99 protein-coding genes and 3 tRNA genes (2 of these 102 cut by a window edge) are annotated in these 115,343 nt (G+C 40.8%); 51 read left to right on the top strand and 51 right to left on the bottom strand.

What is annotated here, in order from left to right; translation table 11 throughout:
• The 6 genes from DWX23_RS08480 to DWX23_RS08455 form a co-directional block, all read right to left on the bottom strand.
• A protein-coding gene (locus DWX23_RS08480; RefSeq protein ID WP_122353081.1) for an ABC transporter permease crosses the window boundary here: on the bottom strand, positions 1–31 show its start. The gene continues 1,154 nt to the left of window position 1, outside the view; only the first 31 of its 1,185 coding nucleotides appear in the window; the start codon lies at positions 29–31; the stop codon falls past the left edge of the window.
• 13 nt (positions 32–44) lie between these two features.
• Positions 45–1,037, bottom strand: coding sequence for an HlyD family secretion protein (locus tag DWX23_RS08475; protein ID WP_122374147.1), 993 nt, complete (start codon positions 1,035–1,037; stop codon positions 45–47).
• A 225-nt stretch (positions 1,038–1,262) separates the two neighbouring features.
• On the bottom strand, positions 1,263–2,696 hold the full coding sequence (locus DWX23_RS08470) for a TolC family protein (protein ID WP_122374146.1): 1,434 nt from the start codon (positions 2,694–2,696) through the stop codon (positions 1,263–1,265).
• A gap of 72 nt (positions 2,697–2,768) precedes the next feature.
• The gene (locus DWX23_RS08465) at positions 2,769–3,986 is read right to left on the bottom strand and encodes an MFS transporter (protein ID WP_122353078.1); all 1,218 of its coding nucleotides are present in this window, start codon (positions 3,984–3,986) and stop codon (positions 2,769–2,771) included.
• A 469-nt stretch (positions 3,987–4,455) separates the two neighbouring features.
• Entirely contained in the window at positions 4,456–4,998 is a 543-nt protein-coding gene (locus DWX23_RS08460) for an FHA domain-containing protein (protein WP_122353077.1), read from the bottom strand.
• Between the two features lie 105 nt (positions 4,999–5,103).
• Positions 5,104–5,964, bottom strand: a complete 861-nt coding sequence (locus DWX23_RS08455) for an AraC family transcriptional regulator (protein ID WP_122374145.1) — start codon at positions 5,962–5,964, stop codon at positions 5,104–5,106.
• Between the two features lie 151 nt (positions 5,965–6,115).
• On the opposite strand from DWX23_RS08455, the gene DWX23_RS08450 reads away from it, so the two are divergent.
• From DWX23_RS08450 to DWX23_RS08440, 3 genes are all read left to right on the top strand, one after another.
• Positions 6,116–6,808, top strand: coding sequence for a porin family protein (locus tag DWX23_RS08450; RefSeq protein ID WP_122374144.1), 693 nt, complete (start codon positions 6,116–6,118; stop codon positions 6,806–6,808).
• Positions 6,809–6,837: 29 nt separating this feature from the next.
• Positions 6,838–7,986 carry a BamA/TamA family outer membrane protein gene (locus tag DWX23_RS08445; protein ID WP_233587545.1) on the top strand — a complete coding sequence of 383 codons (1,149 nt, stop codon included), beginning with the start codon at positions 6,838–6,840 and terminating at the stop codon, positions 7,984–7,986.
• 261 nt (positions 7,987–8,247) lie between these two features.
• A complete protein-coding gene (locus DWX23_RS08440) occupies positions 8,248–11,376 on the top strand; it encodes an ATP-binding protein (protein ID WP_233587544.1) in 3,129 nt (1,042 codons plus the stop codon).
• 440 nt (positions 11,377–11,816) lie between these two features.
• Here the strand turns inward: DWX23_RS08440 and DWX23_RS08435 are convergent, their stop codons facing one another.
• Together DWX23_RS08435 and DWX23_RS08430 are read right to left on the bottom strand one after the other, a co-directional pair.
• Positions 11,817–12,692, bottom strand: a complete 876-nt coding sequence (locus DWX23_RS08435; RefSeq protein ID WP_122353073.1) for an NAD kinase — start codon at positions 12,690–12,692, stop codon at positions 11,817–11,819.
• A gap of 92 nt (positions 12,693–12,784) precedes the next feature.
• Positions 12,785–13,444 carry a CBS domain-containing protein gene (locus DWX23_RS08430; protein ID WP_122353072.1) on the bottom strand — a complete coding sequence of 220 codons (660 nt, stop codon included), beginning with the start codon at positions 13,442–13,444 and terminating at the stop codon, positions 12,785–12,787.
• 85 nt (positions 13,445–13,529) lie between these two features.
• On the opposite strand from DWX23_RS08430, the gene DWX23_RS08425 reads away from it, so the two are divergent.
• The 8 genes from DWX23_RS08425 (at position 13,530) to DWX23_RS08390 (ending at position 19,329) form a co-directional block, all read left to right on the top strand.
• On the top strand, positions 13,530–14,246 hold the full coding sequence (locus tag DWX23_RS08425; RefSeq protein WP_122374142.1) for a pyridoxine 5'-phosphate synthase: 717 nt from the start codon (positions 13,530–13,532) through the stop codon (positions 14,244–14,246).
• Between the two features lie 36 nt (positions 14,247–14,282).
• On the top strand, positions 14,283–14,993 hold the full coding sequence (locus DWX23_RS08420) for a MotA/TolQ/ExbB proton channel family protein (RefSeq protein ID WP_122374141.1): 711 nt from the start codon (positions 14,283–14,285) through the stop codon (positions 14,991–14,993).
• A gap of 8 nt (positions 14,994–15,001) precedes the next feature.
• Positions 15,002–15,412, top strand: coding sequence for a biopolymer transporter ExbD (locus tag DWX23_RS08415; protein ID WP_007658774.1), 411 nt, complete (start codon positions 15,002–15,004; stop codon positions 15,410–15,412).
• A gap of 5 nt (positions 15,413–15,417) precedes the next feature.
• Entirely contained in the window at positions 15,418–16,254 is an 837-nt protein-coding gene (locus tag DWX23_RS08410) for an energy transducer TonB (protein WP_122353069.1), read from the top strand.
• A 94-nt stretch (positions 16,255–16,348) separates the two neighbouring features.
• Entirely contained in the window at positions 16,349–16,906 is a 558-nt protein-coding gene (locus tag DWX23_RS08405) for a hypothetical protein (protein ID WP_122374140.1), read from the top strand.
• Positions 16,907–16,917: 11 nt separating this feature from the next.
• Positions 16,918–17,769, top strand: a complete 852-nt coding sequence (locus DWX23_RS25130) for an energy transducer TonB (RefSeq protein WP_233587543.1) — start codon at positions 16,918–16,920, stop codon at positions 17,767–17,769.
• A 10-nt stretch (positions 17,770–17,779) separates the two neighbouring features.
• Positions 17,780–18,325 carry a DJ-1 family glyoxalase III gene (locus DWX23_RS08395; protein WP_122374179.1) on the top strand — a complete coding sequence of 182 codons (546 nt, stop codon included), beginning with the start codon at positions 17,780–17,782 and terminating at the stop codon, positions 18,323–18,325.
• A gap of 92 nt (positions 18,326–18,417) precedes the next feature.
• Positions 18,418–19,329, top strand: coding sequence for a DMT family transporter (locus DWX23_RS08390; RefSeq protein ID WP_199673243.1), 912 nt, complete (start codon positions 18,418–18,420; stop codon positions 19,327–19,329).
• An 88-nt stretch (positions 19,330–19,417) separates the two neighbouring features.
• On the opposite strand, the gene DWX23_RS08385 is transcribed toward DWX23_RS08390, so the two are convergent.
• The 3 genes from DWX23_RS08385 to DWX23_RS08375 all read right to left on the bottom strand — a co-directional run bounded on the left by DWX23_RS08385 (position 19,418) and on the right by DWX23_RS08375 (position 22,852).
• Positions 19,418–21,067 (bottom strand): Gfo/Idh/MocA family protein, encoded by a 1,650-nt coding sequence (locus DWX23_RS08385; protein WP_122353066.1) that lies wholly within the window; start codon positions 21,065–21,067, stop codon positions 19,418–19,420.
• 4 nt (positions 21,068–21,071) lie between these two features.
• Positions 21,072–21,578, bottom strand: coding sequence for a DoxX family membrane protein (locus DWX23_RS08380; protein WP_122374138.1), 507 nt, complete (start codon positions 21,576–21,578; stop codon positions 21,072–21,074).
• 74 nt (positions 21,579–21,652) lie between these two features.
• Complete coding sequence (locus DWX23_RS08375) at positions 21,653–22,852, bottom strand: SAM-dependent methyltransferase (protein ID WP_122374137.1); 1,200 nt, start codon at positions 22,850–22,852, stop codon at positions 21,653–21,655.
• Positions 22,853–23,148: 296 nt separating this feature from the next.
• On the opposite strand from DWX23_RS08375, the gene trpB reads away from it, so the two are divergent.
• The 7 genes from trpB to trpA all read left to right on the top strand — a co-directional run bounded on the left by trpB (position 23,149) and on the right by trpA (position 29,683).
• Positions 23,149–24,336 carry a tryptophan synthase subunit beta gene (gene trpB / locus DWX23_RS08365; protein WP_122353063.1) on the top strand — a complete coding sequence of 396 codons (1,188 nt, stop codon included), beginning with the start codon at positions 23,149–23,151 and terminating at the stop codon, positions 24,334–24,336.
• A gap of 3 nt (positions 24,337–24,339) precedes the next feature.
• Positions 24,340–25,746 (top strand): anthranilate synthase component I family protein, encoded by a 1,407-nt coding sequence (locus DWX23_RS08360; RefSeq protein ID WP_122353062.1) that lies wholly within the window; start codon positions 24,340–24,342, stop codon positions 25,744–25,746.
• Between the two features lie 14 nt (positions 25,747–25,760).
• Positions 25,761–26,339 carry an aminodeoxychorismate/anthranilate synthase component II gene (locus DWX23_RS08355; protein WP_122374136.1) on the top strand — a complete coding sequence of 193 codons (579 nt, stop codon included), beginning with the start codon at positions 25,761–25,763 and terminating at the stop codon, positions 26,337–26,339.
• A 91-nt stretch (positions 26,340–26,430) separates the two neighbouring features.
• On the top strand, positions 26,431–27,426 hold the full coding sequence (gene trpD / locus DWX23_RS08350; protein WP_122353060.1) for an anthranilate phosphoribosyltransferase: 996 nt from the start codon (positions 26,431–26,433) through the stop codon (positions 27,424–27,426).
• Positions 27,427–27,428: 2 nt separating this feature from the next.
• On the top strand, positions 27,429–28,241 hold the full coding sequence (gene trpC, locus DWX23_RS08345) for an indole-3-glycerol phosphate synthase TrpC (RefSeq protein ID WP_122374135.1): 813 nt from the start codon (positions 27,429–27,431) through the stop codon (positions 28,239–28,241).
• Positions 28,235–28,894, top strand: coding sequence for a phosphoribosylanthranilate isomerase (locus tag DWX23_RS08340; protein ID WP_122374134.1), 660 nt, complete (start codon positions 28,235–28,237; stop codon positions 28,892–28,894). The genes trpC and DWX23_RS08340 overlap by 7 nt, the downstream gene beginning before the upstream one ends.
• Positions 28,895–28,909: 15 nt before the next feature.
• Complete coding sequence (gene trpA, locus DWX23_RS08335) at positions 28,910–29,683, top strand: tryptophan synthase subunit alpha (RefSeq protein WP_122374133.1); 774 nt, start codon at positions 28,910–28,912, stop codon at positions 29,681–29,683.
• Between the two features lie 466 nt (positions 29,684–30,149).
• Here trpA and DWX23_RS08325 read toward each other — a convergent pair whose 3' ends face one another.
• From DWX23_RS08325 to DWX23_RS08315, 3 genes are all read right to left on the bottom strand, one after another.
• The gene (locus DWX23_RS08325) at positions 30,150–31,484 is read right to left on the bottom strand and encodes a DUF4886 domain-containing protein (protein WP_122374132.1); all 1,335 of its coding nucleotides are present in this window, start codon (positions 31,482–31,484) and stop codon (positions 30,150–30,152) included.
• Positions 31,485–31,847: 363 nt separating this feature from the next.
• Positions 31,848–31,934, bottom strand: a tRNA-Ser gene (locus DWX23_RS08320).
• Between the two features lie 233 nt (positions 31,935–32,167).
• Positions 32,168–32,719: an NADH peroxidase gene (locus tag DWX23_RS08315; protein ID WP_007652517.1), complete on the bottom strand. Its 552-nt coding sequence runs from the start codon at positions 32,717–32,719 to the stop codon at positions 32,168–32,170.
• A gap of 187 nt (positions 32,720–32,906) precedes the next feature.
• Here DWX23_RS08315 and DWX23_RS08310 point away from each other — a divergent pair, with 187 nt between their 5' ends.
• The gene (locus tag DWX23_RS08310) at positions 32,907–33,965 is read left to right on the top strand and encodes a class I fructose-bisphosphate aldolase (RefSeq protein WP_122353054.1); all 1,059 of its coding nucleotides are present in this window, start codon (positions 32,907–32,909) and stop codon (positions 33,963–33,965) included.
• A 102-nt stretch (positions 33,966–34,067) separates the two neighbouring features.
• A complete protein-coding gene (locus tag DWX23_RS08305; RefSeq protein WP_122363463.1) occupies positions 34,068–35,009 on the top strand; it encodes a DMT family transporter in 942 nt (313 codons plus the stop codon).
• 16 nt (positions 35,010–35,025) lie between these two features.
• On the opposite strand, the gene DWX23_RS08300 is transcribed toward DWX23_RS08305, so the two are convergent.
• From DWX23_RS08300 to DWX23_RS08280, 5 genes are all read right to left on the bottom strand, one after another.
• Positions 35,026–36,564 carry a family 43 glycosylhydrolase gene (locus tag DWX23_RS08300; protein ID WP_122374131.1) on the bottom strand — a complete coding sequence of 513 codons (1,539 nt, stop codon included), beginning with the start codon at positions 36,562–36,564 and terminating at the stop codon, positions 35,026–35,028.
• 118 nt (positions 36,565–36,682) lie between these two features.
• Positions 36,683–37,357 carry an RluA family pseudouridine synthase gene (locus tag DWX23_RS08295; RefSeq protein WP_122353045.1) on the bottom strand — a complete coding sequence of 225 codons (675 nt, stop codon included), beginning with the start codon at positions 37,355–37,357 and terminating at the stop codon, positions 36,683–36,685.
• A 1-nt stretch (position 37,358) separates the two neighbouring features.
• Positions 37,359–38,105, bottom strand: coding sequence for a 3-oxoacyl-[acyl-carrier-protein] reductase (gene fabG / locus DWX23_RS08290; RefSeq protein WP_122353044.1), 747 nt, complete (start codon positions 38,103–38,105; stop codon positions 37,359–37,361).
• A gap of 22 nt (positions 38,106–38,127) precedes the next feature.
• The gene (locus DWX23_RS08285; RefSeq protein WP_122353043.1) at positions 38,128–39,072 is read right to left on the bottom strand and encodes a 3-oxoacyl-ACP synthase III family protein; all 945 of its coding nucleotides are present in this window, start codon (positions 39,070–39,072) and stop codon (positions 38,128–38,130) included.
• Between the two features lie 7 nt (positions 39,073–39,079).
• The gene (locus DWX23_RS08280) at positions 39,080–39,667 is read right to left on the bottom strand and encodes a TetR/AcrR family transcriptional regulator (protein WP_305036997.1); all 588 of its coding nucleotides are present in this window, start codon (positions 39,665–39,667) and stop codon (positions 39,080–39,082) included.
• A gap of 157 nt (positions 39,668–39,824) precedes the next feature.
• Between DWX23_RS08280 and DWX23_RS08275 the strand changes: the two genes are divergently transcribed.
• The 4 genes from DWX23_RS08275 to DWX23_RS08260 all read left to right on the top strand — a co-directional run bounded on the left by DWX23_RS08275 (position 39,825) and on the right by DWX23_RS08260 (position 41,552).
• Positions 39,825–39,896 (top strand) — tRNA-Met (locus tag DWX23_RS08275).
• 163 nt (positions 39,897–40,059) lie between these two features.
• Entirely contained in the window at positions 40,060–40,977 is a 918-nt protein-coding gene (locus DWX23_RS08270; protein WP_122374130.1) for a DnaJ C-terminal domain-containing protein, read from the top strand.
• Positions 40,978–40,989: 12 nt separating this feature from the next.
• On the top strand, positions 40,990–41,304 hold the full coding sequence (locus DWX23_RS08265) for a chaperone modulator CbpM (protein WP_122374129.1): 315 nt from the start codon (positions 40,990–40,992) through the stop codon (positions 41,302–41,304).
• Between the two features lie 176 nt (positions 41,305–41,480).
• A tRNA-Met gene (locus DWX23_RS08260) sits at positions 41,481–41,552 on the top strand.
• Between the two features lie 115 nt (positions 41,553–41,667).
• Here DWX23_RS08260 and DWX23_RS08255 read toward each other — a convergent pair.
• The 10 genes from DWX23_RS08255 to DWX23_RS08215 form a co-directional block, all read right to left on the bottom strand.
• Positions 41,668–42,546 carry a hypothetical protein gene (locus DWX23_RS08255; RefSeq protein WP_122374128.1) on the bottom strand — a complete coding sequence of 293 codons (879 nt, stop codon included), beginning with the start codon at positions 42,544–42,546 and terminating at the stop codon, positions 41,668–41,670.
• A gap of 264 nt (positions 42,547–42,810) precedes the next feature.
• On the bottom strand, positions 42,811–43,926 hold the full coding sequence (locus DWX23_RS08250) for a GNVR domain-containing protein (RefSeq protein WP_122374127.1): 1,116 nt from the start codon (positions 43,924–43,926) through the stop codon (positions 42,811–42,813).
• A 42-nt stretch (positions 43,927–43,968) separates the two neighbouring features.
• Positions 43,969–46,365: an SLBB domain-containing protein gene (locus DWX23_RS08245; RefSeq protein WP_122374126.1), complete on the bottom strand. Its 2,397-nt coding sequence runs from the start codon at positions 46,363–46,365 to the stop codon at positions 43,969–43,971.
• A 307-nt stretch (positions 46,366–46,672) separates the two neighbouring features.
• Positions 46,673–47,062: a lipocalin-like domain-containing protein gene (locus tag DWX23_RS08240; protein WP_122353036.1), complete on the bottom strand. Its 390-nt coding sequence runs from the start codon at positions 47,060–47,062 to the stop codon at positions 46,673–46,675.
• Positions 47,050–48,513, bottom strand: a complete 1,464-nt coding sequence (locus DWX23_RS08235) for a capsule assembly Wzi family protein (RefSeq protein WP_122374125.1) — start codon at positions 48,511–48,513, stop codon at positions 47,050–47,052. The genes DWX23_RS08240 and DWX23_RS08235 overlap by 13 nt, the downstream gene beginning before the upstream one ends.
• Positions 48,514–48,541: 28 nt before the next feature.
• Complete coding sequence (locus DWX23_RS25125) at positions 48,542–48,997, bottom strand: hypothetical protein (RefSeq protein WP_233587542.1); 456 nt, start codon at positions 48,995–48,997, stop codon at positions 48,542–48,544.
• An 8-nt stretch (positions 48,998–49,005) separates the two neighbouring features.
• Positions 49,006–50,010 (bottom strand): CHC2 zinc finger domain-containing protein, encoded by a 1,005-nt coding sequence (locus DWX23_RS08230; protein WP_233587541.1) that lies wholly within the window; start codon positions 50,008–50,010, stop codon positions 49,006–49,008.
• Positions 50,010–51,356, bottom strand: coding sequence for a DnaB-like helicase C-terminal domain-containing protein (locus DWX23_RS08225; protein ID WP_122374124.1), 1,347 nt, complete (start codon positions 51,354–51,356; stop codon positions 50,010–50,012). The genes DWX23_RS08230 and DWX23_RS08225 overlap by 1 nt, the downstream gene beginning before the upstream one ends.
• Positions 51,337–51,900, bottom strand: coding sequence for a hypothetical protein (locus DWX23_RS25120; RefSeq protein WP_233587539.1), 564 nt, complete (start codon positions 51,898–51,900; stop codon positions 51,337–51,339). The genes DWX23_RS08225 and DWX23_RS25120 overlap by 20 nt, the downstream gene beginning before the upstream one ends.
• Before the next feature lie 255 nt (positions 51,901–52,155).
• Positions 52,156–52,377: a DUF4248 domain-containing protein gene (locus DWX23_RS08215; protein ID WP_122353032.1), complete on the bottom strand. Its 222-nt coding sequence runs from the start codon at positions 52,375–52,377 to the stop codon at positions 52,156–52,158.
• A 244-nt stretch (positions 52,378–52,621) separates the two neighbouring features.
• On the opposite strand from DWX23_RS08215, the gene DWX23_RS08210 reads away from it, so the two are divergent.
• The 3 genes from DWX23_RS08210 to DWX23_RS08200 are packed head-to-tail and all read left to right on the top strand — an operon-like array spanning position 52,622 to position 53,876.
• Entirely contained in the window at positions 52,622–53,071 is a 450-nt protein-coding gene (locus DWX23_RS08210; protein WP_122353031.1) for an HU family DNA-binding protein, read from the top strand.
• A 13-nt stretch (positions 53,072–53,084) separates the two neighbouring features.
• On the top strand, positions 53,085–53,540 hold the full coding sequence (locus DWX23_RS08205; protein ID WP_122374123.1) for a glucosaminidase domain-containing protein: 456 nt from the start codon (positions 53,085–53,087) through the stop codon (positions 53,538–53,540).
• A gap of 33 nt (positions 53,541–53,573) precedes the next feature.
• Complete coding sequence (locus tag DWX23_RS08200; RefSeq protein WP_122374122.1) at positions 53,574–53,876, top strand: hypothetical protein; 303 nt, start codon at positions 53,574–53,576, stop codon at positions 53,874–53,876.
• Positions 53,877–53,948: 72 nt separating this feature from the next.
• Here the strand turns inward: DWX23_RS08200 and DWX23_RS08195 are convergent, their stop codons facing one another.
• The 19 genes from DWX23_RS08195 to DWX23_RS08105 form a co-directional block, all read right to left on the bottom strand.
• Positions 53,949–55,085, bottom strand: a complete 1,137-nt coding sequence (locus DWX23_RS08195; RefSeq protein ID WP_122374121.1) for a DegT/DnrJ/EryC1/StrS aminotransferase family protein — start codon at positions 55,083–55,085, stop codon at positions 53,949–53,951.
• Positions 55,086–55,222: 137 nt separating this feature from the next.
• Positions 55,223–56,167 (bottom strand): aldo/keto reductase, encoded by a 945-nt coding sequence (locus DWX23_RS08190; RefSeq protein WP_122374120.1) that lies wholly within the window; start codon positions 56,165–56,167, stop codon positions 55,223–55,225.
• Positions 56,168–56,187: 20 nt separating this feature from the next.
• Positions 56,188–57,249 carry a sugar-transfer associated ATP-grasp domain-containing protein gene (locus DWX23_RS08185; protein ID WP_122374119.1) on the bottom strand — a complete coding sequence of 354 codons (1,062 nt, stop codon included), beginning with the start codon at positions 57,247–57,249 and terminating at the stop codon, positions 56,188–56,190.
• A 1-nt stretch (position 57,250) separates the two neighbouring features.
• Complete coding sequence (locus tag DWX23_RS08180) at positions 57,251–58,504, bottom strand: NAD/NADP-dependent octopine/nopaline dehydrogenase family protein (protein ID WP_122374118.1); 1,254 nt, start codon at positions 58,502–58,504, stop codon at positions 57,251–57,253.
• A complete protein-coding gene (locus tag DWX23_RS08175; RefSeq protein WP_147382526.1) occupies positions 58,501–60,327 on the bottom strand; it encodes a cobalamin B12-binding domain-containing protein in 1,827 nt (608 codons plus the stop codon). The genes DWX23_RS08180 and DWX23_RS08175 overlap by 4 nt, the downstream gene beginning before the upstream one ends.
• A 5-nt stretch (positions 60,328–60,332) precedes the next feature.
• On the bottom strand, positions 60,333–61,559 hold the full coding sequence (locus DWX23_RS08170) for an acetyl-CoA carboxylase biotin carboxylase subunit family protein (protein ID WP_122374116.1): 1,227 nt from the start codon (positions 61,557–61,559) through the stop codon (positions 60,333–60,335).
• A gap of 12 nt (positions 61,560–61,571) precedes the next feature.
• Positions 61,572–62,168, bottom strand: coding sequence for a sugar transferase (locus tag DWX23_RS08165; protein ID WP_122374115.1), 597 nt, complete (start codon positions 62,166–62,168; stop codon positions 61,572–61,574).
• Between the two features lie 38 nt (positions 62,169–62,206).
• Positions 62,207–63,262: a hypothetical protein gene (locus DWX23_RS08160; protein ID WP_122374114.1), complete on the bottom strand. Its 1,056-nt coding sequence runs from the start codon at positions 63,260–63,262 to the stop codon at positions 62,207–62,209.
• 12 nt (positions 63,263–63,274) lie between these two features.
• A complete protein-coding gene (locus tag DWX23_RS08155) occupies positions 63,275–64,132 on the bottom strand; it encodes an SDR family oxidoreductase (RefSeq protein WP_122374113.1) in 858 nt (285 codons plus the stop codon).
• A complete protein-coding gene (locus tag DWX23_RS08150) occupies positions 64,129–65,151 on the bottom strand; it encodes a polysaccharide biosynthesis protein (protein ID WP_122374112.1) in 1,023 nt (340 codons plus the stop codon). Before DWX23_RS08150 ends, DWX23_RS08155 begins: the two co-directional genes overlap by 4 nt.
• A gap of 21 nt (positions 65,152–65,172) precedes the next feature.
• The gene (locus DWX23_RS08145; RefSeq protein WP_122374111.1) at positions 65,173–65,895 is read right to left on the bottom strand and encodes a glycosyltransferase; all 723 of its coding nucleotides are present in this window, start codon (positions 65,893–65,895) and stop codon (positions 65,173–65,175) included.
• Positions 65,896–65,909: 14 nt separating this feature from the next.
• Positions 65,910–67,070, bottom strand: coding sequence for a hypothetical protein (locus tag DWX23_RS08140; RefSeq protein WP_122374110.1), 1,161 nt, complete (start codon positions 67,068–67,070; stop codon positions 65,910–65,912).
• Between the two features lie 33 nt (positions 67,071–67,103).
• The gene (locus DWX23_RS08135; protein ID WP_158607061.1) at positions 67,104–67,934 is read right to left on the bottom strand and encodes a DUF4422 domain-containing protein; all 831 of its coding nucleotides are present in this window, start codon (positions 67,932–67,934) and stop codon (positions 67,104–67,106) included.
• 3 nt (positions 67,935–67,937) lie between these two features.
• Positions 67,938–69,032, bottom strand: a complete 1,095-nt coding sequence (gene glf / locus DWX23_RS08130) for a UDP-galactopyranose mutase (RefSeq protein WP_122374108.1) — start codon at positions 69,030–69,032, stop codon at positions 67,938–67,940.
• Positions 69,032–69,949, bottom strand: a complete 918-nt coding sequence (locus DWX23_RS08125; RefSeq protein ID WP_122374107.1) for a glycosyltransferase family 8 protein — start codon at positions 69,947–69,949, stop codon at positions 69,032–69,034. Before DWX23_RS08125 ends, glf (DWX23_RS08130) begins: the two co-directional genes overlap by 1 nt.
• The gene (locus DWX23_RS08120) at positions 69,946–71,379 is read right to left on the bottom strand and encodes a lipopolysaccharide biosynthesis protein (RefSeq protein WP_122374106.1); all 1,434 of its coding nucleotides are present in this window, start codon (positions 71,377–71,379) and stop codon (positions 69,946–69,948) included. Before DWX23_RS08120 ends, DWX23_RS08125 begins: the two co-directional genes overlap by 4 nt.
• 69 nt (positions 71,380–71,448) lie before the next feature.
• Entirely contained in the window at positions 71,449–72,393 is a 945-nt protein-coding gene (locus DWX23_RS08115) for a UDP-glucuronic acid decarboxylase family protein (protein ID WP_122374105.1), read from the bottom strand.
• Entirely contained in the window at positions 72,390–73,706 is a 1,317-nt protein-coding gene (locus DWX23_RS08110) for a UDP-glucose/GDP-mannose dehydrogenase family protein (RefSeq protein WP_122374104.1), read from the bottom strand. Before DWX23_RS08110 ends, DWX23_RS08115 begins: the two co-directional genes overlap by 4 nt.
• Positions 73,707–73,715: 9 nt before the next feature.
• Positions 73,716–75,656, bottom strand: a complete 1,941-nt coding sequence (locus tag DWX23_RS08105; protein ID WP_122374103.1) for a nucleoside-diphosphate sugar epimerase/dehydratase — start codon at positions 75,654–75,656, stop codon at positions 73,716–73,718.
• Positions 75,657–76,585: 929 nt separating this feature from the next.
• On the opposite strand from DWX23_RS08105, the gene DWX23_RS08100 reads away from it, so the two are divergent.
• Genes DWX23_RS08100 through DWX23_RS08080 form a run of 5 tightly spaced genes read left to right on the top strand, consistent with a single transcriptional unit; the run spans position 76,586 to position 82,510 of the window.
• Positions 76,586–77,725, top strand: a complete 1,140-nt coding sequence (locus DWX23_RS08100) for an MraY family glycosyltransferase (protein WP_122374102.1) — start codon at positions 76,586–76,588, stop codon at positions 77,723–77,725.
• Between the two features lie 3 nt (positions 77,726–77,728).
• Positions 77,729–78,934 carry a UDP-N-acetyl-D-mannosamine dehydrogenase gene (gene wecC, locus DWX23_RS08095; RefSeq protein WP_122374101.1) on the top strand — a complete coding sequence of 402 codons (1,206 nt, stop codon included), beginning with the start codon at positions 77,729–77,731 and terminating at the stop codon, positions 78,932–78,934.
• Complete coding sequence (locus DWX23_RS08090) at positions 78,934–80,400, top strand: flippase (protein WP_122374100.1); 1,467 nt, start codon at positions 78,934–78,936, stop codon at positions 80,398–80,400. The genes wecC and DWX23_RS08090 overlap by 1 nt, the downstream gene beginning before the upstream one ends.
• Positions 80,393–81,487, top strand: a complete 1,095-nt coding sequence (glf, locus tag DWX23_RS08085) for a UDP-galactopyranose mutase (RefSeq protein ID WP_122374099.1) — start codon at positions 80,393–80,395, stop codon at positions 81,485–81,487. Before DWX23_RS08090 ends, glf (DWX23_RS08085) begins: the two co-directional genes overlap by 8 nt.
• A 3-nt stretch (positions 81,488–81,490) precedes the next feature.
• Positions 81,491–82,510, top strand: a complete 1,020-nt coding sequence (locus DWX23_RS08080; RefSeq protein ID WP_122374098.1) for a hypothetical protein — start codon at positions 81,491–81,493, stop codon at positions 82,508–82,510.
• Between the two features lie 63 nt (positions 82,511–82,573).
• Here the strand turns inward: DWX23_RS08080 and DWX23_RS25260 are convergent, their stop codons facing one another.
• Positions 82,574–82,705: a hypothetical protein gene (locus DWX23_RS25260; RefSeq protein ID WP_255419755.1), complete on the bottom strand. Its 132-nt coding sequence runs from the start codon at positions 82,703–82,705 to the stop codon at positions 82,574–82,576.
• On the opposite strand from DWX23_RS25260, the gene DWX23_RS25295 reads away from it, so the two are divergent.
• The 8 genes from DWX23_RS25295 to DWX23_RS08040 are packed head-to-tail and all read left to right on the top strand — an operon-like array spanning position 82,692 to position 93,164.
• Positions 82,692–83,741: a DUF6337 family protein gene (locus tag DWX23_RS25295; RefSeq protein ID WP_370450075.1), complete on the top strand. Its 1,050-nt coding sequence runs from the start codon at positions 82,692–82,694 to the stop codon at positions 83,739–83,741. The genes DWX23_RS25260 and DWX23_RS25295 overlap by 14 nt on opposite strands.
• Complete coding sequence (locus DWX23_RS08070; RefSeq protein ID WP_122374096.1) at positions 83,734–84,690, top strand: DUF6625 family protein; 957 nt, start codon at positions 83,734–83,736, stop codon at positions 84,688–84,690. Before DWX23_RS25295 ends, DWX23_RS08070 begins: the two co-directional genes overlap by 8 nt.
• 10 nt (positions 84,691–84,700) lie before the next feature.
• A complete protein-coding gene (locus tag DWX23_RS08065; protein ID WP_122374095.1) occupies positions 84,701–85,723 on the top strand; it encodes a glycosyltransferase in 1,023 nt (340 codons plus the stop codon).
• A 13-nt stretch (positions 85,724–85,736) separates the two neighbouring features.
• Positions 85,737–87,320 carry an alginate lyase family protein gene (locus DWX23_RS08060; protein WP_122374094.1) on the top strand — a complete coding sequence of 528 codons (1,584 nt, stop codon included), beginning with the start codon at positions 85,737–85,739 and terminating at the stop codon, positions 87,318–87,320.
• Positions 87,321–87,338: 18 nt separating this feature from the next.
• A complete protein-coding gene (locus DWX23_RS08055) occupies positions 87,339–88,550 on the top strand; it encodes a glycosyltransferase family 4 protein (RefSeq protein WP_122374093.1) in 1,212 nt (403 codons plus the stop codon).
• Positions 88,547–89,707, top strand: a complete 1,161-nt coding sequence (gene wecB, locus DWX23_RS08050) for a non-hydrolyzing UDP-N-acetylglucosamine 2-epimerase (protein ID WP_122374092.1) — start codon at positions 88,547–88,549, stop codon at positions 89,705–89,707. Before DWX23_RS08055 ends, wecB begins: the two co-directional genes overlap by 4 nt.
• Entirely contained in the window at positions 89,704–92,085 is a 2,382-nt protein-coding gene (locus DWX23_RS08045; protein WP_122374091.1) for an SLBB domain-containing protein, read from the top strand. Before wecB ends, DWX23_RS08045 begins: the two co-directional genes overlap by 4 nt.
• Positions 92,086–92,090: 5 nt before the next feature.
• Complete coding sequence (locus DWX23_RS08040; protein WP_122374090.1) at positions 92,091–93,164, top strand: Wzz/FepE/Etk N-terminal domain-containing protein; 1,074 nt, start codon at positions 92,091–92,093, stop codon at positions 93,162–93,164.
• Positions 93,165–93,184: 20 nt separating this feature from the next.
• On the opposite strand, the gene DWX23_RS08035 is transcribed toward DWX23_RS08040, so the two are convergent.
• Positions 93,185–96,022 (bottom strand): bifunctional fucokinase/fucose-1-phosphate guanylyltransferase, encoded by a 2,838-nt coding sequence (locus tag DWX23_RS08035; RefSeq protein ID WP_199673241.1) that lies wholly within the window; start codon positions 96,020–96,022, stop codon positions 93,185–93,187.
• 279 nt (positions 96,023–96,301) lie between these two features.
• On the opposite strand from DWX23_RS08035, the gene DWX23_RS08030 reads away from it, so the two are divergent.
• The 5 genes from DWX23_RS08030 to DWX23_RS08000 all read left to right on the top strand — a co-directional run bounded on the left by DWX23_RS08030 (position 96,302) and on the right by DWX23_RS08000 (position 100,440).
• Positions 96,302–96,904: a master DNA invertase Mpi family serine-type recombinase gene (locus DWX23_RS08030; RefSeq protein WP_122353001.1), complete on the top strand. Its 603-nt coding sequence runs from the start codon at positions 96,302–96,304 to the stop codon at positions 96,902–96,904.
• Between the two features lie 618 nt (positions 96,905–97,522).
• Positions 97,523–97,984, top strand: coding sequence for a nucleoside-diphosphate kinase (gene ndk, locus DWX23_RS08015; RefSeq protein WP_122374088.1), 462 nt, complete (start codon positions 97,523–97,525; stop codon positions 97,982–97,984).
• Between the two features lie 282 nt (positions 97,985–98,266).
• Positions 98,267–98,776 carry a DUF4494 domain-containing protein gene (locus tag DWX23_RS08010; protein ID WP_122374177.1) on the top strand — a complete coding sequence of 170 codons (510 nt, stop codon included), beginning with the start codon at positions 98,267–98,269 and terminating at the stop codon, positions 98,774–98,776.
• Positions 98,773–99,441 (top strand): YggS family pyridoxal phosphate-dependent enzyme, encoded by a 669-nt coding sequence (locus DWX23_RS08005; protein ID WP_122374087.1) that lies wholly within the window; start codon positions 98,773–98,775, stop codon positions 99,439–99,441. Before DWX23_RS08010 ends, DWX23_RS08005 begins: the two co-directional genes overlap by 4 nt.
• Positions 99,442–99,462: 21 nt before the next feature.
• Entirely contained in the window at positions 99,463–100,440 is a 978-nt protein-coding gene (locus DWX23_RS08000; protein WP_122352996.1) for a dihydroorotate dehydrogenase-like protein, read from the top strand.
• Positions 100,441–100,499: 59 nt separating this feature from the next.
• Here DWX23_RS08000 and DWX23_RS07995 read toward each other — a convergent pair whose 3' ends face one another.
• Positions 100,500–100,826 (bottom strand): cupin domain-containing protein, encoded by a 327-nt coding sequence (locus tag DWX23_RS07995; RefSeq protein ID WP_122374176.1) that lies wholly within the window; start codon positions 100,824–100,826, stop codon positions 100,500–100,502.
• 171 nt (positions 100,827–100,997) lie between these two features.
• Here DWX23_RS07995 and DWX23_RS07990 point away from each other — a divergent pair, with 171 nt between their 5' ends.
• The 6 genes from DWX23_RS07990 to DWX23_RS07965 form a co-directional block, all read left to right on the top strand.
• Positions 100,998–101,363 (top strand): MarR family winged helix-turn-helix transcriptional regulator, encoded by a 366-nt coding sequence (locus DWX23_RS07990; RefSeq protein ID WP_122352995.1) that lies wholly within the window; start codon positions 100,998–101,000, stop codon positions 101,361–101,363.
• 65 nt (positions 101,364–101,428) lie between these two features.
• Entirely contained in the window at positions 101,429–103,885 is a 2,457-nt protein-coding gene (locus tag DWX23_RS07985) for a CoA-disulfide reductase (protein WP_122374086.1), read from the top strand.
• A 182-nt stretch (positions 103,886–104,067) separates the two neighbouring features.
• Positions 104,068–108,105: a hybrid sensor histidine kinase/response regulator transcription factor gene (locus tag DWX23_RS07980; RefSeq protein ID WP_122374085.1), complete on the top strand. Its 4,038-nt coding sequence runs from the start codon at positions 104,068–104,070 to the stop codon at positions 108,103–108,105.
• A gap of 466 nt (positions 108,106–108,571) precedes the next feature.
• Positions 108,572–112,003 (top strand): TonB-dependent receptor, encoded by a 3,432-nt coding sequence (locus DWX23_RS07975; RefSeq protein ID WP_199673239.1) that lies wholly within the window; start codon positions 108,572–108,574, stop codon positions 112,001–112,003.
• 24 nt (positions 112,004–112,027) lie between these two features.
• Positions 112,028–114,076 carry a RagB/SusD family nutrient uptake outer membrane protein gene (locus DWX23_RS07970; protein ID WP_122374084.1) on the top strand — a complete coding sequence of 683 codons (2,049 nt, stop codon included), beginning with the start codon at positions 112,028–112,030 and terminating at the stop codon, positions 114,074–114,076.
• 428 nt (positions 114,077–114,504) lie between these two features.
• Positions 114,505–115,343 carry the start of an SUMF1/EgtB/PvdO family nonheme iron enzyme gene (locus tag DWX23_RS07965; RefSeq protein ID WP_122374083.1) on the top strand. The gene runs 2,494 nt beyond the window's last position, so 839 of the gene's 3,333 nt are visible here — the first part of the coding sequence; it begins with the start codon at positions 114,505–114,507; its stop codon lies off the right edge, out of view.

The following is a 115,343-nucleotide window of genomic DNA, read 5'->3' as shown; positions in this document are numbered from 1 at the left end:
AAAAAGGACTATGTTGTTTATTGGTACTCATAGACTATCCTCTATTACTGTTCTCCTAAATTAACCAGCACCGACATGCCCGGACGTAATCCGTCGACCGGTTTTACCGGGAGGGCATGGATCTCGAACGTTCTCAAATCGTAGCTACCTGTCTGTTTGGTCGATTTCCAGGTAGCGAAACTACCCAGCGGACTAACGTAATTGATCTTGAATTCGATATCATTCGTGGCAATCGCCGGAACATCGGCACGGAAAGTTCCACCCATCTTAAATAAGGGTAAGCGGTCTTCGCGAACATTCAATACGACATGCACATCATCCATTACCACCAGGTTCATGATCGGCATACCTGCACCGACCAGTTCACCGCGTTTCGGGAAAATAGTCGATATCTGTCCGGATTCGGGAGCAACCAGACGGGCATCCTGCAAAAGGGCCTCCACCTCGTTGACGGTTCCCTGGGCGGCAGTTACCAATGAACGGGCACTTTCCTTATCCTGTATCTGTGCCCCGTCGAGAGCCATCTGGTATTGACTGTGGCAGGCACGTTCGTTTGCTACAGCAGCGTTGTAAAGAGCCTCTACTTCATCTTTTCGCTGTGAAGTGACTACACTGTCCTTATAAAGGGCCTGGATACGGTCGTAGGTTGTTTTAGCCAGTTGCAGGTCTGATTTTGCTTTGTTCCAAAGCTGTTCGACGGTGGCGATGATTTGTTTACGCGTACCGTCGTCAATCTTCTGGTGCTGGTATTTGGCAATATCTTCGAGGGCATTCACCTGCTGGTATTTAGCCTGCGCTTCGGGACTGTTGATAACTACGAGTGTGTCACCCGCTTTCACGTTTTGCCCTTCTTTCACAAGGAAAGTATCTATTCTACCGGGCAACTTACCGGAGATGCGTATTTCGGTAGCTTCAATCTGTCCCTGGAGGACAACCGGTTTCTTTTTCAGCAACAGCATCCCGACGGCAGATAGGATTATTACGGCGATCAGTACCACTATAAAAGAGATCGTCAGATATTTCTTAGTCTTGTCCATAATTATTTATTTGTGTTTATTGTTAATTCAGAATTTATCAGTTTCAAATCCATATAACCTATGTATCCGCAATTATCAAAATGACACTACCCTACCGGATAAATCAGATTAATATACCGGGTAAATGAAAATATCCCCGCGAGTAATATTTTTTAACAAATCAAAAAGATAGATAAAGGCTGGTTTTAAAAGCAAAATGAAATTGCGAACAGAATCCGGTTTAGACTATATTATCTCCGTTGTTCCTTCCTGGCGATATTGCTGGAACGATTCCGGTATACCGCAGATCGACAGCAGGTTGATCAATGCCACATCATACTGGTAATAGGCCAGCAGGAAAGCTGTCTTTACTTTTGAGAGCATGACTTCGGCATCGACTACTTCCGTAGAAGTAGCCATCCCCTCCTGAAAGGATTTCTGACGGATACGAACCAGCTCCTCACTCATTTCCAATGTCGTATTCAGCGCCTTTACATTATCGAGGGCATTCTGTAACTGGGTATAATATTTATCGACACCGACTTTCAACTCGGTAACGGCTTTATCCTTTCCGATCGCCAATGTCTGACTGGTCAGCCGTGCCTGCCGGATTTTCTTCTCCCGGTTCAAACCGTCGAAGATATTCCAGGTAAAACCGACCCCGATCATCGTACGGGGCATAAGATATTTATCCACACCATTCGAATAAAGTGTCTGTTTGCCGAACAAGGCAATGGTAGGCAAGTATCCGGTACGTCCGATCTTCAATTCGTTACCGGCAATATTCTCCTGTAGCTTCAACTGGTTGACCAGATAATTATTGACCGGAACCAATTCTTTGAAATAATCGGCCGAAGGAATATTTTCATTGATAAAAAGAGCGGTAGTCGTACTGATCTCGCTATCGGCATCGACATCTATCAGACTTTTCAATGCCTGTTGCGCCACCTCCAGGTCTTTGCGTGCCGATTCGAGTTCGCGTTTGGCCTCATCCATGCTCACCTGGGCAAAAAGACGTTCCGCCCGGTTAATCATCCCGTTCTGTTCCAGTTTAAGAGCCTGGTCATAATGGGTTTTCAGCGAATTATAAGTAGCTTCTCTCACCGTCACGACCCGCTGGCCAAGACGCAGGCCGAAATAACATTCGATCAATTTCGATTGCTGGTCGGCGTTGACTTGCTCACGGTTTACTTCGGCGATACCGACCATCGTTTTCCCGATCTTATTGGCGAAAATACGTTTCCCTCCGGTGAAGACAGGCCAGGTCACACTGGCATCGATAGAAGTAATATTCTGTGAAATAAGCGGGAGTGTTAGCGTATTCTGGCCGATTTTATCCAGGATAGAAGAAATAAACTGATCGTCGGGTAAAATGGAATGAACAAAATCCTTGGCAGGATCGGTAAACTGGTCCAGCGGTTGACGGACCTCGACCGGGTTCGACATGTGAACAAAGGCACCAGCTGCACCCACCGACGGATACCAGAACGAGTTGAGTTTCTGATGTTCATTCTTTGCCAGTTCCACCTCCTTCCCTGCCATCCGGATACTCCGGTTTCCTTTCTGAAGCAGCTCCATCGACTGCTCCAGGCTCAGGTCGACCTTCGTTGTCTGAGCAGATGCTATGGCAGGAAAAAGGAATAGCAAGCCAATACTGAAATGCGTTAAGTTATTAATCATAAATACGTTTAAATTTAGTTTGAGCGAAATTTATGATTAATAACAACCCCTTCTCCGGGATTGTTCAGCGGGCTAACTTCCTTTTTGGGTCGCTTTCTTTAAGTCCGGTAAGAACCAGGTGACCAGTCCGATCAGCGGCATATAGGCACAGACATTATAGACAGTCTCAATACCGTAATGATCCGCCAGATTCCCCAGCACAGCCGAAGCGATCCCCGCCACCCCAAAAGCAAAACCGAAGAATAAGCCGGAAATAAGTCCCAGTTTATAAGGCAACAACTCCTGCGCATACACAAGAATAGCCGGAAATGCAGAGGATAATGTCAGACCGACACAAAAACTCAATACAGCTGTCAGATATAAACTATCCACATGCGGCATTATCAGTGAAAAAGGTGCCGCACCCAGGATAGATGCCCAAATAACATATTTACGTCCCACCTTGTCACCTATCGGACCGCCCATCAATGTGCCGAGAGCAGTCGCGATCAGGAATACAAATAAGAACAACTGCGAAGATTGCACGCTCACCCCGAACTTCTCTATCAGGTAGAAAGTGTAGTAACTGTTGAGGCTCGCCATATAAATGTATTTGGAAAAGATCAGGATCAGCAGGATAGAGATGGAAAAAACAGTTTTCCCCAGCGACAAAGGCATTTCTACATGACGTTGGGATGTTCCTATGTCTTCCCGCTTAAACCGCTGAAGCAACCCTTTGTACCAACGCCCCACATAGGTCATGATAAGAATCGCGATAAAAGCCAGGATAGAAAAAAAAGCAATATGGCTTCGCCCGTAAGGAGCCACCAGGATAGCTACGAGCAACGGTCCTAATGATCCTCCCAGATTTCCCCCCACCTGGAATAAAGATTGCGCCAGTCCCCTTTTCCCTCCGGATGCCAACGAAGTCAACCGCGAAGCCTCCGGATGGAATATCGACGAACCGACACCAATCAAAGCCACAGAACATAAAACCCAGGATAAAGAATTTGCAAATGCCAGGCTAAGCAAACCGATCAGCGTAAAACTCATCCCGATAGGTAACGACCACGGAGACGGATGTTTGTCGAAATATAATCCGGTAAGCGGTTGAAACACGGATGCCGCCGATTGATAGACCAGCGTAATCAATCCGATCTGCGCAAATGTCAACGCTAAATCATCCTTAAATAGTGGATAAACGGCTGTGATAACAGACTGCAACGAATCATTTATACAATGTGAAATGCTTAATGCCACCAATATCCGGAAAGTAATACCACTAACCGGCTCTACTCTATTTTGTCCCATTTGTTAACCTTATTGCCTATTGGACCGCAAAATTACATATAAAAACAACGGATTACTAACATCGCCACTTTTTTATTTACAGATGAATTTACCGGGAAATACTGTATTTCTTTGTTTTTTCGAGTTGTAAAAAACTATCAATTAACATTTACATTTGTTTCTAAAAATTTCCTGCACGCCTTATTTCTCATAATCAGACTTTCAGTTTAGCCACTTTTTAACAAAACTTTTCTTTCAGTTCTTTTTGATTCTTTACGTAAATTGCCGTGAGCCAAATAGCCTTATAGTTGTTTTATCGTTGAACAACTAAATAAAAAACATGAATAATGAGATTTAAACTTTAGAACTGCGCCGGAGATGAAAGGTAATCTTGTATCCATCTCTCCCGAAACCTACGCCAATTCCCCCTATCTCCCTTATCGCCCTGATGTAAGAGATCATTCACTCCGGAGCAGTTTCTAAGTTTAATTTAAAAATCCTCCTCTTCTTCCCCTTCCGGAACATGAAGTATAAAAGTAGTCGCACCGATCGTCACAATAGCTCCCTCACCGATACGTACCTGTTCTTTTTTTCCTAAAAGCACACTGCGCAGGAAGGTGCCGGTCATACTTTGGTTATCACGCAGGGTATAAACCAATTTCCCCTGCTTATCCTCCTTTACATTAATAATACAATGTTTACGTCCCACACTCGGATCGCTCGTAATGATAGGAACATCCACACCTTCCGTATCCTTATTCCTCCGTCCTATCATATTATCGCCCATCACAAGCGGCAGTTCCTGCTTAAAACCGAACGTATTCTCGATCACGGTAATATGGCCGCAGGAGAAATCGGGTTCCTTCACCTCTTTTTCCTGGCCTGATTCCGTACGGACGGTCTTGCGTCCCAGCTTTATCTTAAATTGCGACCCGCATTGCGGACACACAAAAGCCAGTATCTTTCCATCCGGATATTTGGTTTCATCGAACGACAACTGATTATCACATTTGGGGCAGAATATTCTTTTCATATCTTTATTTGAAGCATTTACGTTTAACAGGGGTACAAAGATAAGTTTTTTTCTACGGATATAAAGACCGATCCGCCTATAAATATAAAAACGATCCGAAGCTATTTACCGATCCCTATATGTTTTGGGAGATACTCCCGAAATCCTTTTAAAGAACTTTCCAAAAAACGATTGGGAAGGAAAGTTCAACTCGTCGCTGATTTGTTGTATAGTCATATTGGTAGATTTCAATAAAGCCTTCGCTTCCAGCACGACATACTCATCGATCCAGTCTGCTGCCGACTTTCCACTATAATTTTTGATTACCTGAGAAAGATATTTAGAACTCAGCTGTAACTTGTCTGCATAAAAATCTATACGTCTTTCTTTTTTATGGAATAACTGTACCTGCTTCAAGAAGTCTCTCACCAGCATTTCACTTTTTGTTATCTTTTCTATCTCCGATGATTTATGGAAATAATATCCCAGACCATAAAAGAATGCAATTGTGAGATGCTTCACAATTTCCATACGGTTAGGATTATCTTTCACACGAATCACCCGTTGAATCATGGTACAATAAGTTTGTATAGCCTCTAACTGACCGGGGCCTAATGAAATAACCGGATTATTACGAACCGAAAGAAAAGTGGAAAAACGATCCGGCAAATGCAGACTATCGTTAAACTGCTCCGACATAAGAACGAATACAGCTTCAAAATCAGATGTATTGGATTCATATTCCAATATTTGCCCCGGTAAAGTGATAGAAATAGCAGGTGCTTTCACACAATAAGGCATCAAGTCTATCCTTCCCCTTATTTCTCCTTTCAGACAAATACAACAAATTGTCTTATTTGCTTTGAAAGGATGGTTGAGCGGATTTATCAACGTATTCTTATACATATAAAAATCGTCATTTATAAAATCAGCCTGTTCTATTTCTCCAGGCTTAGCATGCCAATCCAAAGAGGTCACATTTCCCATATCCGTAAATTAGAACAACAAAGATAAATATTTCAACTGCATAAATTCATAAATCGGCATTTTCGTCCAACTTTCAATCTAAAAGACCTTTTGCCATCCTATCCCCCGCTCTACTTTTGCACAAGTTTAAAAACGAATAAATAAAACAAAAATGAGAAGACAGAAAATGTTAATGCTCGCGTTACTCCTGGCCGGAATAAACATGATATCCGGCAGTGCGCAAACTACGAACAATCAAAAGCCTGAAGAGGGAACACAAGAAGGCAAACAGAATAAAAAGATCGAAATATCCGGCGGAGTCCTGGTAGAAAGCAACTATTCCAGCTTCGTCCATTCCGGAATAGGGGGTGGAAAAAGCGTAATGAAGCCGGGCGTAACGACAGGAGGATTTCTGAATCTGGGAATTTCCAAACATTTCTCAATCCAACCGGAACTTTTACTCCACTACAAAGAATCTGAATTCGGCCGTAACAACCAAAACGGCATTTATCGCTATTGGGGAATGGAAATTCCTATTTATGCGATGTATCACACTAAATTAAAGAATGGGCACCGCATCCACATCGGGATTGGCCCTTATACGGAGTTCGGCCTCGACGCTTCATTGAAAAGAGAAGGGGAAAAAATCGACCTCTACGAAAAAAATACAGAAAGCGGAACACCTGTCATGCGGGATTCAAACTCAGGCTTCGGTATTATAAACAGTTACGAGTTTCCTTTCGGACTTCTGATAAATGTAAGTTACAAGATAAGCATATCCAATCTGCTGGATGCGAATGAAAGTTCTGCGGCATTGCACCCACAAACATTTAGCCTGGGCTTCGCCTACTGTTTCCGGAAATAAAAGTAAACCAACATCCAAACACACAAAAGATGAAACTTAAGTTTTTATTTCTTTTTATTTTCTCCGCTTCTATGGCCATGCCTCTTTATTCACAACAAGATAGTATCTATATAGAGAAAAAGGACGGCGCTTTGAAAAAATACTGGAATAGCTTTATACATGGTAATGTAGACCGCACTTTTGAAAGAAAAATAGATATGAGTTATGCCGTAGCTCCTTCCTATACCCGCGAAGGCAGCTTTGGAGTCGGAGGAATGGCTACCGGATTATATCGTCTGGACCGTAAGGATTCGATCATGCAGCCTTCCGACATTACCCTGACAGGCAATATTTCTATAAACGGCTTCTATACACTTACAGCGACAGGCAACAACCATTTCAAAGGAAACAGGTCGCGCTTATCCTATAGCCTTGAATTTGCCCGTAAAACGCTTAACTTCTGGGGAGTTTCTTATGAAGGATGTGCCATGAATCCTTTATCCGAATATACCCGGCAACAGATAAGATGGGAATCCGATTATGTTTATAAACTAAGTAAACAATTCTATATCGGAGCCGCCTTCAATCTCAATTATGCAGATTTATCCGATATAAAAGACATCTCTTACCTGGAAGGGCAAAAGCAGAGTTATTTTTTCACAGGTCTGGGTATTTCACTTCAGTATGATACCCGCGATTTTATACTAAATCCGAAAAGGGGCGTTTATATCATGTTCAAAGAAGTGATATATCCTGAGTTCTTAGGCAGTTTCAATAAAACACTGTTCAGTACCAACTTTATATTCGATATCTATCAGAAAGTATGGTCCGGAGGTATAATAGCCGGAGATATTTACGGACAATTCAATAAAAAGAACACACCCTGGCCTTTACGGGAAGAACTAGGTAGCGGCGGTTTCCGTATGCGTGGTTATTACGGGGGACGTTACATCGATTGTAATCAGCTGACTGCCCAAGTGGAATTACGCCAACACATATTCAATCGCCTGGGTTGTGTGGCGTGGATTGGAACCGGCAGCGTATTTCCTGAACTGAAAAAATTCAACTGTAAGAATATCTTACCCAACTACGGGTTGGGATTACGAATCGAATTTAAACATAATGTAAATGCCCGTATAGATTACGGTTTTGGGAAAGATACAGGAGGATTTGTATTCAACTTTGCAGAAGCTTTTTAAGAGTTTTATAAACTTAAAAAAGTCACCACAAATCACAAACACTCAAAAAGTAAGAGCCAAGCATGCATCTGTGCTTGGCTTATTCTCTATTGTCATACACCAAAGCGGCAATTAACAAAATTAGAAAACATTTATTAACCAAACCAACACGCAAACATCATTTTTAAGACCAAAGAAGCAATAAAAATCAAAAGGAATAACTCAGATCAAAAAAAAGATTATATTTGCCCAGTTTTTTTTAAAATTTCATATTGTATTGTTATGAAATCTAATATGCGCCTCAACACGATTTTAGCAATTTTTGCAGGCTTACAGCTTGCCTGCGCTATAAATTTAGTCGCCAAAAATTCAGATTCCAATAAAGATTATTTATTGGTTCTGAACAGTTACACATCCGATGCTACCTGGAGTAATGCACTCATTACCCCTATACAACAGGAATTGGTAGCAGGTTCAAATCTTGATTTTTATGTCGAGAATATGAACATGTTAATGATCGATGATTCTACTAAACTGAATAAATTTAAAGAATCTTTTTTCCCCAGATACACACATGCGCCCAAAGCCATTTTACTGCTGGGAAACAGTTCGTTCATAATGTGTGACGATTGCAAAAAACATTGGGGCGATGATATCCCTCTGGTTCTGTGTGCTGAATTGCCTTATTTAAGCCCAATCGAAAACTACATAAAAAAACGTCCGGTAGAAATCACCATGCAAGTACCATTGGAACAATTAACGGAAAGTTACAACCTTACAATGCTGGAAACCAAAAACTACTTGCCTGAAAATGTAGACCTGATGCAAAAAATAATCCCCGGTATGAAAACATTGACTTTTATCGGAGACGGACGTTATATCAATCAGCAACTAGATCACGATCTGCGTCTTTTATTAAAAAAATCATATCCGGATTTAAAGTACGAGTTCCTCTCTGCTGCACAAATGACGACAGATTCTTTGCTACATAAGCTTAACTCTGCTGATATAAACACTACAGGAGTCCTCTTTTCTTCCTGGTTCACCCGCCAAACCTTTGCCGGAGGAGACCTGTTAATGGCAAATACATTTCAGGTAATCTCCAATACGACCATTCCGATCTTTGCATTAGGAGACGCAATCATGCCCAACAGCAGGATGATCGGCGGCTATTTTTATCAGCAACAAACATTCAACAAGCAGTTAAAAGCGACATTGAATGCTGTCCTATCCGGCAAAGCACCCAGAGACATACCTTTTTATATCCCCGACGGAGAACCTATATTTGATTATCCGGCACTTTTGCAAAAAGAAGTGAATACATATTTGTGTCCTGCCGGTTCTATTTTTCTGAACCTTCCAAAAACAGCACTGGAAAAGTACAAGTATCACCTGGCAGCCCTCGGTATCTTATTTATTATATTGATATTGTATACACTATATCAGTTCAGCCGCATAAAATCCCTTAAAGCGTTGAAGACTGCCCAGCAAAAAGAGATTGAAGCCAATGCGGAATTAAGCAATCTTTTTGAGAATATGCCGGTACTTTATTGTAAAGTACGCTTGATACGTAATCAGGCAGGAGAAGTGGTTGACGCCATCATTCATAAAGTGAACAACCGATATCTGAATGCAATGCACCAGGGCAAAGATATTATCGGTCAAAAGATGAGCAATCTCCCCGACGATGAGTTGACAATGTTTATACGTTATTTTCAACTCATGGAGACAGAGAAAAAAACAATCAGTTTCACTTACTATCTCAAGCAATCTTCCACCTATTTCAACATAATACTAACTTTCTCTATCCAGTCTGACTACGTGGATATTTTTGGTGTCGATTGCACCGACCTTCATCACACGCAAGTGAAACTGGATTCAATCAACCATAAACTTGCAATGGCACTCGACATTGCAAATATCGTTCCCTGGAAATGGGACCTGCGTGAACATACGATCCTGTGTGACGTAAATCGCCAGGTTGAACTCGCGATTACAGATAATGAACAGAGTGAAAAGCTGTTGTCTGTTCCCGAGTCGCAATACTTCGCAAAGATATATAAAGAAGACCGCCAGCGGGTACAACATTCCTACAATGACCTGATAGAAGGTAAATGCACAAAGGTAAAAGAAGAGTATCGTGTAGTCAGCCACACAGATCGGGGCATTCAAGTGGATTGGGTCGAGGCTCAGGCTGCAGTAGACAGCCGCGATGAAAATGGACTCCCTATTACATTGGTCGGATCGTCCCTGGTAATTACCCAACGTAAAAAAATGGAGAACAGTCTGCTCGATGCGAAAAACAAAGCCGAAGAATCAAACAGATTGAAATCTGCCTTCTTAGCCAATATGAGCCACGAAATCCGTACGCCGTTAAACGCGATCGTAGGTTTCTCCACATTACTCCCTTCGGTCAAAGAACCTTCCGAACAAGAAGAATATATCAACATTATCGAGAACAATAATACACTGCTGCTACAACTTATCGGAGATATACTTGACCTATCAAAGATAGAGGCAGGTACTATGGAGTTCAATTATACAGAATTCGAACTGAACCAGTTAATGCAGGATTTAGAGAACAGTTTAAGATTAAAACTCCATAACGACAAAGTACACCTGGTTTTTGAACCCGGAAATCCTCAATGTTGTATCCATGGAGAAAAAAACAGAATTTCCCAGTTAGTGATTAATATGGTAAACAATGCAATCAAGTTTACAAAAGAGGGATATATCCGCTTTGGCTATGAGATCAGAGATAAAAGGCTGTATTTCTTTATCAAAGATACTGGAATAGGAATTCCTGCAGAAAAAAAGAATGATATCTTCGAACGATTTGTTAAATTAAACAGTTTCGTTCAGGGAACAGGACTGGGATTATCTATTTGCCGGATGCTCGTAGAAAATATGAACGGACAGATAGGTGTTGAAAGTGAGGAAGGTAAAGGTTCCATCTTCTGGTTCACATTACCTTATGAACCAGTCAAGCAAACAATAAAGATTGAAGAAAAACAAAAACAGGTCAAATCCAAAACAAAACATCTTACAATCCTTATAGCAGAGGATAATGACAGTAACTACAAATTATTCCAGACTATACTCAAAGATGACTATTACCTCATACACGCATGGAATGGAAAAGAAGCAGTAGATATGTTTAAAAACGAATCTCCTGATATCGTACTGATGGATTTGAACATGCCTGTCATGAATGGATACGATGCCACTTTAGAAATACGAAAAATAGATCCTCTTGCCCCGATAATCGCTATTACGGCCTTTGCCTATGCATCGGATGAACAGAGAGTCATGACAAACGGATTTGATGGCTATATGGCTAAACCTGTACAAGCGAATAAATTAAAGGAACAGCTATCCGATATCATACAATCGAGAATGATCCTGCTGTAATCGGCCTGTCAGACCGGTATGTATAAAACGCAAAAAAGGCTATCCATCACGGACAGCCAATCTTCATTGTTAACCTTAAATCTAATACCATGAAAAACACAGTGCAAATATAGAGGTTTTATGTTATGCAGCATAATGTTTTGCTTGTTTTTCTCATCTATTTAATACAGTTTAACAAAAACCTGCTGCAAAACATATTTTATAAGCATAAAGCATGAGCATAAGACAAGGAACCCTATAAACGTAAAAAAGGCTATCCATCACGGACAGCCAATCTTCATTGTTAACCTTAAATCTAATACCATGAAAAACACGATGCAAATATAGAGGTTTTATGTTATGCAGCATAATGTTTCACTTGGAAATCTCATTTATTTAACCACGTTTAACAAATACATGCTATAAAACATCTTTTTAGAGCAGTTTTACGCCCTATATCCCTATTTCATTCGTGCATCGGCTCCCCACATCAGCTTCTCGCGAAGTGTCTGATAGAAGGTATGATTATATCTTTTTATCACTTTCGTGGTATAATCGGCTTTCGTTATCGTCAACTGAATGCCTGCCGGAAAGATTTCCGAACGGCCGTCCAGGGAGATCAGAAAAGATTTGTTCCGGCTTTCCACCCCGAGCGTGATCGTATAATTATCCGGAATGATCAGCGGGCGCACATTCAGGGAATGAGGCGCGACCGGACTCAATACCAGATTCTTGCTCTGAGGAATGATGATCGGGCCGTTCACACTCATGGAATATGCCGTCGAGCCAGTTGGCGTTGCGATCAGCAGACCGTCGGCCTGATAAGAAGCCAGGTATTCATCATTCAGAGAAGTATGGATCGTGATCATCGAAGAGGTATCGCGCTTTAAGATCGCAATCTCATTCAGGGCATAATTATAACCGCGAAACACCCGCCCTTCCGTATGAAGCCGCAACAAGGTGCGCTCTTCTATCTTATAATAGTTCTTGAACAATTCGTCCAGTGTATCCTCGATGTCATTTCCTCCCACATCGGCAAGAAACCCCAACCGCCCGGTATTAATTCCCAGGATAGGGATATCCTGACGGTTCACACGGGCAGCCGTTCGCAGGAACGTACCGTCGCCACCTACACTTAGGGCAACATCGAGATCAAAATGATCGTCCGTCAGCAATCCCGCAACGGGAGGTTCATAATTCAGACCATCAGCCAGAAAATTATAAAAACGGACATCCACATAGATCTCCGCCTCCTGCGATATCAACTTTTCAAACAGTCGTTTTATCTGGCTTTGTTTCTCAACCTGATACTCGCTGCCAAAAATACCTACCTTCATAAAACAGTCTTTTAAGTTGACAGTTGACAGTTGACAGTTGACAGTTTTATATTGTTCTTCTAATAAACTGTCAACTGTCAACTGTCAACTGATTAAATGTTCATATAATGTAGCAACTCGTTCATCCGCTGTTGCAACAGATCATCCACCATCCCTTTTTCCATGAAATAATACAGGACGGTATAATTGAAACGCTCGAAACTACGGATCACCGGCGAAGCATCCTCCAGGTCGATCTTAATAATAAGATGCAACCTTCCGGTATCTTTATCCGTGTACGAAAGCAGATTCAATACATGTGCATTGTTCGATTCGACTAAACGGGCAATATCCGTCAGCGAATAATCCTGCGGCATCACCTCGAGGACAAACACACTGCCTGAAGTCTCGGCATTACACAATTCCGAAAGAATATCGATCAGTTTCTCTCTCGTAATCGCTCCTCGATATTCACCTTCCGGACTGACCACCGGTAACAAGCTCAACTGATAGCGGGCGATCAGTGCAAGCGCCTCATGGATATGTGTATTCTCCATCACACTGGGAGCAAACAGAACCGGCTCGCCAATCGTTGCCGCAAGATCAGGCATAGCCATCAGATCCTTTTCCGAGATCAGGCAACGGTATATCCCTTCGCTCAACAAAGGCAGATGTTTTAACTTAAAATCATCCATCAATGCTAATGCGTATTCCCCTGTGTCAAAACTTTTTAACACGGGAAGTTCCTTCGTTATGAAATCTTTCACCAACATTATTCTGTTAATTCCCTTAATTCTGCTAAATTTGCCGATACTTTTGTGCAAATGTAATGAAAGAAAAAAGATATAACGATATACGATGACAAATTTAAGTGTAAACATTAACAAGGTTGCAACCATCCGTAACGCACGCGGAGGTAACATGCCTGACATTTTAAAAGTAGCTCAGGATTGCGAAAATTTCGGTGCACAAGGAATTACGGTCCATCCACGTCCGGACGAACGACATATCAAATACAGTGACGTGTACGCGTTGAAACCTCTTATCAGGACAGAATTTAACATTGAAGGGTATCCCTGTAACAATTTTATAGACCTGGTATTAAAGGTGAAGCCGACACAGGTTACACTGGTTCCGGATGCACCCGATGCCGTCACCTCCAATGCCGGCTGGGATGTAAAGGCAAACTTCGACCTGCTGAGTGAACTGGTCGATACCTTCACCGCACAGGGAATCCGCACCTCTATCTTCGTAGGAACCGACCTGGCCAACATCGAACTGGCGGCAAAAACAGGCACCGACCGCATCGAGCTGTATACAGAGCCTTATGCAACCAATTACCCGGTGAACAAGGAAGAAGCCGTCGCGCCTTTCGTTGCTGCCGCACAACTAGCAAAGAATCTGGGAATGGGAGTCAATGCAGGCCATGACCTGAGCCTGGAAAACCTGGCCTGGTTCAGTCAGAACATACCCTGGCTGGAAGAAGTATCCATCGGCCATGCCCTGATCTGCGATGCGTTGTATCACGGATTACAGGAAACCATTTCATTATACAAAGCATGCTTGCAACAATAATAACGAACTAATATTAACGAATAAGTATACAAATCTATGAGCATTTTACTTTCCCTACAAGCAGTAGGGGCACAGACAGCAGAGCAGATGCCGGATCTGACGGCAGTAACAGTCCCCACTGAAGCAGAGATCAATGTAATAGACCTTGCGTTCAAAGGAGGGTGGATCATGATTGTACTATTGCTGTTATCCTTAATGGCAAGTTACATCTTTATCCAGCGTTTATTAGTTATCCGCCGTGCGGGTAAAGAAGATCAGAATTTCATGAACCGTATCAAAGACTATATCCACGAAGGGAAAGTCGATTCGGCACTGAATCTGTGCCGCAGCACCAATACCCCTTCTGCCCGTATGATCGAAAAGGGTATCACCCGCCTGGGCCGCCCGATGAACGATGTACTCGTTGCTATCGAAAACGTGGGTAACCTGGAAATTGCGAAACTCGAAAAAGGCTTCCCGCTGATCGCTACGACAGCTGCCGGAGCTCCTATGTTGGGTTTCCTCGGAACGGTAACCGGTATGGTACGCGCCTTCTTCGATATGGCGAATGCCGGAACGAACGTAGACGTTTCCTTACTGTCAGGAGGTATTTATGAAGCACTTGTAACAACCGTCGGTGGTCTGGTAGTCGGTATCATCACCCTGTTCGCTTACAACTACCTGGTTTCTCAGGTCGACAACGTGGTGAACAAGATGGAAGCCCGCACCATGGAATTTATGGATTTATTGAACGAACCGGCTAATTAACAAAGCGAATGGCACTAAAACGAAGAACAAAAGTAAACGAAGCCTTCAGCATGGCATCCATGACCGACGTCATATTCCTGCTGTTGATCTTCTTTATGGTCACCTCTACGGTAGTCATTCCGAATGCCATCAAGGTAACATTGCCGCAGGCGAAGAAGCAGACGGCAGCCAAACCGCTCACGCGGGTTACCATCGATGCCAACCTGAATTACTACGTAGCATTCGGTAACCAACGGGAAACGCAGGTCACGTTCGACGAGATCACCCCGTTCCTGCAAGACAGTTACGCAAAAGAGCCCGAAATGTTCGTCGCCCTTTATGCAGACGAGACAGTTCCTTATAAAGAAATCGTAAAGATCCTGAACATAGCGAACGAAAATAAATTCAAGATGGTGCTTGCCACCCGTGCGCAGAAATAACAGATATGAAATTCAACAAAGATGACATATACAGTATAACCGGTTCGGTCGCATTCCACCTAGCGATCTTCCTGATCCTGTTGTTCACGGTACTACGTACGGAAATTCCGGAAGAAGACGGGGGTGTCCTTGTCAACTTCGGGAATGTAAACTCCGCCGCCGGTACCTTCGAACCTAAATACACCGGACAGGAACTGCCCCAGGAGACGACCACTCCTCCACCTCCACCCACTCCGCCGGTAGAAACACCGAAAGAGGAAGTGATCACGCAGGACATCGAAGAAAGTGTTGCCATAGCAGACGCTAAGAAGAAAGAAGAGCAACGCAAGAAAGAAGAAGAGCGTAAACGGAAAGAGGAAGAGGATCGCCGCAAACGGGAAGAGGCCGAAAAAAAACGCCTGGAAGAAGAACGTCGCAAGAAAGAGCAGGCCATCAGCAACCGTGTAGCCGGAGCATTCGGCATCGGCGGCGCTGAAGGGAACAGCCAGGGCGATGCAGAAAGCGGTGCAGGCAACCAGGGAAGTCCGTTCGGCAACTCCGACCACGGAGCTAACGAAGGCGTAGGAGGTTACGGTTCATTCAACCTGAACGGTCGTTCTATCGGAGCCGGAGGCTTGCCCCGCCCCGCTTACACGATCCAGGAAGAAGGAAAGATCGTGATCAACATTACGGTAGACCCGAAAGGGAATGTGATATTTGCAGAAATAGGAAGAGGTACCAACATCGACAACGCTTCCATGCGTAAGAGTGCCCTGGATGCCGCCAAACGTGCGAAGTTCAACAGCATCAGCGGAGCGAACAACCAGAGCGGTACGATCACCTACGTATACAAATTGAAATAGTTTTACTAACAAATATATAGAGGATGTGCGATAACTGGAAATCAGATATCAGCACTTCCTTTATTTTTTATTAAACACTTAAATTTATACAGTTATGATAACGCAATTATTAAAAATACCACCAGCATTGTCCGAAGAGACCGTCAAGTGTAAATTCACTCAATTAGCTGATTTATTATTCAATGAGTATGAAATAATAAAAGGAGAAAAAACATATGACTTCCTTGAAATAGAATTTTATTTTTATAGTAATAACCATCCAGATATCACGACATACAAAAGAAATATGCAAGCAGGCAGATGGCACACACATTTAAGTGGTATAGATATTTCTTTTGAGAGCAATACAGAATATTTTGGAGGCATTCTAATTAGAAGCATTATAGATAATAACAGAAAAGTCATCAATGGGCCTTTATGTACTCTATTTGAACTTTTTGATAATATTGATATAAAAGGAAGTAACGAAAACATTCCTCAACTCCAAAAAAAAGATAATCATAATAACATTCAAATCGAAACTACAACTCGTTTCAATATAAACTCAGGGAAATATAAAGACTGGGAATATCGTTTTTACAATGCATCCCAAGACATCAAATGGAAATCAAGCTATTCAGCAAACCCAACACATAGCAAACACCCTCAATAAAAGAAAATACAATGTATTACAATTATTTCATAACAACTATTATTATATTAAGCTTCTGTTCATTTTCCTCATCAGTAAAATCAGAACATATTGAAGAAAAGTATATATTGATTGAGGGAAAATCGGCTTATGACTCATTTAACTTTAAAGGAAAATCAACAGTTATCATAGGCTCTTTAGGAATGGAGTTTGTAACTAGTTATGTAAAAGATGAAGAATATCTCCGAATAGAATCAGAACCTAGTAATCTTTTGCTTAAAGTACAATCAAAAGATACAATCATAGGTGAAGGATTCGCTTCCGGCATTTATATTAAAGAATATTTATGGAAACAAGATCAAGCCTTAAGACAAAAGACACACCAATCCGAACCTATTGAAACTAAACAAACAGCTGCACTTTCTATCAAAAATAAAAAAAGGGAAGAAGAACATTGCAAGAAAGAGCCGGTCATTAATAATCGTATTGCCGGAGCATTTGGTATCGGCGGTACTGAAAGTAATAGCCAAGAAAATATAGACCACGTTACAGGTAACCAAGGAAGTCCGTTCGGTAACTCCGACCACGAAACCAATGAAAACGTAGGTGGTTACGGTTCATTAAACTTGAACGGTCGTTCTATCGGAGCCGGAGGCTTACCCCGCCCCGCTTACACGATCCTGAAAGAGGGTAAGATTATAATCAACATAACTGTAGATCCAAAAGGAAATGTTATATTTGCAGAAATAGGAAGAGGTACCAACATCGACAACGCTTCCATGCGTAAGAGTGCCCTGGATGCCGCCAAACGTGCTAAGTTCAACAGCATCAGCGGAGCAAACAACCAGAGCGGTACAATCACCTATGTATATAAACTTAAATAAAGGAAGTAATATGAAGAAAGCAATTGTATTTTTAGCCAACGGCTTCGAAGAAATGGAAGCCCTGGGCACAGTCGATATCCTGCGTCGCGGAGGTATCGAAGTAACAACTGTTTCCATCACTGACAATCCTGTTGTAACAGGGGCACACAATGTTCCGGTTACTGCCGATACGACGCTGGGAAAAGCAGACCTTGCCGGAGCCGATGCGCTTGTACTGCCCGGTGGCATGCCCGGGGCATCCAACCTGAACGACTCGGAACCGGTAAAAGAAGCCTTATTGCAGCAATACCGTGAAGGCCGCACCATAGCCGCCATCTGTGCAGCTCCGATGGTACTGGGCGGACTGGGCCTGTTGAAAGGCCGTAACGCTACCTGCTATCCCGGATTCGAACCGAAGCTGATCGGCGCCAATGCGACCGGCGAGATCGTGGAAGTTTCCGACAACGTCATCACCGGCAAAGGTCCGGGACTGGTCATGGATTTTGCCCTGGCTATCATTACAGCCCTCAAAGGAGAAGCCGTAGCTGAAGAGGTTGCCGCAGGACTATTGATTTAATCATCTGAAATAATATTTAAGAGCCGTGATATTTCTATACATATCACGGCTTTTTTTGTATGTTTGCAGCCGTTTTAGCAAAAGGTAAAAAGATGAACAATAATTTGAAAGGATTCGCATACGGCATTGCCACTTCGGCTACATTCGGTTTGATACCATTATTTACTCTGCCGCTTATGGCGAAAGGGATGCAGTTCGATTCGATCCTGTTCTATCGTTTTCTTTTTGCGTCGATAGCTCTTATCGGTATCATGGCAGTGAAAAAAGAATCCATGCGCATCGATAAAAGAGATATTCCCGTACTGATCCTGCTCGGCTTCTTTTACACAGCATCCGCCATGTTCCTTTTCTGGGGATATAATTTCATGTCGGCAGGGATAGCCACTACATTACATTTCACCTATCCGATATTCGTCACCCTTGTCATGCTGGTATTTTTCCGCGAAAAGACATCGTGGGTCACGCTGCTGGCGATCTGCCTGGCAATCTGCGGAGTCGCACGCCTGTCTATCAACGAGGGGGAAATGAAGCTGAGCGCATTGGGGGTCTTTATCGTACTGCTGTCGGCTGTCGGTTACGCCCTCTATATCACTACGGTCAATAAATCGAGAGTACACAATATGACAGGGAGGAAACTGACGTTCTATGTATTCATTGTCAGCACCCTCCTGTTTGCCGTTAAAGCAAGTACCAACGAAGGTATCCAGCCCATCCCCGACGCCGTGTCGGTAGTCAACCTGATATTGCTGGCCGTTGTCCCGACCGTCATCTCCAATATCACACTCGTACTCGCCGTCCATAATATCGGCGGGACACTCACAGCCGTACTGGGGGCAATGGAGCCTGTCACCGCCGTTTTCGTCGGCGTGCTGGTGTTCGGCGAACCGTTCACATTCAATCTGGCTACCGGTATTCTGCTTATTATCATTGCCGTAACGATGATCATCCTCTCCAAAACAATACAAAAAACCTTGCGTAGTTTACGCAGGACACTGATCCGTTAAAGATAACTTCCGGTCGTCTATAAAAAAATAAAAAGGGCAGTGTCATATAAAAGACGCTGCCCTTTTTATTTTATCTGTTTTTATCAGATTACCCTTTCACGATCTCTTCTTTTTCCTTGTCCCAATACATCGTACGTCCTTCCAGATAAGCATGTGTACCCATGTGGGCGGTCATGGCTTCCTGGAATGCAGCATCGATGTTACAGCTGGGTTGTTTTCCCTGGCGGATACATTCCAGCCATTCGCGGATATGGAGGTGAGTCGTGTCGTAACGCTTACCGCTTACATATGTATAAAGCAGACCGCGTTGAGCGAAGTACAACTCCGTAGGCGACGTAATGGCATCCACCGAATTTTGTCCCGGTATATAGGTATAGAACGGTTCGTTCGGTTTGATGATCCCCTTGTCGATCTTGTCTTTATAAATCTCGGAAGCAGGATCGGCTTTCAAAGTGATCGTATTGGACAATTCCATCTGGGCATCGTGTCCCATGATCACTTTTCCACGCGGACGGTTGCTTGCCAACGTGGCACTATACAACATCGTCATATCGCGGTCAGGAAATTCAAAGGTGGTCTGCAATACATCCGGCACGGTACGTCCGTCCTTGAAGAAATAGACACCACCGGAAGAGGTAGCCGAATGAGGGATACCTACACCGAATATCTGGTTGATCGCATCATATTCGTGTGTCAGCAAGTCACCGCTCAGTCCCGTACTGTAATCCCACCAGCAACGCCAGCGGAAGAAACGTTCCAGGCTGAACTTGTCGCGGGGATCAGGACCGATATACCGCTGCAGGTTGTTCGATGTCATATAGTCGGTATATTCCTTGATACGTTCTTCCGGTCCCTCGAACTGTTTCCAGTCGATCGTATCGGGAGAAGCACCTTCTATCAGCGGATAGACCCAGGCTCCGTTCGGATCGTTACGGTTGGTACAAACCTCGATCAACGAAACTTTACCGATCAGCCCCTTGTCGATGATCTCCTTGGCACGGATATAACTGTCGGTCTGTCGTCCCTGATGGCCTAACTGGAACACGATACCGGTCTCCTTCACCACCTGACGAACCGCATACGTTTCGGGAACCGTCCATGAAAGCGGTTTCTCTACATAGACATGCTTACCGGCTTTGGCTGCTTCCATCGCCATCGTACTGTGCCAATGGTCGGGAGTAGCAATGATCACGGCATCGATATCGTCTGCCGCCAACAATTCTTTATAGGTTCTGTAACGTGTCGGACGTTTACCGAACTTGCCGTTCGAACCTTCCCTGTGAATATTAGAAGCCGTCAGTGCAGCCGCTTCGCCATACACATCGAAAATATCGCATACGCCGGTCACTTCGATATTCAGGTCGTCCTGTTCCAGGAACTGCTCGTAACGTTTATCTTTACTATCATTTTTAGCCCCTTCGATCAATCCGTCGATCCAGGAAGGTTCGGCAAAACCTGCCGCACGCATCAACTGTTTACCGCGGATACCGAAACCGATCATCCCGATACGTATCTTTTTCCCATCCGGCTGGGCGGGAATCATACGATGTTCCTGATCGAAACGGAAAGCGCTACCCAGGCTCTTCGCTTCCTTATCGTGTTTCTGTTTCCTGTAGACGCCATAACCCAACGCCCCCAGCACAGGGATGGTTGCCAATGTTTTCAGGGCATTACGACGGCCTTCCGATTCAGGCCCTTTATTATCTTTCGGAGTATTGTTATTGTTCTCTGTTGCCATGATATTACATTAATTTGAGTTTAGACAATAAGGGGATCGCCTTTTTCAGGTAACGGTCCAGCCCGATAATATGAGAGGTGGGGAAAGCCAACAATACCGCCAGCGCAGCCATCTCGACCAGATTCTTGTCTATCCACAGATATGAACCTTCAAACGGCATCATATATTGTGCACCGATAAAAGAAGGGTGGGAAAGGTAATAAAACGCAAGCAATATCATTGCTCCGATAGAAGAGAGTTTGCTGAAAGCACCTGTTATCAGTCCGAGACCGATTAACAGCAGCGCCCATTCGTTCAGCACATTAACCATGTTCATCATAGCCGGATCACTAGCCAATCCAGCAAAAAAGTCAGACATAAAACCTTTGGAATCCAGGAGGTAAGGAAGCGATGTCCATTTAGGATTCAGGATCTTCACCAGTCCTTCGTAGGCAAAATGCCAGCCAATGAATAATCGCAGGACAACCATCGCGGTCAGCTGCGCAGAAGTGTAAGAATCTTTCTGTATCATTTCATGTATTTGATTTAACCTCGCAAATATAGGGATAAAATCCGGAGATAAAAGAAATGAAAAGATTTATGATACTACAACTTGCTACATTTAACCAAAATTTTGCTGCTATCGGCTAGTGTCGTAGCAAAAAGATACACATTTCCCCCATCCGTTATCTTTGTTCGTTTGCGTAATTCTTCGACGGACAACGGAAAATTGCGGACAGTCATATTCGCCTGAGGGATGTCTTTGGATAAACTTTTACATAGTTTTCCGGAAAAAGGATAGACCTCCTCGACAACGAAACATCTGCCGGGAAAGTCTTCGACCACGGTATCCGAGGTGTAGAGATGGCTGCTTACATGCAGTTTCGCCAATCCAAAACGGACAGCCACACTCTTAAAAGCTCCGGCTTTCAGTAAAGAAGCATTGGGTTCGTAAAAGAAACGACCGATCCGATCCGCCAACTGTAAAATCTCGGAACGTTCATCCTGTAATGTAAAAGCAAAAGCCTCCTCCCTCCCACTGCTATCATAATTAATACAATGGATAACCGGTGACATGACAGCAGTTACGCGTTCAGCAACACGTTCCATAACAAATAAAAGTTCCTTACATTCATTCTTTACGGACAGGACATGTACCTCTGTCGTCCCAGGCAGCAATTCGAGGGTTTGCCGAATATCGGCCATGGGGGATAACTTCGCTATTACTTTGGGAGCATGCCGGAAGAGTTCGGGTAAAAGTGCCGGTAAATCCGGTTCGCAATCCTGCAAGGCATAAACACGCTTATTGCCTTCACCGCGACGGGCCGGATCGATATAAAAGGCATCGACCCGGGGTAAACGGGAAGCCAATTCCGAACTGTCGCCTTCCACAACAGTGATATTATCAACCCCAAGGGCGGAAAAATTATTGCGCGCCGCATCACAGTAGGCGGGGAAACGTTCTATATAGGTGATCTGGCGGGCTTTTCGGGAGAAATAATAACTGTCGATTCCCAAACCGCCGGTCAGATCGCATAAGGTATCGCTTTCAGCAACCAGCCGTTGTTTATACAAAGCCGTCTGCTCGGACGAACATTGTTCGGCGGATATCTTCGAAGGAAACAACAAGGCATCGTTGGCATACCATGAAGGTAACTTCTCCCTGATCTGGCGACGGGCAGCAATCTGGTCTGCCGCAAAAGGAACATCGATCGAGGGATAGCGGGAAGCACTCAACAAGAGACGAGTCAGATCATCCCCTGCATGCTCTTTTACAAATTTCCGGAACTCTTCAGTCTGTTTCATTCCGCAAAGATAAGAAGAATTACCGTATGTAGATTTTTTCAAAAAAAAGTAGCGAATCATTTGCAGTTTGTCAGAGAATATCTATATTTGCTGCCGTAATAACAAAAAAGCAATGAGAACATTTATAGTAAATACATTTTGGTGGTGGCGCTCTTTACTCCTCAAACGGTCGTAAGGAACGCAGTCCTGTGTATATACTAAATCAAGATATCATAGAAAGGTCTGTCGCACTTGCGACAGGCCTTTTTTCTTTTAAAGCATTTTACGGAATACAATTAAAACAACATAGCAAAAAGATGAAAACGTATCAAGTTGACAAAAACGGTTATTATGGAGAGTTCGGCGGAGCGTATATCCCCGAGATACTTCACCAGTGTGTCGAAAAGTTACAGAACACATATCTGGAAGTACTGGAAAGTGAGAGTTTCAAACAGGAGTTCAATCTGTTACTCCGCGATTATGTAGGCCGCCCCTCTCCCCTTTACCTGGCCAAACGGTTAAGCGAAAAGTACGGCTGCAAGATCTATCTGAAACGGGAAGACCTGAATCATACGGGTGCCCATAAGATCAATAACACGATCGGGCAGATCTTGCTGGCACGCCGCATGGGTAAAACACGTATCATCGCAGAAACAGGCGCCGGACAGCATGGAGTAGCAACTGCTACCGTTTGCGCCCTGATGAACATGGAGTGTATTGTCTATATGGGTAAAACGGACGTGGAACGCCAGCATGCCAATGTACAGAAGATGGAGATGCTCGGTGCAACGGTCGTTCCGGTCACTTCCGGCAACATGACCCTGAAAGACGCGACGAACGAAGCGATCCGCGACTGGTGTTGTCATCCTTCCGATACGTATTATATCATCGGGTCTACTGTAGGCCCTCATCCTTATCCCGATATGGTTGCACGCCTGCAATCCGTTATCAGCGAAGAGATAAAAAAACAATTACAGGAAAAAGAAGGACGGGATCATCCGGATTATCTGATCGCTTGTGTAGGGGGAGGCAGTAATGCTGCCGGGACCATTTACCATTTTGTCGATGACGAACGAGTGAAGCTCGTGCTGGCGGAAGCCGGAGGAAAAGGGATTTGTTCGGGTCAAAGTGCCGCTACTATCCAACTGGGAAAGAAAGGGATTATCCACGGGGCACGGACCCTGGTGATGCAAAACGAAGACGGGCAGATAGAAGAACCTTATTCGATCTCCGCCGGACTGGATTATCCGGGCATCGGTCCGATCCATGCGAATCTTTCCGTTACTCACCGGGCTTCTATCCTGGCTGTCGACGACGATGAAGCATTGGAAGCGGCTTTCGAGCTGACACGGCTGGAAGGAATCATTCCTGCATTGGAAAGTGCGCATGCGCTGGGAGCACTCAGTAAGGTGAACTTCAAACCGGAAGACGTAGTGGTATTGACCGTTTCCGGACGTGGAGATAAAGATATGGATACGTATATTGAATACAAAAACAGAAAGTAACCGATGAAAAATTATCATTTCAAAACTATAAGCAAGCAGGTATTAGGCGACCTGCATACTCCCGTAAGTATTTATCTGAAAGTACGGGATATCTACCCGGAGTCGGCATTACTGGAAAGTTCCGACTTTCATGGAAATGAGAACAGCCTTTCTTTCATTGCTCTCTGTCCGCTAGCCAGTATCGGTATCAACAACGGAGAGAGTACAGCGGTTTTCCCCGACGGAAGCCGGGAGGTCACCCCTCTTACAGAAAATTACAATGTGGCAGATGCGATGAATGCCTTCCTTAGCCGTTACAGCATTGAAGGGGCGGATAAAAAAGTTTGCGGATTATTCGGTTACACGGCATTCGACGCAGTCCGTTACTTTGAAAATATCCCGGTGATGGAAGCTCACCACGAAGAGAACGATGCTCCCGATATGCTATACATTTTATATAAATACATCCTTGTATTCAACCATTTCAAAAACGAACTGACACTGGTCGAACTGCTGCAGGAAAACGAACAAAGCAACCTGCAGGAAATAGAGACACTGATCGAAAACCGTAACTATGCCTCCTATAACTTCCAGACTTCCGGACCGGAGACGTCTCCCATCACCGACGAAGAATACAGAGCATCGGTTCGCGAAGGGATCAAACATTGTCTGCGCGGCGATGTCTTCCAGATCGTACTCAGCCGTCGTTTCGAACAACCGTTCAAAGGGGATGATTTTAAAGTATATCGTGCATTGAGAAGTATCAACCCTTCGCCTTACCTGTTCTATTTCGACTTCGGCGGCTTCCGTATCTTCGGTTCCTCTCCTGAAACGCATTGCAAAGTGACGGACAGTCATGCCAGTATCGACCCGATCGCCGGAACAGCTTTCCGTACCGGAAATGTAGCCCTGGATAAACAGCGTACCGAAGCACTGCTTGCAGACCCGAAAGAGAATGCCGAACATGTGATGCTGGTAGACCTCGCCCGCAACGACCTGAGCCGTAATGCTCACAACGTACAGGTCGATTTCTATAAAGAAGTACAATACTACAGCCATGTGATCCATTTAGTTTCCCGTGTCAGCGGTGAAATAAACATCGACAGCAATCCGGTGAAAACATATATCGACACCTTTCCGGCAGGAACCCTCAGCGGTGCCCCGAAAGTGCGTGCCATGCAACTGATCACGGATATCGAGAAACACAACCGGGGAGCCTACGGCGGTTGTATCGGATTTATCGGCCTGAACGGCGATCTCAATCAGGCGATCACCATCCGTACATTCGTAAGCCGCGGCAACGTATTATATTACCAAGCAGGTGCCGGTATCGTAGCCAAAAGCAACGACGAACGGGAATTGCAGGAAGTGAACAACAAGCTGGGCGCTTTGAAAAAGGCAATCGACCTGGCAGAAAAACTGAAGAATTGAAAACAAACAACATTATGAGCAAGATATTATTATTCGATAATTACGATTCCTTCACTTATAATTTATTACACATTCTGAAGGAACTAGGTGCAGATGTTGAAGTACACCGCAATGATAAAATATCACTGGAAGAAGTGGACCGTTTCGACAAGATACTCCTTTCACCCGGTCCCGGCATTCCCGAAGAGGCAGGTATCCTGCTTCCTCTGATCCGCAGATATGCCCCGACAAAAAGCATCCTGGGTGTTTGCTTGGGTGAACAAGCCATCGGCGAAGCTTTCGGAGCAACCCTGATCAATCTGACAGACGTACACCACGGTGTTTGTTCCGATATAAAAGTAATAGCTAAAGAACCGCTGTTCGCCGGACTGGAACCCGGATTTCGTGCCGGACGTTATCACTCCTGGGTCGTATCACGCGAGAATTTTCCTGATTGCCTGGAAATAACAGCCGAGGATATGGAAGAGAAACAGATCATGGCTTTACGCCACCGTACTTACGACGTAAGGGGTATTCAGTTCCATCCGGAATCCGTACTGACTCCCAAAGGAAAAACTATCATAGAAAATTGGTTGAACACAGTTTCACTATGAAGAAACACTTGTTTCTACAGTATGAAACAGTTGTTTCATTAAGGTGAAACAAACAACACCTCTAGAGATAATTTATAAAAGAAGAAGAGTTATGAAAGATATATTATACAGATTATTCGAACATCAGTATCTGGGACGGGATGAAGCACGGCAGATACTTCAAAATATGGCGGCCGGACAATATAACGATTCACAGATTGCCAGCCTGATCACCGTCTATCTGATGCGTAACATCGCCGTAGAGGAATTGAGCGGATTCCGCGAAGCACTGCTCGAAATGCGGGTTCCGGTCGATCTGTCGGATTACAAGCCTATCGACATTGTCGGGACAGGCGGCGACGGTAAAAACACGTTCAATATAAGTACAGCCTCCTGCTTTGTTGTTGCGGGAGCGGGTTACAATGTGGTAAAACATGGTAACTACGGAGCAACTTCCGTCAGTGGGGCAAGTAACGTCATGGAGCAACATGGCGTGAAGTTCACGAACGATATCGACAAACTGCGTCAGAGCATGGACGCCTGCCATATCGCTTATCTGCATGCTCCGCTGTTCAACCCGGCATTAAAGGCTGTAGCTCCGGTACGTAAAAGTCTGGGAGTACGTAGTTTCTTCAATATGCTCGGCCCGCTGGTAAATCCGGTAATGCCTGCTTATCAGCTGCTAGGTGTATATAACCTGCCATTACTCCGCCTGTACAGCTATACTTATCAGGAAAGCGGAACACGCTTTGCAGTCGTTCACAGCCTGGACGGGTTCGATGAAATATCGCTGACGACAGAGTTTAAGGTTGCTATGCCGGAGAAAGAAAAGCTTTATACACCGGAAATGCTGGGCTTCACCCGTTGTACGGAAGCGGACCTCGACGGAGGCCAGACTGTCGAAGATGCCGCCCGCATTTTCGATAGTGTAATGCACAACACGGCAACCCCGGCACAAAAGAATTGCGTAATCGCTAATTCCGCTTTTGCCATCCAGGTAATCTGCCCTGAAAAGAAGATAGAAACCTGTATCGACGAAGCCCGCGAATCGTTGGAAAGCGGTAAGGCTCTAGCAACATTAAAGAAGTTTATTTCATTAAACAATTAACTATGAAAGATATATTACAAGACATCATAGCCAACAAACGCATTGAAGTAGACCGCCAGAAACAAGCCGTCCGTCTTCAAACTCTGCTGGCATTGGGCGGTGAGCGTCTGGAACGTACCACTTACTCGATGCGTGCGTCACTGGCGGCTTCCTCATCCGGTATCATCGCCGAGTTCAAACGCAAAAGTCCGTCAAAGGGTTGGTTACATCCTGATGCAGCCGTTGCAGAGGTAATCCCTGCCTATAAGGAAGCCGGGGCATCGGCCTGTTCTATCCTCACCGACCCGCAGTTCTTCGGCGGTTCGCTGGGTGACCTGTGCGCGGCACGTAAACTGGTCGATATCCCACTGTTGCGGAAAGATTTTATCATCGATGAATACCAGCTTTATCAAGCCCGCGTCATGGGGGCCGATGCCGTTCTGCTGATCGCCGCCTGCCTCACACCGGACCAATGTCTGGAGCTGGCAGAACTGGCACACACACTGCAACTGGAGACCCTACTGGAAATCCACAGCGAAGCAGAGTTGGATTATCTGAATCCGCATATCGACATGCTGGGGGTGAACAACCGCAACCTCGGAACCTTCCACACGGATGTAGCGAACTCTTTCCGCCTGGCAGAGAAAATACAGGAGATAGTCAAAGAAAAGGACCTTGCTCCTCTTCTGGTCTCAGAAAGTGGTATTTCATCTACAGAGACAGTCTCTCAATTACGTGAAGCCGGTTTCCGAGGCTTCCTGATCGGCGAAACATTTATGAAAACCGAGCAACCGGGCGAAACCCTGGCTGCCTTTATCGGAGGTCTGCCATGCTGATCAAAGTCTGTGGCATGAGGGATCCGGAAAATATCCGGCAGGTGGCAATGACAGGGATCGATTGGATGGGATTCATCTTTTACGCTCGCTCCGCTCGCTCAATTGACAGTAGACAGTGGACAGTGGACAGTTTAAAGAAAACTGACAGCCCCTCCAACTGTCAACTGTCAACTGTCATCTGTCAACTTAAAAGAGTCGGTGTCTTCGTCAATGCGACTCCCGAATACATGATGGAAACAGCCAATCTGTATAAACTCGACTATTTACAGTTGCATGGTAATGAATCACCTGACACATGTTACGCACTGCAAAAGCGGGGTTATGCAATCATCAAAGCATTCTCTATCGCTTCGGCCGACGACCTGACTTGCACGACCGAATATGAAGAACGTACCGACTATTTCTTGTTCGACACCAAATGCAACAGTTATGGTGGTTCCGGTAAACAATTCGACTGGTCGGTACTAGCTTCTTACAAAGGAAACACACCGTTCCTGCTCAGCGGTGGTATCGCCCCTGACAGTGTAGATGCCGTCAGGAATTTCCGGCATCCCCAACTGGCAGGCATCGACCTGAACAGTGGGTTTGAGACCGAACCGGGCATGAAGGATGCAGAAAAGATAAAAACGTTTATAGATAAGATAAAGAAATAATAAAAAGATAAGGATATGAATCGTATTACAAACTTATTCGAAACAAAAAAGAACGGCATCCTGTCCGTTTATTTTACAGCCGGTTATCCGCAGTTGAACGATACGGTAACCATTCTGAAAGAGTTGGAAGCAAAAGGCATTAATATGGTTGAAGTGGGTATCCCCTTCTCCGACCCGATGGCTGATGGTCCTGTGATCCAGGAAGCTGCAACCCAGGCTTTGCGCAACGGCATGTCACTCCACCGCCTGTTCGACCAGTTGAAGGATATACGGAAAGAAGTTCAAATGCCGCTGGTATTGATGGGATACCTCAATCCTATTATGCAATTCGGCTTCGAGGCGTTCTGTAAGAAGTGTGTGGAAGTTGGTATAGACGGTGTGATCATCCCCGACCTCCCATTCGCCGATTATATGTCCGACTACAAAGAAACAGCCGATCGCTACGACCTGAAACTGATCATGCTGATCACTCCGGAAACTTCCGAAGACCGTATCCGCCTGATCGACGAACATACTTCCGGCTTTATTTATATGGTATCGAGTGCCGCCACTACCGGAGCACAACAGAGTTTCGACGATCAGAAGCAAGCATACTTCCGCCGTATCAACGCAATGAACCTGCAGAATCCCCGTTTAGTTGGTTTCGGCATCTCCAACAAAGCAACTTTCGATGCAGCATCCTCCAACTCTTCCGGTGCCATCATCGGCAGTAAGTTTATTCAATTGCTGAAAAGTGAAAAGACTATTCCCGACGCGGTAGATAAATTGTTGGAAGCATTAAAAAAATAAATGTCTGCTGAAGGATATATCTCTTACAGAAAGCCGATGGGTATCCATTGATAAAGTATCCCCATCGGCTTTTGCTTGCAAAAACATTATCAAGGTTACACGAATTTTCCGGTCAATCTTCTACTGATCAGAATCCACTCCTACCATCTGACCAAAGCCAATAAACAGGTTCATTTATCAGAACAAAACTTCATCGTATTTTCCTCTTAACTGAATACGCTTTTCGCAGTGCTCATCGAGCCATGCCTGAGCTTCTTCTGCCAGTTGATAGGGCATTATCAATATAAACCTGCGGTATCACCAGTAAGAATAAACTTATCACCGACAGCGAAATTGATGTCTCCAGGAACTTTCAATGCATTTTCCAGTTCGTTTACCTTTAGCTTAAATTGCTTCAGTTCATTATTCCAACTGCCTTAAACACTGTGTAAGTTCACCTCTACAGCGATTTGAATGATATTCAACTTTACTCTGTTACATGAAAAGGCATATTGCAAGCATCTACAGCAGCTTGTTGACAGATTCTAAAATTATTTTCAGTAACAGAAATACTTCCAAGTAGTCTCAAAAATGGAGTATCAAAAATCTGAATATCGTAAACGGGAGCTATTAATGCCTGAAAGAATGTACAGGAGGCAGTATATATTCCTACTCCTTGATCCAGATGGCGAAAATCACGGGTAATATCTAACGGGGGATTATCAAGAGGAGTATTCCTTAAATTCTGAATCGCGGTACCAATCGGTACTACAATATCTATATCGGATTGACCCATCATTATTTTAGTCGCATTGATGATATCGTAGTACATCTTCATTTGATTATATCCATACTTGCCAAAAATTTCCTCTGTACATCCGGTTCCATATGCCCAAGACATTTGCCAAACAAAAACCGGCGTAGAGTTTTTACATTCTTTTTTTGCTATATCAATCAAATTGGAAAGATAAGGTTGATACGTTTGAAATCTTCCAGCCTCATTAGATACTTGTTGAAAGGTTATGATATCCCAATCTGCATACTGTAAAGCTTGTTTCAATGTGGATTTTTCCGATATTGTTTTCCATTTCAAATGATCATCAGTTATCTGATAGTATCCTTCGGAAGAATTATTCATGTAGTTATTATAATATTGTTTCAGATATCCACCACCAATGAGTAGGCGTCCAATACAAATATTATTTATACCTGCCGATTGAATGATATTAGGTAATATATTTGTTGCATCCTCCGTAAAGCTATTTCCTATACATAATATTTTTAAAGATTTAGGATGTACCGGGAGTGGTTGCTTATCATGGTTAGTCAGATTACCATTTTTCTGATTAACAAATCTAAGCAATGTTTTATCGGTAAAATAAAAATAAAAGAAATTGGGTGACTGTACTATATTTTTAATTGCAGGAGCATCCGGAGCATCCAGCGGCATATTTACCGCTATGTTTGTCCTCCCCTCATTTATTATCCAATTTCCTTTAGTGTCTACATCTATAGACCGTAATTCTGCATTTGTATTGCTCGCCTTTATATTTGTATTTTTTCCATTTATACACCAATAGCTCTTTTCTATCTTTGTATAAAAGAGACCCTTACTTAATACAAAATCAACCTCACTATTATCACTGAATACTATTTTATAGGAACCAGACATTTCTTTAATATCCCGTATGGATAATCCTTTTTGTAAAGCTTGCAGTAGATATTCCGGTGTAATTTTTAAAATTTCATCATTACTATCATCTTTTTTTGAACATGATACGTTCAAAATGAAAAATAGGATAAACAAAATATAAACTTTCATGCTTGTGTGTTTTAGAATACAAATATATAATACTAATTGATTTTCTAAGATTTCTCAACAAAGTAAATAGTTTAAACAATCAATGATTTAACAAAACCACCTAAATAAATTGCTATTTATTAAAAAATAAATCACCGAGCAGTTAAACTATACCCATTGAGTTGCTTAAAGGGAGATTCTCCATCAGATTGTGTAAATAGAAAACTATGTGATTCTTCGAGAGCACTGAAAAGGTCTCTTCATTTAGCGTATCCTTCTACTGATATGCTAAAATTTCATTTTGTATGCTTCACGGAGTCTTTAAAAGTGTTTTCATTGGATACTGTACGCCCAAGCGTCTTTTTTCTCAGACTAATTTAAGAGCGGAAAGCGAGGGATTCGAACCCCCGGTACAGTTACCCGTACACCGCATTTCGAGTGCGGCCCATTCGACCACTCTGGCAGCTTTCCCGGTCGTTTGCGTGACAAATGTATGAAAAATTTCATACCGTTATCCTCCGGAAGCTCTTTTTTTCAATAAGAATACTACTGTGCAGACCGGTGCGACACTATAGTACTATGAATACTAGCCTTATAGTGTCAATGGGTATAGCACTACTGCACTAAAAAAACAGATACCATAATGCAAAAAGGGAGTAGCCTCCCGGTACTCCCCTCCTATCGTGTTAACGAATTATACGTTATTATTTGAAATAACGATTATATAAACCTTCGAAGCCTTTACCATGGCGAGCTTCGTCCTTACACATTTCATGTACAGTATCGTGGATAGCATCCAGGTTCTGCTGCTTAGCTAACGTTGCGATACGTTTTTTGTCTTCGCATGCACCAGCTTCAGCTTCCATACGTTTTTTCAGGTTCGTTTTTGTATCCCAAACAACGTCACCCAGCAATTCTGCAAACTTAGCTGCATGTTCTGCTTCTTCCCATGCGTAACGCTTGAATGCTTCTGCTACTTCCGGATAACCTTCACGATCAGCCTGACGACTCATAGCCAGATACATACCAACCTCAGTACATTCACCCATAAAGTGAGCGTTCAGCCCTTCAAGGATAACAGGGTCAACACCTTTAGCTACGCCTAATACATGTTCGTCAACAAACTGCAAAGCACCTGTTGTTTCTACCAGTTCTTTGAACTTGCTTTTCGGTTGTTTACATTGCGGACAGAATTCAGGAGCTTCATCACCTTCATGAACATAACCACATACTGTGCAGATCCATTTCTTTTTCATCTTTGTAAAATTTTATTGGTTGTAAAACTATTAGTATATATAATCATTGTTATTTGCTGCGACAAAATTAACCAAACAAATCTAAAAGGCAAATGATCGCCAATAGATATATTCTATCTGTTAATTGATAAAAACTATGGAACTTATTTCAAACGGGAAGTGTTAGATTATAAAACTTACATATATTATGGATACATCAAAGATTAAAAGCCTGTTAGGCGACAAAGCGGAGTATTTACTTGGTCATACCTGCAAAACGATTGACAAATCGCTGATACATATTCCATCTCCTTCAACAGTGGATGATATCTGGATCAATACCGACAGAAATATTCAGACATTAAATAATTTACAGAGGATGCTGGGAAGCGGACGCTTGGCCAATACCGGCTATTTGTCCATTCTTCCGGTAGATCAGGATATAGAACATACGGCAGGTGCTTCATTTGCCCCCAACCCCATCTACTTCGACCCGGAAAATATCGTGAAGCTGGCTATCGAAGGTGGCTGCAATGCAGTAGCTTCCACATTCGGAAACTTAGGAGTAGTGGCACGTAAATATGCACACAAAATCCCGTTCCTCGTAAAACTAAATCATAACGAATTGCTTACTTATCCGAACAGTTACAATCAGGTAATGTTCGGCACGGTCAAAGAGGCTTGGAATATGGGTGCCGCCGCCGTTGGTGCTACGATCTATTTCGGTTCTGCCGAAAGCCGTGACCAATTGGTTGAAATAGCAGATGCATTCGAATATGCCCATGAGTTGGGTATGGCAACTGTCCTCTGGTGCTATTTAAGAAACAATGATTTCAAGAAAGAGGGTGTCGATTATCATGCGGCTGCCGACCTTACCGGACAGGCAAACCATCTGGGCGTTACCATCAAAGCCGATATCGTAAAACAGAAACTGCCGACAAACAACGGAGGTTTTACTGCCATCAACTTCGGCAAAGTGGATAAAAAGATGTACACCGAACTGGCAACCGAACATCCGATCGACCTTTGCCGCTACCAGGTTGCAAACGGTTATATGGGACGTGTCGGACTGATCAACTCCGGCGGCGAATCACACGGAGCTTCCGACCTGAAGGATGCCGTTACTACAGCCGTCATCAATAAACGGGCCGGCGGTATGGGCCTGATCAGCGGACGTAAAGCATTCCAACGCTCCATGAAGGATGGCGTCGAACTGCTACACACCATTCAGGACGTATATCTGGACCCGGAAATTACAATCGCATAAGTAATAACGATTAAATAGAACACCCGGAAAACTCACCATTGATTATGGAATGTTTTTCGGGTGTTTTTTTATTACCTTTGCCCATGTTTTAATGAAGGCAAAATGAAATCAGCAGCTTATAAAGGACACCTGGCCATGCTGGGAGCCAATATTTTGTGGGGATTGATGTCACCGGTATCAAAAGCCGTATTATCTGCAGGTCCTATCAGTGCATTATCGCTTACTACCTTTCGCATGGTAGGGGCGGCAATCGTATTCTGGCTCGCTTCCCTCTTTACGAAAAAGGAACATGTCAATCATCAGGATCTGATGAAGCTATTCTTTGCAGCGCTACTGGGGATCGTACTGAATCAGGGGTCATTCATCTTCGGAGTCTCCCTGACTTCACCGATCAATGCCTCTATCGTCACGACCACAACACCCATCATCACAATGATCATTGCAGCCTTCTACCTGAAAGAACCTGTGACAGGGAAAAAGGTTATCGGTATATTTATAGGAGCTGCCGGAGCGTTATTGCTTATCCTAAGCAGCCAGGGCACCGGTACCGGCGGAGGGAAAAGCAGTAATATATGGGGAGACCTGCTCTGCCTGCTCGCACAGTTCAGTTTCTCATTCTACTTCGTGCTATTCAAAGGATTGATCGGCAAATATTCTCCGATCACATTGATGAAATGGATGTTCACATATGCAACTATCTGTACGATACCGTTCTCCTACAACCACATTGCAGGCATCGACTTCCTACATCTTCCTACTGAATTATATATGGGTATCGCCTATGTCGTACTGGGAGGAACATTCCTGCCCTACTTATTTATCCCTATCGGACAAAACCTGTTGCGCCCGACAGTAGCCTGCATGTATAACTATGTACAACCGATCGTGGCATCCCTGATAGCCGTACTTTGGGGAATGGATACGTTCGGGGTAATGAAAGGTATCGCCGTTGCTCTGGTATTTTCCGGCGTATATATCGTGACACAGAGCAAATCGAGAGCACAACTGGAAGGTTATCAGGCCGCACAGGGCAAGCCTGAATAACCATACCTTATTTAATTTATTCGTTCAGCAACCGGCAATAACTATAAATTGCCGGTTTATTTATATCTCCCTGCTGATATAATCCCGGACGGGAAATACGGTCCCAACGGACAAGAGACCTTACAGCCTCCGGCGAAAGCGAGTACTCCAATTCTTTCCATTTCCTGCCGTCTTCACTATAGGAGAACGAACAATGAACACCCTCCTTCACACTCATCCGGAGATACAAAGAAGAGGCAGGTTGTTTCATATCCGCCAAAACCATCTCCTTTCCGTCATTCACCGCTTTCAACTTCAGACGGTCCGCTTCACAGCCAAGTGTAAGCATGTTCTTGTCATCTCCATACATAACAACCCCTTTCCAACTCTCATTCCGGTTTACAACAGCCGTCTCCAACGTATAATCGGCTGTCACCGGACGAAGACAAAGTGCATTCCCCGTACCTACACCCTGTTTAGGAGAACCGCTCAGTAACAAATTTCCCGCTTTCAGTTCCGTTTTCACATCTGCATACGGATAATTCCAACTCCATTCGGGACGAAGAGCGGTCGCAGTAAAATCATCGGCAAAATCAAAAGCCGGTTTTTGTACACAATCGGTAAACGGCATCGGTTGTACCATGCTGGCATATTCACCCGTAACAAAGTAAGGCCAGTTGTCGCCCCCCATCCTCATTTCCTGCAGATGCGGCTGACGTCCCTGATAAAAATTATTCCCATTGCTGTATGCATGGCAAAGATAAAACATACGCCCGTCAGGAGTTGTCGTCAGCGTACCATGTCCGATAGACAGGATATCTTTTCCTCCATGCAGAATAGGATTACCTTCATACTTCTCATACGGGCCAGCCAACTTTTTGGAACGGGCCACCGCTACCGCATAATCACTATCCGGACCGCAACATCCGTTCACGGAATATATAATGTAATAATACCCGTTCATTTTAAACCAGTGCTGTCCTTCCATACCCCGTCTTTCGTCATCCCGGAGCAAACAGAAAGGTTCCCCATCCAAACGCAGACCGTCGTCGGTCAGTTTACAGGCGAGCAACTCGATCGGACGCTGGTCCAGCCCGTATGCCTTCCAGCTGATATAAAGCTGCCCGTTATCTTCCAGGATAAAAGCGTCGATCGCTTCCTTTCCGAACTCGACAACCGGACCGTAATCCTTGAACTCTCCCGTCGGAGAATCGGCTACAGCCACCCCGATACACGATATATTATCAGACTCTTTACGGGCTGTATAATAAACATACACTTTCCCTTTGTGGTAATACCACTCCGGAGCCCAGAAAGAAGATTTGGTCCAGTCCGGCTTCCGGTCGAATACATGTCCCTCCGGTTTCCAGTTGACCAGATCGGAAGAAGAGAATACCGGATAATAAGGAGCCCATTCCGAGGAAGTTCCGGTTGCATAATAAGTCTCCCCGATCCGCATGACGGATGGGTCTGCCAGATCTCCGTGAATAACAGGGTTGGAAAAATAAGTCTGCTGCTGTGCCAGCCCGAAAGTAGCGGATGCCGAGCACAATAGTATTGTCAATAGCTTTTTCATGGTCTATTCATTAATTAATAACACATAACGGAAAACAAAGATAAAAAAAGAAGCCGTATTCAAATGAGTAAATTCATATTGAATACGGCTTTTTTTTATTTTATCTCTTTTTATTCCGTTATAACCCCTCAGATATACTTTTCCATAAATTATCGTCAGGCACGGGAGCTATGATCTGTATGTTTTGTTTGGATACCGGATGGATAAATTCGGCACTACGGGAATGCAAGCTGATACCACCGTCTTTATTCGAACGGTCCGCCCCATATTTAAGATCCCCTTTGATCGGACATCCCATTTTAGCCAGCTGGCAACGTATCTGGTGATGGCGTCCTGTTTTCAGGTCTATCTCCAGCAGGAAATAATTATCCGAACGGGCAATCACCTTATAATGCAAGATCGCTTTCTTGGAATCCGGACGTTCGGTATCGTAAGCGTAACTCTTGTTCTGTTTCTCGTTACGGACCAGCCAGTCTACCAACTCGCCTTCTTCCGCAGGAGGACAGTTCTTTACGATTGCCCAGTACGTCTTTTTCACCTCTCCCAGCCGGAACATTTCATTCAGACGGGGCAATGCCTTACTTGTCTTGGCAAACAGAACGACCCCGCTAACGGGACGGTCCAACCGGTGAGTTACACCGATATAAACGTTTCCCGGTTTACAATACTTCTCTTTCAGCCATGCCTTGAGCATTTCCGAAAGAGGAGTATCACCGGTTTTATCTCCTTGTACAATCTCACGGCACGTTTTATTTACCGCGATGATATGATTGTCTTCGTAGATAACTTCCATATTACATATTCATGCCGCCATCTACCTGGATCACCTGGCCTGATACATAAGCAGACAGGTCAGAAGCAAGGAATGTAGCCACATTTGCCACATCTTCGGTAGTTCCGCCACGACGCAAAGGAATCTTCTTGTTCCATTCTTCTCTCACTTCTTCCGGCAGTTTAGCAGTCATATCCGTAATGATGAAGCCCGGAGCGATCGCATTCGCACGGATACCGCGTGAACCCAGTTCCTGAGCGACCGATTTAGCCAGACCGATCATACCGGCCTTTGAGGCAGAATAGTTACTCTGGCCTGCGTTACCATGAACACCGACAACAGAAGACATATTGATAATGTTACCTGCACGTTGTTTCATCATGATCGGAGTACAGGCATGGATGAAGTTGAAAGCAGATTTCAGGTTCACATTCAGAACAGCATCCCACTGGCCTTCGCTCATACGCATCATCAGACCGTCTTTCGTGATACCGGCGTTGTTTACCAGAATATCGATACGACCGAAGTCTTTCGCGATCTCTGCCACTACATTATGAGTATCTTCAAAATTGGCTGCGTTAGAAGCATAACCTTTTGCCTTTACACCTAAAGCTTCGATTTCTTTCTGTGTTGCTTCACCGTTTTCATCGATAACCAGGTCTGTAAATGCAATATTAGCACCTTCAGAGGCAAACTTCAAAGCGATGGCTTTACCGATTCCGCGTGCAGCACCGGTTACAATAGCTACTTTTCCTTCTAATAATTTCATACTATTTCTTTTTACGTTTATATTAACACTGTATCAGACAAGCACCGGCAGAATAACCGCCACCGAATACCGTCAGGCAAACCAGGTCGCCTTTCTTGAATGAATGATCGTTCTGGGCATACACCAAAGCAGAACTTACAGAACCGGTATTACCCAACTCTTCGATATTATGCAGGAACTTTTCTTCCGGCAACCCCAGTTGTTTGGCAATATTCGACATGATGCGCATATTTGCCTGGTGACCGATGAAGTAAGTCAGGTCATCCAGCTTAAACCCGTTCTTTTCCAGCAGATACAACGCATTCTTAGGCATATAGGTACAAGCCTGGATAAAGACGTCGCGACCTTCCGGCATCAGGATTCCACCGTCGCGGGGACGTAGCTGGACACCTTCCGGACCTTTACTCAAATGCCCCAGGCCCTGTGTAAATATCTCAATGATATGAGGATCATTCTCAGTCACACGCTCTTTAGAGATAAAGAATGCCGCTGCCGCATCTCCCCAGAGGTGACCGGCTTTCGGATCTGTCTCGTTATAATAAGCTGAATTCTTATCTGCCGAAAGGATCAAAGCCTTTGTCGCCTTGCCCATAGCAAAATAACCTTCCACAACTTCCAGCGCATTCAAAAAAGAGGAACATGCGGAAGACAAATACAGCGCTTTCGCCTCTGTAATATTGAACTCACGCTGCGTATAATGAGCCGCTGTGGCAACTGTATCGTACGGAGAATAGGATGCCGAAATAATCAAGTCGACTTCCGTAATATCATACGGCAATTTTGGCAGTGCATTACGTACGGCTTCTATACCCATTGTACAAATATTCTCTTCCGGTTTGGCCTTGGACCGGGTTTTAATACCCGTACGCTGTTCAATCCACTCACTTGTCAACCCGTTTAATTCCAAAAAATGTTGGTTGTGCACCCGCTCTTCAGGCACATAAAACCCTGTTGCATTAATAAACATCTCTGGTTTACTTTATCTTTATTCCGTTGAATATTAAATTCATTACATTATCTCTCCGCTTAATCCGCTGGCTGATATTATCTCCCATAATACCCCTTATATAAGGAACTTCCAGTCCCTTTAAGGCATGATGTAGCACGACTGCTGTAATTTCCGTATCCGGCATTGCAAAAATGCCTTCCTTTACTCCTGCATCCAAAATTCCCTTCAATAGTTCTGTCTCACGTATATCGAAGCTCTTACGAACCTTCTCTACCCGCCATATATCACGGAAAAAGTTTGCTTTCAGTGTACCGTTACGAAACACGAGTGCCTTGATAGCATCCAATCTGGAATAGATGAATGTCATCAACTTCTCATCAGCTGGCAAATCCTTTCCGGCAACATCAAGCAGCATTTTATATAATTGATCCAGCTCCGATTCTACCACGGCCAGATAAATCTCATTCTTACTCTTGAAATACGTATATAACGTACGTCTGCCTTTCTTGGAAGCCTGTGCAATATCGTTCATTGTCGTATTATCAACCCCCATGCGGGCAAACAATTGCCTGGCCACATCCACCAACATATCGCGTGTTTTAGAAACTGTCATCGGCATTGTATTGCACATTTTGATTAAAACTGTGCGCAAAGTACCTAAAAAAGATTGGTTTTACCAAGTATATTAAAAAAAACTTGCAATAAATTTGTTTTGTAAGAGAAAATCCATACCTTTGCACTCGCAATCACGAAATGATTGTAAACAATATCGCGGAGTGGAGCAGTGGTAGCTCGTTGGGCTCATAACCCAAAGGTCGTAAGTTCGAGTCTTGCCTCCGCAACTATCTAAAAAGGCTTTCAGTAAAAACTGAAGGCCTTTTTTTATTTTTCATCTTCTCTAATCTTTATTAGCCAAAATTAAAAGATCAAATTACCCCCCGGCATGTTTATTGTAATGTAGATGTATGGATATCAACCGACAAAAGATTTAACAATATAAATAATATGGCTTATATAGACTATTACAACATTCTTGGGGTGAACAAAGGCGCTTCGCAGGACGATATCAAAAAGGCGTATAAGAAGCTAGCCCGTAAATATCATCCGGACCTGAACCCGAATGACCCGGATGCCCACCGGAAATTTCAGGAGATCAACGAAGCCAATGAAGTTTTGAGCGATCCGGAAAAACGAAAGAAATACGATCAATACGGTGAAAACTGGAAACATGCTGATCAATTCGAGGCTCAACAGAATCAGTACGGGCAGTACCATGGTGGCTTCGGAGGTTTTGGCGGTAACGGCGGAGGTGCCCAGTGGAGCGCTTCAGACGACGGTAGCGGTTTCTCCGACTTCTTTGAGTCCATGTTCGGCGGAGGCGGTCGAAGCGGCGGCAGAGGCAACTATGCATTCCGTGGCCAGGACTATAATGCAGAATTACATGTCTCTTTGGCAGATGCTGCCAAAACACACAAACAGGTCATTACCGTTAACGGCAAGAACCTGCGTATCACCGTACCGGCCGGTATAGCCGACGGACAAACCATCAAACTGAAAGGTCAGGGTGGTCCGGGTGTAAACGGCGGACCGGCAGGCGACTTATACATCACGTTCAGCATAGGTGAAGACGGCCGCTTCAAACGGGTTGGCGACGACCTGTACGTAACAGCTCCGTTGAACCTGTACACCGCCATCCTGGGTGGCGAACAGATCATCGAAACGATGGAAAGTAAGGTCAAACTGAAAGTGGCTCCCGGTACGCAGAACAACAGCAAGGTACGGCTGAAAGGCAAAGGATTCCCCGTCTATAAAAAAGACGGACAATTCGGCGACCTGATCGTCACCTACTCTATCGAGATACCGACGAATCTGACGGAAAAACAGAAAGAGTTGTTCCGCGAAATACAGAGTCTTAATCAATAAAACACGAGTACTATGCAAACAGATTTAATTATAGTCAACGAATATTGCCGGATATGCCATATCGAACCTTCCTTCATCTTCAGGCTGGAAGAAGGCGGACTAATTGAAATCCGCATCGTCGAAGGTGAGAAATATTTGAAAGCGGAACAATTGTACGATATCGAAAGGTATACGCGTATGTATTACGACCTGGCGATCAACTTCGAGGGAATCGATGCTATCCACCATCTACTGAACCGTATCGAGTCCATGCAGCAGCAGATCGGTCATCTGAAGAAGATGCTCCATGTATATGAGGCAATAGATTTTGAAGAAAATGAATTATAAAACAAAAACGACACATCTGCCTTAGATTCAACCTGGTAGATGTGTCATTTTGTTACCAAAATCACCCTCATTCCTCAGTTTTCAACCGAAAAGGAAAAACTTTTTGTAAAATAATTTGGATTATAAGAAATAATTCATACCTTTGCACTCGCAATCAGGAATGATAGCAACTATATCGCGGAGTGGAGCAGTGGTAGCTCGTTGGGCTCATAACCCAAAGGTCATAGGTTCGAGTCCTGTCTCCGCAACAATTTGAAGAAGCAACACAAAAAAAGCGATGTACATTAACTGTACACCGCTTTTTTACATTTAAATAAATCTAAATTGTACATGACACCATTCACTTAGATTATTTTTACAATACTAAAAATAAACGTCAAATAAAGACCTTCTAGCATCGACAAATGATGTAAAATTATCAGAGGACCTAAAACTACGACTAGGAGGAACATCAAATAAATCGTCCCAAGTAGGAGTAGACAAAGATTCTCCTTTGCCAGATAAACTTGCATGTGAAGCCTTTGCTGTCGTTTTCCAAGCGTATACTGCATATGGATCCATGTTCAAAAGTATATTAGTTAAATGTTTTATCTTGATTAAATCAGGGTTTGTTGCTTTAAACATGGGAAGCAACTCATCATAATAATCCTCATAATCTTCGACATATCTCTCTAATCGCTCTTGCATTTCCCTTGAATAAGTACCTGAAACAGGAACTTCATCTGTAAATATCACTTCTTCAACATCATCTGGAGTTAATACTTGTTCATCAAAAATTTTAAATACCTCAACAACAGTCTTTGCTTCTACCAGAGCTTTGAGAATAATCTTATGTGCCGCTGTATGAGGTCCTTGTAAAGCAAAACTCAGTTTGTTAGTAGGTTTAGTATGTGTATATGTGTATAAGGTTGGAACCCTGGCTCTCAATTCTTCTCTATTCGTATTTTTCAGCTTTCTGTCATAAACAACAGCTTCACGTTTAGTTGAGAAAACAGTATATGGATCATAACTTGAATACCATTCTCCGATTTTACGTTTCTCCACTTTAAATTGAATAGAAACATCATTAACTTTATTTTTAGTCAAGGAAAATGTATCCTTTGTCCTTTTCTTGATAGATTGAGCAAGCTTCGCTTGATTAATTGTAACATCCCGATTATCCTCTATTTGCATCAGCTGCCTCGATCTTTTTAACTGAGGTATAAAAGTTGAAAATTGTATCGGTACTCGTTCTGCTTTCATTAGTTATTTAATTTAAAGATTCTCACATAATATTTTACCAAGTGCTGGAAAGATAGTAAAAAAAATAAAATTAAAAAAACTCAATTTGCAAATAACCATAATGAAATGATAAAATGCAAGATAAAGCATGTAAACGTAAAAATAACATTCATCGAAAAGTGCCGAAAATCACTTTTGTTAATTTCGTTTTTCTATGATTTCAATAACAAAAAGCCGACTTTTTGAGACGGCTTTCTTACTTTCAGGCTTAGGAATATCAAGACTTTATTTAATAGGTAAATAATCTTCCTCTACTAATTTACTTTTTTCAAACATATCCTTTACAAACAAATACCCGATTCCCCCAAACAGAGCCAGAAAGACAAAACCTACCAGTATCAGGGATTTCTTAGGCGAAGCTGGTTTTAACGGAACCGTAGCCGGGCTGATCACCGTATAAACAGGAGTTTGTTCCTGGACACGGAGCTTATCCTGTTCCAGCTTCTGAGCTAATGTATTGTAAACATTGAAGGTCAGCGTCATTTCATTTTTTAGCCGTTCCTGTTCCGTACGGTAACTGGCAGAGATGATGTTTTTGTTCGCATCTTCGAAAGCGGCATACGCACGTTGGGCCTTGTAATAAGACTCACGGGCTTCGCCGAATACTTTCTCCGTAAACTCCAGATCCTGCTTGGCCTTCTGCGTACGATAATTGGTTATGTACTCCTGAAGCTTTTCCACGACTATCTGAGTAAGGCTTGCTGAGATCAATGGATCCTGCATCTGGACAGAGACAGTTATTACCAATGTCTTTTTATCCACGGAGGCAGAGATACGCTTCTGCAAACCTTGTATTACGTCATCCTGCTCTCTGGTTAATCTGAAAGATGTTAATTCACCCTTACCAGCAAGTTCTTCTTCTGAGAATAATCCCCTCACCCAGCCAAGTAGTTTGAAAGGAGCCTTTATCACGTAACTCCACCACGCACTTTTCTGATGCTCATCCATATATTCGTACAATGTCGATGAATAATCACCTTTTTCATTCTTAACCTGTACCGGAAACAACTCCAACAGAAAAGGAATACTCTGTACCACATCCGGATAAAGATCCGGGGAGATGGCATCCGAACCTGCCGAAGAACCCAGGTTTATACCTGCCATTGCTGCCAAACCACCCAGATTCCCCATCTTCTTAGACGGGTCAGACGTTTCAGGGGCCAGTTTCACCGTCGTACTATATTCTTTCGGGATGCTGAAAGCAACAACCAATCCTACAACTATCGCGACTCCACAGCATTTGAACAAGAACTTACGTTCCCCCCATAACCGTTTAGCTAACTCTATTAAATCTATCTCCTGCTCGTTAGTATCCATATCAGGAGCGTTCATTTGAATCATGTCCACCTTGTTAATTGAAAATTAAAGATTGAAAATTGAAAATTATTTCAGTGTATTGATGATAGAGGTAACCATTGCTGCCATCGATGTCGTCGAACTGGCTATACTCAGGACTTCAGCCAGACTGGTCTTACGGTCACGTTGTGTTTTGCTCGGAACAACGATCTCACAGCCGGGTTCTACCTTCGGATAACGTTTGAAGAAGATAAAAGTCTTTTTCGTGGTTGCAACCTTTCCGTTCATGTAGATCACGATCGGATATTTACGGGCGATATCGTTATAACCTCCCGCCTGAGAAAGACATTTACCCACTGACATACCCTTTGTGTAAGTGACGCTGTTCGGATAAGTTACCGCACCGTTTATCTTCACCGTACTCTGTAACTGCGGGATATAAAGGGCATCCCCGTCACGCAGGACCACATCATGCGCACTCCCGGGATTGGCCAATGCCTTCTCCAGATCGATACCCACTGAGTAATCCTTGATATTGGCCAACGACAATGCCACCGAGTCACGGCTCTCCTTGTTCGAACTCAATTCCAGCAAGGTCTCCAACCGCCGCATCTCATCTTCCGTCAGTTGGCGCTTCAGGCTCGCTCCTTTTATATAGGCATCAGGAGTAACCCCACCGGCCTTAGCGATGATATCACTCAGCCGAGAATTCTTTTCTGCAAGCACATAATCACCCGAGAAAGTGATCTCCCCATCTATACGCACCACCTGCTGTTCCTGATAACCCGGAGAAAAGCGAACATATACCTCATCGAACGGCTCCAACGTAAAGACTGTATCCGTTGTCTTTCCACCGGCAGGAACCAACCCCAGGTTATCGTTCAAAGTGAAGTTAAAGACATCAGCCGTACGGTTACTGTTCTCTTCTGTTTTAGGATCTTTGATGCGGCGAGCCACTTCCACATTCACGGTGGCTGCAGATTCCTTCAAACCACCGGCCATCATTATAGCATCTTCCACCGTCAGGTTATTCCGGTAAGGAAGAACCGTATCAACAAAATTCACAGCACCGCTAACCTTGATCGTATAAGGCTCACGAAGATCGAATAAAGAAAGGACATTCAACTGATCTTCCGGCTTCAATTCTATATCCGCAGACGTTCCGTTCAGTATTCCACGGATATCCACTGCGATCAATGTCGTGGTAAAGTCCGGATTCAGACGGGTGATCTGCGCACGACCCGCAAACTCATCTCCTTTCAGACCGGCTGCCTGATCGACCAACTGTTTCACCGTATGTACCGACGGATTCAACTCATATTCGCCCGGACGCCAGACAGCACCCAGGATCGTTAAACGGTTTTCATAAAAAGGTATGACCGAATCCACCAGCAAAGAATCACCGTCCATCATGGCAAAGGTAGGATAAGCCTCTTCCTTTACCGTGGCGATCTGATAACGGCTGCCTGCTTTACGCTTTACGCGGACATCTTTCGTATAAGCATCTCCCGTAAAACCGCCCGACATACGGAGCAACTGTTGCAACGTCTCCCCTTTCTTCATTTCAAAGATACGGTTGCGTTTTACCTTTCCCTGCACTACCGCCAACTGATCATACGTCGGTACTATTATCATATCATTCTCTTCCAGGCGGATATTGGTCTTATATTTACCGTTCAGCAGATAATCGTACACATCGAGACTGGCTACCTCTTTACTGTTTCGATAGACTTTGATACCACGAAGCGAACCGATCTCATTTACACCGCCTGCAGCATACAGCGCATTGAACAGGGTCGCAAAAGAAGGTAACGTATAGGTTCCAGGGGCAACGACCTCGCCCACTATATTTACTTTGATACTGCGTATCTGGCTTAAGCTGACTGAGACAAACGTATTTCCTCCGTCCGTATTACCGGACAAGGTGGCCATGATCCGTCCCAACTCCTGACGGATACGGCTTTCAGCTGCTTCGATCGTAAGACCGCTAACCGATACAGGTCCCAGATTAGGGATCAGGATAACTCCTTCGGCAGAAACTTTCAGTTTCAGGTTCAGTTCGGAATCTCCCCAGACATTGATCAGTAATTCATCTCCTGCAGACAATATATAATTCTTGGGTGTCGGCAGATTGAGGTCAGGCTCGAAAGAAAGATTCTTGTTTGAAAAGATCTCACGTCCGAAAACGGTTTCTTTCAAATCCTTTTCCGGACGGTTCATATCGCGCTGCTGCTCCAGGGGAAGGACTTCCTTTCCCGGGGTAGTAGCAACGACACGGTCGGTAACGACTGCATCAGAAGCTGCCCCGGTTGCCGGGGTCGTACCCGATTGTCCCATTCGCTTATTTATCTCCTGACGGATCTGGTCATCCGTCATACCAGCGGCTTTCGCCTTGTCAATCAACTCCTGGGGTACCTGTGCTGCCAGTGGTACAGCCAGCCACAGTAATCCCCCTAATAATACATTTCTGATTACGGTATTCATATTGTTATTTGTTTTTTGTTATTTCAAGATTAGAAAGAAGTGAACTATCCGAGCAAGCGATCAGTCATACATAAAACATGCTTAGTTACAGGTTCATTTGCCGTTGGTTTTAACCAACGGATTAGTAAATACTCTCTCTCATTGGACTTTAGTCCCATTTAAGCAGTCTCTCTATTGAAGAGAAATGTGGCTGAAGCCAATAAAGAGAGAAAACTTGTAAACCGTCCGTTAAAACTGACGGCAAATAGACCTGTAATAGCTAAGTCACTTTGATAAGGGGGATAGCTCGAAATTGATAAATTCTGAATCAAAACTTTCTGAACTCCAACCGGGCATAATCCGATTGTAATACCAGATGTTTCGATGTTAATTCTTTTACACCGAAACGTTGCTTCGTATCATTCATGCCGAAAGGCAATAGATCTTCAATTTTACTGACCGGCATTTCGACGAATAGCGAATCTCCAGTATATTCCATATTTCCAGTTTGGCTCGTAACACCGACTTGCATCAGGTTGATCGTATGCAAGGCCACACTATAATAAGCCCGCTCCGGTGTTTCTTCTTCTCCGGAAGCATATTCTATTTTCATGATCTGCCAACGACCATCCAAATCTCCGTTAATCGGTGTTTTCCCGCAAGCGCTAACTATCAATATTAGCAGCACGGCTATTATATATCTTTTCATCGTATCCATCCTGTTTTTCTGATTGTTAACATACCACCAATACTTTTACCCAACATAGCACCCCGGTCTAGTCCCAATGATGCGGTGAAATCCCAGCCTTTCAACTTATGGGGAGTATATTTTAATTCAGCTAAAGCGTTTCCGTTCTTTTTGATTTCATAAAAAGGTAAGTTATAAGTACCCCAGTTGCGAGTAACTGATAAGAGAATACGATATTGCAGATCGGCACAAGGATTTCCCATGATTCCAAAATGATGTCCCTGCATACGCGAACTCTTAAAACTGATGTCTCCATCCTTATTATAAACAGGAGATATCACTAAAGGATTTCCGATTCCCATTCCCCAATGTTGCCAGCCGGTATAAATACCATGATTATAATAATTATCAGATCCACTCACCTGTTCCGGTATCTCCGGTGTATGATCCCAATAAACAGGACCTGTCTGATTCTTTGTTGAAATATATTCGTAAACAAAACTGTTAATAATTGGATTTTTAGGGAACGTTATTTCTATCCCTGCCAGGCAGTCCTTCCAGCCATATTCCCCGAACATCTGTGAGTGATCCTCAAAATAATGTTCATAATAAGGACGAACCGTCCAGTCCTGCGGAGCATACCAGGTGAGTGAAAAGTTCCAACTACCTAAATGGTTCCCATAGATATTCGTTTGCTCTCCCATTGGAGTATCACTACTTCCTCCGCTCGGAATAAACACTTTAAAGAAATCCTTGATCCCATTCGGCATATCGATCTTTCCATTCCCGATAAACGCATTCCCTCCGAACTGTGCAGCCATCTCCAGCCCTCCTTCAAAGATCAGCGGGAATTTCTCCCGATTACCAACCTTCACGTACAGATCTTTGGAATGATAAAGCACATGTTCCGTATATTTATTTCCCGGAGCTACAAAATCCTTCTGCCAACCATCATCCGTAAACATGCCATAAGCAATATGGCCTTTAAAGGCCAGCCAGCCTTTTGTCCCCGGTACAACGGTATATTCCGGAATACCGATACGCACTTGCGGAATGGGACGAGCATTCCCCGAAAACGTCAATCCCCCGCTACTTAAAAGCGGATTATTGAATTCACTATACCGTTCCTTGCTGCCGATACTCAGTCCCAGGCAACGATATTTCAAGTCCGCATATAATTGCTGGACAATGAATGTAGATGTAAAATTATAGGCTACAGCCAGATCCGCCCCGAAAGCATACGAAAAGCGTTTATCCTCTTCCATCTCCCGGAAAATCCCGGCACGTAGATAACCATTATTCTTTTCAATAGACGAAAGCCCTTGTTTATTAGCTGTCAGCCAGAAAGGTGTATGTTCCCCTCCGCTAAAACTGACGCCAGTCTCCGCCCGGTAGCTCAAACCTTTGGTAAACTGAGCATAAGAAGTTAAAGGAAGTATACACATACTTCCCAAAAGAATTAAGTCTGATACTATTTTCATTTATTTCAGATATAAAATAAGATGCTGATTATCTCCTGCCCAATTCACAGGAGACGCTACTTAAATAATTTCGTTGATACTGTAAATCAGATAATAAAAGAACACGCGACTCTTCATCGGCAAAAGTACGTGATAAACGATAGAGGTCCTGCCGGACACGATCAACCAGGCGTACCTCCAAATAACCCAGAAAAAGATAACGGACCAATTCACTGCGACGCACCCGGTCACTATGCAACGGATCCGTATGCAAAGCATACTGTTTATCCAGCTCTTTATCCTCCGCCCGGAGGCTTTGCAGTTCTGCATCAGGCAAAGATATCAGACTATCTCCCGGTAACAAATCGTCACAGGAAAGAATCTTCCGGATATTATCCACATAAAGAACTTCTTCCCCTTCTTCCGTCAGGCAACATGTATCCGGCCAACGGTGACAGGCAGCAACCAACAACGACTCCGCTCTCCGTCTCGCCGGAGGGAGCATCCCTTTTTTCACCACCGGATAAATACCTCACGCCCCATCAGGCGGAACATCTCATCCGCATCCTTTCCTCTTTCCGGAAGTATATCCACCACTTGCAAACCGGCTTTATACAGTTTTGGAATAACCTCTGCCACCGTCTTCCGTCCTGCTTCGTCGGCATCCAGAAACAGACAAACCGTAGAAGCCACCTTCCGAAGCATGGCAATATGATGTTCCGACAAATTCGTGCCACATATAGCAACCGTATTAGTAAAACCAGCCGCATGCATCGCTAACGTATCCTTATATCCTTCAGTCAGGAAAACCACTCCTGTTTCACGCACAGTCTCTACCGCCCGGTGCCAACCATAAAGTAATTCATCTTTTTTATAAATAGTACAGGTCTCACTATTCAGATACTTTGCGATCTTTTTGGAAGGCAATTCCCCCTTGTAACGGGCTGCAAAAGCGACCAATTCCCCTCCGGCATTATGAATCGGGAAGACAATCCGCCCGCGTGTAAATTTCCAGGCATCCGGCACGACAGCCGGTGCAATACCCACTCCAAAAGCAACATACGTCTTCACCAGCTCTTCCATCCCCGGATCATACGGCAGTAACGTCTGCCCATACTGTCGATTCTCTTCAACCGTAGGAGCAACAGTCTGCCTCTTCGCCTGATGTGAAACCGCACGGGAACTATCCTTTCCGGCCAGTTGCTTTACCAGCTTCCGTACTCCCGCATCAGGTACGGGAACGGACAAACGACAGATATCCGCACAGATACGGACCGCCTCACTAAAACCGCATCCTTCCTTTTCCTGTACAAAACGAAAAACATCCCCTCCTGCCCCGCAACTAAAACAGTGGTATACCCCTTTTACCGGATCTACCCGCAACGAGGGATGATGATCGTCATGGAAAGGACACAATCCCAGATAAGCCGCCCCTTTCTTTTCGAGTGTCAGGAAATGGCCGACCACCTTTACCAGATCGACCCGTTCCTTGAATGATGAAATTTCCAGTCTGTTCATCAATCTTCAAAATGTAAGTTACCACCCGGATTCACAAAAGACGTATAGGTATCATTCCTGTATAGCTCGGCAATACCTGTCGATCCGTTACGATTCTTCAGGACATACAACTTGACCAGGTGTGAGGCATTCTCTCCGTATTTGTCCGGATTCTTCTCGAAACGTTCCGGACGATTGATGATCACCACACAATCCGCCACAAACTCAATGGCTCCCGAATCACGTAAATCGCTCATCATCGGAACAAAACCATTCTCGGCACGTTTCAACACCTCTCGGTTCAACTGCGAAACGACCAACATGGCACAATTAGCCTCCACTGCAATACGTTTCAATGCCGTTATGGTATTACGGATCACAGACTCCTGCGTCTCCCCCTTTTTCGTCGGTGGAGCAAGTGTATGCAGGTAATCGATCACGACAGCATCGCATTCGCCCTTCCGGCTCCGGAGCATCACCTCCGCCCGCAATGCCTCGAGGCTCATAGAAGAAACATTCGCAAAATAATAAGGCATTCTTTCCATACCGGAGGCATACCGTTTCATCCGATCGATATCCTCCTCCCGAAGTCCCCCGATACGCAGTCGGGCTGCCTCCACACCGGCATAACCGGCAAAAAAACGAGCGGCAGTCTGATCCCCGGTCATTTCAAAACTAAAATGAAGCACATGCTTCCCCTTGCAAGCCAAATTCATCGCCATAAACATCGCCAACGCCGTCTTTCCGTCACTCGGAAGACCGCCCAACACCAGCACTTCTTTCCGGTAAAGTCCTCCCGTCAGTCCGTCCAGCCCGCTGATACCGGTCAGCATGCGCACCGGATCGTCCTTATGGCTCATCCGGTCGAGATGAATGTCTATAGATTGTTTCATCACTTCACTAAGCGGCTGAAGCGAGTCTGACTCCGAATTATCCATTCGCAAACGCAGTAAATCGCGCTCGCAGTCTTCTATCACTTTCTGGTAGTCCGTACCGTATTGCAGGCATTCCGATGCTTTTTGTACAAACAGCTTGTGCATACAAGCCAACAGATAATGACGAAGGATTTCGCGCGCATACTCAACGGCATTATATTCCAGGCGAACCGTCTCCATTCCATCCGACAAGTACGCTATGCCTCCCATCTTCAGGTAACGCTCCGGGTCTTTCTTTTTCATTTCCTCTTCCACCAGGATCAGGTCAGGACGTTTATTCCGGTTAAACAAATCGGTAAAAGCCTCGTAAATAAACCCATGATCCGGATCGGAAAACATCTCCGGACGCAACAACCCGACCACTTCCAGAATCGCCACCTGGTCCAGAAACAAAGAACAGAGCAAAGCTCTTTCAATTACATTCTTTTCCATATTCACAGCAGGTTTTTAGAAGGTCAGTACGAGGCACATTCCCGTGACTAATCTTCAGTTCGGCCTCCGCTCTTCGCACAGCTATCGCGTCCGGCTCAACCGTTTTCTTTGTCACTCTGGTTCTCTTACTCTCTTGCGGTATTTCCACAGGGACATCCGAAGCCGTAAAACAGTTATAACCACAAACACGGAAGCAGCTACAGTTTGCTACCCGTTTCACTTCTATCAAAGATTCCTTTTCCAGCGAGTGGACATACCTTCTGACCGAACGGCTATCCACCATCATTAACCGGGCTAACTTTTCGTAAGTGATGATGCATTCTCCTCTATGGCAAACTTCTTGTTTTCCTTTGATCGACACATAGCCATCGGCATAATTGCAAAAACAAAACAGCAACCAATGTACTATTCCGATCATACGTTCACTATTATTGGATGAGGACATCCGTTCTATGATTACACGAGGTATTTTTAAATAAGATTTTCCAAAATAGATCAAGGCCTTAACATCCGTATAAACATTCTCATTTTCAGCTATTTCCATAATGCCGTTTGTTTGTCACACATAAAATACAGTAAATCAACCCTATACACCACCTCCTGCCTGAAGGTTGTCAAATCCCTACATTATATATAAGAATAAAAGAAAAGGGATTCATTCTTTTTATGCGTTTTGATTATTAAAATTTATCGATTAAATAAAATACAATTGTATTCAGTCACAAAAACAATTGTATTTGTAAGCAAAAACAGTTGTATTCGAAATCAAAAACAATTGTTTTTTTGCATACACAAGGTATTATGGTTCGCCTAAAAAATCCACAATAATTGCGACTTGCAAAGGAGAAAGAATACGGACTCCTTTAATCCACCCGGAACGTATCAGACGTTCGTACAGTTCTTTATTTATTATCACCCAATGTGTAAGTCTTCTCGATGCAGAATGAGGAGTTAATCCCGGAGCATAAAGGACAGCCAATTCTTGCCATCCGTATGCTTTTTGTTGAAATAGTTCTTTCATAATAATATGATTTTAAATTATTTTATCACTCCCTAAATGTACAAAACAATCCTGACATACCAACTATATTATGAAATAAAATCAACAAAAAGTTCCCCTAAATACCCATTGAGTTCCATTCGGTTCATTCACCTTATATCTGCATCGTATATTTGTAATGAATTCAAGAGAAAACACCGGTTAATTCCTTCCGAATCCATCACTAATTTTCAATCTTCAATTATCAATTTTCAATTACAAAGTTATGCCATTAAAGTATCGAATCGTCCTCAAAAAGGACATGAGCAAAGGAGCAGCCCAAGGCGCTCAGTTGTATTACGGTCAGATCCGTTCGATGGAGAAGACTACTTTCAAAAAACTGTGTAAACTGGTATCCGGTTATTGCACCGCCAAACCCGGTGAAGTAGAACTGGTTATCGATGGTCTGATTTATGTTCTCTGTATGCTGCTCGAAAGCGGCAATGTGATTCAAATGGGAGAATTCGGTAACTTCCGCATGGTAGCCGGAAGTAAGGGTTCCAATACCCTGAAAGATTTCGACCCTATGATGTTCAAGAAACCTCGTATCGTCTTTACCCCCGGCGCCATGTTACGCCAGCTGATCTCCGGTACAAGTTACGACCGCCTCGATGCCTTCTCCGATCCGGAAGAAAAGAAAGAAGAAGGTGGCAGCGACAGACCGGAAATCGAATAATTCCCTATAGGCTATGACTAAAAAGGATTTTATCACCAAGTATCTTCCCCTGGCTCAAAAGGCGGGGGAAGCTTTCCGGATCAATCCGGTTGTTATCCTGGCACAAGCGGCCATCGAAACAGGTTGGGGACAAAGTGACCTTTGCCTGCGGTATCATAACTTTTTCGGTATCACCGCTTACGGGAAAAAGAACGTCTGGTGGACAGGAACCTCCGCACAGCTAAGTGCCGACTCCCTCTCCTTCCGTACGTATCCCGCCCCGTTACACTCCTTCATGGACTATGGCCGCCTGATCCGCCATGCCTACGCCGATGCCGCCGACGTCAGCTACAAACCTGCAGCCTTTGCCCTCAAAATCGGTTACAGCAAATACATCAGCGAAGTAAACGGTGATAACCGGGAAGCCTACCGCCGGATGCTGGTCTCGATTTCTCAATCGATTACCAAGCTAACCGACTCATCTCTTTAATTTTCAATATTCAATTTATAATTTTCAATTAACATGAAGTACCTTGAAACGATCCTCGCCTTCCTCACCCAGCTTGCCCGGATCATCTTTCCCCGCAAGCGAAAACCGGCAGCCGGTGACTGCCCCTGTCCTGATCCTATGCCTGCTCCTCCTGAGCCTTCTCTCCCTTCTGATGCGGGAAACGGAAGTGACCCTGACTTGCATCGGGGCGATACTATCGCTCTCGTCCAGGGAGACTGGGGAGACAAACACCATGTCGAACCTATAGAGATTGCCGGTTTATGCCTGATGGCTTTCGGAATGATCGGGAGTCTTTATAAATTGTTGATCGGATGAGCAAAAAAGTCTGTTATTTTCACAAAAGGGTGGAAATAGCAGACTTTCTGTTTATACAATACTATAGATAGCTTATTTTACCAAACTCTTTATCTCATTCACCACCCTGCAAATATCATCATCCGTCAGTGTCGGACCGGAAGGTAGACAAAGTCCTTTATCAAACAATCTCTCCGATGCCCCGTCACCATAAAAAGGTGATTGCTTAAATACCGGTTGCAGATGCATCGGTTTCCATAAAGGACGTGTTTCTATATTTTCTTCTGCTAGATGTAACCGGACATCTTCACGGCTAAAGCCTGCCTTTTCCGGATCAACCAGAATACAGGTCAGCCAGAAGTTCGAATCGAAATCCTCCGATGGATTTTGCTGAACCGTAACTCCCGAAACATCTTTCAATAAATCCGTATACAACTGATGTATTGCCCTACGCCGTGCTATATGTTCATCCAGTACAAACATCTGTCCTCTACCGATCCCGGCACAAATATTACTCATACGATAGTTATATCCGATACATTCATGCTGGTAATGTGGAGCATTCTCCCTAGCCTGGGTGGCATAAAACATCGTCCGTTTGGCTTGTTCTTCCGTTGAACAAACTAAAGCGCCACCGCCGGAAGTCGTAATCATTTTATTCCCATTGAACGATAATGCAGCAAATTCTCCGAAAGTACCACATTTCCGTCCTTTATATTCTGAACCCAAAGCTTCAGCGGCATCTTCCAAAACGGGTATTCCGTAATGAGAAGCAATAGCCATAATTTCATCCATTTTTGCAGGCATGCCGTATAGATGGACCGGAACAATGGCTTTCGGTAATTTTCCGGTTTTACGCAGACGGTCCTTGATCGCTTCCTCCAGGAATAAGGGACTCATATTCCAGGTATCCTGCTCACTATCTACATAGACCGGAGTCGCTGACTGATACGCTATCGGATTAGCAGAAGCAGCAAAAGTAAAGGACTGGCAGACGACTTCGTCGCCTGCTTGCACTCCTAGTTCGATAAGGCCTAGGTGAAGGGCGGCTGTACCGGAAGATAATGCGACAATATAGCGATCTTTTTTTATATATTGGGCTAGCTCTTTTTCAAAAGCATTTACATTTGGTCCCAAAGGAACCACCCAATTGGTATCAAATGCTTCTTTAATAAAATCTTGCTCATGACCGGACATATGGGCAAGAGAAAGATAAATTGTTTTATCCATAAATATATATGATATTAATACTCTATTTATAACAACCCTATTTTATAAGGTATTCCGATTGAGTATGAAAAAATTTCTCCACACGCTTACCACTTAATAATGGTGTTATTCTTATATTTCTAGTCTTTGTGCAATTCTTATTCAACAAAATTTTTATTCTTAAAACTCGACCAACCTTTATATTTCTCTGGCAAATATTGTAGTTTGCTATAGATGTTATAATTAAGAAACTCGCCCTTATCCAAATTATCTATTGCCATCATATTCTCTATAGAAAGTTCAAAATCAAATATTGATATATTCTCTTTCAAATGTCCTTTATTCCAAGTCTTTGGAATAATACTTACTCCCTGTTGATACAACCAACGCCAAACAATCTGCGCTGGACTTTTGTCCATTTTCTCTGCGATATCAATAATTATCTCGTTTTCTACGATCTCTTTGCGCACATCATTAGAGTGATAGTGGCTTAGAGTTGACATTGCTTCAGGAACAACACCTTTATCTTGACAATATTTTATTAAATCCTTTTGGGTATTCAGAGGTGAAATCTCAAACTGGTTAACCATAGGTACAACATCCGAGACCTCTTTTAAAGACTCAATATGCGGAGGAAGAAACGATGATACTCCGATAGCGCGAATGCGCCCTTGATGATACATATTGGTCAATACTTCATACATTTCAAGGTACCATGGACAAACAGCGTGAACTAAGAAAAGATCGATGTAATCCAACCCCAAATTCTTAAACGAAGCTTCTATTGCTTGCTTAACTGTTCTGTAACGAATATTTGCAGTACGATGAATCCAATCTGAATATCCATGCCAACCAAACAAAAACATACCACTTGAATTAACTTTTGTCGTTATAAAGATATCCTCGCGCTTCAATCCATTGTCTTTGAAGAAAGTCTTGGTAATTACTTTCTCGTTTTTATATCGCCAAGCCGTGTCAAATTTTCTGTATCCCAACTCATAAGCTTCCATCAATGTAACCGGAAGGATTTTATTGTCAATCAGATAAGTACCCAAACCAACTTTTGGCATTTCAACACCATTATGCAACTTAAATTTTTCCATATGGTAATAAATTATATTGTTCAACTTTTTATTAACTCAATAAATCTTTTCTTATAGGCTCTTTGTCCTGAGACTTGCTGACAAAGAAATTGTCCCCAATTACCTTCCATAAGTACCCAGCCTTTGGGGGTGAGAGCAAAGTCCCAACCAACATATTTATGATCAGGTAAAGCCTCATGGCAAGCTTTTGCAAGTTTCACAAGTTCTTTCCACTGAGGAATATGAAACCCCTTAAATAGAACAAGAGAATCAGGATGAAGCTTATAACGTTTGCCTGTCTCGGTACAGCCATCGCTAATAATCTCACCAGTATTCTCGTCAACCTTTACAAATATACCACCTGATCCGGCATTATCTACAACCGCCCCTTTTCGACCGGTACGCATAAATGTACCTTCAATCACAATCCCGAATTTAGTCCTAAAAGTCGGTACTCTTACAGAATTTACAGATGAAGGATTGAACTCAGCCATCTCTGGAGATTGAATTATCAACTCTTCAATAATCCATTTTGTGCCTTTAGCAATCAACTGCTCAAATAATTTCTCGGCACTAATTTCTGTTGTATTAAAAATATTTGTGTTCTGACCAAAAGATCCTCCGTTCGGTTTGGCAATGAAACGATGATACTTCTCTGTAAACTCAATAAAAGATCTCCTGTTATTTTCATCTATTACCACACAAGCCTCCCTTTTAAAATAAGGCTTCATACGATCGTAAAAAAGGAACTTATCACTCACCTCGCGCTGTTTCTCAATCTTAGCATATTTGCAACAATAAATGTCTTTTACAATATCGGTCAACATTTCGTTGCGCTCTTCTTCGCTTTTGTGTTCAAATTCCAACAAAAAATATTCATATGGCTTTGCAAGATACTTTACAAAACAACGAAAAATATCTTTTTTCAAAAAATCTATGTACTCAGTATCCCTTTGCTTCTCCTCTGGAACAAAAGTTTCAATCAATCGATTTACGGTAAATTTTATATCACCTTTTAAAATTAAAAGGTGATATGTTTTGTGCAAAACCACTTGCCAAAAGATAGGAAATTGATATACAATTTCTTTTAGACTATTCTTCATCTTAATATACCCCCTTAAGATAATTCAAAATGTATTCCTTATCAAAATCATGCAAGTTACGTCCTATACTTCTTACATCCTTTTTTGTAATTTTGTCATACCTGTTTATAATCTCTGTTACTATTGTACAATCTATATTAAGCATCTTGGCCAATGCTTCAAAAGGAACAAGACCAGTTGGAATATCTTCAGTCATATATCTTTCCTGTGGCACTGAATTTTTCTGGTATGTTGGTGTTCTTCCAATAGTCTGGCTCAATGTTTCATTTTCATCACGAATCACTCCATAAGTAATGTCAAGCCAATGAGATGCAGAGAGAACACTGTTATTGAGATACTGCATAAATTGTTTGCGAATGCTACGAAGCACTTCTATCTCACCTTCGTGTTCATCTTCTAAAGCTCTTAAACCATTAATCAACTTTCTCCAAACATCTTCACGAGGTCTCTGCTTCAAACCAAACACTTCAATTCCCAAAGTCGCTGCTATTTGAAGTCTCACTTGATCTATCTGTTCCAGTACCTCTCCCACTTCGGGACGAACAGCAATACCATCCATATAGAATGAAAATATTTCGCCTGTTTGTTTCCTTCTCTCTATCTCGTCAATATTTAGTAAATAAGTTGCACAATGAAACACTGCTCCAATGTTGTTTAGAGAGGTGAGAGCCGGAACTTTCGTCAAAGCTGCTTGCGGGAACAATACTTTGATTATTTTACGCTGCTCATTTGTAAAATCGCCTTCCAACGAAGCAACCCAAGTACGCTTACGTCTCTTAATAAGAGAGGTATCCAATCTCGGTGCTTTACAAGAATAAGGACATGTAGAGAAACATACAATGGGGTAACGTTCACCCAATATCTTCCACAAATAAGGAGTAGCAATTGTACGAGAAGGTGAAAGTACAATAGGAATACGACGTTTCCACACTCCAGCCTGGCACATCTGCTCTATTGCACCTTCTTGATAGATGGAAGGCAAAGCAATAATGATGATATCTGATAATTCTACAAGTAGCTTCAAGTCAGAAGTGACCTTGCTGTTAGGAGTAAGAGTTACAAACTTTGTATTCTCATTATTTTTGTTGACAGGTCTTTCCAGATACAGACCATTCGCTGTATGAATATAGTCTATGACAGCTTGTCCATGTTCTGTTGCTCTTGTATAACCTATTACATCATAACCTTTGGCTAGATAGTCTGCTAAAAAAGCCTTTCCACTCTGAGAACTAAAACCATAAATACCTATTGTCATAGTAGTTTAGTATTAAATAATCGCTGACGTTCTGAAATGACAGTCGGCTTATCATAATTATTTACCAAATTTATCATTCCATATTTCATAGGACGAGTTACGAAATCTCCTTTGTATTTCGGATTTATAATACCAGGAGCACAAATTATATGATTCTCTATCGCTGTTGAAAGTACATCAGCATCTGCCACATATGGTAGAAGCGAAGATGTAGGTCCCGGCTGATAACGAGGATTAATTCTTGCTATCTGATCAAGCAGATACTCAGTTTCTTTAATGAGATAGTCACGACGCTCATTAATAAGCGGATTTTCCAGTTCTTTCTTGATGTCAAGTTCGTGCTGACGGAATACTTTGATGGCACGACGGATGAGTCTTGAACTGTCTATGATATCAGCAGGACGAGCAGCATAATTGGCTTCACAATAACTTACGATGTGAATTATATGCGGGTCAAGACACATTTGAAGAAGAGTTGAACGCCCCAATTGCCATTTAGCTTTCTTCATGTCTGGACTGAGTGATTCAATGCCAGTTCGACACTCACGATAGATTTTTTGACCAGAAATTGAAAACAGCTTGCCAAAGTACATTCCTGCTTGCATCTTTGCCAAGTCCGCATAGTCGCCTGTTTCTTTTGGTTTATTCATCTGCATTTGGAACACCTTGTCTTTCACACCACAAACAGTCATCACTGCTGAAATCAAAGCATAACTAGTTGTAATGATTGTGTCATGTGCCCAGCGAGAACTCCACTGGTTCGGGTCGTTCATTTCCACCGGTATTCCATACTTTGCCAATTCTTTAACTGCCTGAAAATGTTCAAAAATTGATTCCCGAACAGTCATCGGCCCACGCCCATCCATCTCGTTAAACCAAAAGAGAGGAACGGCTTGATGAGCACCTTGCAATGCTCCAGTTTCAAGACAAGTATGAATAAAGTTTACCAAATCTGTCACATGACAATAAGGTTTGAGTGACGGAAAGTTTCCTCGTCGAGTAGCCAAGAACAAATCATGAAGATCTTGCGGTGTCTTATAAGGAACACCACCGTCATTCTTTTTCCCATCAAACATCTCAGGATGTCCAAAGTAACGCTGTGACAGATCAGAAGAACCCAACGACACTTCATCAATGACACGAGCATCAGCTATTTCCTTTATGCCCTCTATTGTTGGTATAATCGTCTTGTCCGGAATTCCAAAATGAGTACGAAGTACAGGAATTGGAGATTCTTGTATTCTCAAGGTATAATCAACCAAAGCTTTATCAGACGGGATACGTAAAGGAGGTTCATTTTTATAGTTGTCATTACAAACTATTTCATCTGCCAATTCATCCAATAATTCAATTCCTTTCGGTACAATTTCTTCCTTTAACATATCCAAAACCTTTTCTCGATCTCTAATATCAAAAAAGGCTATAGTCTCTTTTGCTCTATCCAATGCATCAGAATACTGTTCACACAACTCCACTTTCAAAGGGAAATGAGCAATCTTATTTTTCAGCATTTCAATAGTTTTAGGCAATCCTGAAAAACAAATTTTCACATCATCCGTATCTCTAATCACGCCTTCAAAGTACATATAGTTTATGGCTTTTTCCAATTCTATACAACCTATTTCTGGAGTTAGCCGATAACTCATTCCAATATATCTGGGATGATATTCTTTTATTGCCTTACACAAATCCTTCAAATCAATCGATGGCTGCAATAAGACACACTCTATACCTGCTAATTTTGCAATTTTAGCAGCTTGATGCATACCTTCAGTATGAGGGTCATTTGCCAATGTGGAAGCTATAAATAAATTGTTGCACATAATTATCAATATAAATCGTGTCTCATTATATCATTACCATCTTTATCCAATACTTTCAAAACCAAATTAGCATAAGCAATCTTCCTTTTCACTTCCTCAACACTATTGCCAATAATCATAAAACCAGCCACTCTATCACTACTTATTTCCGCCTTTTCAATAAAGGTTTCCGGCTTTTTATATGTGTAATAATATTTTATAATACCTTCCTTTACAAGCCTATCAAAGCCATATAAGGAAACAAATGTTCCACGATTACAATATACAAAACACATACTCGCATTTTTTACTAAAGGAAGAGGTTCAACATGGGGTTTATTCCCCATAACCATATCCACATAAACATTCATAATGTTAACCCCCGTAAATGTTTCAATTGAACGAAACTTGGATCCACCTCCCATTCTTGCACTAAACTCTATAACTTTAATTCCATCGTTAGTTTGAATAGCCTGAATCAACAAAGGGGTATCATGCAATTTGAAGACATCTGCAATCTTCTGAGCGATAGCAATAATCTCTTCGGTATTACAATCAAACTCTGGTGGATAACAACTTTGTACTATTGTAAATGATTTTTTATTTTGCTTTATCTTATTGAGAGAAATAGTAGAAAGTACTTTTGCCGTATTCCCTTCTACATATACATCAACAGACACTTCTCCTCCTTCATTAAACTCTTCAACAATCACGTCTCCAGAAAGTGAAAACCTAAATGCTTCTTTTAAATATATCTCAAATTCTTCTTTATTTTCTACCTTTTTAACCCCTTTCGATCCATTACTATCTACAGGTTTCACTACCAATGGAAAAGTCAAATTTTCAATATCCGAGTATTTCCAATCCTTATTTATTGAAACAAACTTTGAAGTAGGTATACCATTATCTACCATCATCCGTTTCATATAAAGTTTATTTGTTAAATTTCGAACACTTTCCTCCGTTAAATAGCAAGGTAACCCCATTTGAGCAGAAACATACGCCATTGTAGATAAAGGTTGATCACCACAGGCAGTAAGAATATAGTCTATTCTTTCTTCTTTTGCTGCTTTGAGAACAGCTTCTCTATCCATTGTGCTAATTTGCAAAAATTTATCAGCAAACGGTATTGCTTTTACATCAGAAGACATATCGACCAAAATAATATATACATCATTATCGAAATATCTTCTCAATTCATTTATTAAAGCTATCTGGTCATTGCCTCCAGCCAAAACCATGATTTTTTTCATTATATCAAGTTTCTAATTTGTTCCATCAAAACCTCCTGTAGAAATCACAACATTTTTTCGTTGTAAAACATTCTTTATTGTCAACAAAATAATTTTGACATCCAACAAAAATGAGCAATGATCCACATACCACACATCCAACTCAAATTTTCGTGTCCAACTAATAGCATTGCGTCCATTTACTTGTGCCCAACCTGTAATTCCCGGACGCACATCATGCCGACGTGCTTGCTCTGAATTATACAATTCCAAATAACGTGGAAGCAATGGTCTTGGACCGATTAAAGACATATCTCCTTTTAAAACATTAAATAGTTGTGGTAGTTCGTCAATTGAGGTAGAACGAATAAAACGACCAATAGATGTAACCCGTTGTTCATTAGGCAATAAATTGCCCTCAATATCTCGCTCATCAGTCATAGTTTTAAATTTTATAACTTTAAATATCTTGCCATCTTTTCCCGGACGCTCTTGATAGAAAAATATACCTGCATCTTTGTCTGAGAAATACAAACACATAATCACAACTAATAATATTGGAAAAAGTATAGCCAAGATTAATAGAGATAAAATAAAATCAATTATCAATTTCCAAAAACATTTATACATAAAAAATAATTTTCACGCTCAAATTCAACCATATACTATCAATGAAATGTTTCATCAGTTGTACTTTTAGAATTAAAAAATTTTAAATAAGACTCTTCCAAATCCAATCTCCAAATATCATTGAGCCAAGTATCTACTGTATAAAGACCTTTTATCGAATCTGGTACATCTTCAAAAGGGGAAGTCATAAAATTTTCTGGAATATCAATATCGTCTGAGACTACACATATATTAGTTTTTCTATAAAAATTGTAATCACATACACAATTTGAATTCGTCACTAATTTTGTTCGTGTTGCTAGAGCTTCAAATGGACGTCTATTCAAACTTGTTGTTTGTAATTTATGTTGTACATCAAAAAAGCATTTAGATTGGGCAATATAATGTGACTGATCTTCAATAGATAATGGTGTAAAATGGAATTCTTTTTTATTACATAACAAAGGAATGTTTCCCTTTATTTTTGCTTGTATTAAAGATGGATATGATGGAATATAATAATAAAAAAAATAATTCATTCCTTTATTCTGAAGATATCTTTCCATCTTTTTCATCCAGTAATACCGATCACTAGATATAGTCCCAACAATGAATAAGTCATACTTAGTCGGTTCTATCTTTGAAAGAGAAAGATGCTCTGGTAAAAAAAATGAAGGACGAAAAACCATTTTATATTTTTTTGCATCTCCTATATCAAAAGATATAGTTCTATCAAAACATTTAACAATCCAAGAAAGATCATTAGTAGCAAAGACATCCCAAGTATATAAAATTAATTTAGCCATAGGGTAGGCATCTCGCAACATATCAACAGCTACAGGACTAAATCCTTCACCTCGTATAACAAAAATAAAATCAAAATACTTCCGTTCTAATTGAATCACATATTTTATATAGGAACAGAAATAAGAAGGTAATCTTCTTTTCACAAGACGTAATACTATTTTGTCTACAGTTTTAGTACTTGGTCGTTCCGGATAAACAGAAACATTACATCCTTTACTTACAAGACAATTATATATAGCTTTTCCATATAAAGAGTTAACTCCTCCAGGTATGAATAGCAAAATATTTGAATTATAATACTCTTCCATTATTTATAAATACTACTGATAATAATATGTAGGATAATAATCACTATGTTCATCAATCCAATCATTCATCTCTACAATCATATCTTTATAAGAAGGAACTTGAAAAGAAAAATCATTACGGGTATTAATTAAAGTTTTATCTAAGTTAAAATCATTATTCTTCAAGATTTCTATAGGGTACTTTTTGCAATAACGATTAAAAAGATTTAATAAATCATACTTAGAGATAGTTTCATTATTCACTAAATTATATATTCCTGTTAAGTTTTCATCAATAGCTTTTTCAATAGCTTTCGCTAATGTAAGAGTAGTTACCCCTGTCCAAATAGCACCAGTGAAACCATAAATAGACGATGTTTGCTTCATAAACCAATTAAAGAGTCCAATACCATTACACTTCATATCAGGACCAATTATTGAATTTCTAAAGGTCAAATCTTTATTATTATTAATTTCACCTAAAGCTTTGGAACGATCATACATTGTTTTTCCATCTGGAAAACTTTTTTCTGTATAAGGACCTGTATTTCCAGCAAATACACAATCTGTACTCATATGAATGAGTTTTGTTGACTTATCTTTTAACCAACTTTCAAGGATATGAGGCAAATAACTATTTAAAAAAATTGCTTTATCAGGATTATCTTCTGCAGTTTGATTAAGTAGACCTATACAATTAATTACCACGTCATATTTTCCCTCAATAAGAATATTTTGCAACTTATCAAGTTCAAAAGCATCTCCTACTATACATTCACAAAAAGAAATTTTCCTTGTAGCAAAGGCTACCGTATCATATCCCCTCTCCTTAAAGTAGAGTGTGATTAAATGACCGGCCATACCGGTAGCTCCCAAAATTAAGACTCTCATAGACTTAACCCTAATTTTTCTCTTACATAATCAACCTTTAACAATAATGCTTTCATTTCCTCTATATCTAAACGCCTTGTATTGTGAGAATGATAATCATCAGTAGGGGTAATCTTTTCGTTCCCTGACTCTAATCGATCATAGTTCAAATCTCTTGCATCACACGGAACTCTAAAATATTTCCCCATATCTTCTGCCCGAACGATTTCCTCACGAGTAACTAACGTTTCATATATTTTTTCACCATGTCTTGTTCCTATAATCCGAATCTCAGAATCCGAATGAAATAACTCTTTTAGTGCTGATGCTAAAATTACCAATGTGGCCGCAGGCGCTTTTTGGACGAATAGATCTCCATTACTCCCATGTTCAAAAGCATAAATAACCAAATCCACCGCATCGTCTAATGTCATCATAAATCGAGTCATATTAGGATCTGTAATAGTAAGAGGTAAATGCCGTTCGATTTGTTCTATCCAAAGTGGAATAACCGAACCACGACTCGCCATTACATTCCCATATCGGGTACAACAAATTGTTGTTTCCGCATTGGCTCCTAATGAACGTCCTCTCGCTATTGCGACTTTCTCCATCATTGCTTTACTGACTCCCATCGCATTTATAGGATAGGCAGCTTTATCTGTAGATAACACTACTACATTTTTTACTCTATGCAGTATTGCAGACTCTATTACATTATTAGTCCCCATCACATTCGTCATTACGGCCTGCATAGGAAAAAATTCACAAGAAGGGACCTGCTTTAATGCTGCTGCAGAAAACACATAATCTACACCAACCATAGCATTATCCACAGAAGAACGATCCCTGACATTTCCTATATAAAACTTCACTTTTGGATTTTGAAGCAAATGCCGCATATCATCTTGTTTTTTTTCATCTCGACTAAAAACACGTATTTCCTTAATATCCGAATCTAGAAAACGTTTTAAAACCATATTACCAAAAGAACCTGTGCCTCCAGTAATTAAAAGGACTTTATCTTTAAATATAGACATATCTTATATAATAAATTTAAATTACCGATGAATATAATATCTTAATAATCGACACATCACTAATAATAATAATAGTACTCTATTATAAATTTTCCGCATTATTGGTAATCCTTTTCCAGATAAAGTACAAGATGTATTATTATCATGCCGTCTATAATATAAACAAGTGATTGGTACAAATTTTACTACTCCAACTATATCTGCTAATGAAGCAATCCATCCTTCATGATAAACTGGAAGAATAGATGGTATAGGTAACACTATATCTAACAAATTTCTTCTAAAACAAATATTTGCCCCTACATAGGTATTTTTATACCAATTTTTCCAAAAACCTGATCCCGGATTTCCTATCTCAAACAAAGATGGATATATAATATTTAAATCTTTATCTGTAACAGAACAGTCAGTAACAATTAAATCAGCATCATCTAAATAGCTAATACAAATATTTTTTTTATTTGAAAACCAAACATCATCTTGATCACATAAAAATATATAATCACCAGAAGCATGCTTTAAAGCATTTCCAAAATTATTAACAACACCTCTTTTCCTTTGATTCATAAAAATTTTGATACGAGAATCATTAAAAGAACGTATTATTGTTAATGTGTTATCTGTCGAATAATCATCAGAAACTATGATCTCATCATTTATATCTATTTGACAAAGAATAGAATTTAACAACTCTTGTATATATTTTTCACCATTATATGTAGCTAAACAAATACTGCATTTCATAATAAATAAATGTATTAACTTTTTATCATAAACGAATTATAGCATAAAAACATAAATCCAAGAGCAAAAACATACCATCCAGTTGAACAAAAAAGGAATGGATTTGTAGAAGCAATAACCATATATAAAAAATAAGCTAATCCAAAATCTTTTACATCTTTTGAATCACTTATGAAAAATAGAGTTGAAGGTAAAAAAACCACAATATTAAATAGTCCCCCCAAAAAGAAACCGAAAAATCTCAACGAATCAAAAAAACTTAATTCACTATGCGTTATCATTATTTTTCTTGAAACATCATAAAAGACACTCCCTACTCCCTCTCCCATGAAAGAAGAGAAGCTTTCAAATAAGTTATCAACATAGCTATCAAATAAAGAATATTTAACCAAACTACCACTATCTCTTTCTAAAAGAAGTAGAACAACAAGAGATACAAATAACAAAAGAACAATTATGAATAAAAATATCTTTAATTTAAAATTCATTTTTCGTACAAAAATGAATGAATATAATAATATCAACAAACAAGAAAGCATTGGAACTCTAGATCCACTAATCAAAAGTGAAAAAAATATCAAAACAAACGACACAAAATCAACAAAAGAAAATATTCTTCGACCTTTATAAACTAAAGCGAATAAAACAAACGGAGCACTTCTGTAAAAAAAGGAAAGAAATTCAAATCCATAATATGATCTTTTTGAAATCAATATAGTTGGATTACGTTGAAATTCCATCATATAATCATATATCATAACAAAATTTTCTGTTGAAGAAACACAATAAATAAAGACACAAATAATAATAATAGACAAGAATAAACCTATTTTATAATTCATTTCTAATAATTTATCCCGATCAATAGATGTAATTGCATATATAATAAAAGAAAATAAAGTTAATTTTAAAATAGATATTTGGAATGATTCATCATAATAAGTATTATTCAAAAAAGCACATAGAATCGAATAAAAGAACAACACTATATTGAATAAAATAAATACTAATGAAATTTTATCAAAAACAAAATTACGTTTTACAAATGTCAATAGTAATACAAACACAAAAAGCAAATTTTTTAATCCAAATAAATCATTCGTTGGGTCCAGCATTATTATAAAAATATAGCTCGACAAAACAAAATAAAAAATATGGTCCAATAATTTATTCATAAATAATCTAACAATATATATAATATTCTTATTTCATGATGATATAAGAAAAGATATATTATTTCTCAATCTATTCATTAAATACATAAAATAACCATAAGGATCAGATGAGCCGATAAACAAAATTGGTTTATAAGTAATTCTTAAATTATGATGAAAACAATACACATTCAATAATCTTTCTCCCATAAAGCCTAAAACACGAGCTTGATAAGGATAAAATGATATACTAATCCTTCTTTCTACCTCAAATAACAAATTAAACAACCATGTACAATAATCATCAAAAATACTAAATGGAAAAATAAACATATTATAAAATGAAGCACTGTTTCTTTTATTCATAACTTGATCAAAAGAAGATAAATATTCTGGTGATTTTTCTTTCAAAACATCTCGTAATATTGAAAAATCTTCTGAAATATGATTTGAACAATAATTTCTTTTTAAACTCAACGAGAGAGTTTTTTTTATAGGTAGTATTACATCTGATTTCTTCAATAATTTTATTAATTCATTTTTTTCTAATAAAAAATCAGATATAAAAGATATGTCATTTACATAAAATACTTCACGTGGATAACAAATATGTCCTTTTAACATAAAGTACCTCCTATAATGAACTAGCCCCACATAATCCACATCTCTCAAGTTTTTCCAAGCCCAATAAATTGCTGTCAATTCACAATAATTCTTATTCTTTACACTTATATTATCACCTGTATCATCACCTTGAATACCTAAATCTAAATCACTGATTGCTTTTCCACATTGGATTGGTAGATATATGTCATCATTTAACCATTCACCAGCTTTATGACAACATACTAATATCTTAACTTTATTTTTTTCACCCTCACTCATCATTCACTCTATTTCTTTATACAATATATTCTCTATTATCTGATTCATATCGTAATATTTATATTCTGCCAGTCTCCCACCAAAAACGATATTCACCTCCCGTTCAGACAACTTCTTGTATTTTTGATATAAAAGATTATTTTTTTCATCATTTACAGGATAATACGGTTCCGCCCCATGTTTCCAGTCGAAAGAATACTCTTTTGATATAACAGTTCTTTTTTGGGTACCGAATTCAAAATGCTTGTGTTCAATAATTCTAGTATAAGGAATTTCAGCCTCAGTATAATTAATGACAGCATTCCCCTGGTAATTGGGGATATCCAGCAACTCCTCTTCAAATCTCAGACTTCTGTACTCTAGTTTTCCGAAACAATAATCAAAATACTCGTCAATTGGTCCTGTATAAATAATTTTGTTTGCACAATCAGAAAATTCATTTCTATCCTTATTGTAATCTACATTGCATTTTATTTCTACTCCAGCGAGCAATTTCCAGATGAAATTGGTATATCCTCCTACAGGGATTCCCTGGTATTTGTCGTTGAAATAATTATTATCGAACGTAAACCGGACAGGGATTCGTTTTATGATGAATGCCGGAACTTCTGTTGCTTTTCTGCCCCATTGCTTTTCGGTATATCCTTTAATCAAGATTTCGTAGATATCTTTTCCTACTAAAGAAATTGCCTGTTCTTCCAGATTTTTCGGATTTGTGATATCAGCCTCTTTAATTTGTTCTTCAATTTTTAGCTGAGCCTCTTCCGGTGTCCTGACCCCCCATAGAGAATAAAATGTATTCATATTGAAAGGTAAATTATATAACTTCCCTTTGTAGTTGGCGATAGGAGAGTTTGTATAACGGTTAAACTCAACAATCGAATTTACAAACTCCCATACAGCCTTATCAGAGGTATGGAAAATATGTGCCCCATATTTATGGACATTAATTCCTTCTATCTCTTCCGTATATAGATTCCCTCCAATATGAGAACGTTTGTCTATCACTAAAACTTTTTTTCCTGCTTGTCTGGCTTTATAAGCAAACATCGAACCATATAAACCTGCACCAACAATCAAATAATCATATGTAACCATTATCTATACAATGAACGATTAGACATAAAACCCATTAGTATCAATAAATCTCTCACTAAAAATCTTATCCTTAATTTAAATTTAACATGTTTTATTTTGGAATTATGCCAGGGACTCAAATACAAGTACTTCAAATATAAATCTCTTTTAGGATGCTTACATTCTTTATACCAAGGTTTTATTATCCCTGTATAATGAAGTATAACAGGATTCTCAGCTGCCTTGAACATTTCTTGCCAATATTTTTTGGCAAGAAACGGATCTTGCCAATAAAACCCCTCTTGTACATTATATCGAAGAGGCATATTCATTTTTTCATTTCTCAAAACATAATTTAATGCATCTTGATCCCAATATATCAACTTATCTGGATTTTTATCTATATAATCAAGTATTCGGATAGACAAATTATTCGCTCTCCAGTAATCTAAATTCATTAATAGAACACCCGAGTTAAAATAACCTAAGTGCATCTCATAATCTAAACGATTAAAGACTCTAATATCTTGACTAAACATATCGGGTACTACTCCTACTGCTTTATTCTTTATATCCGTATTCCAAAAATCATCTAAATCAGATAATACTACTATATCACAATCTAAATACAACACTTTATCCACTGAATCCGGAATAATCAGAGGTATTAATATCCTAAAATAAGCAGCAATACTAACATGGTCATCTTTTCTTATCGGACAGTTCTCTAATTTTTGATGATCAACTTTATAGTAGGTTATCAACTGACTATATTTCTTGGCAATTCTTGTCAATAATTTTTCATTGGACATCTTAATAGTATCTATAAGAATATGGAAATGTATATTTTCATTACCTTTATTCTCACAAATAGAAGTCATCAATACTCCACAATGGGAAGTAAAATTATCATCTATACAAAAAACGATATTTATCATGCTCTTTTTATTATTTGTCTTATTATATCAATCTCTTTTAGTCTAAAAATCAAACAAAATCCTAAATAAGAAATACTCCCAACAACAAAACCAGCTATTAATTGTAAAAATGGATTTGATAATAAATAATTACAAAAAAATATACAGACTCCCATTAATAAAGAACAAAATAAAACAGGTAACAACAACCTTATCTCTTTACTAAAATCAAATACATATATTTTTTTTATAAAAAAATATATGATTATCATATCAGATAAACTATATAATAGCAACCCCCAGCAAATCACATCTATTCCCCCAATAATAGAAATAAATAATATCAAAAATGCTATAATCTTTTTAATCATCTCAGCTCTTAAAGAAAGATCACTTCGACCTTTAACATTTAACAATTGCCAGTTAAATACCATAATTGGGTACCACATATAAGCAATACACAAAATCGACAATAAATGAGCAGAAGGTATCCATTTATCTGTAAGCAAGACTTTTATTAAAGGCTCAGACAAAATCGCTAAACCAATCATTAGAGGAAATACACAAAAAACTGTAATCCGGAGATATTTAAGGAAAATATCAACCAGTTTTTCCTCACTATCTTGTTGTTCACATAATACGGGATACATTGCCCGATTAACTACTTCTGTAAAATTCATTGAAGGAAATACAGCTAAAGTTTGTGCACGAGAAAAATAACCAACCTGCATAGAATTAAAGAATCGCCCAATTACTAATGTATACAAATTCATATATATTGTATGTAGTAAACCACCCAATAATAATTTAGAACCAAAAGAAAATAATTCATTAAACGACTGTAAAGAGAATACTCTCTTAGGAATCCAACTACCCGATACCCATAGTAAAATCACATAAAAAAAAGAAGTACACAAAGTTTGAACAACCAATGCCCAGACACCATACCCCAACCATGCCAGCCAAATACCTATTAAACCACTGATTATAACAGAAAACAATGATACTTTAGCCAATCCTCTAAAATCTAACGAAATTATTAGTCGTGTCCTTTGTATTAACACTAATGAGTTCAATATAATATTTATCCCACTCCATCTACAAATATCTTTTAATAAAGGTTCATTATAAAAATGAGAAATGTAAGGCGCACTCATATACAATATTCCATAAACAAATACAGCCACTAAAATATTAAAATAAAAAATCGTAGAGAAATCCGCTTCTGTTCGATCTTTTTTTTGAATCAATGCATTTGAAAAACCACTATCTACAAATGTCTGAGCAACTGCCATAAATATACCTAACATTGCTATTAAGCCAAAATCTGAAGGAGAAACCAATCGGGCTATCACCAAACTTAACACAAATTGTATCCCTTGAACAGAAAATCGTTCTATTGCACTCCACACCACACCTTTAACGGCTTGATGCTTAAAAACCTCACTCATATAATACCCTAGTATTATAAATATTTTTTACTTTTCACCACTAAATCTCATTAAATTATACGCACTATATTAAAATACATCTTTTACTTTATCCTTAAAATACATTATCGTTTTCATTAATCCTTCCTCCAATCGAATTTTCGGTTCCCAATTAAGCCTTTCATTTGCCAACGCGATATCCGGTTTACGTTGTTTCGGATCATCACCCGGTAGCGGGCAATAAACAATCTTTGATTTCGAATTCGTCAACTCAATCACTTTCTTTGCCAGTTCCAACATTGTGAACTCACCAGGATTTCCCGTGTTCACCGGGCCGATAAAGTCATCACCGGTAGCCATCATTCGAATCATAGCTTCAATCAAATCATCCACATATTGGAAACTCCTAGTTTGAGTTCCATTCCCATAGATCGTGATATCTTCCCCTTTTAACGCCTGCACAATAAAATTGGAAACGACACGTCCGTCATTCGAATTCATTCGAGGACCATACGTATTGAAGATACGGATGATTTTAATCCGTACATCGTTCTGACGATGATAATCCATAAACAAAGTTTCGGCAGCGCGTTTGCCTTCATCGTAACAACTACGGATACCAATCGGGTTCACATTTCCCCAATAAGACTCAATCTGCGGATGAATAGCCGGATCGCCATATACTTCACTGGTCGAAGCCTGAAGAATCTTCGCTTTAGTCCGTTTTGCCAATCCCAACATATTCATAGCTCCGTAAATGGAAGTTTTCATTGTCTTGATGGCATTATATTGATAATGAGGAGGCGATGCAGGACAAGCCAGGTTATAGATTTCATCAACTTCGGCGTAATAAGGAGAAGTTACATCGTGACGAACCAACTCAAAGTTGTCATACTGTAACAAATGACGAATATTATCCTTACTTCCGGTAAAATAATTATCCAGGCAAATCACGTCATTGCCTTCTTTCACCAAGCGTTCGCATAGATGGGAACCGATAAAACCGGCTCCACCTGTTACTAATATACGTTTCATTTCTGTCCGATTCTCGAATAAGTAAAACCTAACTCTTTCAATTCTTCACCATCGTAGATATTCCGTCCATCCACAATCACGTAATTCTTCATGGCTTTACGAATGATAGCCCAACTGGGCATACGGAATTGTTTCCACTCCGTCATCAAAGCGATAGCATCTGCATCGATCACCGCTTCATACATATCCTTACAATAGGTGACTACATCCCCTATCCTACGCTTTGTTTCATCCATGGCAATAGGATCAAATACATTAATCACAGCACCTGCTTTCAAAAGCTTATCAATCACAACCAACGCAGGAGCTTCACGCATATCGTCTGTTTCAGGTTTAAAAGACAATCCCCACAAGGCAATAGTCTTACCTTTCAGATCTCCATTAAAAGCCTTACTCAATTTATCAAACACAATATTCTTTTGCTCTTCATTTACCAATTCTACAGCTTCTATAACACGCATGTGGTATCCGTTTTCTATTCCTGTATACAATAGAGCTTTCACATCCTTTGGAAAGCAAGAACCTCCATACCCACAACCAGCATACAGGAAACGGCTACCGATACGGGAATCTGCCCCCATACCTTTACGTACATTATCTACATTTGCCCCGATACGTTCACAGAGATTGGCAATATCGTTCATAAAGCTGATGCGGGTCGCCAACATAGCATTGGCTGCATATTTCGTCATTTCAGCAGAAGGAACATCCATGATCAGAATGGGATAGCCATTCAGTGTGAAAGGACGATATAGTTTCTCCATCATTTTCCTTGCCCGTTCACTTTCAACACCAACTACCACACGATCAGGCGTCATGAAATCTTTTATAGCTGCCCCCTCTTTCAAAAATTCAGGATTAGAAGCAACATCAAATTCTATATCAACCCCACGTTTGTCCAACTCTTCCTGTACAGCTGCCCGAACTTTTTTGGCTGTACCAACAGGCACTGTACTCTTTGTCACTAATACGACATGCTTTTTAATATGACGTCCCACCGTACGGGCTACTTCCAGTACATATTTTAAATCGGCACTTCCATCTTCGTCCGGAGGTGTCCCCACCGCACTAAAGACTATTTCCACCTTATCCAAACAAGAGGTCAAATCTGTTGTAAAATGAAGACGGTCGGCCTTCACATTACGTGTAACTAAATCATCCAAACCTGGTTCATAGATAGGCATCTCACCATTTAATAACTTCGTAATTTTGTTTTCATCAATATCTACACAAGTGACATCTATTCCCATCTCTGAAAAACAGGCTCCTGAAACAAGCCCCACATAACCTGTACCAACAATTGCTATATTCATATATTACTACTACTTATCCAACTTTTCAAATTCTGAATTCTGACTCTTAAACTCAGGAACAAAGCTTTTCATTCCTCTCACCATATCAACTATTTCTACATTCAGGGAAAGATTAGACAAAACATTGACACATCTTATCACATCTTGATAGTTATATTCTCTAACATCAGCAATTCGAATTTTTTCGTGGAGAGTTTCTTTTGTATTTTCCTTATGACTTAAAAGCTCTTCATACAATTTCTCGCCAGGGCGCAATCCCGTATACTCTATCTCAATATCCTCCCCGACTCTCATACCTGAAAGTTCTATCATCCGTCGAGCCAAATCTGCAATCTTCACAGGTTGCCCCATGTCAAATACAAATATCTCTCCTCCATTCCCCATCGTACCAGCTTCCAACACCAACCGACACGCCTCTGGGATAGTCATAAAATAACGAATTATATCAGGATGAGTTACAGTAACCGGACCTCCATTATTAATTTGCTCACGGAAACGAGGTATGACAGAACCATTACTACCCAAAACATTACCGAAACGGGTCGTTATAAATTTTGTGTCCCCCTGTACTTCACCTTTTATAATAGCCAAACTCAAGCTCTGTACATAAATTTCAGCCAGCCGTTTGCTACACCCCATAATATTAGTCGGATTCACTGCTTTATCCGTACTAATCATTACAAACTTTTCAACTCCGTACTTTACGGCAGCATCTGCAACCAACCGTGTTCCATAAACATTAACCCGCACTGCCTCACAAGGATTCTCCTCCATCAACGGCACATGCTTATACGCAGCAGCATGGAATACGATATGCGGATGCCATTTTCGGAAAACATAGTCCAAACGATCTTCGCAGCGGACATCTCCTATCACAGGAACAAAACTCAGGTTAGGATACTTATCTTCCAGTTCCAAACGCAAATTATGCATCGGAGTTTCGGCAGAATCAAAACAAATCAATTTACAAATAGGGAAATGAGCCAGCTGACGGCAAATTTCACTACCGATACTACCGGCTGCACCTGTAACCAGTATCACCTTATTTTCCAACAAGCAAGCGATCTCCTGCATGTTGATCTTGATCTCATCACGTCCCAACAAGTCTTCAATCTTTATGTCACGGATAGACCGTTTTATCGTTCCGTTATGAACCTCTTCCATCTCGGGAACCACCAGAGTATGCAAAGAGATCTGTTCACAGAAACGGATTAACCGTTCTTTCTCATACTGTACTGTTTTCAGATTAGGGAAAAGTATTCCGTCCAAAGAGTTCCGGTTTACTAACTTTAATAGGTCTTCACGGGAGGCTACCTGATAAACAGGCAATTCGGCGATGCGGAAATTCCTTTTCTCTTTGTTGAAGGTAAGGAAGCCGGTTATACAATAATCCTGAACAAAAACATGTCGGGTTGCAGTCGAAGCGATCATAACACTTTCATCACCGGTACCATAGACCAACACCTGTTTTCGCTTTTTACCGAACTGCAGCAATACCATATTATACATGTTCACAATGAAAATACGGAAGGTGACTAACATCAACATTGTCAGGACACAATCGATAAACAATCCGACCAGATAAACCTTGGGAGTAAACGAAGCTTTTAAGACCAAAAGCAACGTACACAGGACAATTGATTTCAATACAGCAACTCCCCAAATCCTCCATAAACCACGCAAGGTGGAATGGCGGATTACCCCATGATACACCTTAAACGTGAAAAAGGCGATCAAACTTCCTACTAAAGAAGCAAATGCCCCTTTCAAAACATCCGCCTGGGTGTATGGAATACGCAAAAAGGAAAAAAGTCCTAATACTCCAATCAATGAAACTGATAACGAAATGAGCAAGTCAAACCAAAAAATGATCCACTTATTAATGTATCTCATTTTTATCAGACGAGAAAAAAAATGCTGTAAACTTATATAATGATAGTTCATTGTCATAAGAAGGGTATGAATATGGTTACGAATTTCCCGGAAAGCATAGATATATCAGAGCAATAACTCTGAAAGCTATTACCAAACACCGGAGAATTTCAAAAACGGGTGTAATATTGGAATCACCGAAGTGGTGATTATCAAAAGATAGGACATTAATACTAGTTATATAATTGATACACAGAAGGTCGTCAGTCACAAAGCTGTAACGACGATAATGACTAGGAAAAACGATCGTTTTTTTTAGTCACCGCAAAAGTATGCATTAATTTCCGAACAAACAAAATAAAAAATTCATCATGCCTTGTTAGACAAGGGATAATGAATCTTTTAATGCTTAAATTTAACACTTAAAAAAACCTAAATAATGGCGAGAATAAACGATCGTTTAAATTCGTCATTCTCACCCCTATCGAGAAGTCGCTACAAGGCATATCCGATTTATTAACACACAGGTTATCAGAAATATACAAAAACCTGTTTTTTAGCTCGAAATCTACAGATACAAGCCCTTTTATACGCCTTTAAACAGGTTTTTCGGTCATTTTCAAGGGTCTTTTCGGAGAGTAAAAACGACTCATTCTGCAACTGTATGCTCTTTAATATTTTTTTCGAATTTAGATTCATTTATCATTTATGAAAAACACATCTTCTAATGAGAACTGAAAATGAAAATTATAGCTTCCCAAACACAGGTCTTTCTTTTTTGAGCATTCCAAAGCATTGATATTCATAGTTAAAATAGAGTAATTGACCACTTATTTGTGAACGAATCAAGGACTCCTCTGTTTATATAGCGACTAAACAAAAAACACATACCTGCATAAGGGACGCCTCCCAATGCCATGATCCGGTATGTATTTAAGCTAATGAATCAACGTCAGTGACCAGATGGGACTGACGAACATTGTCGTATAACTTAACTTCAAACGCAAATGATATATGTCTTGATTTTACTGGCCTTTATCATATCAGTAGTCTTATCTATGCTGATCATTCCACGCATATTGATCGTGGCTTTGACAAAAAGACTCTTTGATATGCCTAACGAACGAAAAATACACACGGGTGCTATCCCCCGTCTGGGAGGGATTTCATTTGCACCGACTATCTTATTCTCGCTGGCTTTCGTTTCCGCGATCTCGTATCTGGGGTATTTATACGGGTTGAAAATTCCTCAAAATATCACTCCACATATCACTCCCGATTTCTATTTACTTACCTGCGGGCTGATCGTACTCTATCTGGCCGGTATCAAAGACGATCTGATAGGTCTGCGATACCATACCAAATTCATCGTACAAATTCTAGCAGCCTCCCTACTCCCACTTTCCGGATTGTGGATCAATGACTTTTACGGTCTTTTCGGTATCTATGAACTGGCCCCCTGGATTGGTATGCCGCTGACTATCTTTGCAATCGTTTTTATTACGAATGCAATCAATCTGATAGACGGTATCGACGGGTTGGCATCCGGATTAAGCGGGACTGCCTTGCTGATATTAGGGTCTTTGTTTCTGCATCAACATATGTGGTCGTATGCGATGTTGTCTTTCTCAACACTGGGCGTACTGATCCCCTTTTTCTATTATAATGTGTTCGGACAGGCGGAACACGGAAGGAAGATATTTATGGGGGATACCGGAAGCCTGACCCTGGGGTATATCCTGGCTTTTCTCTGTATCAGTTATGCGGCGTATACCCCGGACATCTCTCCTTATACCACCAGCGCCATCCTTATTTCATTTTCGACATTGATCGTTCCGATGTTCGATGTGATACGGGTCATGCTGATCCGGTTCCGAAGACGTAAAAGCCTGTTTTCACCCGATAAAAATCATATACACCATAAATTCCTGGAAATAGGGTGCAGCCCCCACAAGGCACTACTCTATATCCTGGCAATTTCATGGGCATTCAGCAGTTTGAATATCGTACTGGCCCCTTATATAAATATCAATATTCTATTTATTGGAGATATAGTGATCTGGACGGCTCTGAACGTTTGTCTGGATAAAATACAAAACAAAAAGAATTCGTTGAAAAAAAAAAAATCATTTAAAAGGATCATTTGAATTATGAAAGCATGTTTTATGGGATTAGGTTATATAGGTCTTCCCACAGCAATAATAGCAGCCGAAAACGGCATCGAGGTAATTGGAGTAGACATTAACCCTCAGGTTGTAGAGATGACAAACAAAGGGGAAATACATATCGTCGAACCGGGACTGCAGGAACTTTGTCAGCAGGTAGTGGCTTCAGGCCATCTGAAAGCTTCAGTCGAACCGGAGGTGAGCGATGTCTACCTGATCGTTGTACCGACACCGTTCAAAGGGAACCATGAACCGGATATTTCGTATGTGGAAACAGCGACCCGGTCTGTCATCCCGTTATTGAAAAAAGGGGATCTGTTCGTGATCGAATCGACGTCGCCTGTAGGAACGACGGAAAAAATGACACAACTGATATTCTCACTCCGCCCGGAGCTGAAAGATAATATATTTATCGCTTATTGCCCGGAGCGGGTACTTCCGGGAAATGTGATTTATGAATTGGTGCATAACGACCGGGTTATCGGGGGTATCGATGAAGAGTCAACGGAAGCGGCTGTCGGATTCTACAGCCGCTTCGTGAAAGGTACGTTGCATAAGACGAACTCCAAAACTGCTGAAATGTGTAAACTAACCGAGAACTCCTCACGCGACGTACAGATCGCATTCGCTAACGAGTTGTCGCTTATCTGCGATAAAGCGGGTATCAATGTCTGGAAACTGATCGAACTGGCAAACAAGCATCCCCGTGTGAATATCCTGCAGCCGGGAGCCGGTGTAGGTGGTCATTGCATTGCCGTCGATCCTTATTTCATCACTGCCGAGTTTCCCTACGAATCGCAACTGATCGCCAAGGCACGGGAGATAAATAATTATAAGGCCTTCTGGTGTGCAGAAAAGATAGAAAAAGAGATGTTGAAGTTTGAATTACAGCATCACCGGAAGCCTGTCGTTGCTATGATGGGGCTGGCTTTCAAGCCTAATATAGATGATCTGAGAGAATCTCCTGCCAAATATATCACAACCAAAGTGATGCAAAGTCACAATAATGCCGATATCCTGGTGGTCGAACCGAATGTAAAGGAACATAAGGTCTTCAAGCTCACCGATTATAAGGTGGCTTATGAAAAAGCGGATATCGTTGTCTTCATGGTGGCACACAAGGAATTCAAAGAACTACCACATACAGACGATAAAATAATACTGGATTTTTGCGGGATTTTCAAAGAATAATGGTAAAATCATCTATCAAGAAAAACTATATACTAAACCTGATCAATACATTGACAGGTTTAGTATTTCCCTTGATCACATTCCCTTACGCCTCCCGCATCTTATTTGCAGAAGGCATCGGACAGGTTCAATTCTTTCAATCTATCATCGATTATATAGCACTTTGCTCCGCACTGGGAATTCCACTTTATGCCGTACGGGAAATAGCCCGAAACAGAGATAACGTCCCGACCCGGAGCAAAACAACGATAGAGATACTGCTGCTACATGTCCTTCTAACATTTGCCGGATATATAATCGTTGCTATTTTAGCCGTCACTATCAAAAAAATAGAAGTCAATATACCTCTGTTCCTGCTTTTAAGTACGACATTATTATTTAATACGATAGGTGTCAACTGGTTTTACCAGGCAGTAGAAGATTTTAAGTACATAACGATCCGGTCATTGGTTATAAGGCTCTTTTCATTAATAGCTCTATTCCTTTTTGTAAAAACACCCAATGATTTACTATATTATGCCGGTATAACCGTCATTGCGAATGTCGGAGGAAACATATTCAATTTCATACGATTACGCAAATTTATACAACCTGATAGTTTTTCGTTTAGAGAGATATCGCTTGCCAGGCATTTGAAACCGGCATTACAAATATTCATACTCAATCTGACGATCAGTATCTATGTCAATCTGGACTCGGTTATGCTCGGTTTTATAAAAAGTGAAGAAGCTGTAGGATATTATACTGCGGCAACTAAACTGACTAAAGCAATATTAGGCATTATATCGTCTTTAGGTCTCGTTTTGTTACCTCGTTTTTCGAATATGATAAGCAATGGAGAATTTACAGAATTCAAAAGTCTGGCAAATAAAGTAATCAGCTTTACAATTGCACTAAGCTTACCTCTGTCGATCGGGTTGATATTTATGTCTCCTATTCTTATCAACCTATTTTGTGGGAAAGATTTTGCACCTTCCATACTGACGCTACAACTCATAGCACCGATTATTTTATTCATTGGATTATCCGGTATTATCGGCATGCAGATCTTATATCCTCAGGGAAAAGAGAAGATTGTTATATTAGCTACTGCCTGCGGGGCTTTCATCAACTTCACGCTTAATTTATTACTGATTCCCCGCTATTCGCAATATGGTGCAGCTATCGCTACGACCTTCGCTGAATTAACAGTTGTGACGGCAGTGATCTTTTTCGGAAGACAGATGTTACCTGTACATTTCCTTTCCAGACAGAATCTGCACTACGTAATAGGAAGTATTTTAATAGCCTTATGCCTATGCCTCATCCAATATGTTCATCTGCCGGACATATACGAATTAATAACCGGAATTTTAATCTCCGGTCTGGTTTACGGATTTTATTTATATCTGAACAAAGACATTTTCATTATTCAAACAATAGATACGGTAAAAAGTATAATTACAAAAAGATTTCAACATGAATAAATATGATTATTTAATTGTGGGAACCGGCTTGTTCGGATCTTTATTCGCCTATAAAGCAATACAAGCAGGAAAAAAAGTTCTGATCATAGACAAACGCCGGCATATCGGGGGGAACCTCTATACAGAAGAGATAGAAGGAATTAATGTACATAAATATGGAGCACATATTTTTCATACATCTAATAAAGCGGTATGGGATTTCGTAAATTCTATTGTCGAATTCAACCGCTTTACTAATTCACCGATCGCAAATTACAAAGGCAAGTTATATAATCTCCCCTTTAACATGAATACGTTTTATTCATTATGGGGAACCAAAACACCGAAAGAAGCAAAACTAAAGATCGAAGAACAGATCAAAGCGGCCAATATATCCAATCCGAAAAACCTGGAAGAGCAAGCTATATCTCTTGTTGGTAAAGATATTTACGAGATCTTGATAAAAGGATATACGGAAAAGCAATGGGGAAGAAAAGCGACCGATGTCCCGGCTTTCATCATAAAACGGATTCCTGTCAGGTTTACCTTCGACAATAATTATTTCAACGACAAATATCAGGGTATTCCCATTGGAGGATACACCAATTTCATTAAAAAGTTACTATCCGGTGCCGATGTCAGATGTAATATCGATTATATACAAAACAAAGCAGAACTTGTCGGTTATGCGGACAAGATTGTCTATACAGGCCCTATCGATGAATATTTTAATTATTGTTTCGGTGAATTAGAATACAGAAGCCTAAGATTCGAAGAAGAAATACTGGATATCCCCGATTTCCAGGGAAATGCAGTTGTCAACTATACAGAGGCAGAAGTTCCCTATACCAGAATTATAGAACATAAACATTTCGAATTCGGAACACAGAAAAAAACTGTGATATCGAAAGAATATTCCCTTGACTGGAAAGAGGGGGCGGAACCCTACTACCCTATCAATGACGAAAAGAATAATAGATTGTATCAAAAGTATAAAGTACTTTCCGAAAAAGAGAAAAATGTTTTATTCGGCGGAAGATTAGCTGAATACAAGTATTACGATATGCACCAGATTGTAGAGAAAGTACTTAACATAAATGAATTTTAAACGATGGAAAAATTCTATATCTCAAAAAATTACAGAGAAAGTAATACTGCTTCGACAAAGGCTAAATCTGATTGCGAAGACATATTCCAAGCCTATGGATATAAGAATCTGGGATTAAGTAAAAAGAACTATACGAACACATTTGTCGGTAGGATCTGGACATTCTTATCCGCTTGTAAAGCTTATATCAATATGCCATACGGAGAAGTAATAATCTTACAATATAAAACACCATTTATCGTCTCTCTATTCAACCGTGCCAAACAAAGGAAAAATAAAGTTATCCTGTTGATACATGACATTTGGACTCTCAGAGGACTCCCGGAAGAAGATTATCTGGAAATCATCAGAGATGCGGATGGCGTAATTTCACATACTCCCAATATGCAGGAATGGTTGAATAAATTGCTGGATATTTCCCGAAAAAATATAAGATTAGAGATATTCGACTACTTACTACCGGGAAACCCGGACAGTTCAATAACTAATTACCAAAATATTCCCAGCATATGCTTTGCCGGAAATCTGAAGAAAGCACCTTTCCTGACGAAATTGAACTTTCCGGAAAACAGTTTGTCTTTCGACTTATATGGTCCCGGCATAACTGAAAATATGATCGAGAATAAAAGCTTTATTAAATATCACGGTACATTCCCTCCTGAAAAATTAATTTCGGAAATACACAACAGCATGTTCGGATTGGTCTGGGATGGTGATTCCATCAATGAATGCACAGGTACAAATGGAAAATACCTGCAATTTAATGCTCCTCATAAAATATCGCTCTATCTGGCTGCCGGAAAACCTGTCATTATATGGAAGAAAATGGGCATGGCTCAATTCATTGAAAAAAATAATATAGGAATCACTATCGAATCTCTTGAAGAGATACCTGACAGGATTAAGCAATTATCTGAAAAAGAGTATATCGAAATGTCTCGTAATGTTTCTGTCATCAAGGATAAAATTACACAAGGGGAATATTTAAAAGAGGCGCTGGATAAAATAGAACAAATCATATAACATGGTTATTTTTTTGATTTTTTTTATTCTTGTAGGTGTAATCAATTATATTGATTATAGAACCTATAAGACCATAATCACTCCCACATTCTTTTTATCGGTACCGTTCTCCGCTATTTTATTATTGTGTTTGCTGCTCAATCCGAGTCTGTCATTCGTAAAGGTATATCCTCCCAGCATATTGATATGGATCATTGGTTTATTCTTTTTTTGGCTACCGGGCAGAGTATTTGCTTATACAATAGGGAAAAAGGACTTTTCCAGTAAAAATCCCCGATATACACCTTACAACACAGCACCTAATAAAGTCATACTATGGATCGGAGTATTGATTATCGGTTATTTCCTTTTAAAATATAAATCGATAGCCAATACAGAAATGGTTGGAAGCAAGGAATTCGGCGGAGAATTAATGATCGGAGGAATCGCCAGCAGATTATCCAATGTATTAATGCTGTTTTTCCCCTATTTTGTTTGCACCCGGCTTAAAAGCAAAATTCTCAAATACACATTCGTTTCAGCCATCTTCTTTTTAATTATCAGTTATGCTGCCAAAACATGGATGATGAATATCATACTGGCTTCATTTATTGTCGGAGCTTTTCGCAAACAAGTAAAAGTCAATATAAAGACAATTATATTATTAGTTTTCATATTATTCATCTTGTTCTTTTTGTACTATTCTTTACTTATCGACAGCGATTCTTTGTTACAATTCGTATTCAGGCATTTCTATTTTTATATTACTTCGGGAATCCTGCCTATGAGTTCATACATAGAATCCGAAAGTTTTTTTCAAACCGACAACAGGTATATCATAATGCCTTTTGTCAATATGTATTATTCATTGAGGGGACTTCCTCCCATGGATGTACATAGCGCATTATGGTATGTAACGGATCTTAACATCGGTACGGAAAGTAATGTATTTAGTTTTTTCGGAACTATTTATATTTATACTGATCCGGTTTTATTTGTCGTTTATTCATCATTATTCGGTTTATTTTCTTATGGGGTATTTACGTCTGCATTAAAATCCCGTTCTATTTTCATCCATATTATATATGCTTATAATTTATGTATACTATTCTGGGGATGGTACAATTGTGGATATAACTTATTGAGATATTGGGAAATTTTTGCATATGGATTCATCCTGTATTTTGTAAACCGATTCTACTTTCGACTACGTCAAGACAATAAATATCAAACAGTTATCACAAATGTCTAAAACAAAAGTATCTATTATAGTCTGTTATTTCGGAAAATTTCCCAATTACATGGATTTATTCATCCGGTCATGCTCTTTCAACAACGATTATAACTGGCTTATCTTCACAGATAACCGGCAAACATCAGAGATTCTCATTCCGAACATAACCTTCATTTATCTGGAGTTTTCCGATTTCCAAAAACTTATCAAAAAGAGAATAAACAAAAAATGTATTTGCCCGGCTCCATATAAGATATGTGATTACAGGCCAGCATTCGGATTACTCTTTTCTGATTTTCTGCAGGATTCTGAATATTGGGGCTTTTGCGATCTGGATATGCTATTCGGCGATCTGAATAAATACCTGGCAAAACCGATAAAAGAAAAGTATGACAAGATATACAACCATGGACATCTTACACTTATGAGAAATATCACAGAAGTAAACGAAGCTTTCATGTTACCATTCAGCAGCATTGAATACAAATATGTGTTTTCTCACAAAGATAGTTTCGGATTCGATGAGAAAAGAGGGATCAATCAGATTTTTAAAGAATATAAGTTCCATACATTTACGGAAGATACTTTTGCTGATATTTATCCACCTTCTGTTTCCGTCCCTCTGAAACAGATAAACAGAGAAAATCATCCCAATCAATCATTCATATGGGAAGAAGGGAAAGTATATCGAATTATTAATGATAAAAAGGAATTCGATGAATATAGTTATATCCATTTACAAAAACGTCCGTTTATCAAGCATAATAGTGATTTACTAACATGTAAATCATTCTATATAAACCCTTTTTCATTCGGAAAAAGAGATATGAATTATCTATATCCGGATCTAAAAAGGAAAATGAATCATTCCAGAATGAAAAATATTTACTCTTCGGTCATCTACAAATACCATCTTATAATCAATTGGATATTATATAATAAGAGACCTGCAAGAAGAATTTATTAATAACCTCAATATGAAAAATAAGAAATTATTAATTATCGGCTCTATACCCAAAGGGACAAAAGAGATAGGAGGTGTAACCATTCTTACCAAAAATCTTTTGGATTATCTGGATAAAGCTAAAATAAAATACTCTTTTCTCCAGCTTAATAAAACCTGCCACAACATACTAAATTATATTTATATTCTGATTTTTTCGATTCCACAGATTATCTCATGTGACATAATTGTCGCCAATATGTCGAATAATAGTGCTTTATATGTATATCCATACATTTGCTTCTGGTGTAATTTATTCAATAAGAAAATCGTATTCAGGAAATTCGGAGGTAACTATGACAAAACATACTGTTCATACTCCGGATATAAAAAGAAAATAATCGATCTTTCGTTAAGGCATTCCGACTTATTGCTTTTCGAAAGTTTTCACCTAACGAACTTCTTCAAGAAATTATTTCCGGAAACAACGGTTATGCGATTCCCTAATTGCAGATCCAAAGGAGATATTCCGACAAACAAGATATACAGTAAAAGATTCGTATATATAGGAAGTGTTAAAAAGGAAAAAGGTATCCGGGAAATCCTGAACTGTTCTCGTCACTTAAACGACAGTTATACCCTGGATATTTATGGCCCCCTCGACGGAGATATCCCGATGGAAGATTTTCAAAACACAAATGTCACTTATAAAGGTGTTCTCCCTCCGTGGCAAGTTCGGAAGGCTTTAACATCATATGATGTATTGTTATTACCTACTTATTACGAGGGAGAAGGATATCCCGGTATTATAATAGAAGCTTTCTCCGTCGATATTCCGGTAATTGCGACAGAATGGAATGCCATTCCTGAAATAGTCACAAACATGTACAATGGACTACTCATACCAGTCAAAGATGAAAACGCATTACTGGAAGCTATAAAAAAAATGAATGATGTACATGGCATATTAGAAAAGAACATCTCCACATATTTCAATCAGAATTTTAATTCCGATATCATTAATCCTCTTATTATTAACCGTATCCTTTCTTGTTAAATAGATATTCAATATGAATGTACTCACTTATTATCATACAGTAAAACATCTCAGAATCAAACAAATGTATTACCAGATAAAATATCGTATCAGCAAACGTCATAAACAGAAAACAGATCGGGTAACGATACTGAAAAAATCCGGTAGTCCTTTGCAACTGATCAAATGGATCACTAAAGACATCAGTCTTTTATCAGATAGAACGTTTTTGTTCCTTAACATAGAAGCCCCTTTTTACAATTGGAATGATGAACGGAATAGCAAATTATGGATTTATAATCTTAATTATATGGACTATTTGCTACAACCTGGTATAAGTATCACAGAAGCATCAAGATGGATAAATAAGTTTATCGATGAACTACCGGAAAATCCAACCGGATCAGAGGCTTACCCTACGAGCCTTCGTTGTATCAATTGGATCAAATTCATATCAAAAAGTTATTCTTCGATACCGGATATTCAATTGAGAAAATGGGATAACTCCTTGTATTCACAGTATCAGAAACTCTATCTGAATATTGAATACCACCTCCTTGGCAATCACCTTCTGGAAAACGCTTATTCACTTTTATGGGGAGGTCTTTATTTTCAGGAAGGAAAGTTTTACGAAAAAGCAGTCTGGCTGTTGACGCAGGAACTGAATGAACAGATCCTTCCCGATGGAGCACATTATGAATTAAGCCCGATGTATCATGAAATACTTCTGGACCGGTTGCTGGACTGTATCAATGCTTTAAAATATAATGAGCGTTTTGAAGGGCAAGAATATGTTATTTCTTTTCTTGAAGAAAAAGCCCGGCTTATGCTTAGCTGGCTGAACGCGATCATCTATAAAGACGGAACAATCCCTTTACTGAATGATTCCGCTTACGGGATAGCGCCGACGTCAAAAGAATTATTTGCCTATGCTAAACGGCTGGATCTTCAATGGTCGGTCCATAAACTGAAAGAAAGCGGCTACCGTAAATTTGTATCCGGACCTTTTGACATGGTTCTGGATGTCGGGAACATCGGTCCCGATTATATCCCCGGACATGCCCATGCCGATACGTTCAATTATGAATTACGTATCGATGGGAAGCCTTTTGTTGTCGATTCGGGTATTTCAACTTATGAGAAGAATGAACGCAGACAATACGAACGCGAGACGCGTGCCCACAATACCGTACTGGTAAATGGAAAGAGTTCCAGTGAAGTGTGGGGAGGCTTCAGGGTGGCACAGCGGGCAAAGATCACAGGCTTAAAAGAAGATAAGTACTGTATTACGGCATGCCACAACGGTTTCAGGGAATCCGGAGTCGAACATCAACGAATCTTCAATATGAATGATAAGGAGATTATGATTTGTGATTCTCTTCTACCCATATCCGGGAAAAACGGAATCAATCTGATCCATCTTCATCCGGATATCCGGATCATCTCCGTCAATAATGATTCTATAAAAACAAACCTGGCAATTTTCAATTTTTACGGAACAGATGAAATATGGATCGAAGACTGTGAAATAGCTTTCGAATATAATAAACGAGTCGCTACTAAAAGAATAGGAATCGCATTTACCAATCAAATGCAATACACGATACGCTGCGACTAACATAAGAGTAAAACACAAATGAACATTTTATTTCTTACCGACAATTTTCCCCCGGAGGTAAATGCACCTGCCAGCAGAACCTATGAGCACTGCAAAGAGTGGGTTCAGCTTGGAGAAAAAGTAACAGTTATCACCTGCACACCCAATTTTCCACAGGGAAAGGTATACGAAGGGTACCGGAATAAACTGTATCAGACGGAATACATGGATGGCATCAAAGTGATCCGTGTATGGAGTTATATCACCGCCAACGAAGGATTCCTGAAACGTACGCTCGATTACATCAGCTTCTCCGTTTCTTCTTTCTTCGCCGGTCTTTTCCAGCAGGCTGATATGATCATAGCAACATCTCCCCAATTCTTCACGGCTCTTTCCGGACGCACATTGGCTTTTTGGAAAAGAAAACCCTGGATCATGGAAGTGAGGGATCTGTGGCCTGAATCGATCAAGACTGTCGGGGCCATGAAAGACAATCCGGTCATTCGCTTTTTTGAATGGGAAGAGAAAAGATGTTATCAGTCAGCCCGAAAGATCGTCGTTGTAACCGACTCTTTCAAGAAAAGGCTGGAAGAAAAAGGAATATCACCTCAAAAGATAGTTGTGATAAAGAACGGAGTAGACTTAACAAAGTTCAAACCGGCAGAAAAAGATCGGAAGTTACTCAAAGAGCTACATCTGGAAGGGAAAAAAATCATCGGTTACATAGGTACACACGGGATGGCTCATAAACTGGATTTCATACTACAATGTGCAGCCGGGATGGATGGTAAAAACAATTATCATTTCCTGCTGATCGGGACTGGAGCAGAAAAAAAGAATTTACTAAAACGAAAAGAACAATTAGATATAAAGAATGTAACCATGCTCGATCCGGTCTCCAAGCAAGAGGTAAAACGATACATATCTATTCTGGATATTGCTTTGATCAATTTACGCAAATCCGATTTATTCACGACAGTCATTCCTTCCAAAATATTTGAGAATGCAGGTATGGAAATCCCTATTCTTATGGGTGTGGACGGTGAAGCCCGCCAGATCGTAGAATCTTATCAGGCAGGATTGTGCTTCGAGCCGGAGTCGGAAGATGATTTTAACCGGAAACTGCATCTGCTTCTTTCTGATCCCGCTTTATATGAAAAATGCAAAGAAGGATGTCGGAAACTGGCTCACGACTTCAACCGCAAACTCCTTGCTGAACAAATGTTACATATAATAAAAGAAACAAAATGAAAAAGATTATGCTGGTCTTCGGGACTCGCCCCGAAGCAATAAAAATGGCTCCGCTGATCAAGGAGTTTCAAAAATATCCGGAACAGTTCCAAACAATCGTTTGTGTCACCGGACAACATCGGGAGATGCTGGATCAGGTTCTTCACCTTTTTGATATTCACCCCGATTACGATCTCAACATAATGAAACAGGGACAAGATTTATATGATGTTACCGCCCGTGTCCTGACCAATATGAGAGACGTTTTGCAAAAAGCCAACCCCGACCTGGTACTGGTACACGGCGATACGACCACCTCTACCGCAGCCGCCCTGGCCGCCTTTTATCAACAGATACCCGTCGGACATATAGAAGCCGGATTGCGTACTCATAATATATACAGTCCCTGGCCGGAAGAAATGAACCGCCAGATCACGGGGAGAATAGCTTCTTATCACTTCTCTCCTACCTCTTTAAGTAAAAAAAATCTGCTTGCGGAAGGGATAGACGAGAACCGGATCACAGTAACAGGCAATACTGTAATAGACGCCTTGTATCATGTGGTCAGTCAAATAAAGAATAAGGACAATTTACGCCAACAGCTTATTGCAGACCTGGAAACAGCGGGTTATAAAATAGCCCGTCTGTCAGAACAAAGTAACCGGAAATTGGTTTTAATAACAGGTCATCGCAGGGAAAATTTCGGTACTGGTTTTATAGCCATGTGTAAAGCTATCAAAACTTTAGCTGAAAAATATCCGGATGTAGACTTTGTCTATCCGATGCACCTGAACCCGAATGTACGGAAACCTATACAGGAGGTGTTCGGAAATACGCATCTTCCGAACATGTTCTTTATAGAGCCGCAGGAATATCTTCCGTTCGTTTATCTGATGGAGCGATCTGCCATCGTCCTGACAGATAGCGGCGGTATTCAGGAAGAAGCTCCGGGATTAGGAAAACCGGTATTGGTCATGCGCGATACCACCGAACGCCCGGAAGCAGTAGACGCCGGAACAGTGAAACTGGTTGGAACTGATTTTGTCAAGATATTAGACGAGACCTCCCGGTTACTGGAAAATCAAGCATATTATGAACAAATGAGCAAGGCTGTCAATCCTTATGGAGACGGACTTGCCAGCGAACGAATTGTCACTAAAATTAAAGAGATTTTATGAAGACGCTAAACAAACTTTTTTTCTGTACTCTTTTTCTTTCATTTTCAATCATTGTATCTGCACAGATCCCGCAGGAATTCATCGACAAAGCCAAAGCGGCTGGGATGACCGAAGAGCAGATCCAACAGGAAATAGCCAAACGAATAGGAAACACAAATAGTAAAACTCCGGTAACTCCTTCTTCCGGTACAACAGATATACAAAGGGTTACAACCAACAATGAAATTCCATCGATAGAAAAGCAAAGAGAAGATAATAGCATCCAGGACAGCACCCGGAATCAAGTATTCGGCCGTGACATATTCTCAAACAAAAATCTCTCGTTCGAACCGAACATGAACATGCCGACTCCCAGAAATTATCCTCTCTCGGCCGGTGATGAAGTCCTTATCAATGTATGGGGAGATTCTGAATTAAATCTGAAATTAACTTTATCTCCTGACGGGACGATCATTATCCCGAATGTCGGCCTTGTCCCTTTAAGCGGACTCACCATCGAACAGGCAGAGAACAAGATCAAACAGGAACTTGGGAAAATCATAGCGAACCTGAACGATAGCGAACCCAACACATTCGTTTCAGTCGGCCTCGGTAAGATACGCAGTATAAAAGTAAACATTGTCGGGGAAGCGATCGCACCCGGTACTTATACATTACCTTCTCTAGCCTCCCTGTTCAATGCATTATACGCGGCAGGAGGTGTAAATGATATCGGCTCTTTACGAAATATCCGTGTCTACCGGAATAACAAAGAAATTGCCAACCTGGATGTATACGATTATCTCCTGAAAGGGAAGTATGACACGAATATTCGTCTGGAAGACAATGATATGATCATCATCGAACCTTATGAACAACTCGTCAACACGCATGGAAAAGTAAAACGCAACCGTACATTCGAACTTCGCAAAGGCGAAACTTTAAGCGACCTGCTTAAAATGGCGGGAGGATTCACCGGAGATGCTTTTACCGAAGATGTCACAATCAAAAGAAAATCAGGTTCACGCTATCAGATAGCGACCGTAACGGAAGAAGAGTTTCCGACATTCATGTTACAGGACGGCGATTCGCTGCTTGTGGATTCCGTTATCCCGTTCTATGACAACCGGCTCACTATAACCGGGGCTGTCTGGCGACCGGGTGAATATGAATTAAGCCCTAAAGTACATACGGTGAAACAACTGGTAAATCAGGCTGCCGGTTTAAAAGGCGATGAGTTTATCGGACGTGCCCAGATCATCCGGTTGAACCCCGATTTCACCAGCACAGTCCTAGCTATCGACATACAGGATATTATGAATGGAAAATCACCCGACATCGAATTACAGAAAGAGGATAAAGTACATATCCCTTCTTTATTTGAACTTCGGGAACCTTACACCATAAAAGTAGGTGGAGCTGTAAATAACCCGGATACGATCCTTCCTTACAGCAAAAATATGACTGCGGAAGATGCGATCATTCAGGCAGGGGGATTACAGGAATCAGCTTCCACCATCAATGTGGAAATAGCACGCCGCATAAAAGATCCGACAGCAGATAAAAGTACGAACCAAATAGCAAAAGTATATACTATCTCGCTAAACGAAAACTTACATTTACCATCCAAAATAGCAGGAACACCCGATACACTCTTTACCCTCGAACCTTTCGATGAGGTATTCGTGCGTTTCTCTCCCGGTTATGAAAAGCAGCAGGTTGTAAAGGTCGATGGTGAAATTACTTTTGCGGGTGATTATGCACTTCCACATAAAAATACCCGCTTAAGCGACATTATCGCTCAATCAGGAGGAGTTACCCCGGATGCTTATGTAAAGGGAGCCAGCCTGAAACGCCAGTTAACACAAGATGAAATCCGTCAGGTCGAAACACTTCTTGAATTAAGTAAAAACAAAAGTAGTAAAGATTCTGTCGCCTTATCACTGGAAAACATCAAAGATTATTCAGTCGGGATAGATCTGCAACAGGCACTCGCTCACCCTGGCAGTACTCATGACCTGGTTCTGAGGAATGGTGATGCTATTTATATTCCTCAGTTACAAAGTACCGTGAAGATCAGTGGCTCCGTCACTTATCCGAACAGTATAACCTATACGAAAGGAATGTCTGTACAGGACTGCCTGTCACAAGCCGGAGGATATAACGATATTGCACGCAAATATCCCATCGTCATTTACATGAATGGAAAAGTGGCGACAACACGTAAAGTCGGTATCTTCTTCAAACGGTATCCGAAAGTCGAACCGGGCTGTGAAATCGTAATTCCAAGCAAGACCCAACGGGACAGAGGAGCCAGTCTGGCAGAAGTGTTAAGTATTGCCAGTTCGACAACATCTATTGCAGCCATGATCACGACACTGATAAACTCTTTAAAATAAGATCTATGAATATAACCGATAATAAAACTCCGGAAGACGAACGAGATATAGACTTTATCGCTTTAACTAAATATTTATGGTCCAAACGGAAATTATTCCTGAAATGTTGTGGCATAGCGATCGTTGCCGGACTCATCGTTGCCTTCAGTATACCTAAAGAATATACGACAACGGTCAAATTAATGCCCGAGACGAACAATATATCGAACAAAATGGGTAATCTTGGCGGACTAGCTGCCATGGCAGGAATTGACTTGAATAGTGGGAATAGCCAGGATGCGATCTCGCCGGATCTATACCCGGATGTTGTTCACAGCACACCTTTTTTACTGGAATTATTCCCCGAAGAAGTTATCAATAAGAAAAAGACATTGTCTACGACTTTGTTCGATTATATGAATGAACATCAACGGGAAGCCTGGTGGAGCTATCTGCTAAAAGCACCTTTAGCTGGTGTATCGTATCTGGCAGAACTTTTCAACGGACAAGAAGAAAACCCGGGAAAGATCGACCCTTTTTTTCTGACAAAACAACAAAAAGCAATTATCAAAGAGTTACAAAACCGAATATCGGTTTATATCGATAAAAAAACACAGGTAGTAACTGTTTCCGTTGAGATGCAGGACCCGGTAATTTCGGCGTCCGTGACAAGGAAGGTCATCGATATGTTACAAAGTTACATTACCAATTACCGGACTCAAAAAGCCAAACAAGACCTGGAGTTTACCAATAAGGTATTGAAAGAAGCACAAGAGGCCTACTACAAAGCCCAGCAAGCCTATGCCGCTTTTGAAGACGGGAATAAGCAAATCATCTCCGCCAGTTCCCGGACAGAACAGGAACGTTTGAAGAATGATATGACACTCACATTTAATGTATACAATACGTTAGCACAAAAACTCGAGCAAGATAAATTACGGGTTCAGGAACAAACACCGGTCTATACGATCATAGAACCGGCAACAGTTCCCCTCAAAGCTTCAGCTCCTAAAAAAGTGCTGATCCTTATCGGTTTTGTTTTTATGACGATCGCCGGGTTAAGCGGATATTTGCTGGTCAAAGATAAACAGTTATTTTAACCGGCAAATATCCGTCGGCTTTATGACCGGCTGATCTGCAAACCCTTGTCCGAAAGACTCATCTCTACAAAACGGGCATTCGGATTATGAGGAGAGGCTGTCAGCTTTTTACGTATCAGCAAAGCGGCTTCAGGATCTTTAGCCACAATATACAAATAGCCTCCGCCTCCGGCTCCGGGCAGTTTACAGCCTAATGCATAGTCTTTTATCTGGGTGATCAATGCTTCGACAGCCGGAGGATTCGTTCCGGAATCGAGTGCCTTTTTCTGTTCCCATGTCTTTGCGATAAGCTTACCGTAAGTCTCAAAATTACCGCATTGAATTGCTTCGAACATATCCAAAGCATGCGTTTTCATTTCTGAAAGCAAACGAAGATGGGTTGCACTGTTCAGGAACATTCCCTGCACGATCTCTGCCAGAATATTTTTTGCCGTACGGGTAATGCCTGTATAATATAATAAGTGACAAGCCCGGTACTGCGGATCGGTAAATAAATATTCCGGCAACCAACGCACAGAAGGATTCTGATTGAAACCTTCTCCTGTCTGTAGCAGTTTCAAACCATGCAATACGCCGCCATACTGATCTTGCCAGCCTCCGCCCGTTGTAAGCAGTTGTTCTAAAATCAATGTACGATATCCTATTTTACTTTTGTCCCATGCCAGACCACAGAAATCAGAAATAGCTCCAAGCACTGTTGCAGCCAGAATGGAACTGGTACCAAGTCCGGAACCTGCCGGAATAGCGGCCAACAAAGTAACCTCCAGGCCACAACCGAAGTTCTTCAGCTGATCTTCCAACGAAGAATAATGTGCTGCAGAAAATTCCGGAACAAAACCGGCGAGAGCCAATGCTGCTTTAGGAATAGAAAAAGGAGAACCGATCTTCTTATAATCCCGTAATTCATCCCAGGTCGAAACAACCTCCATCGCTCCCAGGTCAATAGAACGCAGGATGATCTTATATTCTTTCGAAGGTTTTACATAGACCTGCAAAGGCGGTTGACCGTTCAACTCAATGGCTACATTGACCACATTTCCTCCGGCATACATACAGTAAGGAGGTGTATCGGTCCAGCCTCCGGCCAAGTCGATACGAACCGGACTGCGCCCCCATACAATCTGATCGTGGTACACATTCAGATAAGGAGATTGCTTTTCACCAGAGACAGATCCTATCAGTCCTTTCCGTAACAAAGAGAAAGCTTCCTGTTGTTCTTCCTCATACGGTTTCTCTTCCAATTGCAACACACGTGCCCGGAACATCCGGTTATGTATCTGCTTCATCAAAGGCATTTCTTCCGAAAGTGCTGCCGGTAAATCAAGGCCTCCTCCGGCAAACTCTCGGGCTGCATCGGCCAGGTCCAACTGGTAAAAAACACTTTTTTCATGATTGGCAGCCAACATAGGCCAATTCGTATAACGGAATTTCTCACGCTGAGTAAACAACCGACTCAGATTAGCACGATCGGATAATTCATTCGCCGACATTTTTTCAGACGATTTCCATATCTCCTTGCCGCTTTTCAGTTCCGCTTCAGAAACCATCCAGCGTATAACCAGCCCTAATTCTTCTATATCTTTACAAACGGGGAACAATGCAGCATTCTGCAAATCATCGAATGCTTCCAATGTGATGCCTCTCTCTTCTGCCCACTTGGTAACAGGCACTCCCATAAAGAGAGTCTTCTCATCGGTAGATGCCCCCTTGAACGGATCATTAAAACCATAAGGACGTCCAACCCAATCCTGTTCACCCACAGGTACCACATCGATACAAACACCGGACGGAAGATTCAGTTTCCAGTTATTTTCGGGTACACCGGTTATAATATGTCGGTTATCCAGTTTCCAGTTCTTGCCTATATAACTGTTCTCTATCCATAACTCCGAGTTTCCGGCAGTCAACGGAAGATCGATAGAAGCATTCTGCACAAACATGGCCGGGTGAGGTTTCACCTTCCGGTGCATGATAGCGCGTTGGTCGCGAACCAGATTCTGCACAGCTAACGTCGAAGAAATCAGTTCGCGGCTCGTCCCATAATGATAAAACTCCCCTCCTTCCAAAGGAAGAATAGCTACGCTCAACTGGTTCAGTTCATCATCAACAATTCGGGGATGATCTCCCAATGCCAGTCCGAACTCAGAATAGAGATCATATGACTTCATCTTTTTTTCCTCACCTGCATATGAGTGCCCCATCAGCAACTCCATCGCCCGGTCACTAAGCAACCACACTCCTATATCCATCAGAAAGAGATGTGTCTGAGCCAACTGTCCCAGTTCAGTCAAAGATGGCTTTTGGAGCATAAAGTCTAATTTATCCGGTGTCTGCCTGTTTGAAACAAACACGCCATGATTGGTAGCCAAAGCGGGATCGACCCATAATCCGTAACAGACAACATCCACTTCCGGAATATCCTGTAACGGTTCGCTGTTTCGGATATATACATCTCCGCTTGCAATCAATGTATGAAGCGAAGCGGGTGCCTTCTGCATGATCTCTTCATACAGCGGAAGTTGCAGGGACAGTAGATTTTGTGATAATTTCTGTCCTCTCGCCCACCGGAATACAGGTATCGGTGTTAAAATTTTTCCCGACGGAGCATATCCGGGCAAACGCCGGCTTTGTCCTCCGGCATGCAACAATATTCTTTTTTCTTTAGCCAACCATTCTTTTACTGACATTTCCGGTGCTTCCTTTTGCCGGCATGCTTCGACCAGCCAGGTTGTCCCACCACCGGAACCTAACCGGGCACCCACCGGATCAGAAGTACAAAACCACTCATCAGCATCCACTTTCGTTATTTTGTGGAAACAGTTCACCAAATTAGGAGGTAACGATAATAATTTCTTCATATTTATATATGTGTCGGAAAACAATGAAGTCATTTCCGTCTAATTAATCAAATCTTTAGCACAAAAGTAGTTTTTCCTATCATTTCGATCACATCGAAGTTAAATTTTAATTTAATTTTACCATTCAAGATGGTATTGGTTTAAATTATTATATTCATATTTGTAGAGAAAAACAACTTACATATCCAGTTGACGATAAAAAACGTTGGTTTTTACTAATCACCCCCTGTCATTTCGTATTCTAACGTATCTTTAGTTATTCATTTAATATTCAATTGTATGATATACGGTTATGTAAGAGTCAGTACAGACAAACAAAGTACTGAAAATCAGCGATTTGAGATTGAAAAGTTCGCAAAAGCCAAAAGCATGCGTATTGATCGCTGGGTAGAAGAAACAATCAGTGGAACAACAGATGTTGCAGAACGGCAGCTTGGCCGGTTAATTAAGCAAATTCGCAAGGGGGACATGCTGGTTACAACTGAGTTATCGCGTTTAGGGCGTAATCTGATGCAGGTGATGAGTTTCCTCCATCAATGTATGGAAAGAGACATTTTCGTGCTGACGGTAAAAGAGCGCTATGAGTTGGGAAACAACATCAACAGCAAAATCCTGGCTTTCGCTTTCAGCCTGAGTGCCGAGATAGAACGCAACCTGATTTCACAACGTACCAAAGAGGCATTAGCCAGAAAAAAGAAAGAAGGCACCAAACTGGGACGTCCTAAAGGGGGAAAATCAGAACAATACAAATTATCCGGTAAAGAAAGTCAGATACGCAAACTCCTGGAGGAAAAGAAAACCAGGCTGTACATCAGTAAAAAGCTAGGTGTAAACAGGCAAACTCTGAGAGATTTCATGAGGATGAATCCGGAATTGGACTAATTATAGAAATATTAAGTTTTTTGTCACCCGAAGAATATATGTCTAAATTGTTAAACAATGCAATCCCGGTGAATGAATCCTAAGCTAAATTGTTTATTTATAGTTGTTTGTTCTAAATACACGGGGAATACCTGTACGAAAGTTTCTAATATTAATAATGTTTGTGTTCTTAAGGGATATTTTGACCGCAATTACACTCTCATTATAAGACAATTAGATACAATTATAGATCGGCAGAAAATTAATTTCAAATGATTTTTGCATTTAAGGCAAATATGCAGACTCTCTTCGGATAAGATAGATGGTTTTTTGGAAAAAAATCTGAGGTTGTAAAAATTACACCAAGAGAAAGAATTCAAAGAATAAACAATAATGGACACAAGAGTCCGAGTTAAAAACAAAAGAGATGAATCCATAGCGCAGCAAGTAATAAAAAGGACAAAGACTTTGGAATTTTACTTTAGTAATGAATTATTGGTGTATAGGGAAAACTTCATTTTCCCACCTTACTTTTACACATTATTATACAATAAATTAACTAATAGTAAATAAATATACTATCTTTGGGACAATTAGCGCAAAGTGGAATATTCGTAGAACCTTATAAAAAAAATCAGTATGGAAAGAACACTTGTAATATTGAAACCATGCACCATTCAACGAGGTTTGATCGGTGAAATTATTGCCCGTTTTGAAAAGAAGGGCCTGATCCTCGAAGGTATGAAAATGACATGGCTGACAGACGAGATTTTAAGTGAGCATTATGCCCATTTAAAAGAAAGATCTTTTTTCCAAAGGGTTAAAGATGCAATGGCCGTATGTCCTGTCATTGTTTGTTGTTGGAAAGGGGTCGATGCAGTAAATGTTGTACGTACGCTAGCCGGAGCCACTAATGGCAGGAATGCAGCACCCGGTACTATCCGGGGAGATTACAGCATGAGTGTACAGGAAAATATCGTACACGCTTCCGACTCACTGGAAACAGCAGCCATTGAATTAAAAAGATTCTTCACCGAGGATGAATTATTTAATTATGAGACAAAAAACCTGCTCAGTCTTTACGCGAATGACGAATTCTGAGATATAAAGTAAAACAAAAGGCCGGAAAAAAGTATATGATATCTCTTTTCCGGCTTTTTTATTTCAGATATCTCATCCTATCCTCGCGGACCGGATGAACAACCTCATTACTAATCTAAAAATCTAATACCATGAAAAACACACTACATCATATAAACAAGCCCTCTCTATGAAATGTTCCGAAAAAATAAAGAAATTCATTGCAGTTGTATTATTCCCGAATTGCACCTATATTTGTACTGTATTTTAAACACGAGTACAGACAATAAAAACGAAAACAATATGCACAGTTGGTTTGAATGTAAAGTCTCCTTTGAAAAAGTACTGGAGAATGGAATGCAAAAGAAAGTAACAGAACCTTACCTGGTCGATGCCCTCTCTTTTACCGAGGCAGAAGCCCGTATCATCGAAGAAATCCGTCCGTTCATCTCCGGCGAATTTACTGTTACAGACATTAAACGTGCCCGCCTTTCCGAATTGTTCTTTAATGAAAACGGAGACCGTTTCTATAAGATCAAAGTCTATTTTATTACACTCGACGAAAAAAGCGGTGCAGAAAAGAAAACAGCAGCACAGATGCTAGCACAGGCTTGTACACTGAAAGAAGCTATCTCCGTACTGGAAGAAGGTATGAAAGGCACAATGGCCGATTATACGATTGCTTCGGTTGCGGAAACTATGTTGATGGATGTTTTTCCTTTCTCCGTCAACGACGACAAAACACCCAAATCAGGAGAAGAACTGATCGCCGAACAGAAAAAGCAAGCTGAAGACAAAGCACAGGAAGCATGAGTATCTCCCAGAATATAGTACAACTCAAGGCATCGTTACCGGCAAATGTCACGCTGGTAGCCGTGTCTAAGTTTCATCCGGCAGAAGCATTGAAGGAAGCCTACAATGCAGGCCAGCGTGTTTTCGGCGAAAGCAGGGCACAGGAGCTGACGGCAAAACAGAAAGTACTACCGGGTGATATCGAATGGCATTTCATCGGACCGCTGCAAAGTAATAAAGTGAAAGATATTGCGCCGTTCATCCATACGATCCATAGCATCGATTCCCTTAAATTATTGCAGGAAGTGAATAAACAGGCTGTGAAAAACAGCCGGATGATCCGTGTATTACTGGAAATACACGTCGCACAGGAAGAAACCAAACACGGACTGACTCCTGACGAATGCCGCGAACTTCTGCAGAACGAACAACTCGCAGAACTCAGGAACATTCAAATATGCGGATTGATGGGAATGGCGACCTATACAGATGACACAACACTCATCGAACAGGAATTTCGCACCTTGCATGAACTTTTCAGTGATTTAAAATCTATATATTTCAAAGGAAATGATAATTTTGCAGTGTTATCTATGGGGATGAGCCACGATTATCCGATCGCCATCAGCCAGGGTAGCACCATGATACGGGTTGGAACCAGTATTTTCGGCGAACGCGAGTACTAACACATTAAAATTGAATCTGACATGATTGACATTAAAACCCAATACGCGGGACTAACACTTCGTAATCCTTTAATCGTTGGAAGTTCAGGTCTGACAAATAACCCTGAACGGAACAAGGAATTTGAAAAGGCCGGTGCCGGAGCAATCGTTCTCAAATCTCTTTTTGAAGAACAGATCGAAATGCAGAGCGATTCGCTCATGCAGGATTCTGATTATCCGGAAGCAGCCGATTATATCCGCGGTTATGTAAAAGCAAACCAGGTAAACAATTATCTGGAGCTGATCAAAAAGACTAAAGAACAGTGTACCATTCCTATTATTGCCAGCATCAACTGTTACAAATCTGATGTATGGATCGACTTTGCCCGTCAAATAGAACTGGCCGGAGCCGATGCACTGGAATTGAATGTTTATTTCCTCGAAACAAGCCTGGAATATAATCAGGATGAAATACGCGACCTCTACGTAAATATCATCCGGAAAGTAAAAGAAACAGTTTCAATACCTGTTATTATAAAGATCGGAAAGAATGTAGGAAATATTCCGGCATTGGTCAACACATTAAAGGTAAACGGAGCGGATGGTGTAGTGATGTTCAACCGTTTTTACCAACCGGATATCGACATTAACAATATGCAAATAGTATCTGGCAATGTATTCAGTAACCACTCCGACCTGAGTGATACGATCCGCTGGACAGCCATTGTTTCAGGAAAAGTACCAGGAATAAGTATTGCTTCATCTACCGGTATACATGATTGGGAAGACGTTATCAAATGTCTGTTAGCCGGAGCGTCTGCCGTACAGATGTGTAGCGCATTGTATACGCATGGCGGTGAAATCATCTCACAGGTACTTACTTGTGTGGAAGAATGGATGCATCAGGCACACTATCAAAGCCTGGCACAATTCCAAGGCAAACTGAATTACGCTAACATACCGAATCCGGCGATGTATGAGCGTTCACAGTTCATGAAATATTTCTCTAACAGAGATTAATATAGATAGAATAAAGAAAAAAGAGACAAGCCATCAAAAAACCTTGTCTCTTTTTTTATTTATCCTTTGATCATGGTCAAAAGCATTTTAAACCGTTGTACTGCAGTTAATGCATGGGGGATATTCGCAGGAAGCACCAATGACTCCCCAGCTTTCATCTTGGAATGATTTCCATCGACTACTATTTCCATTTCACCTTCCAGTATCTGGACCAGGGCATCAAAAGGAGCAGTATGCTCACTCAATCCTTCGCCTTTATCAAAAGAAAACAAAGTGATATTACCTGCTGCACTTTTTACGATTTGTTTACTGACTATCCCTCCTTCAGAATAATCAACCCAACTACTCAGATCGACCACAACTCCTTTTTGAAATAACTTTTCCATATTCATCCAATTTATCTGTTACAAATTATTCTTCTTATTTTCTTTATTAAACAACAAATGAAAAACATTTGTTCTTAACAGCCTGTTTATAGGAAGAATAAAATATTTTCCACTAAACAATATAAATATTAAAAATATTGTCTATATTTGCACCATCAATAAAAATACAACATGGAAGCAATCTGTGTAATCAAAGACATATACAAAACATTGTATCAGTTTGAAAAGGCTTTTTCAGAGGTACACGAGATCACGATCAATGAAGCGATGTTACTCTGTTGCCTGAAGGACAACCAGGCAAAATCAGCAGGGACGATCTGTGATTATATAGGTTTATCGAATTCACGGGTATCGAAGGTAATCACTTCTGTCGAAAATAAAGGTTTTATCCACCGGGCAATCAGCAAAGAGGATAAACGGCAGATGTTTTTCTCCCTCACCCCGAAAGGTAAAGAGAAAGTACAACAGATGATGAATGCCGAACTACGTTTCGACGGTTTGTTCGGTAAATTGCAGCAATGCATGGAAAAAGGGTAAAACCTTTTTTTATCAATATATTTTCCAATAACAAATATGTGTAATCAAAATAATATATCCATAACATGAAATACTTAATAGTCGGAGGAGTTGCCGGTGGAGCTACCGTAGCAGCCCGTTTACGCAGAATCGATGAAAATGCAGAAATAATCCTGTTCGAAAGAGGAAAGTATGTCTCTTATGCCAATTGTGGATTACCTTATTATATAGGTGGGACAATCGCCGAACGCGATAAACTGTTCGTACAGACAGCTCAGGGATTTACAGCCCGTTTTAATATAGATATTCGTACCGAACAAGAGGTGACAGCTATTCATCCGAAAGAAAAAACAGTTGAGATAACAGATATCAACACTGCTCGTACCTATAGCGAAAACTATGATAAACTGATCCTTTCTCCCGGAGCAGAACCTCTTCGTCCCGGCATTGAAGGAATCAATAGCGATAAGATATTCACTTTACGTAATGTCCCGGACACTGATACAATCAAGAAATATGTCAGCAGAAGCAATCCCCGGCACGCCGTAGTTGTCGGAGGTGGATTTATTGGACTTGAAATGGCAGAAAACCTGCACCAACTAGGCATTCAGGTAGCTGTCGTTGAAATGGCAAACCAGGTCATGGCTCCGTTGGACTATTCTATGGCAGCCATTGTACATCAGCAACTAACAGACAAGCAAGTCGATCTGCGGCTGGAAGATGGCGTCTCACGTTTTGAAGAAACACCTGAAGGGATAATAGTTCACCTACGTAGCGGCAAACAGATTACGACCGATCTGGTTATTCTTAGTATAGGCGTACGTCCAGAAACCAGACTGGCCAAAGAAGCAGGATTGTCTCTCGGTACATTAGGAGGGATTGCTATAAACGATTACATGCAAACTTCCGATCCTGACATCTACGCTTTAGGGGATGCTGTGGAAGTACGTCATCTGGTAACAGGCAAACCAGCCTTAATCCCACTCGCAGGCCCGGCAAACAAACAAGGACGCATCGTAGCTAATAATATTGTATATGGAAATCGCGAGACATATCCGGGTACGATGGGAACTTCTATTGCCAAAGTTTTTGACCTTACCGTTGCAGCGGCCGGGGCTAACGCCAAGTTACTGAAACGCGAAGGGATTACTTACCAGTCCTCTTATACTCATTCGGCATCACACGCCGGCTATTATCCGGGAGCAGTACCGATGTCTGTTAAAATATTATTTTCACCGGAAAACGGTCAGTTACTAGGTGCACAAATCGTCGGATTCGACGGAGTGGACAAACGAATTGAAATGTTTGCACAAGTGATCCAACGTAAAGGTACGGTTTACGACCTGGCGACGCTAGAACATGCTTATGCTCCCCCCTACTCTTCAGCCAAAGATCCGGTTAACATGGCTGGTTATGTAGCTGAAAATATCCTGACTCAAAAGGTCGAAATAGTACACTGGCGTGATATTGCCGGATTACAGAAAGATACATTGTTACTGGATGTCCGTACAGCCGATGAATACAGCCTGGGAACACTACCTAATGCCATCAATATTCCGGTGGACGAACTCCGTACCCGCTTATCGGAATTGCCGAAAGATAAGCCGATCGTAGTAAGTTGTGCTGTCGGATTACGAGGTTATCTGGCTTATCGTATCCTGACACAACATGGTTTCAAGAATGTAAAAAATCTTTCCGGAGGTTATAAAACATGGAGTGTAGCTTCTGCAAAACCAATCTCTGTTATGGAAAACGGCACACAAAAAACAATAGAAACCCCAAAAGTATCACGACCGACTCCTTCACAAGTATCCGAAAAACAGACAGTTCGGATTGATGCCTGCGGACTGCAATGCCCCGGTCCGGTTCTGCAATTAAAAAAGCATTATGCCGAAATAAACACTGGCGACCGGCTCCTGATAACGGCCACAGATCAAGGATTTGGAAAAGATGTTGCTGCCTGGTGTAATATGACCGGAGCGCAATTGGTTGGAGTAGAAAACAAATCAGGAGTAATTCACGCCACCATCGAAAAAGGAGAACCGAAAAGTAGTTGTAAAGTTCTGGGCGGTGCCGACAACAAAACTCTTATCGTTTTCAGTGACGACCTCGACAAAGCTTTAGCTTCATTCGTTATTGCAAATGGAGCAGCCTCAACCGGCAAGAAAGTAACCATGTTCTTTACTTTCTGGGGATTGAATGTTATCAAGAAACGCCAGAAGCCGTCAGTATCGAAAGACCTGTTCGGTAAAATGTTCGGTTGGATGCTCCCATCGCATAGCAGTAAACTGAAACTGTCAAAAATGAATATGGGAGGAGCCGGAAGCTGGATGATGCGTCTGATCATGAAGAAGAAACATATCGATAGCCTGGAAAGTCTGATTGCACAAGCTGCAGAAAACGGAATCGAAATGATCGCCTGCACTATGAGTATGGACGTCATGGGTGTGAAAAAAGAAGAATTAATGGATAATGTCACTTTAGGAGGTGTCGCCACTTATCTCGAACGCGCAGAAGAAGCCAATATAAACCTCTTCATCTAAGAGATCACAACATCTTCTATATTTCTATCAAGTCCTGAATAACTTATAAGGGTTATTCAGGACTTGACATTTTAACAGGAAATACAATAGGAGTTAACGAAGAAAAAACAAAATATTACATATCTTTGCATTCAGATAAATCAAAGGGATTTACGGACTTATTCCTAAATAACCAATGAAATATGACAAAGCACACACTGGTATTATTATTTCTTCTGTTATCACAGCTATTCCATTCTGCCGACAGTAAAAATATCTCCCCCTATTTTTTCTCGCAGATCGGAATAGAGGATGGACTTATCCAAAGTACAGTTACTCATATCTATCAGGATACAGATGGATATTTATGGCTCGGAACCCAGGGAGGTTTGCACCGATACGACGGATACGAATTTAAGGTATTCAAGAACAATCCGACAGACTCCTGTTCGTTGGCAGATGATAATATACAGGATATCGCAGAAGACAGAAATAAGAACATTTGGGTGATCACTGACAATGGGATTCACAAAATTGCACATGAGACAGGGCATATCAAACGATATCATGTGAAAAAAACCCGTTTTATGCATTGTTGTTTGCGCTGCCGGAACGGAGAACTTCTGTTTGCCGGGGAAAAGTATCTCTATCAATATGATGAACAGGGCGATTCACTTGTTTATAAAGATTGGCTATCCTCCACTCCCATCGCTCCTAGCATAAAAGCCTTACAGGAAGACGAAGAAGGAAATTTGTATGTAGCCAGTTCACAATCCGGACTTGCCGTATTAAACAAGAAAAGGGAAGTCATACATTATTATAAACATGATCCGGATGATCCGTTTTCACTAATCAAAGGTTCTATTTGTGGGTTATTTACCGATAGTCATAAACGCCTATGGATACTTTCTGAAACATCGGGGCTTTGTTATCTGGACAAGGCTAATAACAAGTTTATCCATCTGAATACGACAAACTCAGCATTAAGCAGCAATGTTGTCCGGGCGATAGCAGAAGGGGAACCCGGAACATTATTACTCGGCACTTTCGCCGGATTGAATAGCCTGGATCTGGAAACATTTAAGGTGACTCCTTATAAATTCAATCCGAATGAGCCCGGTGCATTGAGTTATTATTCCGTTCACAGCCTGCTCAAAGATAATACCGGGGCATTATGGGTCGGGACTTGGAAAGGATTGAACTACTATAGCCCTGCCAGAAAACAATTCTATATGATCACTCCCAATGAATTCACCGGATTGCTGGGTATGGGAAAAGAAGACGACAACGGTAATATTTGGTTTGCCACAGAAGGTGCCGGATTATTCTGTTATAATCCTGATACACAAAGCCAGCAGTTTTATCCTAAAAAATCACCGTATAAAAGTAATTACAGTTCCAACATATTCAAATCTTTATTTATAAAAGGCGACAGTATTCTTTGTGCGACTAACACCGGGTCTGTTTACCTGTTCTCCAGAAAAAGAAAAGATTACCGGTTACTTTTTGATTGTGAGCGGGGAGATATTTATACCCTGCTGAATGATAGTAAAGGTAGACTATGGATTCCGACCAACTCCGGTACCGGATTAGTGTTGATAGATAAAGGAAAGCAAATTAACCAATTTCCGGTAGATGGAAAAAACAGAAAATTTCTTTATGTCTCCACATTAAAAGAAGTAGAACCCGATGTTTTTATCCTGGGAACACTCAAGCAGGAACTTTACAGATATGATATGAAGAAAGAGACTCTCAAAACGATCTCTTCACAGGATCTTAACCTGCATGACAATGTAAAGCCCGGAGCCATCAGCGCTATTTTAACCGATTCGCTACAGAATATATGGATATCTTTCTTCGGTAGCGGCATCTACTGTTTTGATCGGGAAATGAACCTGATCAAACAATATACTGACACCACCGGTGTAACGGATGGTTATATCTATACCATGGTACAGGATAAAAATCAATGTTTATGGGCCTTATCCGGAAATAGTCTATATTACTACGAACCGGAGACAGATCGTTTCATATCTGTTCACAATGCCAGCCAACAAGTACTGGAATTCACTCTGCTTGCAGGAACAAGCGATAGTAAAGGCACTCTTTATTTCCCGGGAAATAAAGGAATCATATGCTTTAAACCCACCTCAATGAACAAAAACACCCATATTCCACCTGTCTATCTGACTTCATTGTCTATTAATAATAATCAGGTAGAATTTGAGGATAAAAAATCTATCGAATTAAAGGCTGATGAAACCAATATTTCTATCGGATATACAGCTCCAGACTTTATATCGCCTCAACAAAATCAATATGCATATAAGATGGAAGGAGTAGAAAGTGAGTGGAACTACGTAAAGGGGCGAAGAGTAGCCTACTATAGTAATTTAGCACCGGGTAGTTACAAATTCAAAGTAAAGGTCGCAAATAGCGAAGGAGAGTGGAATCCGCAAGAGTCCTCTTTAAGAATTACAGTCATTCCTCCTTTATATAAAACATGGTGGGCTTACACCTTGTATATCATAGCTATATGTACTATTATATACAAGTTCATCTACTATCAGAAAGTACGTCATGAGCTGGAAAGTAATATCCGCTTCAAACAGCTGGAACAAGAAAAAATGAAGGAATTACACGAGGAACGTATGAGATTGTTTACCAACTTCTCACACGAACTACGCACTCCTTTAACTCTTATTATTAATCCACTGGAAGACCTTTTGAACCATAGTGCGTTTTCTACGGAGGTAAAAAACACTTTACAGCTCATGCGTAAAAATACTCAACGATTACTCTTACTCGTTAATAATCTGATGGATGTGCAAAAATACGATGCTCACAAAATGGTATTGCAAAAAGAAAAATTCAATCTGACAGAATTTGTAAAAGAAATATACAATTCCTTTATTTCTGTTGCCAACCATCGGCATATCATATTCACTCAAAAAAACAATATTCCTGACTGTTTTTGTGTCTATTATGATCGCCAAGAGATTGAAAAAGTGATGTTTAACTTATTATCTAATGCTTTTAAATTCACACCGGAAAAAGGAACTATTGAGATGAAATTATCGGTACTCCCCAATGAATGTGACTTAGTTCGTGTGAAACTAAGTCAAAATTCACACCTCATTGAGGATTATTATTTACATATACAAGTATCTGATAATGGGCCAGGTATATCACAAGAAGAGCTTGAAAAAATATTCCAGCCTTTCTACCGCTCTCCACAAGATTCATATCATCAGGTTGCAGGCTCCGGTATCGGTTTAAGTTTATCACGATTTATCGTAGAACAGCATAATGGCATTATATGGGCGGAAACAATACCTCAATCCGGAACCCGAATGCATGTATTACTCCCTGTACAGGAAAAACCGGTCAGTGCTCCGGTAAAACAAACAGAACCAATAATTCCCGTAAACATTCAGGAGCTTATCCCGAACGATAAAAAAAGAAACACCACTGTCACGCAAACACTGTTATTCGTTGAAGACAATAAAGAGGTATTGAAATACCTCGAAAAACAATTTGAAAATGAATATAACATATTGAAAGCAGGAAACGGAAAAGATGCATTGGAACAAATAGCATTGAAAGCACCGGATCTGATTGTCAGCGATATCATGATGCCGGAAATGGACGGATTGAAGTTATGTACCCAAATCAAGCAAAATATTAAATTTTCCCATATTCCTGTTATTTTATTGACAGCCAAAACCATGCCTTCTCAAATAACCGAAGGATACAAGGTCGGAGCAGATGACTATATCATAAAGCCATTCGACATTACTCTATTACAAACCCGTATAAAAAATCTACTGATCTCACGGAAGCAGATACAACGGAAATATGAGAAAAAGCTGAATCTGGATGAACTTGGTGTTAAAACAACCCGACAGGATGAAGAATTCCTGAAATCATATACAGCTATCATTAAAGCAAATTTTTCCAATCCGGATTTGGATGTCGATATGATCTGTAAAGAAATAGGCATGAGCCGCGCCAACTTCTACCGAAAAGCAAAAAACCTAACCGGCCTATCTCCTGCCGAAATGATCAAACACCTCCGTTTAGAAGCTGCCGCCCAAATGCTGCGTGAAACCAATTTAAATATATCCGAAATACTGGAAAAGGTAGCATTCAGCAGCAGCGGGTATTTTGCATCCTGCTTCAAAGCTGTATATGGCATGTCACCAAAAGAATACAGAAACGTCAATAATTTAAAAGATTAAAAAATAAATATCCTTTATTAACAAGTGAAAAGAGTCTCAGAATCTCTATTTAGAGACAAAACTAACCTTTTTTGAAACGAAATAGACTTTTTTCGCCTTGATTTCTCATCACTTTTGCAGCAGGTCGATCAATAAGTGTTAACCATTTATTATAATTTATATGAGAAACAAGTTTGAAACAAATGCTGATGGGAATTATTATTTTTTTCCATCTCTCAGATCACCCGACACCGCTGTGCCGGGAAACAAAAAAAGACAGAAAGTAGAGACATTGACAAATGCCACTGTCCAAATCAAAAATTCTGTAATCGGATATATTACCGGAACTAACAGTAATTATACGATTCACCATGTGTCCGCAAACAAACGATTGATTACTCTATATAAAGGGTATCAAACTCTATCGGGTACATTCAATGGACATAAAGTAATTAACATGACTAAACAGTAATAATCTGATTAACTTATGAAATCAAAAAAATTAATCCTATTCCTTATGATGTGCTTCTTTGCTATCGGAGTATCCGCACAAAGTGGTACAGAAAAAATCAGCATCTCTTTTCAAGAGATACCGTTAAAAGAAGCCATACAAAAGATAGAAAAAGCTTCAAATTACGTGTTCTTCTACGATGCGACAGAAACGAATGTTGAACAGTCAGTAAGCCTAAACGCCCAAAACGAAGAAATCCGTTTAGCCATACGTCGTATGTTTGCACCAACTGATATATCATTCAGTTTCCAGAAAAATCAGATCCTATTAGAAAAGAAAAAGAATGCTGAGGCAATAAAAAAAGGAGCACCGAGAACAGTTTCCGGAGTCATTACAGACAACCTGGGAGAACCTATTATCGGAGCAACTGTAACTATAAAAGGAACTGTTACCGGTGTATTGACCGACATTGATGGTAAATACTCTATTAATACAAGAGAAGGAGAAATATTGGAATTTCGCTATATCGGTTATAACAGTATCGAACAAAAAGTCAAAAAAAGTGATGTGATGAATATCACACTGGAAGAGTCTAATATAAATCTGGATGACGTGGTAATCGTAGGATATGGTTCACAAAAGAAAGAGAGTGTGGTATCTTCCGTAAACTCCATCAAACCCAGTGAAATTGCTATACCAGCACGTAGCCTGAATAATACCCTTGCCGGTCAGATTGCCGGTGTGATAGCTATCCAGCGTTCCGGAGAGCCGGGTAACGATGATGCGGATTTCTGGATTCGCGGCCAGAGTTCTTATGCAGGTGGTACAAGCCCGCTGGTATTGGTTGACGGTGTTCCACGTAGCATGAGCGACATAGATGTGGATGAAATCGAATCATTCACTGTGTTAAAAGATGCAGCCGCTACAGCAGTCTATGGTTCTGAAGGTGCCAACGGCGTTGTTTTAATTACTTCAAAACGTGGACGTGCACAGAAAACAGTTGTTACATTCAATGCCCAGTACAGTATCGCTACTCCGACACGCATGCCTGAACTTATGAATTCGGCAGACTATTTATCCATGTGGAATGAAGCATCTTGGAATGATGCAAACAACCCGGACTGGACTAATTATCTAGCTAACCAAGCTCCATACAGTAGTGATGAACTCAATATGTACCGTTCGGGTGTAGACCCAGATTTATATCCTAATTCTATATGGACTGATCTTCTTTCTAAACACACGGAAAATCAGCGTTATACAATTAATTTCCGTGGCGGTTCCGAGAAAACAAGATTCTTTGTTTCGGGTGCATATTATCAAGAAAACGGCATTTTCAAGTCAAACCCATTGGATGATTATGATGCAAATATCGGTTTAAAACGTTATAACCTCCGTTCAAATGTAGATATGGACATCACGCCTACTACAAAACTGTCGGTAGACATGAGTGGACAATATAAAACTCAAAATAATCCGGGTAATACTTCCGACCAGATATTCAAACACATAGTATTATTCCCGACTCACCTTGTTCCATTCTTATGGTCGGATGGAACAGCAGCTGTTTGTAGTACGGATGCCGACGGACGTTATAATCCATACAACCTTCTAAATTATTCAGGATATTCCAAAGGATGGTCGGCCGCTTTACAGACCAAAGCTACTTTAAAACAACAACTTGACTTCATAACAAAAGGTCTGTCTATTCAAGGTAGTATTAGTTTTGACGCCGATTACAGCTCAACGAGAAAACGTACGATGAGCCCTGCTAAATATACGGTCAGTGGAAGAAATGAAGATGGTTCACTTAACAAAAGCTTATTTGCTGAAGGAAGTCCTCTCGGTGATGTCTCTTTCAGCGCCACCAGCGGAACCAAAAAAATATACATCGAGGCACAATTGAATTATGCCCATACATTCGGCAAAAAACATGATGTTACAGGTGTACTTGTATATAATCAGAAAGAAACAGAATATCAGGGTTCTAAGAACTCCAGTGGTTCAGATGTAGTTGGTGGATTAAAGTTACTTCCCTATCGTAAACAGAATGTTGTAGCTCGCGGTACTTATACATATGACGGACGCTATGTATTAGAAGCCAGCTTCGGTGCCACAGGTAGCGAAAACTTTGCTCAAGGAAACCGATGGGGTATTTTTCCGGCAGTAGGTGGTGCATGGAACATACATGCAGAAAAGTTCATGCAAAAAGACAATATTCTGAATATCCTGAACAAACTCCGTCTGAGAGCTTCATATGGTATTACAGGTAATGATAATACAGGTAGTGACCGTTTTGTTTATCGTGAATTATTAACAGACAGCGGTAGCATGAATCTAGGATTGAATCAAGGTACGAACGGTGGCCCGACAAAAGACTGGGGACGTATCTATGAAAATACTTTCGCAGCCCCAAGCCTTACCTGGGAAATTGAAAAGAAAGCAAACTTCGGTATCGACATGGGACTGTTCCGCGGACGGGTTGATATTACCGCAGATTACTTCAGCAACAGACGTGAAAATATCCTGATTGAACGTGTTACCATTCCTACAGCGACTGGTTTTCGTAACAACCCATGGCAAAATTTCGGTATAACAACGAACAAAGGTGTCGATGCTAGTCTTGTTGTGAAACATAATATCGGCGATTGGAGTTTCTCTGGAAGAGGAAACATCACATATGCAGTGAATAAGATCGTAGAAAAAGATGAAATACCACAAGCATATTCCTGGCTTGCCCAGACCGGAACTTCTATCGGGGTAAATAAGATATATGTAGCTGAAGGATTATTTACAAATGACGATTTCAATATCAGTCAAAATTCTGATGGAAGTTATAACTATCAATTAAAAGACGGTATTCCGACCTATGATGCAAATGTGAAACCTGGTGATATCAAATATAAAGACTTAAATGGTGACGGTACCATTAACGACAATGACCAAACTTATTATAGCGGCATCTACCCCAATAATCCTCAAATTGTGTACGGATTCGGAGTAAATGTACAATATAAGGGTATTTATGCAGGAATCTTTTTCCAAGGTGTCGGAAAAGCATCGACGAATCTGAAAGCCAATACCAGTTATTTTGTTCCGTTCGCAAATGGAAAAGATCAGTCTTCAGCACGAGCAGAAGCTATTAACCACTGGAGTGCAAATAATCCAGATAATACCAATGTCCTATATCCCCGCCTGCATACCAATGAATATGCCAATAATACATTGAACAGCACCTGGTGGTATCGGGATGGAAGTTTCCTTCGTTTGAAAAACGTAGAATTAGGCTATCAATTCGACAAAAGACTTGTACAAAAATGGAAAATGCAAAACCTCCGTATTTATGTACAGGGAAGTAACCTTGCCGTATGGGATCATATCAAAATGTGGGATCCTGAAATCGGAAACAGTGGTGCTAAATATCCGCTTAATGCAACCTGGACATTGGGCTTAGATGTAACATTCTAAATAAATTAATAATATCGACAAATTATGAACAGTATAAAATTTATCCGCACAATAGCAGCAGCGTCTTTAATCGGTCTTTTTACATCTTGTTCTGACTATCTGGATGTGTCAAAAGAGCTTTCTCAGAATCTGGATAAGGAAGAAGTGTTCTCTACTGCTAAATATTTAAAACAATGGTATGGTGAAATTTATCGTACTTGTCCTCTTTATTCAGAAACGGGTTTAGGCGTCAACAGCAATGAAAGCGGACTAGGAAAAGGTTTTACCAATCCATGGGCTATTCTTTCCGGAGAATTGGTTTGTGCACATCCTAACGTATTGAAACATGGACAAAACTCCTTTACTCCCAGTTCTACAGAATTCAATAAATGGGCAACCTGCTACCAGCAAATCCGTCAGGCAATGGTCTTCTTACAGATGGCTCCCGAAAGTTTAGGAGATGCCTCTAACCAGGATGGTTACATTTCAGTAGAAGAAATGCGCCGTATGAAGGCAGATATTACTTATCTGCTGGCATATAATTATTTCCAGCTTTTCGAACTGTATGGACCTACCCCCATCATCCCGGATGTCGCAGACCCTGAAGATGAAAATATTGACTACGCACGTGCCTCTGTTGACGAAATGGTTAACCACATTGATGGTTTATTGGAATCCATTATCAACGGAGAATACAAAAACGATCTGCCGGAAACAATCAAACAAGGTGACGGAGCTGATTACGATCATGACGCCAGCATATATGACCTTAACAACATTCTACGTCCAACCAAAGCTGCAGCTTTGGCTTTAAGAGCACGTTTATGGGTGTATGCTGCTTCACCACTATTCAATGGAGGCTACAAAGAAGCACTCAGCCTAGTGGATACCGAAGGGAAACGTCTTTTCCCTGATTATGACGCAACAAAATGGCAAACAGCCAAAACACGACTGGAAGATCTGCTCAAATTCGCTGAATCGCATGGAATGGGTTTATATTATTCAAAAAACGGAGACCCACATACATCTATCTATGAACTGTTCCAGTACTACAATGATGAAATTCTTTGGGCAAATGGTAATAACGACTATAATGACGGAGTTACAGCTAAAATGGAAGCACGTACTATTCCCGGAGATATTCCCAGCGGAATGGGTAATGTCGGTTTCTATCAGGAAATGATCGACTTGTTCTTTACAGACAAAGGTGTGGATATTTCAGAAGATCAGGAATACAACGAAAGCGGATTTACCGACTGGGAAAACCCTTGTACGACCATTAGCGGTAAAATTACAGAAAAACATGTGGATAAACATATCTTCAACATGTACACCAATCGTGAACCCCGTTTTTATGCAGACGTTACTTACGAAGGAAAAAGCTGGCATATCCAAAGAAACAGCTATCCTGACTGGGGTGCTTATTTCAGCAAAGGTGGAGCAGCTTATAAAGATAATACAATGCATGCACGCGGTGGTTATCTTCTTTACAAATTTAATAACCGTTCACTGCTGAAAGAAGGTTCCTATCCTACGGACTGGGGACGTCCCTGGATTTATTTCCGTTTAGCAGACTTCTATTTATACTATGCAGAGGTTTGTAACGAAATCAATCCAAACGATGGCAATATTATCAAATACCTGGATATGGTACGCAAACGTGCCGGTATTCCTGGATATCAGGAATTAAAGGACACAGGCGTTAAAAATATCATCGGAGACCAGGAGGCACAGCGTGAAGCTATTTACCGTGAACGTAACATCGAAATGATGGGTGAAGGTAACTACTATTTTGATATGCACAGATGGATGAGAGCCGGTTGGTCTAAAGATGAATCAGGCAATTGGATCAAAGACAATGAAGATAAAGTATTGCTTCGCACTGGCATGGATATCGATCAATCAGCTGTAGAAACTTTCAATGCTCAAAAAAATACAGCTATCAAATTTAAAGAAAATATAGGTGAAGGTTCTTATTATAACCGAGTTGTAAAAGATAAATTTCCCTGGAAAAAAGCTATGCTATTGTATCCGGTACCATACAATGAAATGCAAAAAAGTAAACTGGCTGTTCAGAACCCTCTATGGGAATAACTGAATAATTAATCAAAAGTTACCTGTCGGCAGAGTTAAATATATACTAATTTAATTCAGTCGGCAGGTTTCCTTTTTAAACATATCGCAGACAACCTTCAAATCTGAAAACCTAAAGACTACTCCAACTTCAGGATTATAATTCTTGTAATTAAATAAATTCATCTGACATCATTTATATTTACAGAAAAGCACCTCAAAATACTATCATTGGAAGTACAACAGCCAGCAGAGTCGACGGTAACATGGCTTGTTATAATTTACCTGGAGATCTACCTATCATATTTACAACATTAGGTACTTATTACCCCAATCGGGTAGTTTCAAAGATAATAATGATCACATTTGATACAATTTTACATGTCTTCGTACACACAAACTCTTACTTTTGTACATCAAATAGGTCGAAAAAAAATATATATAGTATCATGAAGATGAAATATAGAGCTTATTTATGTTCTTTCTTGTTAACCTTTCCCTTTTTGGGTAAAGCTTCAACCGAAGCAGATTCGCTCCGGTCATTACAAATAAACCGACTGCAAGAACAAGTCAACTGGGTAAATCCGGAAGCCATCCGTGCTTATCTGGATGATTCAAAATCATCTCTGGGTGACCAGGCACCCGGACTCTATCAGAAACTGGAAGAGCTGGAATCTCTATTGCCCCAGGTAAACCAACATCTTGCTAAAGATACAAGCCTGCAAACAATTAACGAGGCAGAAAAACTACTCGCTCTCAAACGGGAAATCATACTGGCTAATCCCCTTCTGGATGTCGACAACCTATTGATAGCCCGTTATCATCTGGGCGATAAAGCACGCAAAGCAATGGGACCGTCACTCGGTACATCTACCGCCAACTATAACTCGCTCTTCTCCAACAGACGCAAAGGATATGACGCTGAAATCTGCCGTCTTTCCAATCTGCGCGGAGAAATTCAAAGCAAGACACTCTATAAACCAAACGCCGATGTTCCTATTTCCGATATCCAGCTGCATTGGGATGCCAACCGACTGCTCTTTTCTTCTCTCGACGAAAACCGGAAATGGCAGATCTACGAAATGAACACAGATGGAAGCGGACTCCACCAGAAGATAACGGTCGATGAACCGGACCTGGAATTCTGCGATGCCAACTATCTGCCGGACGGCAAAGTCGTAGCCACCTGCAATATCGGTTATAACGGCGTTCCTTGTGTACACGGAGATGATGTTGTCGCAAACCTCATCTCTTATGATCCGGAGACAAAAAACATACGCCGGCTGAC

This window comes from Parabacteroides sp. AF18-52 (genome assembly GCF_003479145.1).
Classification (GTDB): domain Bacteria; phylum Bacteroidota; class Bacteroidia; order Bacteroidales; family Tannerellaceae; genus Parabacteroides; species Parabacteroides faecis.
The sequence above is the reverse complement of the archived record's forward strand: the minus strand, read 5'-3'. Positions and strand labels throughout refer to the sequence as shown.

Excerpts from the sequence above, each read along its gene's own strand:
- DWX23_RS07980 (WP_122374085.1), top strand. The coding sequence starts at position 104,068 with ATGACAAAGCACACACTGGTATTATTATTTCTTCTGTTATCACAGCTA.
- DWX23_RS25130 (WP_233587543.1), top strand. The coding sequence starts at position 16,918 with ATGTATTACAATTATTTCATAACAACTATTATTATATTAAGCTTCTGT.
- fabG (WP_122353044.1), bottom strand. The coding sequence starts at position 38,105 with ATGAAATTATTAGAAGGAAAAGTAGCTATTGTAACCGGTGCTGCACGC.
- DWX23_RS08310 (WP_122353054.1), top strand. The coding sequence starts at position 32,907 with ATGGATACATCAAAGATTAAAAGCCTGTTAGGCGACAAAGCGGAGTAT.
- DWX23_RS08045 (WP_122374091.1), top strand. The coding sequence starts at position 89,704 with ATGAAGACGCTAAACAAACTTTTTTTCTGTACTCTTTTTCTTTCATTT.
- DWX23_RS08270 (WP_122374130.1), top strand. The coding sequence starts at position 40,060 with ATGGCTTATATAGACTATTACAACATTCTTGGGGTGAACAAAGGCGCT.
- DWX23_RS25120 (WP_233587539.1), bottom strand. The coding sequence starts at position 51,900 with ATGGAAATAGCTGAAAATGAGAATGTTTATACGGATGTTAAGGCCTTG.
- DWX23_RS08450 (WP_122374144.1), top strand. The coding sequence starts at position 6,116 with ATGAGAAGACAGAAAATGTTAATGCTCGCGTTACTCCTGGCCGGAATA.
- DWX23_RS08185 (WP_122374119.1), bottom strand. The coding sequence starts at position 57,249 with ATGAAGAATAGTCTAAAAGAAATTGTATATCAATTTCCTATCTTTTGG.
- DWX23_RS08445 (WP_233587545.1), top strand. The coding sequence starts at position 6,838 with ATGAAACTTAAGTTTTTATTTCTTTTTATTTTCTCCGCTTCTATGGCC.
- trpD (WP_122353060.1), top strand. The coding sequence starts at position 26,431 with ATGAAAGATATATTATACAGATTATTCGAACATCAGTATCTGGGACGG.
- DWX23_RS08040 (WP_122374090.1), top strand. The coding sequence starts at position 92,091 with ATGAATATAACCGATAATAAAACTCCGGAAGACGAACGAGATATAGAC.
- DWX23_RS08190 (WP_122374120.1), bottom strand. The coding sequence starts at position 56,167 with ATGGAAAAATTTAAGTTGCATAATGGTGTTGAAATGCCAAAAGTTGGT.
- DWX23_RS08115 (WP_122374105.1), bottom strand. The coding sequence starts at position 72,393 with ATGAAACGTATATTAGTAACAGGTGGAGCCGGTTTTATCGGTTCCCAT.
- DWX23_RS08455 (WP_122374145.1), bottom strand. The coding sequence starts at position 5,964 with ATGGGAAATGTGACCTCTTTGGATTGGCATGCTAAGCCTGGAGAAATA.
- DWX23_RS08420 (WP_122374141.1), top strand. The coding sequence starts at position 14,283 with ATGAGCATTTTACTTTCCCTACAAGCAGTAGGGGCACAGACAGCAGAG.
- DWX23_RS08080 (WP_122374098.1), top strand. The coding sequence starts at position 81,491 with ATGGAAAAATTCTATATCTCAAAAAATTACAGAGAAAGTAATACTGCT.
- DWX23_RS08340 (WP_122374134.1), top strand. The coding sequence starts at position 28,235 with ATGCTGATCAAAGTCTGTGGCATGAGGGATCCGGAAAATATCCGGCAG.
- DWX23_RS08470 (WP_122374146.1), bottom strand. The coding sequence starts at position 2,696 with ATGATTAATAACTTAACGCATTTCAGTATTGGCTTGCTATTCCTTTTT.
- DWX23_RS08195 (WP_122374121.1), bottom strand. The coding sequence starts at position 55,085 with ATGGATAAAACAATTTATCTTTCTCTTGCCCATATGTCCGGTCATGAG.
- DWX23_RS08375 (WP_122374137.1), bottom strand. The coding sequence starts at position 22,852 with ATGAAACAGACTGAAGAGTTCCGGAAATTTGTAAAAGAGCATGCAGGG.
- DWX23_RS08390 (WP_199673243.1), top strand. The coding sequence starts at position 18,418 with ATGAACAATAATTTGAAAGGATTCGCATACGGCATTGCCACTTCGGCT.
- trpA (WP_122374133.1), top strand. The coding sequence starts at position 28,910 with ATGAATCGTATTACAAACTTATTCGAAACAAAAAAGAACGGCATCCTG.
- DWX23_RS08360 (WP_122353062.1), top strand. The coding sequence starts at position 24,340 with ATGAAAAATTATCATTTCAAAACTATAAGCAAGCAGGTATTAGGCGAC.
- ndk (WP_122374088.1), top strand. The coding sequence starts at position 97,523 with ATGGAAAGAACACTTGTAATATTGAAACCATGCACCATTCAACGAGGT.
- DWX23_RS08135 (WP_158607061.1), bottom strand. The coding sequence starts at position 67,934 with ATGAGTGAGGGTGAAAAAAATAAAGTTAAGATATTAGTATGTTGTCAT.
- DWX23_RS08215 (WP_122353032.1), bottom strand. The coding sequence starts at position 52,377 with ATGAAAGAACTATTTCAACAAAAAGCATACGGATGGCAAGAATTGGCT.
- DWX23_RS08225 (WP_122374124.1), bottom strand. The coding sequence starts at position 51,356 with ATGGAAAAGAATGTAATTGAAAGAGCTTTGCTCTGTTCTTTGTTTCTG.
- DWX23_RS08060 (WP_122374094.1), top strand. The coding sequence starts at position 85,737 with ATGAATGTACTCACTTATTATCATACAGTAAAACATCTCAGAATCAAA.
- DWX23_RS08010 (WP_122374177.1), top strand. The coding sequence starts at position 98,267 with ATGCACAGTTGGTTTGAATGTAAAGTCTCCTTTGAAAAAGTACTGGAG.
- wecB (WP_122374092.1), top strand. The coding sequence starts at position 88,547 with ATGAAAAAGATTATGCTGGTCTTCGGGACTCGCCCCGAAGCAATAAAA.
- DWX23_RS08415 (WP_007658774.1), top strand. The coding sequence starts at position 15,002 with ATGGCACTAAAACGAAGAACAAAAGTAAACGAAGCCTTCAGCATGGCA.
- DWX23_RS08245 (WP_122374126.1), bottom strand. The coding sequence starts at position 46,365 with ATGAATACCGTAATCAGAAATGTATTATTAGGGGGATTACTGTGGCTG.
- DWX23_RS08065 (WP_122374095.1), top strand. The coding sequence starts at position 84,701 with ATGAAAAATAAGAAATTATTAATTATCGGCTCTATACCCAAAGGGACA.
- DWX23_RS08180 (WP_122374118.1), bottom strand. The coding sequence starts at position 58,504 with ATGACAATAGGTATTTATGGTTTTAGTTCTCAGAGTGGAAAGGCTTTT.
- DWX23_RS07975 (WP_199673239.1), top strand. The coding sequence starts at position 108,572 with ATGAAATCAAAAAAATTAATCCTATTCCTTATGATGTGCTTCTTTGCT.
- DWX23_RS08235 (WP_122374125.1), bottom strand. The coding sequence starts at position 48,513 with ATGAAAATAGTATCAGACTTAATTCTTTTGGGAAGTATGTGTATACTT.
- DWX23_RS08230 (WP_233587541.1), bottom strand. The coding sequence starts at position 50,010 with ATGAACAGACTGGAAATTTCATCATTCAAGGAACGGGTCGATCTGGTA.
- DWX23_RS08460 (WP_122353077.1), bottom strand. The coding sequence starts at position 4,998 with ATGAAAAGAATATTCTGCCCCAAATGTGATAATCAGTTGTCGTTCGAT.
- DWX23_RS08395 (WP_122374179.1), top strand. The coding sequence starts at position 17,780 with ATGAAGAAAGCAATTGTATTTTTAGCCAACGGCTTCGAAGAAATGGAA.
- DWX23_RS08165 (WP_122374115.1), bottom strand. The coding sequence starts at position 62,168 with ATGTATAAATGTTTTTGGAAATTGATAATTGATTTTATTTTATCTCTA.
- DWX23_RS08150 (WP_122374112.1), bottom strand. The coding sequence starts at position 65,151 with ATGTCTATATTTAAAGATAAAGTCCTTTTAATTACTGGAGGCACAGGT.
- DWX23_RS08465 (WP_122353078.1), bottom strand. The coding sequence starts at position 3,986 with ATGGGACAAAATAGAGTAGAGCCGGTTAGTGGTATTACTTTCCGGATA.
- DWX23_RS08140 (WP_122374110.1), bottom strand. The coding sequence starts at position 67,070 with ATGAATAAATTATTGGACCATATTTTTTATTTTGTTTTGTCGAGCTAT.
- trpB (WP_122353063.1), top strand. The coding sequence starts at position 23,149 with ATGAAAACGTATCAAGTTGACAAAAACGGTTATTATGGAGAGTTCGGC.
- DWX23_RS08410 (WP_122353069.1), top strand. The coding sequence starts at position 15,418 with ATGAAATTCAACAAAGATGACATATACAGTATAACCGGTTCGGTCGCA.
- DWX23_RS08315 (WP_007652517.1), bottom strand. The coding sequence starts at position 32,719 with ATGAAAAAGAAATGGATCTGCACAGTATGTGGTTATGTTCATGAAGGT.
- DWX23_RS08090 (WP_122374100.1), top strand. The coding sequence starts at position 78,934 with ATGGTAAAATCATCTATCAAGAAAAACTATATACTAAACCTGATCAAT.
- DWX23_RS08240 (WP_122353036.1), bottom strand. The coding sequence starts at position 47,062 with ATGGATACGATGAAAAGATATATAATAGCCGTGCTGCTAATATTGATA.
- DWX23_RS08035 (WP_199673241.1), bottom strand. The coding sequence starts at position 96,022 with ATGAAGAAATTATTATCGTTACCTCCTAATTTGGTGAACTGTTTCCAC.
- DWX23_RS08055 (WP_122374093.1), top strand. The coding sequence starts at position 87,339 with ATGAACATTTTATTTCTTACCGACAATTTTCCCCCGGAGGTAAATGCA.
- DWX23_RS08355 (WP_122374136.1), top strand. The coding sequence starts at position 25,761 with ATGAGCAAGATATTATTATTCGATAATTACGATTCCTTCACTTATAAT.
- DWX23_RS08175 (WP_147382526.1), bottom strand. The coding sequence starts at position 60,327 with ATGTGCAACAATTTATTTATAGCTTCCACATTGGCAAATGACCCTCAT.
- DWX23_RS08125 (WP_122374107.1), bottom strand. The coding sequence starts at position 69,949 with ATGATAAATATCGTTTTTTGTATAGATGATAATTTTACTTCCCATTGT.
- DWX23_RS08265 (WP_122374129.1), top strand. The coding sequence starts at position 40,990 with ATGCAAACAGATTTAATTATAGTCAACGAATATTGCCGGATATGCCAT.
- DWX23_RS08030 (WP_122353001.1), top strand. The coding sequence starts at position 96,302 with ATGATATACGGTTATGTAAGAGTCAGTACAGACAAACAAAGTACTGAA.
- DWX23_RS08250 (WP_122374127.1), bottom strand. The coding sequence starts at position 43,926 with ATGATTCAAATGAACGCTCCTGATATGGATACTAACGAGCAGGAGATA.
- DWX23_RS08405 (WP_122374140.1), top strand. The coding sequence starts at position 16,349 with ATGATAACGCAATTATTAAAAATACCACCAGCATTGTCCGAAGAGACC.
- DWX23_RS08100 (WP_122374102.1), top strand. The coding sequence starts at position 76,586 with ATGATATATGTCTTGATTTTACTGGCCTTTATCATATCAGTAGTCTTA.
- DWX23_RS08300 (WP_122374131.1), bottom strand. The coding sequence starts at position 36,564 with ATGAAAAAGCTATTGACAATACTATTGTGCTCGGCATCCGCTACTTTC.
- DWX23_RS08200 (WP_122374122.1), top strand. The coding sequence starts at position 53,574 with ATGAAGTACCTTGAAACGATCCTCGCCTTCCTCACCCAGCTTGCCCGG.
- DWX23_RS08210 (WP_122353031.1), top strand. The coding sequence starts at position 52,622 with ATGCCATTAAAGTATCGAATCGTCCTCAAAAAGGACATGAGCAAAGGA.
- DWX23_RS08385 (WP_122353066.1), bottom strand. The coding sequence starts at position 21,067 with ATGGCAACAGAGAACAATAACAATACTCCGAAAGATAATAAAGGGCCT.
- DWX23_RS08005 (WP_122374087.1), top strand. The coding sequence starts at position 98,773 with ATGAGTATCTCCCAGAATATAGTACAACTCAAGGCATCGTTACCGGCA.
- DWX23_RS08325 (WP_122374132.1), bottom strand. The coding sequence starts at position 31,484 with ATGAAAGTTTATATTTTGTTTATCCTATTTTTCATTTTGAACGTATCA.
- DWX23_RS08145 (WP_122374111.1), bottom strand. The coding sequence starts at position 65,895 with ATGAAATGCAGTATTTGTTTAGCTACATATAATGGTGAAAAATATATA.
- glf (WP_122374108.1), bottom strand. The coding sequence starts at position 69,032 with ATGGTTACATATGATTATTTGATTGTTGGTGCAGGTTTATATGGTTCG.
- DWX23_RS08070 (WP_122374096.1), top strand. The coding sequence starts at position 83,734 with ATGTCTAAAACAAAAGTATCTATTATAGTCTGTTATTTCGGAAAATTT.
- DWX23_RS08440 (WP_233587544.1), top strand. The coding sequence starts at position 8,248 with ATGAAATCTAATATGCGCCTCAACACGATTTTAGCAATTTTTGCAGGC.
- DWX23_RS08295 (WP_122353045.1), bottom strand. The coding sequence starts at position 37,357 with ATGGAAGTTATCTACGAAGACAATCATATCATCGCGGTAAATAAAACG.
- DWX23_RS08120 (WP_122374106.1), bottom strand. The coding sequence starts at position 71,379 with ATGAGTGAGGTTTTTAAGCATCAAGCCGTTAAAGGTGTGGTGTGGAGT.
- DWX23_RS08305 (WP_122363463.1), top strand. The coding sequence starts at position 34,068 with ATGAAATCAGCAGCTTATAAAGGACACCTGGCCATGCTGGGAGCCAAT.
- DWX23_RS08435 (WP_122353073.1), bottom strand. The coding sequence starts at position 12,692 with ATGAAGGTAGGTATTTTTGGCAGCGAGTATCAGGTTGAGAAACAAAGC.
- trpC (WP_122374135.1), top strand. The coding sequence starts at position 27,429 with ATGAAAGATATATTACAAGACATCATAGCCAACAAACGCATTGAAGTA.
- DWX23_RS08285 (WP_122353043.1), bottom strand. The coding sequence starts at position 39,072 with ATGTTTATTAATGCAACAGGGTTTTATGTGCCTGAAGAGCGGGTGCAC.
- DWX23_RS08160 (WP_122374114.1), bottom strand. The coding sequence starts at position 63,262 with ATGGAAGAGTATTATAATTCAAATATTTTGCTATTCATACCTGGAGGA.
- DWX23_RS07970 (WP_122374084.1), top strand. The coding sequence starts at position 112,028 with ATGAACAGTATAAAATTTATCCGCACAATAGCAGCAGCGTCTTTAATC.
- DWX23_RS08155 (WP_122374113.1), bottom strand. The coding sequence starts at position 64,132 with ATGAGAGTCTTAATTTTGGGAGCTACCGGTATGGCCGGTCATTTAATC.
- glf (WP_122374099.1), top strand. The coding sequence starts at position 80,393 with ATGAATAAATATGATTATTTAATTGTGGGAACCGGCTTGTTCGGATCT.
- DWX23_RS07995 (WP_122374176.1), bottom strand. The coding sequence starts at position 100,826 with ATGGAAAAGTTATTTCAAAAAGGAGTTGTGGTCGATCTGAGTAGTTGG.
- wecC (WP_122374101.1), top strand. The coding sequence starts at position 77,729 with ATGAAAGCATGTTTTATGGGATTAGGTTATATAGGTCTTCCCACAGCA.
- DWX23_RS08475 (WP_122374147.1), bottom strand. The coding sequence starts at position 1,037 with ATGGACAAGACTAAGAAATATCTGACGATCTCTTTTATAGTGGTACTG.
- DWX23_RS07990 (WP_122352995.1), top strand. The coding sequence starts at position 100,998 with ATGGAAGCAATCTGTGTAATCAAAGACATATACAAAACATTGTATCAG.
- DWX23_RS08425 (WP_122374142.1), top strand. The coding sequence starts at position 13,530 with ATGACAAATTTAAGTGTAAACATTAACAAGGTTGCAACCATCCGTAAC.
- DWX23_RS08170 (WP_122374116.1), bottom strand. The coding sequence starts at position 61,559 with ATGAAAAAAATCATGGTTTTGGCTGGAGGCAATGACCAGATAGCTTTA.
- DWX23_RS25260 (WP_255419755.1), bottom strand. The coding sequence starts at position 82,705 with ATGATCCATATCAATATGCTGGGAGGATATACCTTTACGAATGACAGA.
- DWX23_RS07985 (WP_122374086.1), top strand. The coding sequence starts at position 101,429 with ATGAAATACTTAATAGTCGGAGGAGTTGCCGGTGGAGCTACCGTAGCA.
- DWX23_RS25125 (WP_233587542.1), bottom strand. The coding sequence starts at position 48,997 with ATGCTCCCTCCGGCGAGACGGAGAGCGGAGTCGTTGTTGGTTGCTGCC.
- DWX23_RS08255 (WP_122374128.1), bottom strand. The coding sequence starts at position 42,546 with ATGAAAGCAGAACGAGTACCGATACAATTTTCAACTTTTATACCTCAG.
- DWX23_RS08205 (WP_122374123.1), top strand. The coding sequence starts at position 53,085 with ATGACTAAAAAGGATTTTATCACCAAGTATCTTCCCCTGGCTCAAAAG.
- DWX23_RS08110 (WP_122374104.1), bottom strand. The coding sequence starts at position 73,706 with ATGAATATAGCAATTGTTGGTACAGGTTATGTGGGGCTTGTTTCAGGA.
- DWX23_RS08105 (WP_122374103.1), bottom strand. The coding sequence starts at position 75,656 with ATGACAATGAACTATCATTATATAAGTTTACAGCATTTTTTTTCTCGT.
- DWX23_RS08380 (WP_122374138.1), bottom strand. The coding sequence starts at position 21,578 with ATGATACAGAAAGATTCTTACACTTCTGCGCAGCTGACCGCGATGGTT.
- DWX23_RS08280 (WP_305036997.1), bottom strand. The coding sequence starts at position 39,667 with ATGACAGTTTCTAAAACACGCGATATGTTGGTGGATGTGGCCAGGCAA.
- DWX23_RS08430 (WP_122353072.1), bottom strand. The coding sequence starts at position 13,444 with ATGTTGGTGAAAGATTTCATAACGAAGGAACTTCCCGTGTTAAAAAGT.
- DWX23_RS08000 (WP_122352996.1), top strand. The coding sequence starts at position 99,463 with ATGATTGACATTAAAACCCAATACGCGGGACTAACACTTCGTAATCCT.